Here is a 115,343-nt window from a genome sequence, read left to right as displayed (position 1 = left end):
GAGTCCCGATCCGGGGCGGGCGCTGTGCCGGGATGAAACGATCGTCCCGAAACGGCATTTGGTAAATGGCATGTCTACCACATTATCCCGCGCGCAAGCCTCGGTGGGCCACATGGCATGGCGCTTGAATGCAAGCGGCCTCACATGCGCGCTTTTTTCCGGGGACATTGATGATCAGCCTGCCTTTCGTTGCCGACCGCGCCACCTGGGAAGATGCCTCCCGCCTGATCACGCGTTTTGGTGCGGATGCGGGATCGCAGGCGGCCGCACGGGCGCATCACAGCCGCGATCTCGGCAATCTGCGGCACTTCTGCCGCTGGCGTCAGATCGAGCGGCTGATCGCGCATCTGGCCGGTGATGGTGCTGCGGCATCCGTCCATTGAACGGATGAGCGGAGCGATCCCGGCGATGCGCCGCGCACATCCCTGATTTAAGTCAGCATTCCTTGCTGGCGGGCGGCTGCACTTCGGGTTAGGACGCCGTGATGGTTCTGGCTTATCTGCGGTCGCGTTGTGGGGCGTCTTCGCTATGCGCTTTGATGGCCCTGAGCGCTGCGCCAGGATTGTCGGCGCAGGATGCGCCGCCACCTGCCCTGACCCTTCCGGCCGAAGACGGCAATATGCCGTCGCTCGATCCCGATGCGCCGCTGGCGGAGATGCCCGATCTGGGCGTGGAGTGGCCCGATCTGACCGACATGTCCGATCTGCCCGATGGACAGGCGGCCGGCCCGGTGGCGCAAACCGAAATTGCCGATCAGCGGCGGTATGAGGTGCGGCTCGATGGACTGGGCGATCTGAAGCTGGAGGGGCTGCGCACCCAGTTCGATGCGCTGTCCACGCTGGAGAATGCCAAGGGCAAGACCGCCAATATCGCGCAGATAGACCGGCGCGCGCGCGAGGATCAGGATCTGCTCAGCACCCTGATGCGCGCTTACGGCTATTATGCGGCGCGGGTGGATACGCGCGTGGAGACCGAAGCCGGCGGCAAGATCCTGGTGATCCTCGATACCGAGCCAGGCCCGGTCTATACCTTCACCGATGTTCAGCTTCCCGGCATCGAAAAGACCGGAGACAAGGCGGCGGCGCTGGAAGAGAGTTTCGGTGTGGACGCCGCAGATCCCGTGGATGCGGGCAAGGTGCTGGCGGGCGAAGCCGCAGTGCGCGCCAAGATCGGGCGCGAAGGCTTTCCCTTCGCCAAGATCGGCGCGCCCGAAGTATTGGTGGATCATGACGAGCGCACCGCGACTTTGGTGATGACCGTCGATCCCGGTGCGGCGCGCAATTTCGGGCAGATCAACGTCGCCAATACCAAGGTGTTCGGCGCCAAGCATTTGCAGACGATCGCCCGGTTCAAGCCGGGTGAACCCTATGATTCGGAAATGGTGGACGATCTGCGCCGCGCCCTCATTCAGACGGGATTGATCTCCTCCGCCAAGATCGAGCCCGTGCCGGGCGTTGTGCCGGATACGGTGGATCTCAATATCGCGCTCGAACCCGCTCCGCCGCGCACGATTGCGGGCGAGCTGGGTTATGGCACGGGCGAGGGGATCCGGCTGGAGGCGAGCTGGCAGCACCGCAATTTCATCAAGCCCGAGGGCGCGGTGACGTTCCGCGGCGTGGCGGGCACGCAGGAACAATTGTTGAGCACCACGCTGCGCCGGAATAATTTCGGCGATCGCGATCGGGTGCTCAATGGCCAGGTGGCGGTCAGCAACATCAATCGCAACGCTTATGCCGCGCGCACCTTCACGCTCTCCGGCAATCTGGAGCGGCAGACCAACATCATCTTCCAAAAGAAATGGATATGGTCTCTGGGGGGCGAGTTGATCGCATCGGATGAGCGCGGCATCATCGGCAATGCCGTGGTGCCCGTGCGGCGCACATTCTTCATCGGCGCTCTGCCCTCCAGCCTGAATTATGATGGATCGGATGATTTGCTGAACCCCACCAAGGGGTTTCGCGTCGGCGCGCGCATATCGCCCGAAGCCTCGTTCCAATCGGGCACCTTCGGCTATCTGAAGGCGCAGATCGACGCGAGCGGCTATTTCCCCGTCAGCGACACGATCGTGATCGCCGGCCGTGGCCGGATGGGCACCATCTATGGCGCCGATCGGGACCGGATCGCGCCGTCGCGGCGTTTCTATGCGGGCGGCGGCGGATCGGTGCGCGGTTACAGTTATCAGAGCATCGGCCCCCGCGACGTGAACAATGATCCGATCGGCGGCCGAAGCCTGGCCGAATTTTCGCTGGAGGCGCGTGTGCGTTTTGGCGCGTTCGGCGTGGTGCCGTTCGTAGATGCGGGCAATATCAGCAGCGGCGGCCTGCCCTCGCTCAAGAATATGCGCATCGGCGCTGGCATCGGCGCGCGTTATTATACCAATTTCGGCCCGATCCGCATCGACGTCGGCACGCCGATCAATCCGCAAAAAGGCGATCCGCGCATCGCGGTCTATGTGTCGCTGGGCCAGGCGTTTTGATGGGCAAGGTGCTCAAATGGGCCGGCGGCATGGCGCTTGGCCTCGCCCTGATGCTGCTCGCCGCGATCTGGGCGCTGGATACGGGGCCGGGCCATCGCTTCGTGATCGACCGGATCGAGCGGATGGCCCCGAAATCGGGTTTGAAGATCAAGATCGGGCGGATCGAAGGCTCGATCTACGGCAAGGCGGCGATCAGGGATCTGCGCATCTATGATGCCCAAGGTTTGTTGCTCGATAGCCCGGACGTAAAGCTGGATTGGGCGCCCTTCGCATTTCTGCTGTCGGACCGGCTTGATATCTCCAGCCTCACCGCGCCCCTGGCCACGCTGCACCGTGGACCGAGCTTCAATCCCAGCGAGAAGACGGGGCCGATCCTGCCCGATTTCGATATCCGCATCGGCGCGTTGCGGATCGATCGGTTGCGCTTCGAGCCGGCGGTTGCGGGTCAAAGGCGGATCGGGCGGATCGACGGCAAGGCCGATATCCGGGCTGGCCGCGCGATGATCGTGCTCAATGCCGGCGTGGAGGGCGGGGCAGACCGGCTGGCGCTCACGCTGGATGCGGAGCCGGATCGCGATCGGTTCGATATCGACGCCGATCTGGATGCGCCCGCAAATGGCGTGTTTGGCAAGCTGCTGGGCACCGTGCAGCCGGTAAAGCTCTCCGTAAAAGGTGATGGCCTGTGGTCCGCCTGGAAGGGCGTGGCGCTGCTCGACATGGGCAATCAGCGGATCGCGGACCTGAAACTTGGCGCCACCAAGGGCGTCTATGATCTGAACGGCTTCCTTGCCCCCTCGCTTGTAACCAAGGGCAAGCTGCAGACGCTGAGCGCTCCGCGCATATTGGTGGATGGGAGCGCGACCTTTGCCAATCGCCGGCTCGATGCCAAAGTTTCGCTGCGCTCGTCCGCGCTCTCGGCCAATGCTGCGGGCACGCTCGATCTCGGTCGCAGCAGCTTTGATAACATGCGCATCACCGCAAATCTCCTGCAGCCGAAATCGCTATTTCCCAACATGTCGGGTGATCGCGTGCAATTGCGCCTGTTGCTCGATGGGTCGTTCGATAGCGCCAATTTCGAATATCTGCTGACCGCACCGCGCGTGGCCTTCGATCAGACCGGATTCGAGGATGTCCGCGCCAGCGGCAAGGGGCGGCTCTCGAAGCAGCCGGTCGCCGTGCCCTTGAGCCTGACCGCGCGGCGCGTGACGGGCGTGGGCGATGTGGCGGGCGGCATCCTGGCCAATCTGAAGGTGGATGGCCTTTTGAAGGTCACGTCCAAGACCTTGGTGGGCGATGCGCTTCAGGTGCGGTCGGACAAGTTGACCAGCAAGGTGTCCGTCTTCGTCGATCTGGTCACCGGGCGGTATGAGGTCACGATTTCGGGCCAGCTTGGCCGCTATCTCATTCCTGGCCTCGGCATCGTCGACGTGAAAACGGAATTGAGCGTGGTGCCCGGCGCCAATGGCAAGGGCGCGCGCGTGGCGGGCCGCGGGCAAGTGTGGGTGCGCCGGTTCGACAATGCGTTTCTCGCCTCGCTGGCGGGCGGTCTGCCTTATATCGATACGGCGCTGGAGCGCGGGCCGGATGGCGTGCTCTATCTGCGCAATCTGAAGCTCACCGCGCCGGCGCTGCGGCTGACGGGCAATGGCCTGCGGCGCAACGACGGCACGTTCCATTTCGAAGGTAGCGGGACGCAGCGGCAATATGGGCCGTTCCGCATCACGCTGGATGGCGATATCTCGCGGCCCAAGCTCGATCTGATCTTCGCGCGGCCGATGGATGCGCTGGGCCTGTCCAACGTCCGTGTGATGCTCAATCCCAATGCGCAGGGCTTTGTCTATCGCGCGGCGGGCGGATCCATGCTGGGGCCGTTCACCAGCCTTGGCGCGATCCTGTTGCCCGCGAACCAGCCCGCCGTGATCCAGATCGCCGAATTGCGCGTATCCGGCACCACGGCCAAGGGCAGCCTGCGCAGCGTGACCGGCGGGTTTGATGGCCGCCTGGCGATTGCGGGCGGCGGGCTGGATGGCACGCTGGCGTTTGCGCCGGTGCGCGGGATGCAGCAGATCATTGCGGATCTCACAGCGAGTGGAGCGCAATTTGCGGGGCCGCCGCCGCTGTCCATCCGCCGCGGGCGGGTGCAGGCAACGATGCTGCTCGATCCCGCGGGGACGACGATCGACGCCAAGATCAATGCGCGCGGGATCAGGCGGGGCAATATCGTGCTTGCCAGCCTGGTCGCCGATGCCAAGATCGTCGGCGGCAATGGCGTTGTGAACGCCAAGCTCTCGGGCCAGCGCGGACGCGCCTTCGATATCACCACCGTGGCGACGTTCACGGATGACCGGATCGAACTGACCGGCGAGGGCACGATCGATCGCAAGCCCGCCAAGCTGGTGACGCCCGCCGTGCTGACTAAGGATGGCGGCGGTTGGCGACTGGCGGAAACCGTACTCAATTTCGCTGGCGGCACGGCGAAGGTGTCCGGGCGCTTCGGCGATGGCCCCAATGAGATCGATGCCACGTTGGCGCAGATGCCGCTTTCGATCACGGATATGTTCTATCCCGATCTGGGGCTGGGCGGGGTGGCATCGGGCACGCTGCGTTATCGACAGACCGGCCCGGGTCTGCCGAGCGGACGGGCGGATTTGAAGATTCGCGGCCTCAGTCGATCTGGCCTTGTGCTGTCGTCCAAGCCGATCGACGTGGGGATCACCGCGGTGCTGGAGGGCAATAGGGCCGCGGCGCGCGCGGTGGCGGCTAGCGGCGGCAAGATCATCGGGCGGGCGCAGGCGCGGCTCGCGCCGCTGGGCGCGGGCGATCTGATGACGCGGCTGCAGAATGCGCCGCTGTTCGCGCAACTACGCTATGATGGCCCGGCGGATACGCTGTGGCGGCTGACGGGGGTCGAGATTTTCGATCTGTCCGGTCAGGTGGCGATCGGCGCGGACATGACCGGGCGACTGGCCGATCCTGTGATCCGCGGCTCGGTGCGCACGCAGAATGCGCGCCTGGAAAGCGCGGTCACCGGCACGATCCTCACCAATATGCAGGCCAGCGGCCGGTTCAATGGGTCCCGCCTGGTGCTCGATCAGTTCAAGGCCGATGCGGGCAGCGGTGGCAGCGTGACCGGACGCGGCAGCTTCTATCTGGCGTCTGCCACGGGTTTCGGCATCGATCTGGCGATCGACGCGAAGAATGCCGTCCTGCTCAACCGGGACGATCTGGACGCCACTGTCACTGGCCCGCTCACGATCAAAACTGATGCGCGCGGCGGCGTGATCGCGGGCGATGTGCGGCTGGATCGCAGCGCATTCGAACTGGGCCGCGCCAGCGCGGCGCAATCCATCCCGCGCCTGAACGTGCGCGAGATCAACCGGCGGGGCGAGGAAATCATCCGGCCTGTCGCCGCTCAACCCTGGCGGCTCGCGATCAAGGCCAATGCGCCCAATCGCCTGATGGTGTCTGGCCTGGGGCTTGAAAGCGAATGGCGCGCCGCTCTCGATATCGGCGGCACCGTGGAATCGCCTTCGATCGTGGGCCGCGCCGATCTCGTGCGGGGCGGCTATGAATTTGCCGGGCGTCGCTTCGATCTGGAACGCGGCAGTATCCGCTTCAATGGCAATGTGCCGATCGATCCGACGCTGGATATCGTGGCGCAGGCCGATACGCAGGGCGTGAACGCCACGATCAGGGTGAGCGGCACCGGGCAACGCCCCGAAATCTCCTTCTCCAGCGTGCCCGCCATGCCGGAGGATGAATTGCTCTCCCGCTTGCTGTTCGGCACGTCGATCACCAATCTGTCAGCGCCCGAAGCGCTCCAGCTCGCCGCCGCGGTGGCGTCGCTGCAGGGTGGCGGGGGCGGGCTCAATCCGATCAATGCGGTGCGCCAGGCCGCGGGGCTCGATCGCCTGCGCATCCTGCCGGCGGACGTGACGACGGGGCAGGGGACGTCAGTGGCTGCGGGCAAATATCTCACGCGGCGGATCTATGTCGAGGTGATCACGGACGGGGCGGGCTATTCCGCCACGCGCGCCGAATTCCAGATCACGCGCTGGCTGTCGCTTTTGTCCAGCATCTCCACCCTGGGTCGCGAGAGCGTCAATTTGCGCGTGTCGAAGGATTATTGATGCCACCTGTTATTTCCGCGCAGGCGGGAATCCGGCTTCTTCTCCTTCTTTCGGGAGACCCGGCACGAAGCTGGATCCCCGCGTTCGCGGGAATGACAGGGTGAGAGGTGCGTTTAGATACTGGCTCGCGATGTTGCTTCTGGCAGGTTGCACCGCCTCCAACGCCACGGGAGAAACCATGACCCAAGCGCCTCTCCTGAACTGGTCCGATCTGCTGGCGCGACCCGTGCCGGAGGCCGATCGCAAGATCGCCTATGGCGCGGGTGATCTTCAGTTCGTCGATCTCTGGTTGCCGGAAACGCGGGGGCCGCATCCGGTGGTGCTCATGATCCATGGCGGCTGCTGGCAGAGCGATGTGGCGGATCGCACGATCATGAACTGGATCGCCGCCGATCTGCGCGGGCGGGGAATCGCAGTGTGGAATGTGGAATATCGCGGTGTGGACCGGCCGGGCGGCGGCTATCCCGGCACGTTTCTGGACGTGGCCGCGGCCGCCGATCTGCTGGCAAAGGACGGTCCGGCGATCGGCTTGAAGACGGACCGGATCGTCGCGGTCGGTCATTCGGCAGGGGGGCATCTGGCGCTCTGGTTGGCCAATCGGGCTGCCCTGCCGAAAAATTCGGTCTTGCGGGGCGCTGCGCCCGCGCCGATCGCGGCGGCGCTTAGCCAGGGCGGCCTTCCCGATCTGCAATTCTCGTCGAACACGGTGGGTCATGGCTGCGGGACCGAGGGCGCCAAGGCCATGGCGGGCGCGCCCAGCGCCGCGCGGCCTGATGTCTATGCCGATACATCTCCGATCGCGATGAAGCCCGGTGTCGCGCGGCAGATTTCAGTCAATGCGACACAGGATCGGATTGCCCCGCCAGGCTATGCCCAGGCCTATGGCGATGCGCTGGCGGCGAAGGGCGTGACGGTTGATGTCGTCACCATCAAGGATGAGGGCCATGTCGAGCTGATCGCCCCGGAAAGCGCCGCCTGGGCGGAGACGGTAAGGCTGATCCAGCAGGCATTGCAGCAATGATCGCTTACATTGGGCCGGTTGCGTAAACCGTCCGCCGCCCCCAGATCAGGGGGAGAGTTCGTCTCCATGGAGTAATATCATGCGCACCCCCGAAGCCGTTTCCGCCATGCTGTGTCCGGTCTGCAAGGTGGGCCTTGCCATGACGGACCGGCAAGGCGTCGAGATCGATTATTGCCCGCAATGCCGTGGGGTCTGGCTGGATCGTGGCGAGTTGGACAAGATCATCGAACGCAGCGGTGCCGCCGACCCCGCGCCGGTTCAGGCCGCGCCGCCGCCCTTGCAGCAAACCCCATGGGGCGGCGCGCGCGATCACTATTCGGATGATCGTTTTCATGGCGGGCATAAGGATCAGCGTTATCCCAAGAAGCGCAAATCCTGGCTGGAAGAGATGTTCGATTAAAGCGTGATGACTTTGGTCGATTCACCTCCGTCATTGCGAGCGTAGCGAAGCAATCCAGAGCGGTTTATGCGCTCCTTGGATTGCCGCGTCGCTGCGCTTCTCGCAATGACGGATCCATGTTCTGTCATCGCGCGCTCAATAAAGGCGATCGGTCGGGCTCAGCCCGAATGTTTTTGCGAGCAATTCCAAAAGAAAACCCCGGAAGATCGCTCTTCCGGGGTTTCTTTTTGGTTTCCGCTGCGGCCTTGGCCGGTCGCGGAGTTCGCGGTCGATCAGCCGCTGTAATACATATCGAATTCGACCGGCGATGGGGACATTTCCCAACGCGCCACTTCAGGCCATTTCAATTCCATATAGGCGTCGATCTGGTCCTTGGTGAACACGCCGCCCTTCAGCAGGAATTCCTGATCGGCTTCAAGCGCATCGAGCGCTTCGCGCAGCGAACCGCAGACGGTGGGCACCTGGGCCAGTTCGGCGGGCGGCAGATCATAGAGGTTCTTGTCCATCGGCTCGCCCGGATGGATCTTGTTCTGGATCCCGTCGATGCCCGCCATCAGCAAAGCTGCGGTGGCGAGATAGGAGTTGGCAAGGGGATCGGGGAAGCGGAATTCGACGCGCTTCGCCTTGGTGCCCGCGCCATAAGGGATGCGGCACGATGCCGAACGGTTGCGCGCCGAATAAGCCAGCAACACAGGCGCTTCATAGCCCGGCACCAGACGCTTGTAGCTGTTGGTGGTCGGGTTGGTGAAGGCGTTCAATGCCTTGGCGTGCTTGATCACGCCGCCGATGAAATACAGGCAGGTTTCGGAGAGACCGGCATAGCCGTCGCCCGCGAAGGTGTTCTTGCCCTTGTTCCAGATCGAGATATGCGTGTGCATCCCCGAACCATTATCGGCCTTGATCGGCTTGGGCATGAAGGTTGCGGTCTTGCCATAGGCATGGGCCACCTGCTTCACGACATATTTGTAGATCTGGATGCGATCGCAGGTCTCGACCAGCTTGCCGAAGGTCAGGCCCAGCTCATGCTGGCTGCCCGCCACTTCGTGATGATGCTTGTCCATGGGCAGGCCCATTTCGAGCATCGTCGTCACCATTTCGGCGCGGATATCGGTGGTGGTGTCGACCGGGCCAACGGGAAAATAGCCGCCCTTGGCGCGCGGGCGATGGCCCATGTTGCCGCCCTCATAGGTCGTGCCGGTGTTGGTCGGCAGTTCCACATCGTCCAGCTTGTAATAGCTCGACGCATAGGTGTTATCGAACTTCACATCGTCGAACATGAAGAATTCGGGTTCGGGGCCGATATAGACCGTGTCACCCAGACCGGTGGACTGGAGGAACATTTCGGCGCGCTTGGCGGTCGAGCGCGGATCGCGGGCATAAAGCGAGCCATCCACGGGCTCGACGATGTCGCAGATCACGATCAGCATCGGCGTCGCGCTGAACGGATCGGTGTAGATCGCGTCGAGATCGGGCTTCAGGATCATGTCGGATTCGTTGATTTCCTTCCAGCCCTCGATCGAGGAGCCGTCGAACATCAAACCGTCGGTCAGTTCATCCTCGCCGATCACGCCGGCACACATGGTCAAATGATGCCAGATGCCCTTGGGATCGGTAAAACGGACATCGACCCATTCGATCTCCTCGTCTTTGATCTTCTTCAGAACTGATGCGACGGTATTGGCCATATCGTTTTCACTTTCCTCGCTGAGAATTTGGGCTGAGAATTTGCGCTGAGAATTTGGGGATCGTTGTCCCTGGGAGCCTTTCGGATGATCAGATCGCGTCGTCGCCCCTCTCGCCCGTCCTTATCCGGAGGGCGGTTTCCACGGGGATGACGAATATCTTGCCATCGCCGATCCGGCCGGTCTGCGCGGCGGCGGCAATGGCCTCCACCACACGATCGGCCAGGCTGTCTTCCACCACGACTTCCAGCTTCACCTTGGGCAGAAAATCGACCACATATTCCGCGCCGCGATACAGCTCGGTATGGCCTTTCTGTCGCCCAAAGCCCTTGGCTTCAGTCACAGTGATCCCGGATACGCCCACTTCGTGCAGCGCTTCCTTCACTTCATCCAGCTTGAATGGCTTGATGATGGCTTCGATCTTCTTCATCGGCGCTCTACCTCCCCGTTTGAACGCTATCGCGCGTCTTTCAATAAACGTGCCAACTCAAGACTCACGAAATGCGGCACTTGCGAAGCGTTGAGAACAGCTTGAATGCCGCGATTCAAGGCACAAAGATAGCGGCTGCTCAAGAAATGGGCAAAATTTCCGCACTTGCACAGCCGCGCATCGCCCCAATGTAGAAGCGATGCGCAAACCGCTCCCCGCTGACTGGCTCGCGCCGCCAGATCTGAAAGCCGCCAGCGTCGCCCAGCGCGAGATCGCCGCGCTGTGCGAAATGGAAGACCGGTTTGGTCCCGTGCGGATCGTGGCAGGGGCGGACACTTCGATGAAATGGCGCGACAGCCGCGGCCCGATCCACGCCGCTATCGCGTCGATGATGTGGCCGCCGCGCGATCGGCTGCCAGCGTCCAGCATCACCGCCGTGCCGGACATCCCCTATGTCCCCGGCTATCTCGGTTTCAGGGAAAGTCCGGCGCTGGTCGCGGCGTGGGAAGCATTGCCCGAAAAGCCCGATCTCATCCTGGTGGATGGCCATGGACGTCCGCACCCGCGCCGCTGCGGCATCGCGACGCATCTGGGCGTCGTGCTGGACGTGCCCACGATCGGTTGCGCGAAATCCCTCTTGTGCGGGAAGGTCGAAGGCGATTTGGGCGAGGCCGCGGGGAGCATTGCGCCACTGGTGGATCGCGGCGAAATCGTGGGCGTCGCGCTGCGCACCCGGGCCAAGTGTCTGCCGATCTATGTCAGCACCGGCCATCGTATCTCGCTGGAGAGCGCGGTCGCCTGGGTGCTCAAACTGTGCGACGGGCGACGACTGCCGGTGCCGATCCGCATGGCGCACGATGCGGCGAATGCAGCACGGCGGGCTGCGGAACATCATGGCGAGGCTTAGCGGCCGGATATAGCGGCCAAGATGGCCTTATCCATCGGCCTAGCCATTTGCGCATGAAAGCCCGGTGCGGCGTTTCGTGCGCGTGCAACCAAGGCATCGTCGGCGTGGATGCGCTTCAGGCTTTCGGCGAAGGGCGCTGGCTTGATCGCCATCAGCGGCACCTGTCCGCCCAGCCGCAGCGCCACAACATGATCGGCATGAGCCTGTTTTTCCAGATCATAGGGCGTGATGATATGGGGAATGCCGGCCAGCAGCGCTGCGCTCGTGAAGCCGTGGCCGCCATGGGATACCAAAAGCCGGGCACACCGCGCGATTTCTTCGAAGGGCAGGGGATCGGGCGCGAAGGCGAAGCCGAGGCGCGCGAACCGTTCCTGCAGCGCCGCGCTGGCACCCGGCACATGCACGCGCACGGGCAGGCCCGATTGCGCCAGTCCATCCCACAAGGCCGCGTCCGCCATGATCCGTTCAAAGCCATAGACGAACACCTCTTCGCCTTGCCCGTCGGATATGGGCGGTGCCGGGCCGGCCAGCGTGGGGGAGACCGGCGGCTCGCGGCGCATCGCGCCATAGGGATCGAGTTCGCGAAACGTCCCCGGAAGCGGCGTATCGGCGGCAAACAGCGCGGGCAGGCCAAGCATCGCCGGGCGGCTGCAGCGCGCGAGCGCGGCATTGGCCTGCGCCAGGATCGCGGCTTCGTCATGCGCCGCCGGCTGGCGGTTCAGGCTGGGAAAGGCCGCCAGATCGCCCGGTACGCATTCGAAGCCGGTGCCCACGGCGATGCTGGGAATGCGCCCCCAGGCGGCGCGCAGCATGGCTGGCGCGAAATCGCTGATCACCGACTGCGGGCTGATCGCGATAAACAGCGAATCCCAGGCGCGGATCAACCCTTCGAATGCCTCCTCCCGATCAAGCCCCAGCCGCACCAGGATATCGCCCATCGTCGCCACGGGCGGGCCATCCAGCCGCGTGACATTCACGATCATCCGCGGCCAGAGCGGCGCCTGCCACAGCCGCACGCCTTCGGGAAACAGCGCCGCTGCGCCATCCATATTCTGAAGCGCGGCATCCACCTGATGCCCCTGCGCGATCAATATGCGCGCGATTGCGGCCAGCCGCACCAGATGCCCGCGATGCGCGCCCAATTCCCAGCCGAGCAGGATGCGCGCCATGCGACCGCGCTAAATCCCGCCCGCCACGGTTTCCTTGCCCGCACCCGCCAGCGCGTCCGCCAGCGCGGCCACGCAGATATCGAGCGCCTGCCGATCGGTGGATCGGATGACGAAATTCGCGCCCACCCGGCCTTCGCGGAAAAAGGGATAGCTGCCGATCTGGCAGGCGGCATGAGCTTTTTCGGTGGCGCTCAGGATATCCGCCACTTCGCTTTCGGGCACCCAGCAGCCGAGCGTGTCGGACAGCAACGGCTTGCCGCCCTCCAGCGTGCCGGAGAGCGCATCGAGCATCATCGCGGTGATATGCGGCACGCCCGCCATGATGAAGATGCGGCCATGGCGGATGCCCGGTGCACCGGACATGCGGTTTTCGATCAGGTCGGCGCCTTCGGGCACACGCGCCATGCGCAGCCGCATCTCGGTCAACCCGCCGCGCGTGGCGTAATAGCCCTCCAGCACGGAACGCGCCTTGGGATGGATGACCACGGGCACACCCAGTGCCGCGGCGATCGCGTCCACCGTGATATCGTCATGAGTCGGCCCGATGCCGCCGGTGGTGAAGAGATAGTCGTTGCGCGCGCGTAGCGTGTTCACCGCCTCGACGATTGCATCCTGCACATCGGGCACCACGCGCACTTCGGCCAGCCTGATGCCCTGCAAATTCAGCCATAAGGCGATCTGGGACACATTCTTGTCCTGCGTGCGTCCCGAGAGGATTTCATCCCCGATGATGACCAGCGCCGCAGTCCAGATCCGTTCCTCGCTCATGGCGATAGCGCATAGCTTGGCTGCGCCCTCTCGCAAAGCGGCGATTTCGGCGCTATATGGTTTGGATGACCGATTATGTGACTGCTGACGATCTGGGCGTGAACGCCCGTACAGGTGCCATCAAGCTGCACGGCCCCGAGGGCTTTGCCGGGATGCAGAAGGCGGGCCAATGCGCCGCCGAAATTCTCGACGCATTGATTCCACATGTGGTGCCCGGCGTGACCACGGGCGAGCTTGACGATATGGTGCGCGAACAGACGCTGCGCAGCGGCGGCGTGCCCGCCACGCTGGGTTATCGCGGCTATACGCATAGCTGCTGCATCTCGATCAACCATGTCGTGTGTCACGGTATTCCGGGGGACCGCACGCTCAAGGACGGCGATATCGTCAATATAGACGTCACCCCGCTGATCGATGGCTGGCATGGCGATACCAGCCGGATGTATCTGGTCGGCGATGTGCCGATCAAGGCGCGCAAGCTGGTGGACGTCACCTATGAATGCCTGATGCTGGGGATCGAGCAGGCCAGGCCCGGTAACACCATGGGCGATGTGGCTCATGCGATTCAAACCCATGCGGAGAACCACCGCTATGGCGTGGTCCGCGATTTCTGCGGGCATGGCGTGGGGCGGATGTTCCATGATGCGCCCGAAGTCGTCCATGCGGGCCGCCCCGGCACCGGCCCGGAATTGCGCCCCGGCATGTTCTTCACGATCGAGCCGATGATCAATATCGGCAAGCCCCCGGTGAAGATGCTCGATGATGGCTGGACCGCGGTGACACGGGATCGCACGCTTTCGGCCCAGTTCGAGCATTCGATCGGTATCACCGAAACGGGCTGCCAGATCTTTACCAAGAGCCCCAAGGGGCTGGACCGCCCGCCTTATTGAATTGACCCGATTGCGGCAGGCTTCGGCGCCGTCTAGGCAACGCCCCAATGCAATTCGCGTCCTCCCGCTATTCGTCGCAGCCGCAGATCGGGTTCACGAGACGCCGTGCCATTGCGCTTGGTCTGGCGCTGGCGGTGCACGCGCTGCTTCTGTTCCTGCTGTTGCGGCAGGTTTACCAGGCCGACATGTCGCAACCCATGGGGGCCAGAATGTCGACCTTCAACGTCGCGCCCGGCCCGGAAGCCACCGCGACGGAGCAGGCGAAGAAGCAGGAGCGCAAAAGCAAGCCGGCCTCCCCCCGTCAGCCCAAGGCCGCCGCGGTGGCCCCGCCTGAAATCGACCGACCCAAAGTGGACGCCGCCCCGGCTCCGCTCGCGATGATCCTGCTGAGCCGCAGGGATTTCGCGGCCTCCGATATCGGCAAGATGCCGTCGCGCCCCGGCAAGCAGGCCGATGGCGAGAGCGGAGACAGCGCCGATGCAGGCGCTTCGCGGCCCATCGGTGGTGGTCCGGCGGGGCAGAGCCTTGCGGATGCCGATTGGCAGAAGCGGCCAACCAATGCGGAATTGTCCACCTATATGCCGAAGGGCGCGCGCGTTGATGGCTGGGGCTTGATCGCCTGCCAGACGATCGAGCGCTACGGCGTTGATAATTGCCATGAACTTGGCGAATCGCCACGCGGATCAGGGCTTGCGCGCGCGGTGCGGCTGGCGGCGTGGCAATTCAAGGTGCGACCGCCGCGGATCAATGGGCGCGCCCAGATGGGGGCATGGGTCCGCATCCGGATCGATTATACGCAGAGCCTAATCAAGGAGCGCTAAAGGCTGGCCCGACCCGGCTGCGGGACAAGCTGACGCACCGTGAGGCTGCACAGCGCCAGCGCGCGATCACGGGGCAGGCGGCCGGGGGACAGGCAGTAATCCAGCCAGAGGCCGTCCATCACGGCGGACAGGATCGCGGCCACATCGGCATCGGGGATGCGCCCCGCGCTGGGCAATCTGGCAACCGAGGTCAGCAGCAATTCGCGCAGGCGGCGGTTGAAATCCTCGCTGGTCTTCGCAAAGTCATCGCTGCTGCGCACGAGCGTCCAAAAGGCCATCCAGGCACCGAGGATTTCGGGGCTGGACCATTCTTCGGAAAACAGCACGGCGAAAAAACTGTCCAGTGCTTCCCACGGATCGGGATGAGGCGTTTCCAGTTCCAGCTCGAAACGCGCGATGAAATCGTCGCAAAGCTGCTGATAGGTCTCGAGCAGCAGATTTTCGGGATTGTTGAAATAATGGCGGAGCAGACCGTGGGAGACGCCCGCCTGACGACAGATTTCGCGGCCCGTGGTGCCGCGCGGCCCAAGCCGGGCCAGGCAGGCGATCGTCACTTTCAGCAGATCCTGCCGCCGCACTTCGGGGGCCTGGCGGGCGGCGCGCTTGCGGGGCTCTTTGCGTTCGGTCATGGCTCGTCCTGCGGGGCGGTCTGATCGAAAGGATCGTCCGGGCAGGCGGATATCGCAATGGCGAGGTCGATGGACAAGGGCGTTCAGCCCAGAGCGGGCGCGGCCTGCGCGGCCCGGCGTTTCGAAAGCGCGTAAATCGCCCAGCCGATGCCGATCAGCATCATGGTCAAGCCCACGATCTTGATGACGGCCAGCGGCTTATTGAGTTCGTCCGCCGCGGGCATCACCGCCAGCCCGATCGCGCACAGGGTGGTCGTCAGCCCGATGCAGCCGAGCACTATGGCCACCCTGCGACCGCCCGGCACGCGGATCACGTCCGCCGCGGCGGGTTCGCCCTGCAATTTGATGAGCGACAGGAAGACGAACACGAAGGGGATGAAGGATGTGATGATCCCCATGCTCACCAGCACGTCATAGGCACCCTTCACACTGGTGCCGGCCTGGCCGAGGAAGACGAACACGGCGCCCAGCGCGGTCTGCACGATGATCGCCACATGCGGCGTGCCGAAGCGGGGATGGAGCTTGCCGAAGGCGGGGGGCAGCATCCGGTCTATTCCGACGGCAAAGGGGATGCGCGATGTGGCGGCCAGGAACCCGCCGGCCGCGCCCAGATTGCCGAGCGTGATTAGCAATGCGACCACGGGGACGATCCACAACCAATCCAGCTTGGTCGCGGTGGTCGTGATCGCCTGCATCAGCCCGGCGAGGCTATCCACCTGATCCTGCGGCATCGCGACCAGCACCGCGATCGTGCCGAGAATATAGCATGATGCGACCACGATCCCGGCGAAGACCAAGGCGCGCGGGATCGTCCGCCGGGCGTCCCTGATCTCGCCGCTCATGAAGGATGCGGTTTCGCAGCCCGAAAAGGCGAAGGCGAGCGAGGCCCAGAAGATCATGTCCTTGAATTCGAAGCTGGGGACCATCGTGGCGAACGAGAATTCGGTGGCCGATCCATAGCGGCTCCACGAGACGATCCCCATCACGATCACGACGGCGACCGGCACCCACATGCCATAGGCACCGATATTATGCAGCCAGCGCGCGTGCTTCAGCCCGACGATGTTGAGCAAGGCGATCAATGCCAGCGAGAGCAGGGCGAACCACATGAAATAAGCCGGCGACTGGCTGAGCCCCATGGCGGTGTCTCCACCGACATAAAGCGCGTTGCTGGCCGCGAAATAGAAGACCGCGGGGAAATAGGGCAGGTTGCTCGTCCAGTAGCACCAGCCCGCGATGAAGCCGGGAAAGTCGCCAAAGGCCCGCCGCGTCCACGCATAAAGCCCGCCTTCGTCCGGATGGCGCGATGACAGTTCCAATACCGCCATCGCAAAGGGCACATAGAAGAGCAGGAACGCGCCGATCCAGATGATCACCGATCCCGGCCCGGCGGCGGCGGCGGTCGCGATCCAGCGCAGGCTCACCCCGGTGACGATATAGAGCATCGCGACATCGGCGAACCCCATCACACGCGCTGGATGTTGGGGTTCGGCGGTGTCGCTCATGATCAGGCTTTCCCCTTTTTGCGATCGCGCAACACCTGGGAGGCGGCGTTATGCCCCGGCGCTCCGGTGACCCCGCCGCCAGGATGCGCGCCTGCGCCGCATAAATACAGGCCTTTCACCGGGGTGCGATATTGCGACCATCCCGGCGTCGGCCGCATCGAAAAAAGCTGGCCCAGATTGAGATCGCCGTGGAAGATATTGCCCTCGGTCAGCCCATAGGTCCGCTCCAGATCGAGCGGGGTGAGGACCACGCGGCCCTCGATCAGATCAGGCAGATCGGGCATGTGCCGCGCGATCTGGCGGACGATCGAATCCGCAAAGTCCTCGCGCTTCTCGTCCCATGTGCCTTCGCGCAGATCAAACGGTACATATTGGATGAAGCAGGTCATCATATGCTTGCCCGGCGGGCAGAGCGTATCGTCGACCAGGCTGGGAATGACGCAATCGATCCACAGTTCGTCGGGGATTTCCCCCATGCGCGCGATATCGGCGCAGCGCTGCGCGCCTTCGAGCGTCGGCGCGATCGAAAGCAAGGAGCGTTCGCGCGCATCCGCATCCGCTGCGCGGCCGATGACGGTCGGTTCGCCCTTCAGGGCCAGATTGAGCTTGGCCGAGGGGCCGGCCATCTTGATCGCCGCGATATCCTGACGGAAATCCTCGGGCAGCGCGGCCGGATCGATCAGGCCTAGGAATGTGCGCTTGGGATCGGCGTTGGAAAGGATCGTGCCTGCATCGATCCGGATTCCGTCTACCAGAACCACGCCGGTCGCGCGGCCGCCTTCGATCGTGATCGACGCTACGGGCGCGTTCGTGCGGATTTCAACACCATGTTCGCGGGCCGTGGCGGCGATGGCCTGGGTGATCGATCCCATGCCGCCGATCACATGGCCGGCAAAACCCTGAACCGCATCATCCCCGCCCGAGAGCAGGTGAAACAGCAGACCGACGGCGGAGCCGGGCTCATACGGTCCGCCATGCTTGCCATATACATTGTTCGCCAGGAACATGCGCTTGACCTCGGCACTCTCGAAATGACGATCAAGATATTCGCCCAGACTGCCGGTGAGGAAGGTGATGAGCTGCGCAATCTCGCGCCCCTTCATCTTGCGGAAGCGCTTGAACAGGCGCGCGCCTTCCCGGATCCTGTCCAAGCCGCGCGCGGCCAGATTGGGTGGCGGTTCGAGGAAAAAGGGCTGGAGATAGGCGGCCAGCGCCTTCAACTCGCGATCGATGCGGAGGAAAGCCACCGCGTCTTTTTCTGAATATTGGCGGATTTCCTCCGCCGTGCGTGCGCCATCGGCCCACCAGCGGATGATCCGGCCTCCGCCGACCGAGACGGTGAGGAGCGGATCGCTGGAGACCATCCGCAAACCCTGCCGCGCCAGATCGAGATCGCGGATCACCGTGGGCATCAGCATGGATGCGAAATAGGAGGTGAAGGACACGCGGTGGCCGGGGATCACCTCTTCGGTGACGCACGCACCGCCGATGATATCGCGCCGTTCGACCACTAGAACCTTGAGGCCCGCCTTGCCCAGATAAGCGGCCGCGGTGAGGCCATTATGCCCCGCGCCGATCACGATCGCATCATAAGTCTGTGCGCCATCGGAATTCCCGGTCAAATCGCCTGCCCTTCCCTCGCGGCATCTGTGCGCCGATGATGTTTGCGCTTCACGAGTGACACGAATCAAGTTATGAGGCAACTGTCTAATAAAGAGGTGGCCAATGACCGAGATCGCCGGAGCCATGCAAAGATCGCTGCCCAGCAGTGCGTATCTGACTGCGGAGGCCTGGCAATCGGACAAGGACACGATCCTCACCCGCGAATGGCTTTGCGTTGGGCGCGCCGAGGATGTGGTGGAACCCGGCGATCATCTGGTGCTGGATGTGGCGGGTGAGAATATCCTGCTCGTGCGGACCAAAGCGGGGGAGTTGCGCGCGCATTACAATGTTTGCCGCCACCGCGGCGCGCGCATTTGCGATTCCACCAATGATGCGAAATGGGGTTTGGAGCTTCACGGGGGGGTGATCGGCGGGGTGATCCGATGCCCCTATCATGGTTGGGCTTACGGCCTGGACGGCACGCTGCTGGCCGCGCCGAATCTCGCGACTGAAGCGGATTTCGACAAGAAGGATTTCAGCCTGTATCCCGTGGGCGTGCGCGAATGGGGCGGGTTCGTCTTTCTCAGCCTCACGCTCGAAAACGCACCGGGTTTCGCGGGCGTGCTGGGGGAGGCACCGCGCAGGCTGGGCAACTATCCGCTTGCGGATCTGCGCGTGGCGCATGTGATCCACTATGAGGTCCAGGCCAATTGGAAGCTGATCCTCGAAAATTACAATGAATGCTATCATTGCGGCCCGGTGCATCCCGAATTGTGCGAGATCGTGCCGGAGTTTCGCAAGGATGGGGGCATCCATCTCGATTGGGAGCAAGGCATCCCCCATCGCGAGGGCGCCACCACCTATACGATGACCGGCACCACCAGCCGGAACGCGTTTCCTGGCCTCTCCGAAGAGGAGAAGGTCCGCCACAAGGGCGAATTGATTTATCCCAATCTGATGCTCAGCGTATCGAGCGATCACGCAGCCGCCTTCCTGCTTTGGCCCGAAGCGGTCGATCGCACGCGGGTGGAATGCCGCTTCCTGTTTCACAAGGATGAGATGGCGAAGCCCGGCTTCGATCATGCGGACGCCGTGGATTTCTGGGATCTGGTCAATCGGCAGGATTGGGCGGTGTGTGAGCGGGTCCAGCGCGGGATGGCCGCGCGGGTGCATGATTATGGCTATTATTCGCCGATGGAGGATTATAGCCTCGATATCCGCCGTTACGTCGCCGATCGCCAGATATGAGCGGCAATGCAGTAATAATCCCGTTTGTGTCGAGCGCAGTCGAGACACCTCTGTCACCTGCACCACGTCCCTCGACTGCGCTCGGGACGAACGGATGATGGTCATATGAGCCGCAATTATTCGGCGCTCGCCCTGCTGCGCGGCGCGCTGGGCGGAAACCGCAATTGGGACCAGGCCTGGCGCTCGCCCGAACCCAGGGCGCATTATGATGCCGTAATCGTGGGCGGCGGCGGGCATGGGCTGGCGACTGCCTATCATCTGGCAAAGACGCACGGGATGACCAATGTTGCCGTATTGGAAAAAGGCTGGATCGGCGGCGGCAATACGGGGCGCAACACGACGATCGTCCGCTCGGATTATTATTATCCGCAGAGTGCGGCCTTCTTCAATCACTCGGTATCGCTTTACGAGAAATTGAGCCGCGAGCTGAATTTCAACATCATGTTCAGCCAGCGCGGGATGCTGACTGTGGCGCACAGCCGCGGCGAGGTGGATTTCCAGCGCCGGCTGGTCAATGGCATGGCGCTGAATGGCATCGATATGGAGATGGTGACGCCGGATCAGGCGCGCAAACTCTGCCCGATCATGAATTTCGGACCCGAGGCGCGCTATCCGATCCTGGGCGGGATGCTGCAGCGGCGCGCGGGCACGGTGCGGCATGATGCGGTGGTATGGGGCTATGCGCGCGCGGCGGACCGGGTGGGTGTGGATATCATCCAGAATTGCGGTGTGACCGGGATCGATCGCGATCCGGCATCCGGCGCGGTGACCGGCGTGCAGACGACGCGGGGCGCGATCGGCTGCGGCAAACTCGGTGTCGCGGTGGCGGGGCATTCGACGATGCTGGCGGATATGGCGGGGTTCCGCCTGCCGCTCAGAAGCTATGCGCTGCAGGCTTTCGTGTCCGAACCCTTGAAGCCCGTGCTCGATGTGGTGGCGTCTTCGGCGCTGCTCGGCGTCTATGTCAGCCAGTCGGACAAGGGCGGGCTGGTGATCGGCGGCAATGCCGATGCCTATGCCTCTTACGCCCAGCGTGGCAATATCCCGACCGCCGAGGCGGTCTCCGCCGCTTTGGTCGAATTCATTCCGTCGTTCAGCCGGGTGAAGATGCTGCGGCAATGGGCGGGCATCGTCGATTATGCGCATGACAGTTCGCCGGTGTTGGGGCTCAGCCCCGTGCCCGGCCTTTATCTCAATTGCGGCTGGGGCGGCGGCGGGTTCAAGGCGATCCCGGCGGGCGGAGAAACCTTTGCCCACACCATCGCCACCGGCACGCCGCATCCGCTGATCACCGCATTTTCTCTCGATCGTTTCCGCGATCTCGCGCTGGTGGATGAAGCCGCCGCCGCGGGGATCGAGCATTGATATGCTGAGCGTCCCATGCCCTTATTGTGGTCCGCGCGACGAAACCGAGTTCGTGAACGGTGGCGAAGGCCATGTGGATCGTCCTGTGCCGCCCGAGGCCGTCGGCGATGCGGATTGGGCGGCCTATCTGTTTTTCCACGATAATCCGAAGGGACATTTAAGGGAGCGCTGGCTGCACGCCTTTGGATGCCGGCGCTGGTTCCATGCCATTCGCAGCACTGCGGACCATGCGATCGCGCTGACATACCCGATCGACGCCAAACCGGATTTTCCTGCGTGAGCGGTTTTCGGCTGAAAGACCATCCGCGCGCCGCCGCCGCTGAAATCGGCTTCCGCTTCAACGGCAGCGATTATCGCGGGCGGGCGGGTGACACGCTGGCGGCCGCGCTAATCGCCAATGGCGTGGTCGTGGTCGGGCGGAGCTTCAAATATCACCGGCCTCGCGGGATCATCGGCAGCGGCTTTGCCGAGACCAACGCACTGGTCCAATTGGGCACGGGCGCGCACACGGTGCCCAATGCGGTTGCGACGCGGGTGCCTTTGCGCGAAGGGCTTGCGGCGTCGAGCGTCAATTGCTGGCCCTCGGTCGGTTTCGATCTGGGCGGACTGAACGACCGCTTTTCGCGACTGCTGTCTGCGGGATTCTATTACAAGACCTTTATCTGGCCGAGCTGGCATCTGTTCGAACCGATCATCCGCAGACTGGCGGGGCTGGGCCGCGCGCCCACCTTGCCCGATCCCGATCGATATGCAGCGCGCAGCCATGCGTGCGACGTGCTGGTGATTGGCGGTGGTCCAGCGGGCATGGCGGCGGCGCGCGCCGCCGCGGGGGGGGGCGTTCAGGTCACGCTGGTGGAGGCAGACGACCATGTGGCGATGGAGCCGCTGCCCAATCTGCGCATTCTCACCCGGACGACGGCGAGCGGCTATCATGATCACAATCTGGTCACCGCTGTTGAAGAGATCGATGGCCCGGTGGTGCGCCAGCGTTTTTGGAAGATCCGGGCAAAACGCGTGTTAATCGCCGGCGGGGCGTTCGAACGGCCTTTGCTGTTTGGCTGCAATGACCGGCCCGGTGTGATGCTGGCCGGTTCGATCCTTCACTATCTGGAGCGGCATGGCGTAGCGGCGGGGCGGAGACCGCTGTTCGCGGTGGTGGATGATCAAGGTTATGACGTGGCCATCGCCGCCCGGCGCGCGGGGCTCGATGTGGTCGGCATCGTCGATGCGCGTCCGGAGCCCGGCCCGATCGCCGCGGCGGCCGATGCACTGGGAATCGCCATTTATCCGAACCACAGCGTGACGCGCGCGATCGGGCGCAAGGTGGTCTCCGGCGCGGAACTGATCGATCAGGCCACGGGCCAGCGCATCCGCATCGTCTGCGATCTGATCGGCATGTCCGGCGGCTGGAGCCCGGCGGTGCAGCTTTTCACGCAATCGGGCGGCACCTTGCGGTTCGAAGACCGGATCGGCGCGTTCGTGCCGGATCGCTCTGTGCAGAACGCACGATCCTGCGGCGCGGCGCGGGGCATCTTCGATCATGCGGATTGCATCGCGGATGGCGCGGCTGCGGGGCATTGGGCGGCGACTGGCGAAGACCGGGAGGTGCCGGAAATCGCCGCGGCCGTCCGCGCGCCGCTGCATCTGCCGCCGCCGGGCGCGAAAGCGTTCGTGGACATGCAGACCGATGTGACGGTGGACGATCTCCGTCAGGCGACGGACGAGAATTACCGGTCCGTGGAGCATGTGAAACGCTACACCGTGTGGGGCATGGGCACCGATCAGGGCAAGCTCGGCGCGGTTAACGGCGTGGCCGTGCTGGCGGCCTTGCAGGGGCTCGCGCCGGGGGCGCTGGGCACCACGAAATTCCGCCCGCCCTTCGCGCCGGTCGCCTTTGGCGCTGTGGCGGCGGACCGGCTGCTCGGCCCGTTCTTTCATCCCTGGAAACATCTGCCCGCGCATCACTGGCATGTGGCGCAGAATGCGGTGTTCGAGGATTATGGCTGGCTGCGGCCCTCGCATTATCCCGAGGGGGACGAGACGATGGCCGAGGCAGCGCATCGAGAGGCGCTGGCGGTGCGCGGCCGGGTCGGGTTGTTCGACAGCTCTTCGCTGGGGTCGATCGAGATCAGGGGGCGCGATGCCGGCCGTTTCCTCGATCTGATGTCGGTCGGATCCCCCAGCACGATCAAGCTGGGCGCAGTGCGCTACAATCTGCTGTGCAATGAACTCGGCACGCTGATGGACGATGGCGTGATCGCGCGGCTGGGCGAGGATCATTTCCTGATGACCGCGAGCACCAGCCATGCCGAACGCGTCTATCGCTGGCTGGATGAATGGCATCAATGCGAATGGCCGCTCGCTCTCAGCATCGCGGAGCAGACCGCGCGCTGGGCGGTGTTGACCGTGGCGGGGCCGCGCGCGCGCATTGTGCTGGAAAACGCCGATTGCGATGTGGATCTGTCACGCGAAGCCTTTCCGCATAACCAGATTCGCAGCGGCCGGATCGCGGGAGTCGTGGCGCGCATCCAGCGGGTGAGCTTCACCGGGGAATTGAGCTTCGAGATTGCGGTAGCCGCGGATTATGCCGAAAGCCTGGCCACGCATCTGATGACCTGCGGCGCGGCGGAGGGTATCATCCCGTTCGGGCTGGAGGCGCTCGATCTGCTGCGGCTGGAGAAGGGCTATATCCACATCGGATCGGATACGGACAGCCGCACCCAGCCTGCCGATATTGGCTGGGGCAAGGGCATTGCGCGCAAGGCGGGCGATTTTCTGGGCAAGCGCTCGCTGCTCCATCCATCCGCATCCGCGCCGGGTAGGGCGCAACTGGTGGGCCTCCAGCCGGTGGACCCCGCGGTGGTGCTGCCGATCGGCGCGCATATCATCGGCGGCGATCCGCATCCCAGCCGCGGGATCGTCACCAGCAGCGGGTTCAGTCCGATGCTGGAGCGCGGTCTTTCGCTGGCCTTGCTGGACGGTGGCCGGGCGCTGATGGGGAGCGTGGTCACCGCATGGTCCGAAGGGCGAAGCTGGCCCGCCACCGTGGCCGATCCCGGCGTTTATGATCCCAGGGGAGAGCGGCTCAATGGCTGAACTTGTCGCTCGTCCACCGCTCGAGGGACGAACGCTGGAGGCGGGTGCAATTGCCATGAGCGCCGGGCCGTCCGGCGCGGATTGCGGGCATGTGTGCATCCACGTCACGGGCGCAGGCACGCTCGATCTACTCGGGATAAGCGGGATTGCGGGCAGCGATGCGGGCCGTCTGTTCACCAGGCTCGCGGCGCTCCGCGTGGAGATCGCATGGCGACGGATGGCGGGTGAGGACGCGCGGATCCAGGTCGAGCGGTTCAGCGCGGATTACCTCTGGTGCTGGCTCGTGGAAAAGGCAAAGATCGAGGCTGCGGCTTGAAAAGCCTTGGCTTGCAAATGGCTTGAGCGGACGCGCTTGACAAGTGTCTAACAAAAGGTGAGCTTCATCGAACGTCACGGGGGGAAACTCCGGACGGCTCTTCCATCAGCCGAAAGGGGGCTTGAACTATGGAACGACGCCACACGCACGCCGGGATCAGCGCACGCCGCGCGATGACGGCCACGCTTTTCGCATCGACCGCGATCCTGGCGGCTTTGCCCGCCGTCGCCCAGAGCCTCCCCGCCGAAGACGGCGCGGGCACCGAAATCATCGTGACCGCCACGCGGCGCAACGAAAGCCTGCAGGATGTGCCGATCAGCATTCAGGCCCTGGGCGGGGAAACGCTGGATCAGCAGCAGGTGTCGTCCTTCGACGATTATGCCAAGCTGCTCCCCAGCGTCAGCTTCCAGTCCTTCGGCCCCGGCCAGTCGCAGCTTTTCTTTCGTGGCATTTCCAGCGGCGGCGATGGACTCGATGCAGGGTCATTGCCCGCCACGGGCCTGTATCTCGATGAAACCCCGGTCACCACGATCGGCGGCGCGGTCGATCTGCATATCTACGACATCGCCCGCGTCGAGGCGCTGTCCGGCCCGCAGGGCACGCTGTTTGGCGCGAGTTCGCTTTCCGGCACGCTGCGGATCATCACCAACAAGCCGGATTCGAGCAAGTTCGAAGGCGGCTATGATCTTCAGCTCAACAAATTCGGCAAAGGCGATTTTGGCGGCAGCGCCGAAGGCTTTCTGAATATCCCCTTGTCCGAACGGGCGGCGTTGCGCGTGGTGGGCTATTATCGGCGCGACGGCGGCTATATCGATAACACGCTGGGCGAACGCACCTTCACGTTGGGCGATCTGGACGATGATACGAACCTGACCGTGAACAATGCGGATCTGGTGGAAAAGAATTTCAACCAGGTCGATAGCTATGGCGGGCGCGCCGCGCTGCGCATCGATCTGGACGATGAATGGACCGCGACGCCGAGCGTCGTCTACCAGCGCCAGAAGAGCCAGGGATCGTTCCTCTACGATCCGCGCGCGGGCGATCTTGAGGTACATGATTTCACCAAATCCGAGAATTTGGACCGCTGGTATCAGGCCGCGCTGACGATCGAGGGCAAGATCGGCAATTGGGACCTGGTCTATTCGGGCGGCTATTTCGAGCGCAAGATCGATAATCAGGCGGATTACTCTTATTATACCGTCGCCTATGATTATCCCGGCTATTATTACACCAATTTTCCGGATGGCGCGGGCGGTTTCCTCGATCCCACGCAGAGCCAGGTGCTCGATTACAAATATACCAAACATACGCAGGAATTGCGGGTCAGCTCGCCGGGCGACGATCGCTTCCGGATGACCGCCGGTCTGTTCTTCCAGCGGCAGACCAATGATATCGGCGGCTCCTATGAAGTGCCGGGCGTGGGATCCGTGCCGCGGGCGGGGCTGCCCAATCTGGCACCGATTCCGGGTTTCGGGGATTCGCTCTATCTCAAGGCGATGGACCGCGTTGACCGGGATTATGCGATGTTCGGCGAGGCGAGCTTCGATATCAGCCCGGCCTTCACGCTGACCGCGGGCATTCGCGGCTTCATCGTGAACAACACGCTCTTCGGCTTTTCCGGCTATAACAGCGCGATCACCGCAGCGTGCCTGCCCACGACGGATACCAGCAAGCCATGTATCAATGTGGATGGCAAGATCGTTGAATCGGGGGAGACCCACAAGGTCAGTCTCACCTGGAAGGTGGATGACGATCGCATGATCTACGCCACATATTCCACGGGCTACCGCCCCGGTGGCGTCAATCGCAATCCTGCTTATGCGCCCTATAAATCCGATACGATCAGCAATTACGAAGTGGGCTGGAAGACGAGCTGGGCGGGGGGACGGCTCCGCTTCAACGGCGCATTTTTCTATGAGAAATGGGATGACATGCAGTTTGGCCTCGCGCGGCCGGGCGACAATGGCGTCACGAGCATCTCCAATGTCGGCGGCTCCGAAGTGAAGGGTGTCGAGGCGGACATATTGTGGCGCTCCAACGGGCTGGAGGTGTCTGCATCCGGCACCTATCTTCATGCCAAGACGACCTCGCCTTTTTGCGAGGAGGATTTCTCCGGCAATATCGCGTGCACGCCTTCGGGCACGCGGCTGCCCGTCCAGCCCAGGCTCAAGGGCATCGCCACCGCGCGCTACAATTTCGATACCGGCATCGGCAAAAGCTTCGTGCAGGGATCCGTGCTGCATCAAAGCGGCACGCGGAGCTTTCTGCTTGATCAGGAAGTGGCGGTGGTGGGCTATACCGATCCCTTCACCACCTTCGATTTTTCGGCAGGAACCGCATTTTCGAACATGACGGTGGAGTTGTTCATCCAGAATGCGTTCGACAAGCGCGGTCAGCTCAGCCGCAACAGTTCCTGCGCGCCGGCCTATTGCGGCGTCTATGCGCGGGCCTATCCGGTGAAACCGCAAATGTTCGGGATCAAGTTCGGCCATCGTTTCTGAAGGCCGGTGACGGATCGGGCGGCGGCGCAGGTGAGCGCGGTCGCCCGACACCCGATCGCTATTCCAGATTGTCGTGAAGCAGATCGAGCAGGCTGAGCAGCTTCGAGAAATCTTCGGCCGAGATGCCGCGGATGAGCTTGCGATATAAGGGGGCCGTTTTCGCGCGCGCCGCGGTCAGCGTTTGCGTTCCCTTGTCGGTCAGATGCAGATCGGTCGCCCGGCCGTCCTGCTGACTGGGTGCTGTGGTGATGAGACCGGCCTTGGCCATGCGTTCAACGATGCGCACCATCGTGGAAATGTTGATCACCGCCAGCCGCGCGACCTGCGCGATGGGGAGCGGGCATTGCTCGCCCAGGATCATCAGCACCCGCCAAGTGGGGATATCAATGCCGATGGCGCGCAATTCGGTTTCAATGACCACATTATACCGGCCGACCGCGCGATTGAGCAGATAGAAGGGATAAGCGTCGACCCTGAAGGCGTCCGATCCCGGATCGCCCAGCGGCCGCAAATCCTCGCTCATTCGCAATCTCCTCCCATGGCCGCAAAGTCAGCAGATTTTACTTGCACATGCAAGTTAATCGAGTCACCTTCGCTGTTCGAATGGTCCAGAGGAGGGTTCCGTGTCCAGCGCTCAAGCACTCAAGAATTTTGCCGTCGGCATCGCCACGGGCAGCATCCAGGTGATCGACCTCACACAGACCCTGTCCGAAGACACGCCCGTATTGGTGCTGCCACCGGAATTCGGCCAGTGCGCGGCGTTCTCGCGCAAGGAAATCTCGCGTTATGATGAGCGCGGCGTCGCCTGGTATTGGAGCGATTTCACGGTGAGCGAGCATACCGGCACGCATTTCGATGCGCCCGTGCACTGGATCAGCGGCAAGGATCTGCCCGACAACACCGTGGACATGGTGCCAGCGCAGGATCTGATCGCGCCCGCCGTGGTGCTCGATTTCTCGAAGGAAGCCGCGGCCGATCCGGATTTTCTGCTGGAAGTGGCGCATATCGAAGCCTGGGAGGCCGAACATGGCCGGATCCCGGCGGGAAGCTGGGTGCTGTTCCGCACCGATTGGTCCAAGCGCGACGTGGACGCCTATACCAACCGCCGCGATGATGGCGCGCATACGCCCGGACCGTCCACGGCCGCGGTGAACCTGCTCGTCAACGAGCGCGATGTGCTGGGATTCGGCGTCGAGACGATCGGCACCGATGCGGGGCAGGCGCATCTGCTGACGCCACCCTATCCCGCGCACACGCTGTTTCACGGCGCGGGGCGCTATGGTCTTCAGTGTCTGGAGAATCTGGACAAATTGCCAGCGACCGGCGCGGTGGTGATCGCGCCGCCGCTCAAGATCAAGGACGGTTCGGGCAGTCCCTTGCGCGTTCTGGCCCTCGTCGAAGGATAAGGGCGATGGCGGAGCGGTCGTTCAAGGCGGAGGTCAAAAAGCTCGAAGCCGGTGCCGGAGAGATATTCTCGGGCGAAGGCATTCTCGCGGTGACCAAGGCGCTGCTGCAATCGGGCGTCGCCTATGTGGGTGGCTATCAGGGATCGCCGATCAGCCATCTAATGGACGTGTTTGCCGATGCGAACGATCTGCTCGCCAGCCTCGACGTGCATTTCGAAACGAGCGCATCGGAGGCGACGGCCGCCGCGATGCTCGCGGCTTCGGTCAATTATCCCCTGCGCGGCGCGGTGGCATGGAAATCCGTGGTGGGCACCAATGTGGCCTCCGATGCCTTGTCCAACGTGGCCTCGGGCGGGGTGACCGGCGGCGCGCTGATCATCGTGGGCGAGGATTATGGCGAAGGCTCCTCGATCATGCAGGAGCGCACGCACGCTTTCGCCATGAAATCGCAAATGTGGCTGCTCGATCCGCGGCCCAATCTGCCGAGCATCGTCGAAGCGGTGGAGCAGGGGTTCCTGCTGTCCGAAGCCTCCAGCACCCCGGTGATGCTGCAACTTCGTGTGCGATCCTGCCACATGACCGGTGATTTCATCGCCAAGGACAATATCCGCCCGCCGCTCACCGTGGCGCAGGCCGCCGCCGCGCCGAAGCGCGATCTGGATCGCATCGTGCTGCCGCCCGCGAATTTCCTGCATGAGCATGAAAAGATCGAGAAGCGCTGGCCCGCTGGCATCGCCTATGTGCGCGATAACAGGCTCAATGAATGGTTCGGTCCGGGCGAGGGCGATATCGGGATCATCGTTCAGGGCGGGCTCTACAACAATCTCAATCGCGCGCAGGAATTGCTTGGCCTTTCCAATGCCTATGGCGACAGCGATATTCCCATTTATTGCCTCAATGTCGCTTATCCGCTGATCCCCGAGGAAGTGGCCGATTTCTGCCGCGGCAAGCGCGCCGTACTCGTGATCGAAGAGGGGCAGCCCGAATTTATCGAGCATGAACTGAACACGCTGGTGCGCCGCGCCGATCTGCAGACGCGGATCGTGGGCAAGGATGTGATGCCGCGCGCAGGCGAATATAGCGGGCAGGTGATCAAGGACGGGATCGCGAAATTCCTGCGGGCCTGGGCACCGTCCATGGCCTTTGCCGAAACGGTGCAAACCCCGCTTGCTCCGGCGGTTGCCGCCGAAATCCCGCAGCGTCCGGCAGGCTTTTGCACCGGCTGCCCCGAACGTCCGATTTTCACGGCGATGAAGCTGGTGGAGCGCGAGCTTGGCCCGTCGCACGTCTCCGCCGATATCGGCTGTCATCTCTTCTCGATCCTGCCGCCGTTCAACATCGGCAACACCACCATGGGCTATGGCCTTGGCAGCGCGGGCGCGTCGGCCTTTAGGCCGTCCGCGGCCTCGGGCGACAAGCGCGCGATCGCGGTGATGGGTGATGGCGGTTTCTGGCACAATGGCCTGACTTCCGGCATCGGCAATGCCGTGTTCAACAAGGACGATACAGTCACGCTGATCGTCGACAATGGCTATTCGGCGGCGACGGGCGGGCAGGATATTCCCTCCTCGCGCGCCGACAACAAGGATCGCGTGACCAAGACGCCGATCGAAAAGGCCGTCCGCGGCGTGGGTGCCACCTGGGTCCGCGCGATCGACAACACGTATGATATCGCGCGGATGCGGGATACGCTGCGCGAGGCGATGACCACGCCCGAAAAGGGACCAAAGGTGATCATCGCGCAATCCGAGTGCATGTTGAACAAGCAGCGCCGCGAAAAGCCGCTGGCGACCAAGGCGATGAAGGCGGGCAAGCGCGTGGTGCGCGAACGGTTCGGGGTCGATCCCGATACCTGCACCGGCGATCATAGCTGCATCCGGCTGTCCGGCTGTCCCTCGCTGTCGATCAAGCCCAATCCCGATCCTCTGCGGCAGGATCCGGTGGCGCATGTCGACAATAGCTGCGTCGGTTGCGGGGTCTGCGGCGAAGTGAGCCATGCGGCGGTGCTGTGCCCCAGTTTCTACAAGGCCCGGATCACCGTGAACCCCACAGGCTGGGACCGGTTCAAATATCGCGCGCGTCAGGCCGTGATCGGCTTCGTCCAGAAGCGCGATGATCGCGCGCGCGCCGCGAGGGCATTTTGATGACCGGGATTGCACGAGACCGCATCTCCATCGCGATCCTGGCGCTGGGCGGGCAGGGCGGCGGCGTTCTGGCCGAATGGATTCAGGAAGTGGCGCGCCATCATGGCTGGCTGGCGCAGGGCACATCGGTGCCCGGCGTGGCGCAGCGCACCGGCTCCACCGTCTATTATGTCGAGCTGGCCAGGCAGGAGGGCGATCGCCGCCCGGTGATGGCGCAGATGCCCTTGCCGGGCGATGTGGATATCGTGCTCGCTTCCGAATTGATGGAGACGGGGCGTGCCTTGCTGCGGGGCTTCTCGTCGGCGGATCGCACCACGCTGATCGGATCGACGCACCGGATCTTCGCCATTTCAGAGAAAGCGGCGATGGGCGATGGGCGCAAGAGCAGCGCGCGGATCATCGAGGCCGCGGGTGAACGATCGAAGCGGTTCATCGGCTTCGACATGGATGCGGCGACCGCGCGGGCCGGGAGCATGATTTCTTCCGTGCTGTTCGGCGCGCTGGCGGGGAGCCATGCTCTGCCCTTTGCGCGCGAGAGCTTCGAGGATGTCATTCGCGCGGGCGGCAAGGCGGTGCCGAGCAATCTCAAGGGCTTCGAGGAGGGCTATGTCGCAGCCCAGGGCGTGATCACGATGCCGGTGGAAGAGACCGTAGCGCTCCCCGTGCCGACCACGATCGCGGGCCAGCGGCTTGCGGACCGGGTGGCCGATATTCTGCCTCTGCCCGCGCGCGCCAATGCGCTGCACGGCGTCGCGCGCCTGATGGATTATCAGGATGCGGCTTATGCCGGTCTCTATCTCGATCGGCTGGAGGCGGTGGCGCGGCGGGATGTCGCGCCCTTCCTGCTGTCGGCAGAGGCGGCGCGCCATCTGGCGCTGTGGATGAGCTATGAGGATACGATCCGCGTCGCTGATCTCAAGATCCGCGCGAGCCGCGTCGCGCGCGTGCGCGATGAGGTGCGGGTGACGGAAGATCAGCTTCTGGGCGTCACCGAATTCATGCACCCGCGCTTGCAGGAGGTGTGCGAAACGCTGCCGGCGTCGATCGGCCGCTTTATTCTGGGTCGGCCGGGCCTGAGCAAGCCGCTCAACCGTTTCTTTCGGAAAGGTCGCCATGTCGAGACCACCAGTCTGACATGGTTTCTGGTGTTGCGCACGCTGGCGGCTATGCGCGGAATGCGGCGCAAGTCGTTGCGCTTCATCGAGGAACAGGCGCGGATTTCGGATTGGCTCCGGCGCGTGGGCGATGCGGCGGCGCGTGACAATGCGCTGGCGGTGGAACTGGCCCGCAGCCAGCGCCTCGTGAAGGGCTATGGCGACACGTTCGAACGCGGCTTGCGCAATTTTCAGACCGTGACGGCCCTGTATGAAGCGCAGGTGCCCGAAGCCCGGAGCGCGTCCGACGTGAGGCGCTGGTGCGATCTCGCGCTGGCGGACGATGCCGGCACGGCACTGGCCGAGGCGCAGCGCCAGGCAGCCTGATTATCAGACACAACAAGTCCGAAATCGAGTGATTATTGACCTAATTATTGATTTCGGGCAGGCTCTGCATTGCGGACGTCGATCGACCGCTGGGGATGGAGAATCGCAATGAAGAGCCGCCTGATCAGATCATGGGTGATCGCCCTGATGGCGCTGACCATGGCGCAGCCGGCCTCCGCGCAGGAAGCCAAGCGGCGCTGGGATCAGCTTTGCCAGATCCGCAAGGATAAGTTCGATCTCGTGCTGCCGCAGGTGATGCGCGAGAACGGGATCGACATGTGGATCGTCGCGATGCGCGAGGGGCATTCCGATCCCAATGCGGAGATGCTGGGCGGCGGCTATGTCGGCGACATCGGCTATTATATCTTTACGGACAAGGGGGCTGGCCGGATCGAGCGCGCCGCGTTCGGCATAGGCGGGGCTGGGTTCGATCAATGCCCGCTTTATGATCTGAAGCCGTCACCCGATGACCTGCGCAAGTTCGTCGAGGCGCGCAATCCAAAGCGCATCGGCATCAATGTGGCGCGCGAAATCGGCACGGCGGACGGGCTGAGCCATTCGCTCTATGAAAAGCTCAATGCCGATCTGGGGCCGGATCTGGCGCAGCGGCTCACCTCTGCCGAGAAGCTCGTTTCGGATTTCCGATCCCGCCACACCGCCACTGAAATCGCCGCCTTCGCGCGCGCGGGGGAATATTCGCGCACGATCGTGGAGCGCGCCTTGTCCAACGAGGTGATCACGCCCGGCCATACCACCACCGGCCAGGTGGCCTGGTGGATGATGGAGCAATTGCACAAGGAAGGGCTGGGCGGCGCTTTCGGATTGCCGAGCATCTACATATTGGGTCCGGGCGAGCGTGGTCCGGTTTCGGGCGATCATGTCATCCAGCCGGGCGATCTGATCACGGTCGATTGGGGCGTGAACTATCTGCTGAGCTATACGGACATGAAGCGCATGGCCTATGTGCTCAAGGCCGGCGAGAATGGGCCGCCCGCCGGGGTGCAGCGCGCCTATGATCGCGGGCAGACCGTGCGGCAGATGATCCTCGACGTGATCAGGCCGGGGGTGACGGCGGGCGCGGCGCTGGCCGCGGTCAACCAGCGCGTGGCGGCAACGCCCGGCTTCGTGCTGGGCAAATATGATGATCCCAGCAAGGATCCCAAGGTCACCGATGTCGTGATCGGCAGCCATTCGGTGGGCGATTATGGTCATGGATCGGGGCCGTCCATGGCGGATTTCAATCCGCTGCGGATGACCTATGAACTGCGGCCGAGCAATTTCCTCTCGATCGAATTGTTCGTCTACACCGTGGTGCCCGAATGGGGCAGCCGCAAGATCAAGATCCCGCTGGAAGACGATGGCGTGATCACCGAGCGCGGGCTGGAATGGGTCTATCCGCCCAACAGCCGGATCCTGCTCGTCAAATAAGCCGGGCGATCCGCCCGTTCGAAATTCAATCTATTCAGGAGCATTTGCATGAAGTGGCCAGCGCAGCGCCTTGTCGGCGGGTCGAAGAAGAGCTTTGGCATGTATGAGGAAGCCGCCAAGCTGGATGCGCAGGGCGTTGACCTGATCCATCTCGAATTCGGACGCCCGCATTCGGATACGCCGCTGCATATCAAGGAGGCCGCCAAGGCCGCGCTCGATGCGGGTATCGTGCATTATGGCGAATTTGCCGGGACGACGCGTTTCCGTCAGGCGCTCGTGGAAAAACTGCGCGATTTCAACAAGCTGGATTATGGCGTGGATGAAGTGCTGGTCACCAACGGCCTTACTCATGCCTCCTTCGCGGCGTTCATGGCGGCGGTCGATCCGGGTGACGAAGTAATCCTGCTGGAGCCTTATTACCCGCAGCATATCGGCAAGACCGAATTGGCGGGTGGCACGGTGGTGATGGCACCGCTCGACGCCGCGAACAATTTCGCCATTACCAAGGAAGCGATCGCGGCGAAGATCACGCCGAAGACGCGGATGATCGTGATCGTCAATCCGGCGAACCCCACGGGCCGTGTCTACAGTCGCGAGGAATTGCAGCATGTCGCCGATCTGGCGATCGCGCATGATCTGCTCGTGCTGTCTGACGAAGTGTATGAATATATCACCTATGGCAAAGCCGAGCATATCAGCATCGCGGCCTTGCCGGGGATGCGCGAGCGGACGATCACCTGCTTCGCCTTCACCAAGGCCTATTCGATGGATGGCTGGCGGATCGGCTATGTCGTTGCCGATGCCAGGCTGATGCCCGCCATCATGCGGATCACCATGACAGACGTGACGCATGTGAACGTGTTCATCCAGGAAGGTGCGCTTGCCGCGGTCACCGGTCCGCAGGATACGATGCACGCCATGGTCGAGGCGGACCGGCGCAAGCGCGATATCGTGGTACAGGCGCTGAACCAGATGCCGGGCGTCACCTGTGCGGAGCCTGAAGCGACGATCTATGCCTTTCCCAATATCAGCGGCACGGGCATGAAATCGGCGGCACTGGCAACGGCCATCCTTCATGAGGCGCATGTCGTGACCGAGGCGGGCGGCTTTTACGGCCCCCTGGGCGATGATCATCTGCGCGTGTGCTTCGGATCGGAATCCGAGGAGCGGATCGTGGAAGCGATGGAGCGTTTGAGCGCCTTCTTCAACAAGCTCTAGGAGATAGAGTGATGATCAGGAAATTCCGTCTTGCCGCCGCCTTGCTGGCCGCGCCCGTACTACCTCTGGCGGTGGCCGCAATCCCGGCGCACGCACAACAGACGCCGGCAGGCTATGAGGCGCTCGTTGCGCTGAACACCGAATTCCGCGCCTTCGTGCCGCCGCCGATGATCGCGGGGGTTCCCGATTATTCTCCCCCTGCCATGGCGAAGCAATATGCGGAGCTGCAGCGGTTTCAGGCGCGTTTGAAGGCGATTGACGACAGCGCCTGGCCGGTCGCGCAGCGCGTGGATTACATGCTGGTGCTCGCCGAAATGCGCGGGATGGAATTCCAGCATCGCGTGGTGCAGCCATGGAAGAAGGATCCGGCGTTCTACAGCACCACCAATCTGGGGTTCGGCCCGAAGATGCACGGCGCGATCCGCTTGCCGCAACTGCCGATGGCGGCAGCCGATGTGCCCGCATTGGTCGCCCGGCTGAATGCCGTGCCCGCCGCGCTCGATCAGGCGCGCGCCAATCTGACTGACGCGCGCGGCGATCTGGCGCGGCTGGGCATCTGGCAGAAGCAGGTGGAAATCAATGTCTATGGCGAACTGGCGACCGCCGCCGCCAAGACCAACCCGCAATTGGTTGCGCCCGCCAGACGCGCGCGGGATGCGGCGATCAAGTTCAAGGCGTGGCTTGAAAGCATCGAGGCCAAGCTGCCCGCTTATGGCGGGGTGGGGATCGACAATTATAACTGGTATCTGAAGAACGTCCTGCTGACGCCCTACACGTCCGAAGAGATCCGGACGATCGGCGAGCGCGAATATGAAAGGCAGGTGGCGTTCCTCAAGATCGAGGAGCATCGCAACCGCGGCATCCCGATGATCGAACCGGTCCAGACGCGCGCCGCATTCGACGCCAAGCGCGTGGAGGAGGACAATGATCTGCTCCGCTTCCTGCGCGATGGCGACTGGATGACGATCCCGGATTATCTCAAACATGACCCGGAAGAAGGGCCATATGTCTTTCCGTTCGAAAAGGATCCGAGCAAGCCGGGGCTGTTTGATCCGCCGCTCAATCTGCACTTCTTCTTCCAGGCGGAGTTTCGGGACGGGCGGCCGCTGCGTGCGCACAATCTGCCTGGGCACGCGTTTGACGGGCTGCAATATGCGCAGGACAAACGGCCGATCCGCGGCGGTGGGCGGCTGTTTTTCGTAAACGGGCTGCGTTCGGAAGGCTGGGCTTTCTATCTGGAGGAGATGATCCTGCAGGCCGGTCTTCTTGAAGACCGGCCCAAGGCGCGCGAGATCGATTATATCCTGGGTGCCAAGCGCGCCGCGCGCATCCTGCCGGAATTGAAGATGCAGGCCAATGAATGGACCTGGGCGCAGGCCAACGCCTCATTGATCGCGCGGACGCCCAAATGGATGAAGACCGGGGACGCGGTGGCGCAATTCGATATCGAGCTTTACCTGCGCCAGCCGGGCTATGGCATTGGCTATTATATGGGCAAGGTGGAGCTGGAGAAATTGCTGTCAGAGCGCGCGATGCAGCTTGGCGACACGTTCGACATCAAGACCTTCCACGACCAATTCCGCGCGGCGGGCACGATCCCCATTTCGCTGATCCGCTGGGAGATGACGGGCAGGGATGACGAGATCAGGATGATGCGCTGACGGCAACGAACTTGATGTTGTGAGACATAACGGTTCCGGACAATCTTTCGATTGCGAATGAAGATCGTTTTCGAAGGAGTTTTATGTTTCTAGCCTTGCTGCTGGCCGCTGCGCCACCCGAAGCGGTCGCCCAGCCCGATCCCTATCTGGAATTTGCCTTTGAGGCGCTGGTCACGTTGTCTGATCGTGTGGTCACGGGAAAATCTGCACGCGGCGGTCGCGGATACACGCCCATAACGGGTGGTAGCTTTCACGGCCCTTCTATCCGTGGAGAGGTGCTGCCCGGAGGCTGGGATTGGCAATTGGAGCGCACCGATGGATGTCGGGAGATCAAGGCCGATTACATGCTCAAGACGGATGATGGCACCATCATCAACATTCTGAATACCGGGACGATATGCCCCAATGCGGATGGCAGGCCCACGCTCGCGCGCACGCAGCCCGTATTCGAGGCTCCGATCGGAAAATATGACTGGCTGAGCAAAGGCGGCTTTGTCGGCACGCTCGAACCCGGACAGGCACCCGATGGCGGGCGCGCCGTCCGGTTACGCTTTTTCAGGGTCAGGTGATCTCAGCGGGATAAGGCTGACAAAGGAGTATGCGCCCACATCTTGCTCACCTCATCGTCATAACCGGTGAGATCGTAGCGCAGCAGCGACACCGGCAGACGGCCGGTGTTCATCAGATAATCGTGATAATCCTTGATCGAGAAGGCGTCGCCAAGCTGCCTGTTGCGATCGACCATCAGTTTCTGGAGCTGGGCCATGCCGACGGTATAGGTCATGCCATAGCCGGGCGGGCGGCGGAGATAGATGGCGGCGTCGGTGCGCGCGACATTATCGTCCAGATAGGGCGTCCATTCCTTCCACAGCTTCATCGTCTGCTCGACGTTCATCTCGTTGCGCTGCATCCGCACATCGCCCATCGTGCGGGAAGCGCGGAACAGGGCGAAGATATAGATCAGCTCGCGGGTGCGCGGGCGATCGTCGAACAGGCCGAGCTGGAGCGCGGTTTCCTCCAGATAGAAGCCCCAGCCCTCGGTGCGGCCGCTGTCCCTAATCTTGCCCCGGATCGGATCGGTGACGCGCGCGCCGGTTAGCCCGTCAAACTTATGGCCGGGGAAGGTGGCGTGGAGATGATCGGGGGAGGCATCGCGAAACTGGACCTGTTCCCAGAACATCGGCCCCTCCGGGCGGACGATCCAAGGGGCGTTATAGCCCACTTCCTGATAGGTTTTGGGGATGTAGTCCGGGATGGTGATGATCTCTTCGTCGACCAGCCATTTGCGGATCTTGGCGTCAGTGCCCGCAAGCTGCGCTTCATGTTCAGCGGCGGATTTGGGCAATTCAAGCTCGGGCAGCTTGCGGTTGCGGTGCCGTTCGGTGGTGTAGAAAGCCCAGGTCCGCTCCAGTTCGCGCTGCGCCAGATCGACCACCTGATCGGAGGTATAGGGCATCAGGCGGACATTCCTGAGGAACCAGTCATAGGCCGGTTTGCCCACGCCCGCCTGAGCGGTCATCTTCGGCTGATTGGTGACGAGCCAGCGGCGGTAATCCTCGATCGCGCGCTCGGCCGCCTTGATATCGGGCACCAGCGCCGGCTGCTGCTTGGCTGCACGATCGCGCAGATCCGCAAACCAGCCGATCAAGCCGGCGGGTTCGACCGCGCGATAGGGCATCCCATGGCCTACGCCGTCGCCATGCGAAAGCGTGTGCAGCGCCAGCGTGGCATAGTCCGCCGCGCCCGAATCGAGATTGACCTTGGCCTGTGCCAGATAGGCGGGGATGCCTTTGAGGCGCGCCTGATAGGCCGACAGCGCGGCCCCCTTCAGCGGCAGATCGGCATAGGCCAGCCGCTGGAGTTCATCGACATAAAAGCCGGGATCGCGCGCCCAGGGCTTGGTGATGTTGAGGATGAAATCCTGCTGATCCATCTGCGCCCGCACCGCCAGGTAATCGGCCTGCTTGTGGCGATCCCAATTTGCGACTCCAAAGCCGGTGAGCTTGTCCTGAAAGGTCTTGAGCTGGGCGCGGCGCTGCTGGACCACCGCCGGACTGTAATCGACCACGCCGTTGACGGGTTTCGGATCCTTCCAGCCATCGAATTCCGTGAAGAGGCTGACGAGATCCTCATATCGGCCGGGGCCGCTGGGCGGTGTTGCGGTGTCGGGTGTGGCCGCCGCAGCAGGAGGCAGGGCGGCCGGCGTCAGCGTGACGCTGCCGAGCAACAGAGATATGACGAACAGCTTTGAAGCCTTGCGCATGATTACATGTCCTTCCTGCACCGTGAATATGGCATTGCGACTGCAACACGCGTCGCTGACGATAGTGCATCCATAAATGCGTGATTTTGACGATGTTGTTCCAGAAGCACGCATCGGTCAAGCCGCTGGATATTGATGGGCGCAATAGGTGGCATCCCGGCAAGGGCGATGGTGGCATGTTCGAAAACGCGATCGGCATTGCCACCGATTCGTCACGCCGTTCGAAAGAGTCCGCCGACATTTCCCCGCGGTGATAGCGGGATGCGGCACCGGGGGTGTTGCTCTGGTGCCGCATTTTCGCACTTTGTTTCGCAAAAATGTCATTTTTCACATTTTGTGTGCGGTCATCCTTGACCCCATGATTCAATTATGATCAAAATCACGCGCTTGTGCACCAAAAGGGGTTGGATAGAGTGCGGCCAGCATCGAGATGTGCGGCCCGCCTAAAGTCATTCGGGGAGATAATAATATGATGAAGCATTCGTCGGTCACACGGGCAGCCCTCAAGGGCGGCTCATCCATTCTGCTCGCAGCCCTGGCCATGGGGCACGCCTTCGCGCAAACCGCGGAATCAGGCGATATTTCGGGCATCGAAGCCGCGCCAGAAGGCGAGGGCATCGTGGTCACCGGTTCGCGCATTCCGCGTCCGGACATCGTTTCCAACAGCCCGGTCAATGTGGTCAGCGCTGAGGAAATCAAGCTGACCGCCACCAATGAGACCGAGCAGTTGCTCAACTCCCTGCCGCAGGCTGCAGCGGGTGCCGGTGCGCAATCGAATGCTGGCAATGGCTCCGCCACCGTCAATCTGCGTAACCTGGGTGCCGTGCGCACGCTGGTCCTGCAGAATGGCCGCCGCATCGTCGGCTCCAGCCAGGATGGCGTCGTCGATCTCAACATGATCCCGCCCTCGCTGATCGAGCGCGTCGAAGTCGTCACCGGCGGCGCATCGGCGGTTTACGGTTCGGACGCCATGGCCGGCGTGGTCAATTTCGTGACCAAGACCGATTTCGAAGGTCTTGAGGCTGGCGGCTCTTATGGCATCAGCGACGAAGGCGATGCAGAACGCTATAATGTCGAGCTTACCGTGGGCGGCAATTTCGCTGACGGCCGCGGCAATATGGTGTTCCATGGCAGCTATTATGATCGTGCACAGGTCAAGGGCGCAGCGCGCGCCCATGCGTCGCGCTTCCTGGTCGATGCCGTGCAGAATGGCGTGGGCGTGCTGGTGCCCGGTGGCAATGGCGTGACTCCGCAGGGCACGATTTTCACCCCGGCCTTGATCGGTTTGCCCGATCAGTTCGGCAATCCCATCGGCGCGACGGGCATCTTCTTCGCGCCCGAAGGCTGGCGCGCCTATCGCACCAGCGACGGTTTTAACGATCGCCCCTATACCAATCTTCAGATGCCGATGAAGCGCTGGCAGGGTTCGGTGCTCGGCCATTATGATCTGACCGATGATGTCACCGCTTTCTGGGAAGGCGCTTATGTCCGCAGCAAATTGAATTCCACCCTGGGCGCGGTGCCGATGAGCAGCTCGGGCTTCATCCCCGGCTTCCAGCTCGATCTGCGCAATCCCTATCTGGCCCCGTCGTTGCGCGAATTCCTGCGCAACAACCTTGATACCGACGGCAACAATCTGGTGCCGCTCAACATCAATCGCCGTCTGCTCGATGCTGGCGATCGCACGAACGACCAGACGCGCGAATTTTCGCGCTTCGTCGTCGGCCTGAAGGGTGGGCTGACCAGCAGCCTGAATTGGGAAGTGTTCTACAATCAGGGCAATTTCACACTGACCGAAGAACAGGGCGGCGGTGTGCTGATCGATAATTTCGCGAACAGCTTCCTGACCAATCCGGCGGATCCTTTCGATTGCGCGGTGGCCGATCCACGCTGCGTCACGATCAACCCGTTCGGGCTGAATTCGCTGACCCAGCCGATGATCGACTATATCTCGACCGATCTGACCAACATCACCAAGATCTCGCAAAAGCAGCTCGGTGGTAGCGTGACCGGCACGCTGTTCGCTTTGCCAGCGGGCAATGTCGGCATCTCGGTGGGTGCCGAATATCGCAAGGAAAGCTCGCAATTCACGCCTGACCAGCTCTATATCCAGGGCAAGGCGCTGTCGCGTTCGGCGGGCATCCAGGCAACCGGCGGCTCGTTCGACGTGAAGGAAGCCTATGGCGAGCTTTACGTGCCAATCCTGGCTGACATGCCCGGCGTTCACCTGCTCGCCTTCGAGGGCGGCGTGCGTTATTCTGATTATTCGACCGCGGGCACCGTCATTTCATACAAGGCCGGCGGCGAATATTCGCCCTTCGCCGCGTTGAAATTCCGGGGTCTCTATCAGCGTGCTGTGCGCGCCCCGAACGTAATCGAGCTGTTCTCGGGTGCCACCAACACGGCACCGCAGGCGACCGACTTCTGCAGCGCGACCGCAAGCCCGACTGCAACCGAACGCGCCTTCTGCATCAATTCCCTGGGCATTCCGGCTGCGATCATGAACGCACCCGGTGGTTTCCAGCAGGAAAACACGCAGATCCGTGCAATCACCGGCGGCAATCCCGATCTGCAGGAAGAAGTGTCCGATACCTGGTCGGTCGGTGCGGTGTTCCGCCCCGAGTTCATTCCGAACCTCCAGGTCACGGTCGATTATTACAACATCAAGATCGAGGACGCGATCGGCTCGTTCGGTGGTGGTCTTCAGGCGGTGATCACGGCGTGCCGCGGCAATCTGACGATGAGCAACATCTTCTGCCAGCCGCTCGCAAACCGCACCCCCGACGGTCAGTTGTTCGACGTGCCGCTGCTCAATGCGAACATCTCCTCGCTCAAGAATGCGGGCGTCGATTTCCGCGTGGATTATCGTCACGACGTCGGATCGCTCGGCGGCCTGAGCTACTTCCTGGCAGGCAGCTATCTGATCAAGTCGATCACCCAGGGCAGCCCGATCGCAGCGCCGATCGATTGCGCCGGTTATATCGGCGGTGGTAGCTGTGGCAGTGCGAACCCGACCTGGCGCTTCACCCAGCGTCTGACCTGGGACTTCGATGCGTTCCAGCTTTCGCTGCGCCATCGTTTCATCGGTTCGACCAAGGATGGGCGCATCGCCGCGGCCAAGGCTTCGGGTGCGGCAGCACCGCTGCTCGCCGTGCCGTCCACGGGCACGGTCCATTATTTCGATCTCAGCGCCGGCTATGATTTCGAAGATGGCTTCAGCTTCTTCGGCACGATCGACAATCTGACCGATCGCAATCCGCCGTATCAGCTCTTCGAGCGGGAAACCTACGACGCGATCGGCCGTCGCTTCACGCTTGGCTTCCGCAAGAAGTTCTGAGTGGCAACGGACCGGCGGTGGCGGCATCATGCCACCGCCGGTCCGTCAGCCCGGCATCGGGCATAAGTCTATGGCCTTTGCCGCAAAGGTCTTTTCTGGGAGCGTTGGCGTTATGGCAAATTTCCGGTATTTCCGCGGCTTCGCGACAGCCGCGGCGCTGGTGGCGCTTACGGGTGCGGGTTCCGTTGCTTATGGCCAGGTCGCGACACACGCCCCTGCGCACGGCACGGCGGCGATCCCCGGCACCACGCTCTCGCTTGATGAACTCTATCAAACCAAAAGCCTGATCGGCACCACGCCGGAAGGCTATGCCTGGTCGGCCGATGGCAGCCAGCTTCTGTTTCTGTGGAATGACGAGGGCTATTCCTTTCGCGACGTCTGGTCCTATTCGGTCAAGACCGGCAAGAAAACGCGGCTGACCTTTGCGGGCCGCGATGCCAAACCCGAAGCCGAACAGCGCGGGATTTCTCAGGTGGTCGTGCTGAACAAGGGGCACATCGCCTATGTCCTGAACGGGCAGCTCAACATCCGCGCCGCCAATGGCGATGTGACCAAGGTGGAGACCGACAAGAAAGCGGTGCGCAGGCTGGCGGTATCGCCCGATGGCAAGCAGCTTTCCTTCATTTCCGGTGCCCCTGTCGATCCGCGCAACCGCGTGACCATGGGCGGCGTGCTGTGGGTGCGTGACGTGGCCGCTAAGGCGGATCAGGCGGCGCGCCGCATTGCGGGTGACGACGATCCCAAAGTGTATGTCGATGATTATCACTGGGCCGATGACAGCCGCAGCATCGCCTTCCAGCAGGCGGATGACCGGCTGATGCCCGAGCGGGATATTCTTTATTATGCCAAGGGCGAGGCGCAGAACAATCGCGTGATCCGCGCTTTTCCGGGTGAGGAAACCACAAAGGCGCAAATCGGCGTGGTCGATCTCGCTTCGGGCCGCACGCGCTTTTTCGAACGGCCCAATGCCAAGGATCCGATCTGGAATTACGGCCTGTCGCATGATGGCAAGCGGCTGTTCGTCAGTGGTTCCGATATGGAGGCCAAGGAGCATAGTATCTATGTCTATGACGTGGCGACCGCGGCGCGCGAGACCTTCTATCAATTGCGCGAAGACAAGCATCTGCGCCCCGATTGGCAGGTGGCATGGGCACCGGGCGATGACGGGCTGATCATCCTGACCGATCGCGATGGATGGCTGCATCTCTATCATCAGCCGACGGCCCAGGCCAAGCCGCGCCAGATCACCAGCGGCCCCTGGGAAATCGCGTCCTTCAGCGTCGATACGGCGCGCCGGCAGCTCTATTTCACCGCCAATGAATCCTATCTTTCCGAACGCCAGATCTATCGCATCCCGGTGGCGGGCGGGAAGATGGAGCGCATCAGCGCGCCCAAGCCGGGCACGCACGAACCCGTCTTCTCGCCGCAGTTTAAGCATGTCGCTGATTTCTTCACCAATGACAGCACGCCTGCTGAACTGTTCCTGATCGATACCGCCAAGCCCGGCAGCGCGGTGCAGGTCACGAAATCACCGCAACCGGCTTTCTATCAGCAGACATGGGCCAATATCGGCTATGTCGAATTTCCCAGCCATGTGGATGGCGTCAATCTGGTCGGGCGTCTCAGCCTGCCGGCCAATTATGATCCGGCGAAACGCTATCCGCTGATCGTGGGATCGGTCTATTCGGATTCGGTGCAAAACCAATGGGGCGGCCGTCGCGCGCATCCCACCTGGGGGCTGGACCAATATTTCACCGCGCAGGGCTATATCGTGCTCAACGTGAATGTCCGCGGCAGTTGGGGGCAGGGACGCGATCATAACCAGACGCAGCTTCACAGCTATGGCGAGACGGATATCAACGATCTGGAGAGCGGCGTGCGCTATCTGGTGGCGCAGAATTATGTCGATCCCAAGCGCGTCGGCATCTGGGGGTCCAGCTATGGCGGCCTGATGACGATCATGTCGCTCTCCAAGAAGCCGGGCGTTTATGCCGCCGGCATCGCAGGCGCGCCCGCCACGAACGTATGGCACGCCTTTCCGGCGCAGATGTGGATCATGGGGCCGCCCGATGGTCCGGACATGCCCGCGCGCTATGAAGCGCAATCCGCTCTGTATCAGAGCGGGGGAATCAGGGATCCGCTGATGATCATCCATGGCACGCGCGATCCCGTGGTGCTCTATTCCGATACGGTCGCGCTGACCGAAAAGATGATTGCCCGCGAGCAGCGTTTCGAACTGGTCACCTTGCCCGGCGGCAATCATGGCTGGGACAATGAAGGCCTTGTGCAGACGCGCTTTGCATTCAAGAAGATGGTCGATTTCTTCGATCGCACTGTGAAGAACAGGAAATAAGATGCGCCGGCGCGGGTTTTCCGTCCTGATCGGTTGCGGCATGATGCTGGCCACGCAGGCGGCGTATGCGCAGGCGGCGGTGCAGGATCTGGGCGCCGCATTCTGGGCATGGCGCGCCACGACGCAGCCCGCGACAAGCGATGACGTGCCACGCATCGAGCGGCCGAAGGGCTGGTCGCCTGACTGGTCGCCTGCCGGCGTGAACGCGCAGAAGGCGCGGCTGGCTGCGTTCGAACAGCAATGGAAGGCGCTGGCAGACGCGCCGCAGACGGTCAGCGAAAAGGTCAATTATCGGTTGGTGGGCTCGGCGCTTTCGCGGGTCCGCTGGGAAATTGATCATGTCGCGGCGTGGCGGCGGCAACCGCATTTCTATGTGGCGCAGGCGCTGGAGCCGATCTTCGAGACGCTGCTGCCGCCTCCGCCGGTTGCAAGCGACCGCATGGAAGACGTCATCCGCATTCTGGAGCGTGCGCCCGCGACGCTTCAGGCCGGCAAGCTCAATCTCACCGACATGCGCGGGCCGTTCGTGGATGTGGCGCTGGACCAGATCGCGCAAGTCCCCGCCAGCCTGCGGGGCATGGCCGCCGGGCTCCAGCCCTATGCGAATGCGGCCCAGCGCCGCCGTCTGCAGGCTGCGGTCGGCAAGGCGATTGCGGCCTTTGCCAGGTTCGAAACCTTTCTGAAGGAAAAGAGGGCCGGTCTTTCGGACGAAACCGCCATCGGCCGGGACAGTTATGATTTCTTCCTGACCCAGGTGGCGCTCTATCCCTACAGCCCCGAAGAATTGACGATCATGGGTCGCCAGGAATGGGCGCGCTCGGTGGCGTTCGAGCAATTGGAGCGCAACCGCAATCAGGGCGTCGCCGAATTGCCGATCGGCCCGTCGATTCAGGCCGTGACGACGAAGCTTAATGCCGAAGAATTGAAAGTTCGCCAATATCTGAAGGACAATCGCCTGCTCACCGTGCCCGATTTGGCGGGGCATTATAACGCGCTGCCTTTCCCTGCCTATCTGGCACCGATCGGCTGGCTGGGCCGCACGTTCGATCTCACCAGCGAATCCCGCATCGGGCAGAATGCCACGGTTTATCTGCCCGATCCTTCGCCCAAGCTGGGCTATTTCAATCTGTCGATCACGCGGGATCCGCGCCCGATCATCGTTCACGAGGGCGTGCCGGGGCATTTCTTCCAGCTTACGTTGAGCTGGGCCAATCCCGATCCATTGCGGCGGCATTATTATGACAGCGGGGCCAATGAGGGCACCGGATTCTATGCCGAAGAGATGATGCTCCAGGCCGGTCTCTGGGCGGATTCCCCCAAGACGCGCGAGATCATCTATAATTTCGCCCGGCTGCGCGCATTGCGCGTGGAAGTTGATGTGAAGCTCGCACTCGGCCAATTCACGATCGCGCAGGCGGCTGACTATCTGGAGGCCATGGTGCCGATGGATCGCGCCACCGCCGAGGAAGAGGCGGTGTTCTTCGCCGCCGCGCCGGGGCAGGCGATCAGCTATCAGATCGGCAAGATGCAGACTGTGGAATTTCTCGCCGAAGCCCGCATCCGCCAGGGCACGACGTTCGATCTGCAGCACTTCCACGATTATCTGTGGCAGAATGGCAATGTTCCGATCGCATTGCTGAAAGAGGAATATCTTTCGGCCCCGATCGCCAAGCAAGGAAAATAGCCATCATGCGTCACATCCGATTTACCGAAGCCCGATCCGGCCTGTCCGTGAAATGCCAGTTGCTTGACGAGGCTGCGCCGGCTTCGTGCGATTTCCTGTGGGAACTCGCCACGCGCACTGCCAAATTCGATGCGATGCACGCAATGTGGACCGGCCCGGAAATTTCGGTGCCGATCCCTTCGGGTCTGCTGCCCGAAGGCATGGCGCATCCGGCCATTCCCGACGAAAATGCCACATCCTATCCCGATGCGGGCGATATCGTATTGGCCTATCTGGCGGCGGGCAGCACCAAGGGTCTGCCGCCCGGCGATTTCTATGACATCGGTCTGTTCTATGGCCCCGGCGGTCGGTTGCTGATGCCGTTCGGCTGGATCAAGGCCAATGTCTGCGCGCGCATCGTGGCCGAAGATCTCGCCAAGGCGCAGGCCGATTTCAAGACGATCCGGCGCAACGGTGCCTGCGATCTCTCCATCGAAACAGCCTGAAGGAACGCGTGATGACCTATGCAGACCTCATGGCGGTGATCGGCGGCTGGCTGTTGCCGGGTTCGCTCATCTGCATCATGGCCTCGATGGGCCTTTCGCTCACTGCGGACGATTTCAGGCAGGTGTTCCGCAACAAGCGCGCGCTGATCTTCGGCGTATGCTCGATGCTCATCGTCCCCCCGCTGATCGGCCTCACGCTGGCACTGACAGTGGCGCCGACCTCGGCGCTGGCGGTGGGCTTCGTGCTGCTGGCGACCACGCCGGGCGGCATGTTGTCCAATCTGTTCACCGATATGGCGAAGGGCGATCTCGCATTGTCCATGTCCATGACGCTGCTGCTCAGCATGATCTACATTCTGGTGATCCCTTTTTACGCTCATTTCGCGCTGATGCACTTCATGGGCGTGCAGGCGGACGTGAACGTGCCGCTCGCATCTTTCTTCTGGGATATCTTCTCGATCACCGTGCTGCCCGCGGGCACCGGCTTCCTCATCCGCGCGCTGCGGCCTGATTTCGCGCTGTGGTTCAAGCGATATCTGAAGAATGCCGCCACGATCGTGCTCTTCACGTCTTTCGGCTTCATCCTGTTCGATCAGGCCACGGTGCTGCGCCAGAATCTGGGGGCGCTGTTCTGGATCACGGTGGTGCTCAACGTGACCATGGTGCTGGTGGTGATGACCATCGTCCGTTTCGCCGGTTTCACGCGGCGGGAGAATATCGCGATCGGGATCGAACATCTGATGCGCCAGGAAGGCACCGCGATCTTCATCGCCGTATCCATCGTGGGCAATAATGAGATGTCCCTGCCGATGATCATGAACACCCCGGTGGCGCTTGTCGTCGTGCTGGTTTTCGTCGCGATCGCGCGGCGGACGGCCAGGCGCGACGCAGCGACCGCCGTCGCCACCTAATTCACATAACCGGGCCGAATGCGGTCGATCAGGAAAGTTTTCAAGGCATGAGTTTTCCGAGACAATCGGATTTTGCGAAGACGCACGAACCCGTTTTGGCGTCCGTCATCGCCGCGCGCTTCCAGCAAGCCGCGGGGGCATGATGCGTCATCAGTCCATTCAGCCGCGCGGTGATGCGGGGCCGTCTTCCGCATCGGTGTGGCATGTCACCGCTCCGGCAGCGCCGGCGCTTGAGAGCCTTAAGGGCGAGATTGAGACCGATATCCTCGTGATCGGTGCGGGTGTGGCTGGTCTGTCGACCGCGCTGCATCTGGCCGAAGCCGGCCTTGATGTGGTGGTGGTCGAGGCGGACCAGCCGGGCAGTGGTGCCACGGGGCAGAGCGGGGGGCTGATCGCACCCGATTATATCCGCCACAGCCCGGAAACGATCGGCAAGCTGATCGGGCGGCAGGCCGGCGAAAAGCTGACCCGCTTTCTGGGCGGTTCCGCGCAATATTGCTTCGATCTGATCGAACGCCACGGCATCGAATGCGATCATCGCCAGGATGGCTTCTGGAGTCCCGCGCATACCGAGACGTTGGCCGAAACGCAGCGGACCTATGCCGCGCAATGGCGTTCGCGCGGCTTCGACGTCTCCTTTATGGAGCGCGACGACGTTCGCCAGGCTCTGGGCTCGCATCGCTATTGCGGCGGTCTGCGCTTCGGGCAGGGGGGTGCACTCAATCCGCTTGCTTATGTGCGTGGTCTGGCGCGTGCGGCGCTGAAGGCCGGGGCGGGCGTCTATGCGGAAAGCCCGATCACCAGCCTGTCACATGTCAATGGCGTGTGGACTGCGCAGACGCCCGGCGGCCTGGTCAAGGCCCGGCGGCTGGTGCTCGCAGCCAATGGCGGCAATGCGGCGCTGCATCCGGCGATGCGACGCACCGTGCTCCCGCTCCATGTGGTGGAATTCGCCACCGCGCCGCTCAGTCCCGAGCAGCGGGCGCACATCTTGCCCCAGGGCGGCTGCTTTACGGACAAGACGCCCTATGTGTTCAGCGCGCGCTATGATGGGCCGGGCCATTTGATCTCGGCCTTTCCCAAGTCTTTCCTGGTCGGCCCCAAGGCGTTTCATCGCGAGGCCAAACGGCGCCTGGTCGGGCATTTCGAAGCACTGCCGGCCCCCGAGATCGATTATCTGTGGGAAGGCACCGCCTGGATCAACACGTCGTTCCTGCCCGAAATCTATGATCTGGGGGATAGCGCCTTCGCCATTCAGGCGTGCAACGGGCGCGGCCTATCGACCAACACCGCGATCGGGCGCGATATGGCCGCCGCACTCGCGGCGGGCAGTGTCGAGCCGCTCGCCATCCAGCCGTGCGCGCCGCAGCCGGTGCGCATCCATGCGATGGCGTCGCTGGCACCGAAGGCGCTGATGTCGCTCGCTTATCTCTCCAGCTAAGGATCGCATGGCGATGGCAAGACCGATGCGCCGCCTGGCATTCGCCGCAATCGGCTTCGCATGGCTCTGCGCCGGGCAGACCAGCGCCTGGGCAACGCCTGCGCTGGATGCGGTGATTGCTGACTATGAGCAATTCACCGACCTCAATCCGATCGAGGCCGGGCGCTCCGATCCGGCGCGCGCCAAAGAGGGATGGCCGCGCGAGACGCTTGCGCAAATGGCGCTGCGGCGGGCCGGGCTTGCCTCCCTTCGCGCCAGATTGATCGCGTTGCCGGCGGATGCGGGCGAGGATGCGGTGAACCAGGCCTATCTCCGGTCGCTGATCGACTGGCGCATCGAGGGCTTGGATTTCGACGAGCGCCGCTTCGCCTTCGTCGCGCATGAGGGCTTTTATAACACGCCCTATGCCGCAGCGCGCGGCCTGGTGCTGCACGATGAAGCCGAGGCGCGGGACTGGATCGCGCGATTGCGCGACGTGCCGGCCTATTTCACCGAGCAGCGCGCCAATCTGGAGCGGGGCATCGCCACCGGCTGGAGCCAGCCGGCGCGGGTGATCGATGTGGCGGTGGCCGTGTTGCGCAACCAGACGGCGCGGCCCGATGCGCAGGATGGATTGCTCGATCCGCTGAGGGCGCTGCCCACCGCCATTCCCGAAGCCAGGCGCAATGCTCTGGTTGCGGAAGCGCTGGCGATCGTATCGGGCACGATCCGCCCCGCGCAACGGGCGATGCTGGCCTTTATCGATGGTCCCTACCGCCGGAAAGCGCGCGGGGAGATCGGCATATCTGCCGTGCCTGGCGGGCGGGCCTATTATGATTTCCTGCTGCGATATTACACCACCACAGATTTCAGCGCGGAGCAGATCCACGCCATGGGCCTGTCCGAAGTGAAGCGCATTCGCGCCGCGATGGACGATGTAATCGCATCGACCGGTTTCACCGGCAGCTTTGCGCAATGGCTCACCTTCCTGCGCACCGACCCCCGCTTCTATGCCAAGAGCCGTGAAGAGCTGATCGAGAAATATAGCGCCGCGGCCAAGCGCATCGATGGCATCCTGCCGCGCTATTTCAGCGTCCTGCCGCGCCAACCATTTACCGTGGTGCCCGTGCCGCCCGATCTGGAAGAGGGCTACACCACCGCGCGGGGCGGCGGCGGGGGCGATTTCAGCAAAGGGTTCGCCGGCACATTCGTGGTGAACACATCGCATCTCGATCAGCGCCCGTTATATGAGGTGCCCGCGCTCACGCTGCACGAGGCGGCACCGGGGCATCACACGCACGGTGCGCTTAACAATGAAAGCACCACGCTTCCTGCATTTCGCCGCCAGCGCGATCTGCTCGCCTTTCGCGAGGGCTGGGCGCTCTATGCCGAGCGGCTGGGCCATGAAATGGGCGTCTACCGGGATGCCTATGAAAAATTCGGCAGCCTCTCGACGGAGATGTGGCGCGCGTGTCGGCTCGTAGTGGATACGGGCATCCATGTCATGGGCTGGCGCTATGAACAGGCGCGCGCCTGCTTCACCGAGAATAGCGCCCTGGCGGATATCAACATCGATACCGAGCTCGCGCGCTACATCGGCGCGCCGGGCGGGGCGGTGGCCTATAAGGTGGGCGAACTGAAAATCGTCGAACTGCGCGCGCGCGCGGAAAAGGCGCTGGGCGCGCAATTCGATATCCGCCGTTTCCACGATCTGATCCTGGCGCAGGGCCAATTGCCGATGAATTTGCTCGAAGCCCGGATAGACGCCTGGATCGCGGCGCAGCGCTAATCCGGCATCACATCGAAGGCGATGGTGGTGCGGTGATCGTCGCCCTCGAACGGCACCGTGCCATGATAGAAATAGGATGGGAACAGCACCAGCGTGCCCACCGCTGGCTTGACCCGTTTTGCAACGCTCTCCCGCGCGCCGAGATTGAGCGCGGTTTCCCCGAATTTGAGCCAGCCTTGCTGGCCCGCCGCGGCATCAACCGCTTTTGGCAGGCCCACATAATAGCAGGAGCTGATCCAGCCTTCGGGATGCAGATGGTTCATGTGGAAGCCGCTGTTGCGCAGCCGCACCGACCATGATCCGCTGAACCGGAAGGTGCCCGATTTCCGGCCGAGGAAGGGATGAGCAGGATCGTCTGGCAGGGCGGCGATATAGTCCCTGATCCCGGCTTCGATCATCGCGCGGATCGTTGCGATCTCAGGAATGTCCCGGTCCAGCAGATCGCCCAGCGTCTGTGTGCCGTTGCGCAGCGTCTGTTCCAGCGGATGCCGGGTCATCATATGCAGTTCGGCCAGCACCGCCTCAAGCCGCGCGTTGAAGCTGGCGACGTCGCCCAAGGCGGGTGGCGGCCGGAGTGTCTTTACGCTCACGAAGCGCTCATAATCGTTGATCCCCCCGGCGCGCGGGTCTTCGGCGAGCCGCCAGCACAGAGATTGATAGGCGATTGCCTGCTGATCATGCGGATCACGCGTCAGCACCGGGGCGAGTGCATCCAGCGCCTCATCCCGGCGATCGAGGATGATCAGAGACCGGGCGAGTTCCCGCGCGATCCTGCCATCTGCGGGATCGAGCGCGCGCGCGGCCTGAAGCTGCGCCAGCGCGTCTGCCGTCTCGCCACGCACCCACAGAGCCTGCGCCATCCGATGCCGCACTTCCCCTGTTTCGACGCCACGCGCGATCGCAGGCGCGAGCAGGGCGACGGTATCCCCGGCGCGACCGCCCAGATTGAGCCTTTGGGCCAGATCCGCCAGCAGCCCGGCGTCATCGGGCGTGGTGGCGAGCGCTTCGTGATAGCTGGCGAGATAGTCGGTCAGATCGCCGGTCTGCCACTGCAGCCGGGCGAGCGAGTCATGGGCATCGCGATAATCCGGGCGTAGCGCGATCGCCGCGCGATACGCCTGCACCGCATCGTCGAATACGCCCAGATCCTGAAGGCAATGCCCCAGATTGTATCGGATTTCGGCCGATTGAGGATCCGCCGCCGCACATCGCTCAAGCAAGGCGCGCGCCTCATCCGGCCTGCCCGCCAGCCGGATCGCCACGGCCAGATTGTGCGTGGTGGGAATATGGCCGGGCCGGATCGAAAGCGCATTTTGGAAAGCCGCGATCGCCTCTGCAAACCGCCCCGCGGCGCGATGCGTGCGCCCGAGCGCGGCCCAGGCCTTCGCATCGCGCGGCGCGGCGCGCGCGGATGCTTCCAGCGCTTCCCGCGCGCGCTCCAGATCGCCGGCGGCCAGCAGCGCCAGCCCCATATTGGTGCGCGCATCATGATAGTCCGGCATCAGATCGAGTGCGCCGCGATAGGCCTTCACCGCTGCGTCATTGCGGCCCAGATCGAGCAGCGCATTCCCCAGATTGTTGAGCACGTTCGGCTGGCGGGGCGACGCCGCAAGCGATCTGCGAAACAAGGCGACGGCCTGCTCATGGGCACCGTCCGAACGCGCGATCATGCCGAGCAACTGCAGCGCATCGGGCTGATCGGGATACGCGGCCAGCACCGTATGCAGCAGGTGCGCGGCGGGTTCGCGCTGACCGGCGCGCGCCAATTCCATCGCCTGTCTGAGCGTGTTCTGCATCGTCACTTGCTGCATGTGCTCCAAAGCCGATCCGGATATGCTGTCGCTTCAGCATGAACATATACGCAGCCAAGCAAAAGCCTCTTGTGCGGTCAAGCGAATCGCGCTCTAAATCATATGCAATTGCACATATCAGGGAGCGCACGCATGAACCTCCGATCCAGGACATCGACCCTCGCGATGAGAGGGGCCGCCGTGGTCGCGCTGATGGCATGGCCCGCGCTTCCCCTGGTTGCACAGCGGCCGATGCCGGATACGACCGATGACGTCCGCCGCGTCCCCGTTCCGCCGGTCGATCGCAGCCATCAGCCGATCGTGGTGCTCAAGGGCGGCACGCTGCTGGAGGCGCGCGACGGCCGATCGCTGGAAAATGCCGTCGTGGTGATGCAGGGGGACCGGATCGTGGCGGCGGGGCCAGCCGCCTCGACGCCCGTGCCCGCCAATGCCGCGCGCGTGATCGACGCCACCGGGCTCTTCATCATGCCCGGTCTGATCGATCTGCACATTCATTTCACGCAGCAGCGCGGCACGGATATGGGCCGATATTCGGACAGCCCGGCGGCGGCAGCGATCCGCGGCACGGCGCTGGCCGATCAGCTTGTGACGGCGGGGATCACCGCAGTGCGCGATGTCGGCACAATGGAAGACGTTGCGCTGCGCATCAAGGAAGGCGTGGATCGCGGCATCATTCGCGGCCCGCGCGTGATGTGGAGCGGGCAATTGATCGCCAGCACCGGGGGGCATGGCGATGAAGTGACCTCCACCGCAACGGGCCGCCAGAAGCCCGCGCTGGGCGGTGCCTCGCACGGCGTGGACGGCCCATGGGAATGGCGGATGGCGGTGCGCGAACAGGTGCGCAAACTGGCCGATTGGATCAAGATCGGCGCGCCCGCCAATAAGGAAGAACTCGCAGCCGCGATCGAGGAAGCGCATTCGCTGGGCGTGCCGGTCGCGATCGACAGTTATGGCGACTATACCGACATGGCGATCGAGGCGGGCGTGGATACTCTGGAGCATCCGCTTTTGATGTCTGACAAAGCCGTGCCGCTGATGAAGAAGCATGGCACCAGCTTCGTGCCGACAATCGGCGCGTTCGATAATCTGCTGGAGGGCGGCTATCCGACCGCGGGCATCCCCACGGGCGGCTTTTATCACACGCATTCGCGCCGCTTCGTGATCAACCAGCAGGATCATCTGAAACGCGTGGCCGAAGCGCATCGCGCGGGCGTCCCCATCGGCGTGGGCACGGATATCCCGTTCGAAAATGAATGGCGCTATCCCGACGCCTATTTTCGGGAACTCGATTATCTCCGGCAGGCCGGCCTTTCCAATGCCGAAGTGCTGGCCTCCGCCACGCGCGTCGGCGCGCAGATCATGCGCATGGGAGACAAGCTCGGCACGATCGAACCGGGCAAGATCGCCGACATATTGGTGACCGGCAGCGACCCGCGGACGGATCTGAAAAACCTGCGCGACGTGCGCTATGTAATCGCTGACGGTGCGGTGGTGGTGGGGAAGGAGGAGCGCTGAGCGTCACAATGATCGCACCGCGATGGGCGTGTCACCCGCGCGCGCCAGTGGATTGCGGAGCGCCAAGGTGAATGGTGCGGCCTCGATCTCGAAAACGTCGCCGGCTTCGGTGCGGATGTCGTCGGAAAAGGACAGCGTGGCGGTGCCGAAGAAATGGACGTGCACATCCCCGGGCCGCCGGAAGAGACCATATTTGAAATGATGCGCTTCCAGATTGGCGAGGCTGTGAGACATATTGGTCTCGCCCGACAAAAAGGGCTTTTCCCACAGCGTCTCGCCACCGCGCACAATGCGACTGGCACCCTCGACATGCGCGGGCGGCGTGCCGACGAGCAGTTCGGGGCCGAGCGCGGCCTGACGCAGCTTGGAATGCGCCAGCCACAGATAATTGTGCCGTTCGGTAACGTGATCGCTAAACTCATTGGCCAGGCAGATGCCCAGCCTGAAGGGCGTGCCATCGGGGCCGATCAGATAGATGCCCGCCAATTCGGGTTCCTCGCCGCCATCCTGCGCAAAGCCGGGCATGGTGAGCGGCTCGCCGGGGCCGACCAGATGCGAGCCATCCCCTTTATAGAACCATTCGGGCTGCTGGCCGGTCTCGCCCGGGCCAGGCTTTCCGCCCTCCAGTCCTTCCAGAAACATGCGCATGGAATCCGTCTTGGTCGCCGCGGCAGAGGCCTCGCGGTGCATCTTGTCCCGCCCTTCGGCTGAACCCAGATGCGTCAATCCCGTCCCCGTCATCAGGAGATGTGCATCGTCTTCATGATCGATTGGCGCGATCAGCAACCCGGCTTCAAATGCTGCGACGAGATCAACGGACTGACCCGCGCCGGCCTGCGCCACGGCTTCGCTGAGCGAAATCGCGTGAGTGATCGCGTGCGTCGCAAGGGCTCTCACGCTGTCAAAGCCCGGCACAAAGGCTGCGTGATCATCGTGCGCTGCGATCACCGAGCGCTTTCCGTCTTCACCGCGATGCTGCAGCAGGCGAAATGCCATGAACCTCTCCTATTCCGAAACGTCGCGCCTGTCCGGGCGCGCTCTGGTCAAATCAACCCAGCGACAGCATGCCATCGATCAGGCGTGGCGCACCATCGCGCGCCGCATCATCACGCAATTCGGCCGGCAACACGGACTGCGGCAGATTCTGGTAAGAAACCGGACGCAGGAAGCGATCGATCGCAAGGCTGCCGACCGAGGTTGTCCGCGCGTCCGACGTGGCAGGGTAGGGGCCGCCATGAACCATCGCATGGGTCACTTCGACCCCCGTCGGCCAGCCATTGGCCAGAATGCGGCCCACCTTGCGCTCCAGCAGCGGCAGCAGGCGCTTCGCCATCGGCTCATCGCCCGCATCCATGTGCAGCGTGGCGGTCAATTGTCCTTCGAGCGACGTCAGCACGCGTTGCAACTCGGCTTCGTCGCTGCAGCGCACGATGAGCGAGGACGCCCCGAACACTTCTTCCGCCAGCGCCTTGTCGGCGAGAAACGCCTGGCCCGAGGTTTGGAACAACGCCGCCTGTCCGCGGGTCTTGCCGTCACCTGCTTTGCCACGCTCGAGCATTGCGATATTCGGACGGCCCGCGATCGCTGCGGTTCCCTTCTGATAAGCATCGTGAATGGCCGTGGTGAGCATCACCTGCGCGTCGCATCCCGAGACAGCCGTCGTGGCGGCTGCGATAAAGGCGTCCAAGCCTTCGCCTTCCACCGCCAGAATAAGGCCGGGGTTAGTGCAGAATTGCCCCGCACCCATGGTCAGCGAACCGACAAAGGCGGTGCCAAGCGCTGCGGCACGCGCCTTGAGCGCTTCGGGCAAGAGCAGCACGGGATTAATGCTCGACATTTCGGCATAGACGGGGATCGGGACCGGACGCGCCTGCGCCAAGGCGAGCAGCGCAAGACCGCCGCCGCGCGATCCGGTAAAGCCGACAGCGGCGATGCGGGGATCCTGCACCAGCGCGCCGCCCAGATCATTGCCCGGGCCGACGAGATGCGAAAAAACGCCATCGGGCAGGCCCATGGCCTTCACCGCGCGGGCGATCGCATCGGCGATCATCGCGCCGGTTTCGGGATGGGCAGGGTGCCCCTTCACCACGACGGGGCAGCCGGCCGCCAGCGCGGACGCCGTGTCGCCGCCCGCCGTGGAAAAAGCGAGGGGAAAATTGGACGCGCCAAAGATCGCGACGGGGCCAAGCGCCACCATCCGCAGACGCAGATCGGGGCGCGGCAGCGGTTGACGATCGGGCAGCGCGGGATCGATGCGAAGGCCGAGCCATCCGCCGGTGCGCACCACATTGGCGAACAGCTTGAGCTGGCCCACGGTGCGGCCCCGTTCCCCTTCCAGACGCGCGCGGGGCAAGCCGCTTTCGCGCATGGCCGCGGTGATCAGCGCATCGCCAATGGCCAGTATCTCTTCGCCGATCCGCTCCAGGAAAGACGCGCGCGTCTCGCGGGTGGTTTCGCTGTAAATCGGAAAGGCCGCTTCGGCGGCGGCGCAGGCTGCGGCAACGTCATCAAGGCCGTGCACGGCAAAGACTTTTTCGCTGGATAGCCCGCTATCGGCATCTATCGAGCGAAAGAGTGTCTCGGAACCATTATCTAAATCAGCCATAACGTCATCGATCTCCTGATTACTCGGACATATTATAATGGGGCGTGATTGGCAATGCGTGTATGCCGTGCATGGCACGGCCCGCGGTCCGTTCCCATGAACAATTTAGCGTTTCGGCATTGGGCCGCGCCTGTTAAATGCTTCCGCAGAGGAAACATATGGTTGATGATAAAGCAGTAAGCGATCCTGTCAGCGCCGGCGAAACGAGCAAGCCGCGCGGAACGGGGCGGCGGCTGCGCGGCGCGATCGCTCACAAGATCGGGACGGCGATCCTGTCGGGCCACTATGCACCCGGCCAAACCTTGTCGGGCGAAATCGCGTTTGCCGAAGAACTTGATGTATCGCGCAGCGCGTATCGCGAGGCCATGCAGGTGCTGACCGCCAAGGGGCTGGTTGAAAGCCGACCGAAAGCCGGCACGCGCGTGCTGCCGCGCAATCGATGGAATTTGCTCGATCCCGACGTGCTTGCCTGGGCGTTCGCCGAAGAGCCCGATGTGGAATTCGTCCGCAATCTTTTCGAATTGCGCGCGATCGTCGAACCCGCCGCCGCCATGCTGGCAGCGCAGCGTCGCGATCGCGATGATCTCAAGGTGATGAAGACCGCGCTCGCTGCGATGCGTCGTCATACGCTGGCCACCGAATTGGGGCGGGCGGCAGACCGGGATTTCCACAGCGCCATTCTCAACGCCACGCGCAACGATGCCCTGATGGTGTTGACGGCGAGCATCGGGGCCGCGGTCAATTGGACGACCCAATATAAGCATCGTGCGCGGGCACTGCCGCGCAATCCGATCCCGGATCATGCGCGCGTCTATGATGCCATTGCGGCGGGCGATCCGGTGGCGGCCAGCGAAGCCATGCGGGTGCTGGTCGAGCTGGCGCTGGAGGATACGCAAAGCTCAATGATGGATTGATCCCGCGTGATCCATTCGTCCGCGGGACACGGCTTTGTGGCGGGGATCGCCTGGCTCTGGGTGCGACAGGCGTCGCGGGGGCGATCCGCCGGCTGCGCAAACGGCTTGCCATCCAATTTGTTGTCAGACTAAACAGGCGATCAACAGCGTCTGAGCGCGGTGATCCGCAGGCGACTCCATCCGGGCTTTCAACGACGGCGTGAACGGTGTCTGCAAGCCTGTGAACATCGCGTTCAGAACGAATGTCATGGGAGAAGAAAATGGATGCCCCCCTTTATCTGCCGGCGTCGGCCTATGAACAGCCGCAGACCGTCGATTATCTGATGTCGACCGCCAACAGCTCGATCGCCGCATTGCTCGCGGTGCCGGCCGCCAAGGCGATCCTGCTCGCGGAAATTCCGGAGATGGAAGCGCGGATCAGCACACCCATGCTCAAGCCCCATCTCGGCAATTTTTCGCCGCGTTCGCTCGTGCAATTCGGTCTGTTCAAAGCGGATGCGCTCGATCGCGTCGATGTGAAGCTGCGGGCGCTGTCGACCGCCAAGGGGAGCACGCAATGACGATATCCGGCACGCGGTTCGAGACCGACCGCCGCACAGCCATGACGCTCGCCACCGGCGCGGTCATGCTGCCGCTGATCCCGTCATCGTCCCTCCATGCCGCGGTGCCTTCGCCCGCGCCGCTGGGGCTGGGCCGCCAGCAGCCCTTTGACTCGGATTGGCGCTTCCTGCGCAGTGCGGGCGAGGGCTTCGAAGCGCCCGATCTGGATGACAAGGCGTGGCGCAGCGTCGATCTGCCGCATGATTGGAGCATCGAGGATGTGCCGGGCGAGGCGTCGCCGCGGCAGGTTGGTCCCTTCACGCGCGATTCCGTGGGGGGTGCCGCCACCGGCTTCACCGTGGGCGGCGAGGGCTGGTATCGCAAGCATTTCAGATTGGCGGCGCTTCCTGCGGATTGCCGCGTCGAGATCGAGTTCGACGGCGTCTACATGCTGAGCGATGTGTGGTTGAACGGCAAGAACCTGGGCTCGCATGTGCATGGCTATACGCCCTTTTCATTCGATCTGACCCCGCATCTGCGGCGCGACGGCGATAATGTGCTGGCCGTGCGGGTCCGCAATCTGGGCAAGAACAGCCGCTGGTATTCGGGATCGGGCATCTATCGGGAGGTGCGGATCAGCATCCTGCCAACGCCCGCGCGCATTGCGCATTGGGGCGTGGCGGCATGGACCCGCCGCATTGCGGACGGACAGGCGAGCATCGACGTCACCACGCAGACGGACAATGCGACCGCCGATCTGATGCTCACGACCCGATTGCGCACGGACAAGGGCAGGATCGTGGCGGAATCCACAAGCCCCGCCAGTGGCGCGGTCGAGCAGGAGCTGACGGTGAAGTCACCCACGCTCTGGTCACCCGACAAACCCCATCTCTACACGCTGGAAAGCGAACTCAAGCGCGGCAAGACCGTGGTCGATCGCGTGTCCCAGCCATTCGGCATCCGCATCGTCACGATGGATGCCGCCAACGGCATGAAAATCAACGACACGCCGATCAAGCTGCGCGGTGCCTGCATTCATCATGATAACGGCCTGCTAGGGGCGATGGCCTTTTCCGACGCGGACGAGCGGCGTGTGAGGCTGCTCAAGGCACGGGGGTTCAACGCTGTCAGAAGCTCGCACAATCCGGCGTCCGCATCCTTTCGCTCTGCCTGCGACAGATTGGGCATGTTCCTGATCGAGGAAGCGTTCGACATGTGGCATGTCGCCAAGCTCAAGGACGACTATTCCAATTACATCGCGCAGGATTGGGAAAATGCGCTGGCCGCCATGGTCAAGAGCGCGCGCAACAGCCCGAGCGTGATCATGTGGAGCATCGGCAACGAAGTCCCCGACCGCTCTTCGCCCGAAGGCCTGGAATGGTGCTGGAAATTCTCCAACGCCATCAAGACCATGGATCCGACCCGGCCGATCACCGCCGGGCTGAACGGCGTATTGGGTGCCCCGGTGATCGCTTCGGAAAAGACGGCACGCCCCGGCTTTGCCGGCAAGACGGATGATGCGTCCACGATTTTCCTCGACGTGCCCGGCTATAACTATCGTCTCACGGATATTGAAGCCGAGCAGAAAGTGCATCCGGAACGGGTGATCTACGCTTCGGAGACCTTCCCGGTCGACGCTTATGATTATCAGGCGCTGCTTGAGCGTGCGCCCTATTTCATGGGCGAATTCGTCTGGACGGCGATGGATTATCTGGGCGAAGCGGGGTGCGGGGCCACGGCGCGCGTCAAAGCCAATGTGCCTTTTTATCTGGCGCAATATCCGTGGATGAACGCGTGGTGCGGCGATATCGATCTGATCGGCCAGCAAAAGCCGCAATCGCTGGTCCGCGACGTGATCTGGGGGCTGAGCCCGGTCGCGCTGCTGGTTCAGCGGCCGATTCCCGAAGGCATGAAGGAGTTCATCGCGCCCTGGGGCTGGCGGGACGAACTGCCGTCCTGGACATGGCCGGACGCGGCGGGCAAGCCGATGGCCGTCCGGATCTACAGCCTTGGCGACAAGGTTGAGCTGCGGCTCAATGGTGCATCCATGGGCACGAAAAGCCTCACGCCGCAGGATAAGGCGATTGCCGAGTTTCAGATCGCTTATGCTTCCGGCACGCTGGAGGCGATCGCCTATCGCAATGGCAAGGAAATCGGTCGCCAGCGCCTCGAGACCGTGTCCGCGCCCGCGCGCCTTCATGTCACCGCTGAGAAGCCGGCGCGGCGGGCGGATCGTCAGGGGTTGAGCTATGTCGCGATCGAGGTGCACGACGCGCAGGGACGGATCATTCCGGAAGCCGAATTGCCGGTCCAGCTTGTGGTGAACGGCCCGGCCGCATTGATCGGCTTTGGCAGCGCCAGTCCCTTTGCCGTGGGATCGTTCCAATCGGATTCGGCCAAGACGTTCAGAGGCCGCGCGCTGGCGATAGTGCGCGGAACGGGTGGCAAAGGATCGGTTCGGCTTGAAGCGCGGACCGAGGGACTGGCCGGCGGCGCGGCCACATTGCGCCTGGGTTGACGGGAAGGGCGGATATCTTGTGACCCTGTGCATGTCATGGAGTGGGTGCCCATGACGCGCGCCTGCTTATCAGTGAGGCGTCCGGCGCGCCGATGCTATGACCGTCATGATCGCGGCGATCACCTTATCGCAATGGGCCTCGGCTTCGCTTTCGTCCACGGCACCCGTCATGGATTCCTGACCATGCCAACCTGAAATGGTGTGGAGGAAGATGTTGGCCAGCAGGAGCCAGTCCACCTCATGGCTGGCTGGCAGGTCACTCGCCTGAGCCATGTCCTCGGCCAGGAAATCGATGTAATGACGGTTGCCGATCTCATCCCATATCTGCATGATTTCAGGGAAGGAGGGCGAGGCATTGCGGATCAGGCGCGTTGCCAGCGTATATTCGCTCCATCCGAAAACCGCGATCAGCGTGTGGGCATGATGGCGCAGACGCAATTCCAGATTGGCCGGAAGATCTTCATCCTGCTGACCCGCGCGCAGCGACAGATTGCCGAGCAAGTCCTGGATGATGGCGCGAAACAGGGCTTCCTTGCTGTCATAACGCGCATAAAGCGTGCCTTTTGACACACGGGCGGCGGTCGCGATGTCATCCATCCGGGTGGCATCGAAACCCATGTCGAGAAAGAGTTGACGCGCGGTTGACCGGATCGCCGCGTCGATTTCACTCGTGCGCTCGGCTGTCGGCCGGCCACGGCGGGAAGGCGCGTCAGCAATGCCGACTATAGTCTGTCCATCGCGCAGCGCCATCGGATCAACGTCCTAGTTTCCATATGTGAAGCCATGCCATCTCGTGGATCATATCTCCACGAGATGGCCGTTTGGCTCAGCGTTTACCCGGAGTCTTGCAGGAAGCGCCCTTGGTTGCGGTCCAGGTGATCGCTTCCTCGAGCAGGGCGACGTGCTGGGGCTGGCTGTAAGTTGCCGGCACATGGCCGATCGCGGAGTAGAACATCCGTCCCTTGCCGATGCAGTTCGTCCAAGCGAGCGGGTGATCGCCCATGCGCAGATCCAGGTTCATCATCCCCATCGGTTTGTAGGTGCTTTCGTCCAGCGTCAGCAGCACGTTGGCACCGGCATCCCGCGGATTGGTGCGGAAGGAATACCATTCGTCGGTCATCCGCCATTCCTTCGGCAAGACCTTCGCGAGCGGATGGGCCTCGTTCACGGCCACGCGCGCCTCTTGAAACTGAGGGCTTTGCGGATGGCCCTTGAAACGGGCACCGATCAGCGTGTCCACATACCAGTCCCAATAATAAACAGGATCGCCGGCTGATCCGTGCATCGCGATGAAGCCGCCGCCGCCTTCGATATAATTCTGCAGTGCGCGGCGTTGGCCGAGCGTGAGCACATCGCCGCTGATGTTGTTCCAGATGACCGCATCGAACTGACGCAGGGTCTTCGGATTGATCGCGCCGCCCTTTTCCGTCACCGCAATGGCCCAGCCCTTGCGTTTCGCCATGGCCAGCAGCGCTGCGTGCGAAGCATCGACCGAGGGACCGTCACGAAACCCGTTGATCTTTTCGAACAGCAAAAGCCTGGGACGGCCCTTCGCGAGCTTGAATTTGGGAACGTCATTGTCGTATCGCGCGCACCGCGCCACCTTGTCGGCCGGCGTGACCGGCAGCGCCTGCAACTGGGTATCGATCGTCCGCAGTCCGTCTTCCTTCAACCCGAGAAAGCCGGATGCTTCCCGAAGAGAGAGGATCGCGGCGAATGTCGGCGCAACCGTGCCGGCGAAGCGGGCAGGCAAATTTTTGAACTTGCCAGGCGCGGCCTGATCCAGCACCGCGCGCGCCGCCGGGCTGAGCAACACATCGACCAGCGGAGATCCGATGGAGAATTTCGCATCGCGCAGGGGGCAATCCACAACGGGAGCCGCTGCCGCGGGCGTAGCGAAGGCAGAAGCCAAGATGGCGATGGTGCCGAATAAGGCGCTTTTGATAGACATCGAACTGAATCCTTTGTGGGATAGTGTCTGGATTGGCGCAGACGGAATGGATTTCACCATTCCGTCTGTGCGCTTTGTCGCCGCGTCAGATTTTGCCTTCGCGCAGGAATTCCACGGCATGGTGCGCTGCCCGCGCCGACAGCGCCATATAGGTAAGCGAAGGATTCTGGCATCCGCTCGAAGCCATGGCCGACCCGTCCGTGATGAACAGGTTGGGTACGTCGTGCGCCTGGTTGAACCCGTTCAGCACGGACTTGGCAGGATCCTTGCCCATGCAGGCCGTGCCCATTTCGTGGATGCCGAGACCAGGAACGCCCGGCTCCGTTCCGGTGCTCACGACAATCCCGCCGACGGCTTCGACCATCGCCTTGCCATCCGTGATGATCTGCTTCGCCATTTCCTGTTCGTTCGGCCCGATGGCGCAATCGATATGCGTGATCGGGATGCCCCATTTATCCTTGCGGTTCGGATGGAGCGTCACCCGGTTTTCGGGATTGGGCAGCATCTCGCCAAAGCCCGAAATATAGACCATCCAAGGGCCGAGTTTGCGCGTGCGTTCCTTCAGATCAGCGCCCATGCCCGGCTTGCCGAGCGCCGCAGTGCGCCAGCCCATCCGCATCGCGCCGCCCTGATAGCCATAGCCGCGCAGGAAAGCGCCGGGTTCGGAAACATTGCGGAAGCGGGGGATGTAGAGGCCGGTCGGGCGGCGGCCCTTGTAGAAAGTGTCCGGTCCATTGGGCAGCACACCCGCCACGGAAAGGCCGTAAAGGTGATCCATCAGGTTTCGCCCGACCATGTCCGACGAATTCGCCAAACCCTCGGGAAAGGCGTCAGACTTGGAATTGAGCAGGATCTGGGTCGTGCCGATGGTCGAAGCGCAACTGAAGATCACCTTGGCCTCATAGGTCTGGGTCTTCTTCGTATTGGAATCGATCACGCGCACGCCCGTGGCCTTGCCGGTCTTGGGATCGTGGATGATGGAATGGACGATCGCATCGGTAACGATCGTCAGATTGCCGGTGCGCTCCGCGGCGGGCAGCGACGAGCTGAGGCTTGAATGGTAGGCACCATAGCTGCAGCCGCGTTCGCATAGCGAACGGACCTGACAGGATGTGCGGCCCAATTCCTCATGCTGCGGCTGGGCCTGAGAAAGATTGGCCACGCGCCCCGGGATCACGTTGCGACCGGGAAATTTGCTCTCCACGGCTTTCTTGAACATGATTTCGGCGTCGTTCAGGCCGAAGGGCGGCAGGAATTCGCCATCGGGAAGCTGCGCCAGCCCTTCTTTCGAGCCCGCGACCCCGATGAACTTTTCGATATGATCATACCAGGGGGCCAGATCCTCATAGCGGATCGGCCAATCGGAACCATGGCCGTCCTTGGCATTGGCCTCGAAATCCATGGCGGATAGCCGGTAGGATTGCCGGCCCCACATCAGCGAACGGCCGCCGAGATGATTGCCGCGGATCCAGCTAAACGGTTTGCCTTCAGGCGTGGAATAGGGGTGTTCGCTATCCTTCACCCAGAAATCCTTGTTCGCCGAAGACATGGCGTAGCACTGGCTCTGGATCGGATAGTCGTTCGCCACTTCCTCTTCGGGAATCATGCCGGCGTCCGGAAGCTCCCAGGGCTGCAGGCCATCGCTGTACGAGGCACCATGTTCCAGCTTGCGGCCGCGCTCGATCACGAGCGTCTTGAGCCCGCGTTCGCATAATTCCTTAGCAGCGATGGCACCGCTCATGCCCGAACCGATTACGATTGCATCAAACATATCAAATACTCCGTTCAGAACAGGCCGGCGCCGCCGGTGGGGCGGGTTTCGGAGGTGACGGGTATGGAGGGCAGCCAGACGCCGGGCGTGTGCTCATAGACCAGCTCGTGGGTGAGCGCGGCTTCCGAGATATAATAAAGGATGACCAGCAGCTCTTTCAGCTTGCCATAGCTCGGATTGGCGTAAAGCGGACCTTGCAGCATGGCGAAGGTTTTCGAATCCTTCGGACGCGGCATCACCTTGAGCGCCTCCACGTCATAGGGCAGGAGCAGCGCCAGGCGATCCGCGCTGGAAAGATCTGCAAAACCCTTGCCTCGCTTCTCGATGGCGAGACGATCGACCGCCGTCAGCGCACCGATCAGTTCATCGCGGCGTGCAGGCGACGCCCAGTGAAAAAGCAGCGCATCGAAGGTGGCGGGCACTCCCGCATCCACCGCACCCGGTGTATCGGTGCGCGGCACGAACGTGTCCGCCAGCGCCGTGAGCAGCAGGAAATTCGGCTTGGAAAGCCCAGACTTGCCGCTTGTGGCGGCTTTTGCCAGAGCCGCGGTGCTGAAGCCCCCCGTGGCGGACGCCCCCACAAGCAGCATCATGCGCGTCATCATCGATCGCCGGTCCAGCGACAGCAGTTCATTCATGAGCATCACTCCTTGTGAGCGTTCGTTCGGACATCGGATTTTGCAATGCCGTCATTGCGCCTGGTCCCAGCATTCGCGGATCAGACCATGGCCTTCGGTATAGACCTCGCGCGGATCGGCGAAGAAATCACGCCATACGCGGGTGGCGGCTGCAAGCTCAGGCACGCCGCGGCCAAAGGCCTCGATCGTGAGCCAGTCATCATAGCCGAGCGCCTTGAGCGCGGCGATCGTCTCCCGGATCTTCGCGTGGCCGCGGCCGGGCGTGCCGCGATCGTTTTCCGAGATATGGACGTGGGTCAGCGCGCCAGACGCATGGAGCGCGTGCAATGCCGCGATCGGATCGCGCTCCTCGATATTGGCGTGGAACGTGTCATACAGAATGCCGAAGCCCGGCTCCGCGACCCGCGCGGCATAAGCGATCGCCTGCTCGCAGGTGTTGAGCAGATGCGCCTCGAAACGGTTGAGCGGTTCGAGCGCGGCGGTGATGCCGGCGGCATAGGCTTCGGGAACGATCTTGCGGTGAATCTCGGCACAGTGCTCAAGCTCGGTCTCGCTGGGCCGTTCTCCGGTGAAAACACCCAGCGCCTGAAACCAGGGACCGGCCAGAACGGTGCCGCCCAATGCGGCGGAGCAATCGATCACCCGGCGCAAATGATCCATGGCGCGGGCGCGATCGGCGGCATCGGGCGAGATCGGGCTATGCGCCGCATCCGGGATGATGGCGACCACGGTACGTTGCAGGCCGATATCGTCCAGCACGCCGCCGAGCCAGCGATAATGCGCCGGATCGCCAACATCGAATACCGGGACTTCGACGCCGTCAAAGCCGGTATCCTTCAAGGCCTGGAGAATCGGGATATGCTCCTCGGTGACGTGGCCGGTCCAGAGCAGCATGTTGATGCCGATTTTCATGTGTTCAGCCTTTCCGTTTGCGCTCGGCAAGCCAGACGGCCCCGAAGATGAAGAAGAGGATCACTGGAACAAGGGCGATCACCTGGAAGGATTGCTGCGCAGCAAAACCCAATACCTGCTGCAATTCCGGCCCCGGCTGCAGCGCCGCAAACGCGGCCTCGCCGCCGGCCTTGTCCAGCTTGGCCTGGTCATAGATCTTGCCGATCTGGGGCAGGACGAAATAGATCGCCATGGCACCGGCAAATCCGACGATCCCGATGCTCCATGCGCCACCACGCGGAAAACGGCGCGCGGAGGCTGCGAGCATCGTCGGCCACATGAAACACACGCCAAACGCCCACAGTGTCGCCGCGACGATCGCGGTGGCGGGCGTCGACGCCAGGCTCAACAGATAAAGGCCGATCGCCGCCGGGATGGTGCAGATGCACAGCAGACCCATGTCCGAAAAGCGCTGCTCCAGCGCGCCTGCAAAATGGCGCATGATGAACATGATCGCGGAGACATAGACGAGCACCAATATGCCCGGCATCCCGACGCTCTGCGTGAGCGCGATATCCACCCAGGAACCCGGCGCGAGTTCGGCGGACGCGGTGAGGAACATGATGCCCGGAAAAATCCAGAAGCTGGGGCGCTTGAAAGGCTCTGCCAGCATTTCCCTGAACGGCACGCCCATGGCGGTGCTTTCGGTCTTCGGAAAGGTCTGCGTCAGCGTCCACAGGCCAAAGATGATGCCGGGTATCGTGATCAGCGCAACCAGCGCCTGCCAGCCAAGATCGAACTGTTCGAAGAACAGGATGCTGGCGAGACCGCCGACCACGATGCCGGCGGGCCACCAGGCATGGAGCCTGTTGAGCTTGCCGGTCTTGTCATCGGGATAAAGCGCGGTGGTGACCGGATTGATCGAGGCTTCGGTCGCGCCCCAGCCAAAGCCGCAGACGACCATGCCGAGCGTCAGCAAACGATAGACTGAGTCGATGCCGTCCATATTGGGAGACAAAAGGATCAGCACCGGGCCGATGATGTAGCAGGCGGAGGCGAACAGGATGACGCGCTTTGCGCCGAACACGTCAAGCAAAGGGCTGATGATCAGCAGGCTGACGGCAAAGCCCAGAAAGGAATTGCCCAGCGCGGCGGCGATCATCTCGCCTGAATGGAGCGGCACGGCCGAGTCCAGCAGCGCCGCCTTGATCGCGCCGGACGCGCCGGTGCGGATCGAAAAGGAGAGCGCTGCCGTGAACAGGGCCAGCACACAGATCCAGAATATGGCCCTGCGATTATGCGTATCTGCGTTCATGCCCCTCATCCTTCTTTATCGTTTTTGTCGTTATCTTTGTTTCAGGTAGCGCTCAGGCCGAGCGCCCCGCGAATGATCGCATCATCCGCGCCCGTGCCGGCGAAATCATCGAACGCCTTTTCCGCCTTGCGGATCATGTGACGTGCGATGAAGGGCGCGCCCTCGGCGGCGCCCTGCTCGGGATGTTTGAGCGCGCATTCCCATTCCAGCACGGCCCAGCCATCATAGCCATATTGCGTGAATTTGGAGAAGATTCCGCCGAAATCGATCTGTCCGTCGCCCAGCGACCGGAAGCGCCCGGGCCGTTCGACCCAATTGGAATAGGAACCATAGACACCCGCACGACCGTTGGGGCGGAACTCGGCATCCTTCACATGGAAGGCCTTGATGCGATCATGATAGATATCGATGAACGCGAGATAATCGAGTTGCTGCAGCAGGAAATGCGACGGATCATAGAGAATGTTGGCGCGCGGATGATTGTCCACGGCCTCGAGGAAGCGCTCGAAGGTCACGCCGTCGTGCAGGTCTTCGCCGGGATGCAATTCATAACAGGCATTGACGCCCTCATCCTCGAACACATCGAGGATCGGTTTCCAGCGGCGGCCGAGTTCGGCAAAGCCGGCTTCCACCAGCCCGGCCGGACGCTGCGGCCAAGGATAAAACATGTGCCACATCAACGCGCCTGAAAAGGTGGCGTGGTTTTTCAGACCAAAGCGGCGACTGGCGCGGGCGGCGAGCTTGACCTGCTCCACAGCCCATTGCTGGCGTTCTGCCGGTTTGCCGTGAAGCGCCGCTGGGGCAAAGCCGTCGAACTGGGTGTCGAAAGCGGGGTGGGTGGCGACAAGCTGCCCCTGCAGATGCGAGGCAAGCTCAGACACTTCGACGCCATTGTGCGCACACACGCCCTTGATCTCGTCGACATAATCCTGGCTCTCTGCAGCCAGCTTCAGATCGATGAAGCGCGTATCCCAGCTCGGGATCTGGACGCCCTTATAGCCAAGGCCGGCCACCCATTTCGTGATGGAGTCCAGCGTATTGAACGGCGCCACGTCTCCAGCGAACTGGGCGAGGAAGATAGCCGGACCTTTCATCATATGCTCCTTCAGGAAATTGTCGAAAGATCGACCCACACAGCACCCTGGCGGCTCGATTCAAGGCTGGCGCGAATGAATTTCATGCCGGCGATCGCATCGTCCATCGTCGCAAAGCCAGGCTCGCCACTGTCGCTGGCGATGCCGCGGATCGCACGGCCGAAGGCGGCATAGATATTCGCGAACGCTTCGAGATAGCCTTCGGGATGGCCGCCCGGCGTGCGCTGGATCGCAAGCAGGTCCGCGGGCAGATAGGCGCGATTGGCACCGGCATTCCACAATTCGGTGGGGCGATCGCGCCGGCCGACCGTCAGCGTATTGGGCTCTTCCTGCCGCCAGTGCAGGCTGGCGTCCGCGCAATAGACGGAAATGGCAAGATCGTTGGCATCGCCCACGCAAACCTGGCTCGCGGTGAGCGTTCCCTTGCCGCCGCCAGACAGGCGGAACAGCGCCGCGCCGTCATCGTCGATCCGGCGGCCGGGCAGCATGTTGAGTTCGGCACAGATCGCGGCGATCCGCTCGCCGGTGATGAATTCCACCAGATTGGCGGCATGGGTGCCGATATCGCCAAAGGCACCGGCCTCGCCGGACCGCGCCGGGTCCACGCGCCATTCGGCCTGCTTGTTGCCGGCGATGTCGTCGGCACGAGACAGCCAGTCCTGCGTATATTTGACCATCACGCGCCGCACCGCGCCCAATTCGCCGCTCGCGATCATGGCGCGCGCCTGTTTGACCAAGGGATAGCCGGTATAGGTGTGCGTGACGGCGATCTTGCGTCCGCTGCGCGCCGCGGCATCGGCGATGGATTGCGCATTCGCCAGCGTATCCGCCAGCGGCTTATCTATGATCACATCGAATCCGGCCTCCAGCGCAGCGATCGCGGGTGGGGCGTGCATGTGGTTGGGCGTGACGATGGCGACGACTTCGATGCGCTGGTCCGCCGGCAGCGCCTTCTCGCGCTCCAGCATCTCAGCCCATGATCCATAGGTGCGATCCGCCGGCACGCCGATTTCGGCACCGGAGGCGCGCGATTTTTCCGGGGTCGAGGAAAACGCCCCGGCCACCAATTGCCACTGGCCCGCGATCGCCGCCGCGGTGCGGTGGACGCCGCCGATAAAGGCACCTTGCCCGCCGCCGATCATGCCATAGCGAATGGGTGTCATCGCCAGACCTATCGCGTCTGGGACAGATATTGGACCAGCGCGGCCCGCTGGCCGGCGTCCGTGACCGAAATGACCATCCGCGTGCCCGGCACCATGCGGGTAGGGGCGGTGAGATAGCGATCGAGATTGGCCTTGGTCCACGTCACTTTGGATTTCTGCAGAGCCGGCGAATATTTGAAAGCAGTCGCCGCGGCGTTCCGCCCGACCACGCCCCGCAAATTCGGCCCGACGCCGGCCTTTCCGCCGACCGCGACGGAGTGACAGGTCTGGCAGCGTTGGCGGAACAGCGTTTCACCATTGGCGGGTGTTTGCGCGCTCGCCGTCGCCGAACCGGCGACGATCGAGAGGGGAAAAGCGACCGCGCCCATCAAGGTGAGCGCTGAGGCAGACAAGAGCAGGGGGCGTATCATTCTCTCTCCAAATGAGGCATCATTTCCGCAGATAACCGGATTCAATTCAACCGAAACCCGCTATGCCCTTATTCGAACCGGCGAGTTCGATAAGCGGGTTGGCCGTCTGCGGTCAAGGCGAAAGATGACGTGACTTCGCTCCAGCGATGCCGTGCCATCCCTCAAACAATCGGTTGATCGCATATTGAGACGAAATATAACAAACTCACAAGTTCAATTAGTTTTCTACGGATTTCGGGCGCGCGATGCCCGGAGGCGCAAGGGTCAGAGAGAGGAATCGCCGATGTTCATCGAATCGAGTCGCCGCTCGTTCATCACCGGCCTCTCCGCGGTGGGCGCGATGGGCCTGTTGCAGTCGGGCGCGGTCGCCCGACCCACGCGGTCCTTCTTCGATCGCATCGGCCGTCCCCTCGGATTGCAGCTTTATACATTGGGCGACGAGGCGGGGAAGGATATCGACGCCACCTTCGCCCGTGTCTCGGCCTTTGGGTATCGGGATATCGAACTGCCGGGCCTTTATGGCCGCAGCCCCGCCGATATCCGCGCCGCCGCCGATCGTGCGGGCGTTGCGATCAGCAGCCTTCATCTGGCCGCCGGGGCATTCGGCAAAGGCACGGGCCTGATGCTCACCAGCCCGGTTGAAGAGATAGCCGCGAGCCTGAAAGCGCTGGGCGCGGACAAGGCCGTGATGCCGATCATGATCTTTCCCGCCAATATCAAGCCGGAAAAGGGCGAGACGTTCCAGAGCGCCATCGGCCGGGCGATGATTGAGGCGGGGCCGGATATATGGAAGCGCACCGCTTCGATGCTCAATGAGCGAGCCGCCGCCTTGAAGCCGTTCGGCATTCGCCTGGGCTATCACAATCACAATCTGGAATTTGCGCCCGTCGCGGGCACGACCGGATGGGATATTTTGATGGCCGAATGCGATCGGGATCTGATCCACTTCGAAGTCGATGCCGGCTGGATCGCTACGGCCGGGCTCGATCCCGTGGCCTTTCTGCGCAAGCACGCCGGACGCGTTCTGCAAATGCACGTAAAGGACGTGGCTGCGGGGAATACGCAGAATTTCGCGCTTTCGATGAAGCCTGCCGAAGTGGGCAGCGGCGTCCTGGATTGGGCGCGCATATTGCCCGCGGCCTACAAGGCAGGGGTGCGCAATTTCTATGTTGAGCAAGAGCCGCCCTTTACGATTCCGCGTATGGAGGCGGCACGTCGTTCGGCGGATTTCCTGACGGCCCTGAAGGCATGAGAGGGATGGTCACCGCGCCGGCAACGCGCGCGCACTTTACAGCGGACAGCCCGCATTTGCCACGGTCACGCGCGGGTTTGCGCATCCAATACCCCCAAATGGGGGTCGTCTGTGGTGATCTGGGCGGGTAATAAACTCGGACTATAAAAAAAGGGGAGGAATGATGAAGATTTTCCGTGCGCTCGCGTTGACGAGTGTTAGCTTGCTGTCGATCGCAGCGCCTGCATTCGCGCAGGATGGCGCGGTGGCTGAGCCTGCTGCGTCAGAGCCCGCCGCCAACGAAGCCATCATCGTAACCGCGCGTCGGCGCGAAGAAGACGTTCAGGATATTCCTTTGACGGTCAATGTGGTGACCGCCTCGACCTTGGAAAACCTCAACATTCGCGACGGTAGGGACGTCCAGACACTCATCCCCGGCCTGCAATTGCGCACCGAAGCGAACGGCGTCGGCGGCAGCGCCCAGCTTCGCGGCGTTCAATATGACATCAATACCGGTGCACCGCCCAGCGCGGCATTCTATTTGAACGACGCGCCGGTGGAGGCCAGCGTAGTGCTCCAGACGATGTATGACGTGGGTCAGGTCTCCGTCGAGCGTGGCCCGCAGGGCACGTTGCGTGGCATTTCCGCGCCATCGGGTGCGATCGTCGTTACGACGCGGAAGCCTGATCTGGAAGAATTCGGTGGCTACGTTCAGGCAACCGGCAACGATATCGGCACGATCAACGTCAATGGCGCGGTTGGCGTTCCCATCATTCCCGGCATCGCCGCGATCCGTATCGCCGGTGCGCTGGATACCAATGAAGGAAATCGCGTCCGCACGATCGAGACCCGTGGCGACGCTCGGGATCCTTATTCGAAAACCCAAGGCGGCCGTGCCAGCGTGCTCGTGACGCCGGCGGATTGGCTGCGTCTTGAAGGCGTTTATCAGCGGACTGACCGCAATGTCCGCAGTTTTGCGCAATATGAGACGTTCCCCGTCGCCGTAGCGGGCGCGTTGCCAAGCGTGGGGGTCATCACCGCCAAGGATCGTCTCTCGATCCAGGAGACGCCGACCTACATCGACCAGAAGTTCGAAATTTATAACTGGCGCGCCGAAGTGGCTCTGGCCGGCCAGCGGCTGATCTATCAGGGTGGGCACAACAGATTCGATGTGACCTCGATCACCAATCAGGACAGTGCGAACTTCCTCGTCGGTCGTGATTTCAATCAGACCGTCAATACAAGTTCGCGGCAGAGCACGCATGAAGTGCGGTTGCAGAATGAAGAGCGCCTGTTCGACATGGTCGATTATGTCGTCGGCTATTATAATTCATCGATGAAAGCCGCGACCAATCTCACGCAGCAGACGCCGGTTCTGCTTCCCGCTTCCTTTGGTGGCGGCATTGCGACGATCGCGCAGACTCCGATCAGTTCCTTGCGTGACGGCGCGATCACGGAAGAGTCGATCTTCGGAAACCTCACCGTCCATCTCGGCGAGTCCACCGAACTGTCCGGCGGTCTCCGCCACATCGATTCCCACAATCCGGTCGGCCGCCTTATCATCGCCGGCAACACAACGCTGACACCCGCCAAGGATGACAAGGGTTGGGTCTATGTGGCGTCGATCAAGCACAATTTTACGCCTGATTTCATGGTCTATGCCATGACCGGAACGTCGCGACGTATCGGCCCCAATCTGATCGGCGATTTCAGCGCCCTGAAATCACCTTTCCAGATGGCGTTTTCTGATCTGCCCACCGAAACATCGCGCTCCTATGAAATCGGCTTCAAGAGTTCCTGGCTGGACAATCGTCTCCGCCTGAACGCGACGGCCTATCATCAGACGTTCAAGAATTACGCATATCGTGCACCGACGGGCATCTATTATGTCAATTACACCGCCACGGTCAGCAATGGCGTGGTCACGACCACACCGGGCGTCAGTGCAGTCAATTTCGGTGCGGCTGTCCCCGTCGAAGTGAATGGCGTCGAAGCGGAACTCAGCTTCGCCATCACGCCTGAATGGAACATCGGCATCAACGGCAGCTATGCGCTGGGCAAGATCAAGAACGGCCTCGTGGCCTGCACGGATCTCAACGGCGATGGCGTCAACGATGGCCTGACCGCACCGCCGTCGCTTGCTGCACTGCAAGCTGTTGTGGGGGCGAACAATGTGTCCGGTTGCCGCGTAACGCAACGCTCGTCCTTCCAGTCGCCTTTCTCCGCTACGATCCAGAGCGAATATCGTCATTCGATCTCGCCCAAGGTGGATGGTTTCCTGAGAGGGCTGCTGTCGTTCAACGGGCGCTCGCAGGGCGATCCGGGCTATGCCTTCGATCAGGTCGATGCCTATGGCCTGCTCAACGTCTTCACCGGCGTCCGCGCTCCCGATGGTCAGTGGGAATTGTCGCTTTATGCGAAGAACATTCTCGACAAGACCGAAGTAACCAATCGCGGCCTGCCAGCGGTTACGAATTATCAGCAACTGAGCCCGTCATTCACCGCAGTCGCCGCGACCGCCACCAGCAGCTATGCGCAGATCAGCACGACGGCACCGCGCGAATTCGGGCTCAATTTCCGGTTCGCTTTCGGGTCACGCTAAGCCGGAGTCACATCGACAGCGCATAATCATGGCTTGTGCTGTCGATGTGGCATCTTCACATTTTTGAAATCACGATCAGGGAGTTCCGCGTGCGGAGCTCCCTTTTCTGTGGGCGCAGCAAAAGTGCACAAAAAAACGGCCCGGATATGATCCGGGCCGCGAGGAACGGCTCTCAGGGGAGAGTCGTGGTGACTGTCTAGCGCAAGTTGCTGCGCGACATTAGCCCCATATGGGGGCTGCTTAATTTTCAAAGCTATGACAACTCCTTATACTTGGCATCGCCCGTAACGATGCGTGAATATGACGACCTGTTCGGCACGAACCCGCAGCAGGCGCACCCCCGGAGCATGAGGATGCAGAATATGGTCGATCGCCCATTCTTGCGCAGCATATTCGATGCTGCGGCCGATGCGATCGTCGCCGCGCCGCACGATGGTCAGCCCTAGATATGGTGGACAGCCGTCATCTCGTCGATCCGGAACTGCTTCCGGGGCTCGCGCTTATTCCAGACATCGAATTTTCGGCTGAAACGCTTCCGGATATCCGCTTGCAGATCGCGCATATGACGGAACTGCGCGCGCAGCCGACGATGAATGAGGTCAGGGTTGAGCGCCGGACGATCAGCGCGCTCGCGGGGCATGACGTTCCGGTCCTGATCATCAGGCCAAAGGCACTGACGGAAATCCTGCCGGCCGTGCTGTATTTGCACGGAGGGGCATTCCTCCTCGGGTCTGCCAAGGCGATGCAAACCCCCAACAGCCTGATGGCCCTGGAAGCGGGCTGCGTGGTGGTGTCCGTCGATTATCGCCTGGCACCGGAGACGCCGCATCCCGGGCCGATCGAAGATTGCTATGCTGCGCTGCGCTGGCTGCATGACAATGCCGCATCGCTGGGCGTGGATCCGGCGCGCATCGCGGTGGCCGGCGAAAGCGCGGGCGGCGGCCTGGCCGCAGCGCTCGCGCTTCTCGCCAGGGATCGCGGCGAGGTTCCGCTGGTGCATCAGCATTTGATTTACCCCATGCTCGACGATCGCACCGGGCCGGACACCGCAAACCCCTATGCGGGGCAATTCATTCATTCGGCGCGCTCCAATCGCTTCGCCTGGTCATCCCTGCTCGGGCAGCCGGCGGGGTCGGAGGGCGTGTCGCCTTATGCGGCCGCGGCGCGCGCGGAGGATCTGGCGGGTCTGCCCGGCGCTTATATCGCTGTGGGCGCGCTCGATCTCTTCGCAGAGGAAAATCTCGACTATGCGCGCCGGTTGATGCGTGCCGGGGTACCGGTCGAACTGCACCTTTATCCCGGCGCCTATCATGGCTTCGAACTCGCCGCCAACGCCGCGCTGACGCTGCGGGCGCATGACAATTCCATCAACGCATTGCAGCGCGCGCTGCGCGCCTCGCTTTAAGGATCACAGACCATGTCGCTCAAAGGGAAAATTGCCGTTGTCACCGGGGCCGCGCGGGGGCTGGGACGGGCGATCAGCCTGCGTCTGGCGCAAGGTGGTGCGGCGATTTCGGTGTGGGATCTGAACGGTGCCGGTGCCGAGGAGACCGCCCGGATGATCCGCGAAGCCGGCGGCTCCGCGATCGCGGTGCAGGCCAATTCCGCCAAGGCCGACGAAATCGCTCGGGGCGTGGCTCAGACGCACGCCGAACTCGGCCCGGTGTCGATCCTGGTCAACAATGCCGCGCTGTCGCCCTTCGTGCCCTTTCAGGATATCACCGAGGAAATCTGGGATGATCTGATGGCCATCAATCTCAAGGGCCCGTTTCTGTGCTGCAAGGCGATCATTCCCGATATGCTGGCGGCCGGCTGGGGACGGATCATCAACATATCCTCTTCCTCCGCCCAGACCGGCGCGCCGGCGATGGCGCATTATGTGGCGTCGAAAGGGGGCGTCATCGGCTTCACCAAAGCGCTGGCGATGGAATATGCCAATAGCGGGATTACCGTGAACAACGTGCCGCCGGGGTTCGTGAACACCGAGGGGCTGCGCGAAGCGCCGGTGAATATCGACGCCTTCGCGCCCACCACGCCGATGAAACGTCCGGGCCGGCCGGAGAATATCGCCGCTGCGGTGGCTTACCTGGCCTCGGATGACGCCGACTATGTTACGGGTCATACACTGAGCGTGAATGGCGGCCGATATCTCGGCTGATCCGTCAGCGATAAGGAAGCCCTGTGGGATATTTGACCGAGTTACGCACGCAGTGGCGTCCGCTTGTCGCCGCCACGATCGGCCTGGGCTGCGGGTTTTCGATCACCAATTATGTGACGACGATCATGGCGCCGCATCTGCTGCAGGAATTTGGCTGGTCGAGATCCGAATTCGCCCTGATCAGCAGCCTTGGCCTCGTCAGCGTCGCCATCTTCCCCTTTGTGGGCCGATTGACCGACATGATCGGCGTTCGCCGCACCGCCATGATCGGCGTCACGGCCATGCCGCTGGCATTTCTGGGGCTCTATGCGATGAATGGTGCCATCAGCACCTATATCGCTTTGTTCCTGTTCCAGGGGATTCTCTGCGTCACGACCACGGCCACCGTCTATAGCCGGACGGTCGTTCAATATGTCATCCGCACGCGCGGGCTGGCGCTCGCGATCGTGGCCTCCGGGCCGGCGCTGAGCGGGGCTGTTGGCGGACCGCTCCTCAACAATTTCGTCGAAGCGCATGGCTGGCGCGCGGGCTATCTCGTGCTCGTGGCCTTCTCGACCATCGCCGGTGCCGCGGCGCTGTTGTTGCTGCCATCCGACAAGAAGCCGTCGGAGGCCCGTCCGCCACGCGCCAAGGCGGATTATGCAGAGATCTTCCGCAATCGGGGCTTCTGGGTGCTGCTCGGCGCGATGTTGCTGTGCAATCTGCCGCAGGTGATCGCGCTGACTCAGCTCAATCTGGTGCTTCTCGATAATGGGGTTTCTACAGCCGGGATCTCCGCCATGATTTCGATCTTCGCCACAGGCGTGCTCGTTGGCCGGTTCGCCAGCGGGCTGGCGCTGGATCGTTTGCCCGCGCATCTGGTTGCCGCGGTGGGGCTGGGCCTGCCCGCGATTGGATTGCTTTTGATTGCGTCGAGCTTCGACGCGCAGATCGTGCTGATGATCGCCGTCCTGCTCATCGGCCTGTCCTTCGGGGCGGAGGGCGATGTGGTCGGCTATCTGGTGGTCCGCAACTTCGGCGTTCGGGTCTATGGCAGCGTGATGGGCATGATGACCGCCGCGATCGCGATATCGTCGTCCATCGGGGCGATCGCGCTCAGCATCGCGATCAAGCTCACCGGCGGGTTCGGTGCCTTTCTGGTGGCGACCGCCATAGCGGTGCTCGTCGGCAGCATCCTGCTGCTCTGGCTCCCGGCCTCGCCGCCCGCGGAGGCCGCGCCGGATCAGCCAGCCGTTGCGTGATCGAGTCCGGCGCTAATCGCGCGGGGCCAGTGCGATCACGCTGCGCATGATGATGCGGATGAGGTCCGGCAGGCCACGGGCGCCGGTCTTCGCATAGATCGCCTTGGATCGCTTGCGCGACGTGCCCACGGTGATCCCCAATGCCGTCGCAGCCTCCTCGATCGACATGCCGCGGCTCAGCGCCAGCGCCAGCCGCGCCTCGCCGTTGGAGAGGCCGAAAAGCTGGGTGAGTTGCTCGCATCGATCCTCGGCGTGCCAGCTATCGCCATGGACATAGGCGATGGCAACTGCACGGGGATGTGCTGAGATCCGGTTATGCGTCATCGGGACCAGAAGCATGTCCAGCCAAGGATCTTGGCTCAGAATGAAGGCGCGCGGTCTGGCCTTCGGATCGTCGGCGATCGCTTCGATGGCGTCTAGGATCGTCCGTGCGAGCGATGCGGGCTCAATGACCAGACGGCTGTTAGCCCCTTTGCTCAGCACGCCTGACATCGTCATCGCGCGGCCGGCTTCATGATCGTATTCGACCAGATGTCCGCGGGCATCCAGCGTCATCCAGGCGAAATAGAGACGCCGCATGGCGTCTCCGGTGACTGAAGCCGAGAAGCGCGCGCTTTCGAGCGCGACGTATAGCCGCAGAACGCCTCGCATGATGGGGGCAATGGTCAGCAGCAGTGCTTCGTCGGCCGGCAGGAAATCGTCCATCCGGCGCGAGATCGTCAGCCAGGCGCTGACGCCGGTCGGCTCCATGACCCGGACCATCCGGCACGCCGTGATCCCGCTAGCGGCGATGACCTCTTGGTAGAACTTGCCGCTATGTTTGCTGCTATTGGGGGGATAGAGTTCGTCAAACGCATAGACCCGGCCTTCTTCCAGCTTCAGATCGGTCAAGGCTTCGAGGCCGCCCAAATGGCTTCCGTAAACCTGATCGACGGAAGGCACCGGAATATCCCCCGAAAAGAGGTGGACCGCTTCGGCCAGGGGCCGCTCATGCGGGCGAAAGAGAAGCGTCGCGAAATCGGCCCCGGTCAAGCGGCGCAGTTGATCCAGAAACCGCGACCATGGCGGGTCTTCGAACGCGCCATCCATGATGGCCGAGATCAAACCATCTTGATCCTGGGTGGAATGCAAGCTCGCTCTCCCGCGCCATGCCCGCATAAGGGGTGCTCTATCGCCCCGTATCTATGGCATTGCCCTGCCGCGGGCAATGGCGCGCTTCGCGGCGATCGCGTCAGCCGAGGCGGAACGAGACCATGCTGTCTTTCAGCCCTTCCGCGTGCGCGGTGACGATCACCTTTCCTGCGTGATCCGAACCCCGGATCACGGCAAGCGCACGCCCCCGCCATGCTTTGGCTTTGCCCGATCGATAGCTGCCGACGGCCATGGGGTTGGCGCTGCCAAAGGCGAGCAATTCGCCCGCACCTTGAACCGAAACCGCGATTTCGTGATCGCCTTCCGGAATGATCCGGCCCTGCGCGTCCACGACCTCGGCCGAGACATAGGTGAGCGCCTGCCGCCCCGCAGATCGGTCGCTGCGCTCGGTACGAAGCCGCACCGCCGCCGGGGCACCAATGGTCTCCAGCCGTCGCCGTCCGATCTCGACACCGTCGCGATAAGCGATCGCCACCAATGCGCCGGGCGCATAAGGCACGGTGAAATCGGCAAGCTTGTGATCAGAGGGCGTGAGCGCACGCACCGCGATCTGACGACCGTTTAGTTCCAATGCGATCTTGTCTCCCGCGCTGTAGGCGCGAACGGCCAGCGGGCGACCGGGTTCGACCGGCCAGGTCCAGCTTGGCAGCTCGTCAGACCATCCCCAGAAGCGCAGCAGCTCTTCGGTCCCTTCAGGCGCGGGCCGCTGGACCGCCACTTCCAGCGCGCTGACGCCCCATAAAACGTCGCGTGCGAAAGACGCTGCCTTTTGATTGCCGATCAGATCGATATCGCCGCAATAGGCATTGATCCAGGGCCAGCACGATGGAGGAATGCGCGGGGTGCCGGCGGGCAGGAATTCACTGCCGCCGATCCCGGCCTCTCCCAGATAATCCATCGCCGTCCAGACGAAATCGCCGATCAGCCACGGAGACTTTTCGGTTTTCTCCCAGATTGCGAACATCTCCTTGGGAAAGCTTTCCGATCCGTAAAAGACCCGCTGGGGGAAGCGCGCATGATCCGCTTCATAATCGGCAAGCTTGTAATTATATCCGATCACATCGAGAAAAGCGGTGCTGGTCCGATCGGTCGTGCCGGCAGCGCCGGCCCGGGACGCTTTTTCGGAGGTGGTTGCGACATGGCCGGCAAAGCCGTGGATCGCGGCGGTGACCGCCCGGGTCGGATCGAGGCGATGCACGGCATTGGCGAGTTGCCATTGCAGTTCGATGCCTGCGGGCTTGTCGCGACCGGGGATTTCGTTGCCGATGCTCCACATGACGATGCTGGCGTGATTGCGCATCGAACGGACGATCGTATCGAGATCCTTCTTCCAGTCGCGCTCGAAGAAGGTTGAGAAATCGTCGGGCGTCTTGGGTTCGCGCCACAAATCGAACGCTTCGCAAATCACCATCACGCCTTGAACGTCGCAGGCGCGCAGGAAAGCGGGAGAGAAGGGGATGTGCGAGGGGCGGACTGCATTATAGCCGCGCGCCTTGAGCAAGGACACCTTGCGCTGCTCGGCGTCGTCGAACGCCGCCGATCCGATGATGCCGTGATCGTGATGGATGCACCCGCCGCGCAATTTGGTGGGAACGCCGTTGACCGTCATCCCCGTCGCGGTGTCGAACGCGATCACGCGGACGCCAAAGGGCGTGTCCATGGTATCAAGCGTGCGCGATCCACGGCGCAATTGGGTGGTGGCCGTGTAGAGATTGGGCTGATCGGGCGACCACAATCGTGCGGCTGCGATCGACAGCGTCTGTCGCACGAGCGCGGTGGCAGGGGCGCTGCCTTCCCACATCGTGCGGCCCGCGGCATCACGGACGCGGGTGTGCAGCGTGAGGCCGGGGGGCAAATCATGGACCGCGCTTTCGATCTCGATCGACGCGATGCCGTCTACCAGACGGCGCGTGACGATCTGGACGCCCCAGCGATCCAGACGCGCCGGCTCGGCGGTCACGTCCAGCCACACATTGCGGTAAATGCCCGATCCCGCATACCAGCGCGCATTGTGGCCCAGATTGCGCGCGTGGACAGCGATCAGATTGTTCCCGTCAGCAGCCAGGAAGGGCGTCAGATCATAAGCGAAGGGCGTGTAGCCGTTGCGATGATTGCCGATCTTGTGGCCGTTGATCCAGACGTCGCTATCCATATAGACGCCTTCGAAATGGATCTCCACGCGTCCAGCCTTGGACTTTTCCAGTTGGAAGCGTTTGCGATACCAGCCTTCGCCCCCGATGGTGAAACCGGTATCGGTGCGGCCGGCGGATTTTTGATCGAACGGGCCGCGAATGCGGGCGGGGTCGCCGGCATCGGGTTGCAGATCCTCGATGCTCCAATCGTGCGGAAGATCGAGCGTGCGCCAGCCGGAATCGTCCAGGGCGGCGGCATCGAACCCGTCGCCGATGCCGCGATGGAAGCGCCAGCCCAGATTGAATGCCTGGTTCCGGCCAAGGGAGATGGCCTTGGTGCTGCGCGATTTTGCGGGCGCAGCGGCGGGGAGGGCGGTGGCAGCCACGCCGACCGCCGAAATGAGAAGCTCGCGACGATCGAGCGGGAATCCAGTCTTGCTCACCGAGCAGCTCCCGTCGACGGAATTTGCGCCAATTCGGCATTGATCGTGGCCAGCGTCTTCGGATCCACCGGCGGCCCGAAGACGGCGAAGTCCACCACCGTCATATTATCGAGCAATTTCTTCGTTTCCGGTATCTGCGTGATGAAGCCGATGCTTGGCATATATTTCAGCATCACCGCCCAAGCCGCCGGATTCGCCATCAGCTCTGCAACCGAACAGCCATCGGCGCTCAGCACATAGGGGCGCACGACAGGGGCTTCATAGGCCGCAGCAGGGGGGTAAATGGGCGTTTCCATGATCATCCTCTCGTGCGGATTCCAGCGAAATCGCCGCTGCGCATCGGCTGGTCTACAACGCGTCAAACGGCATGAGCATCTCCAAATGGAGATGCTTCGTCCTCGTCGTCTGGTGTAGGCATTCAAAGTGAGCTCTGGATGGGAAACAGTGCCATGCGATGCGGGGAAACATCCGCGGTCAGCGCGGAAACGCGGCTGGGACAGATGTTGAGAGAGGGCAATGATGAGGTTTCGATATTTCGCGCTTTGCGCTTCGGGCCTGGCGCTGCTGCCATTGGCTACGGGCGGCTGGTCCGTGCCCGCCGGTGCAAGTGCGCCGGCCACTAAAGATACCGTCAAATCGGCGCAGCCTGCAGGCATTAGCGATCAGCAATGCGCGGCATTGACCGGGCAGAAGTTGGCCAACGTCGAAATCCTGAGCGCCGTGGCGCAGCCTGCGGTGGCGTCCACGGCCATGCCCGCATTCTGCCGCGTCGCCGGCAAGATCGTGCCCGAGGCGGGTTCGGATATCCGCTTCGAGGTGTGGATGCCGAGCGCGGGATGGGACGGACGATTCTATGGCGTCGGCCTGGGCGGCTATGCCGGTTCGATCGATTCGATGACCTTGGGCCTTGCGGTCAGGGCCGGGCAGGCCGCCGTGGCCACGGATTCCGGCCATCAGGGATCGCCGATGGACAGCACCTGGGCCAAGGGAAATCCGCAGCGCGTGCGCGATTATGGCTGGCGCGCGACCCACCTTTCCACGGTGGCCGGCAAGCAGCTCGTCAAGGCCTTCTACGGCCGGGACGCCGATCGCTCCTATTTCGTCGGCTGCTCCGGCGGCGGGCGACAGGCGCTGATCGAAGCCTCGCGCTTTCCCGAGGATTATGATGGCGTGGTTGCTGGCGCGCCCGCGGCAAGCTGGACCGATCTGGCGATCGCGATGATCAATCCGATCCAGGCGCAGCTTCCGCCCGGCTCGGCCATTCGTCCCAAGCAGGCCGCGCTGATCCAGGAGGAAGTGGTGCGCCAATGCGACACTGTGGACGGACAGATCGACGGGCTGGTCGCCGATCCGCGACAGTGCAAATTCGACGCCTCGAAACTGGCGTGCGGCACCTCGAAATCAGCGCAATGCTTCGCGCCGGCGCAGGTGACCGCGCTCCAGAAAATCTATGCCGGCCCGCGCGATGCGAAAGGCCGGCCGGTGGCGGGTGCCTATCTTCCGAGTGGGGCCGAGGTGGGAACGCCATCTCCGCAGCTTGGCTGGGAGGGCTATCTTCTGAGGGGCGACAGCAAGCCTGGTGGCGACACATTGGTCTCCGGGCTTTTGCGTGATCTTGTCCAGACTCCGTTCGCCACGCCCGAAACCTTCAACTTCAACACCGATCCAGCGCGCCTGAAATCGGCATTGTCGGCTGATCTCGACGCATCGCCCAATCTGAAGCGTTTCTTCGCGCGTGGCGGCAAGCTTATCCTGTGGCATGGCTGGGCCGATGCCGCGATCCCACCCGAAGCGACGCTGCAATATCATAAGGCGATGCTGAAGCAATCGGGCGCGCGCGCGAAGGCTTCTTCGCAATTGTTCATGGTGCCCGGAATGCAGCATTGCATGGGGGGCACCGGCCCGGGATCATTCGGCCAGATGAATGCACCGCAACAGGGCGACACGCCCGAACGCAGCGTCGTCTCCGCACTGCAGGCCTGGGTCGAAAACGGCCGCAAGCCCGAAACATTGGTCGCCCGGCGTGGTATCGGCGGCCTGATGGGCATCAAGGCGAGCGGACCGGAAAAACAGCGTCTGCTGTGCGCCTATCCGAAACGGGCCGTGCTCCAATCCGGCGCGGATGCCGATCGCGCCTCCAGCTATCATTGCAAATAGGAACAGTTGATGATTTTCCAGAAATTGACACTCGGATTGATCGCCATTCTGCACGTTTCGGTGATTGCCTCCCCCGCTTATGCCCAGTCGGCTCCAACCCCGGAAATCGTGAAGATATGGCCGGGGCAGGCGCCAGGCACGGAAGATTGGAAAGGTCCGGAGACAGATAGCCCGGTGAAGCTGCCGGGTGCAGCGCCCATCAGCATGGTCAGCAACGTCACCGTGCCGACCTTGACGGTCTACCGGCCCAAAGCTGAAACCGCGAACGGCACTGCGATGATCGTCGTGCCCGGCGGTGGCTTTCAGACGCTGGCGATGACGCATGAGGGCGAAATGGTCGCGCTTTGGCTGGCCGAACGCGGCATCACGGCCTTCGTGCTCAAATATCGGGTCCGCCCGATCGCGGGTTTCAAGATGCCCCAGGATCTGCGGAAGAATGCCGAGCGCTTCAGGGAATTTGCCGACAGCTTCCTGCCAGGACGCGCCAATGCCTATGCCGACGCCACCCAGTCCATCCGTTTCCTGCGGGCCAATGCCGCCCGTTTCGCGATTGCGCCCGATCGGCTTGGCATGATCGGTTTCTCGGCCGGTGCGATCACCACCATGGCTATGGCCACGAATGAGTCCGCGGCCGATCGGCCCAATTTCGCAGCGCCGATCTACGGTGCCATGCTCGACAAGGGGCCACCAGTGGGTGGCCCTCCCTTGTTCATCGCTGTGACGCAGGATGATAATGCGGTGCCCGCGGGCGAAAGCATCAACATCTTCACGCGCTGGACCGCGGCCAATTTGCCGGCGGAGCTGCATATCTATGAAAGCGGCGGGCATGGCTTCGGTATGATGAAGAAGAACAAGCCGGTGGACGGCTGGATCACGGCCTATGAGGCCTGGCTTCGGTCGCATGGCTGGATGGGCGCGCCGAAAGCGCCTTAATCGTGCGGCGCGATCGCCAATACGCTGCGCATGACGATCCGGACCAGATCGGGAAGGCCGCGCGCGCCTGTCTTTGAATAGATTGATTTCGAATAGGTGCGCGCGGTGGTCACCGTCAGTCCGAATTCCGCCGCGGCTTCGGTCAGGTTCATGCCGCGGCTGATGGCCAGCGCGAGCCGCGACTCCCGCGGCGACAGGCCGAATAATTCTCCGAGCTGCTCATGCCGGTCGCTCGCGTGCCAATTGTCGCCGTGCACATACGCGATGGCGCAAGCCTCATGGCGGGAGGTCGCGGTGCTGCGGCCCGCCGGCACCAGCAGCATATCCAGCCACGGTTCCCGGTTCAGCGTCATCGCGCGCGGCCGGCTCGACGGGATTTGGACGATGCGCTCCAAGGCGGCATAAATTTCGCGCTCGAGTTTGCGGGGCGACGCCATCAATTTGCCGCTGGAATTCCGGCTGAGCACCTGGGAATTGTCCAGCACAAGCGCGCCTTGCTGATCGCAATCGATGATATGGCCATCGGGGCCAAGGGAAATCCAGCCGAATTGCAGACGCCGCACGGCTTCGGCGGTGAGAGAAGCTGCAAAACGCTCGCGCTCCATAGCCACGTACAGTTGGAGAACGCCGCGTAACAGCGGTGCAATCCTGACCAGCAACGCATCGTCGCTCTCGCTGAAATCGGCATTCTGGCGCGCGATCGTGAGCCAGGCGTCTACTCCGGTCTTTTCACGGACCCGCATTTGCCGGATGGCGCTGATCTTGTTCCGGTCCAGTATCTCGCAATAATAATCTACCTCAGCGGGCGTGTAGATTTCCAGCAGTTCGGGCAGTGCATAGGGTCTGCCTTCGGCCTGGCTTGGCATTCGCGGAGCGGGCGCAGCTTGCGTGGGAATGAACCGGCCTGAAACGGCCGTGGCGCTCTCTGCCGAAAGAAGCTGGAGCGCGTCGTCCATCGGCCGCCCAGGCGGATTGAAGATGAGCGTGGCAAAGTCAGCGCCGGTCAGGCTTCGCAATTGTTCCAGAAACGTCTTCCACAACGGCGTTTCCGCCACGCCATCGAAGAGCGCGGCCACAAGCCTGTCCTCGGCGTCAATGTCCATCGGTTATGGACTGCTCATCGATGCCATGTGCCAAATTCATCAACCCCGGCGCGTTCGCTCACCAGCGTGTTTTCCGGTGCCGAGGGATCGATGGTGCCCAGCGCCATGCCGGATAGCAGGATGTGATCGTCTGGAATGCCCAATTCGGCATGGACCACCGCGCCGAAATCGCACCAGGCCTGTTGCGGACATGTCTCCAGTCCATAAGCACGGGCGGTGATCATGACATTCTGCATGAACATGCCGCAATCCAGCCACGCGCCCTGCGGCATATCGCGCTCCATGGTGAAAAACAGGCCCACCGGAGCGCCGAAGAAATCGAAATTGCGCATCATCGCCGCCTTGCGCGCCGGCATGTCGTGCCGATCGATGCCGTAAAGCGCATAGAGATCGAAGCCGACCTTTCTCCGCCGGGAAAGATAGGGCTCCTTGAGGCGGGCGGGGAGATAGGGATATTCGAGGCTGGTCTCCTCCGCTTCGGCGGCGCGAAGCACCGCGCTGGAAAGACTGTCGCGCGTCTTGCCCGTGACGACGTGCACCAGCCATGGCTGGATGTTGGTGCCCGAGGCCGCCCGCGACGAAGCCTGCAGGATCGCCTCGATCACCGGTTCCGAAACCGGGTCCGGCAGAAAACGCCGAACCGAGCGGCGGCCTTTCACGGCATCGAGCGCTGATATCGATCCCGTCATTGCGCAGACTTCGCCAGTTCCTGCTGACGCTGCTGCTTGAGGATGAAGCGCTGGATCTTGCCGCTCGGTGTCTTGGGAAGCGTTTCTGCGAAATGCACGGTGCGGGGATAAGCATGGGCGGCGAAATTGGTTTTCACCCATTGCTGAATTTCGCGCTCCAGTTCCGGCGACGCCACATGGCCGGGGTTGAGAACGACAAACGCCTCGATCACTTCGCCGCGCACCTCGTCCGGCACGGCGATGACCGCGGTCTCCGCGACGCAGGCGTGGCTGGCGATCGCGGATTCCACTTCGAACGGCCCGATCCGATAGCCCGCCATGATGATCACGTCATCGTCGCGCGACGAAAAGTGGAAATAGCCGTCTTCGTCCATCCGGCCGACATCGCCCGTCAGATACCAGGCGCGATCCTCGGTGAATTTTTCGGCGGTCTTGGCTGGCGCGCCTTCATAGCCCTGGAACCAGGCCAGGGGGCTTTGCGCCATATCCATCGCAACGCGCCCGACTTCGTTGACCGCCGCGGGGGTGTCGCTGTCTTCGCGCAGGACGACCGCAGTCCAGCCAGGCATCGGCTGCCCCATGGACCCGGCCTTGATCGGGCGCGCCACGGCAGGATTGTGATGATTGTTGATCAACATGCCCGCTTCCGTCTGCCCATAATGATCGTGGACGGTGACGCCCAGCGCGGTTTCAGCCCAGGCATTCACGTCCGGCGTCAGGGGTTCGCCCGCGCTTGAAGCACGGCGCAGGCTCAGCGGCGCGGGGGCGGTGATGTCGGCGCTGCGCAGGGCACGGTAGACGGTGGGGGCCGCAGCGAAATTGGTGACGCCGTGTCCGGCGAGGATCGCCATGGTCGCCTCAGGCGAAAATCCGCCTTCGTAGAGGATGCCCTTCGTTCCGGTCATGAGCGTGGCGAGAATGCCGAAATACAGCCCATAGGCCCAGCCGGGATCGGCCGCGCACCAGAAGATGTCGTCGGGGCGCAGCCCATGCCCGAATTCGGCATAAGCATGAAATGCGGCGAGCGCGCGGAGCGGCACGACGACGCCCTTGGGATTGCCCGTGGTGCCCGAAGTGTAGATGTGGATAAACGGCGCATCGCCGCCGACCGCCACGCGCGGCGGCGCCGGCGCACGGCTTGCCATGAGCGCGTCGAACGTGAGCGCCTGCGTGCCTTCGGTGCCGGTGGTGATCACCTGCCACGGGGCATCGACGGGTATGTCAGCGCCCGGCGCGAGCTTGGATTGCTGCGCAGCATCGCACACCACGGCTTTCGCCTGGCTGCCGAGCAGGCGATAGGCGATGGCGGCCGGAGCGAAGGCGGTGAACAGCGGGACGTGCACGGCACCGAGACGCCATATCGCCACGAGCGTCACCAGATAGGCGCGGCTTTTGCCCATCAGCGTCGCCACGCGGTCACCCGCTCCGATGCCAAGCGCGTGGAGCGCGCCGGCCAGATGCTCGGATTCGGTGCGCAATTCTCCATAAGTGATGTCGCGAAAGGACATGTCGCCAGCGATGATGCGGTAAACCAGTGCCGCGGGATCATGCCGGTCGCACAACAGATCGGCGGCGCAGGCGTCGGGCGAGGCGTATCGCGCGAGCAATGTCGCGATGCGTTCATCAGTCGAGATGGCATTTATGGAATTTGACATGATCAACCTATCAATTGCGATGTGAAGACGTCGCGCTGGCAGCGATCGCGCGACGGATGGTGCTGAGGTAACTATTCGATCGCCGGCAAGCCAATTTTTTCGCGGCTGAGACTATCAAGCCGCGAAATGAGGCACGGATCAAGCGGGACATATCGGTCTGGGCAACCATGCTCCCTATCCTGGCAACCGCTGAAGTCATTCTCTTGCGCTCTCTACTGAAACATCAGTAGGTAGTGCAAGGCCGTCCGAAAATATGATCGACAGGGCTGTGGATGAGCATGTTCGCGCGATCAAGTTATGGATCTGCGCCATTTGACAGAGATAAACCGTTCCTGGGAGAGGCCAAGCAATGAGCGATGTCAGCAGACGCAATGTGGTGAAGGCAAGCGGCGCGGTGGCGCTCGCCGTGGCGGCGTCTCCCGGTGCCATGGCTTTGGTTGCGGCAAAGGCAGCCTCGCCCGAAGCCGTCAACCCGCGCAAAATGATCCATCCCGAATTGGTGGAAGCGGCGAAGCGTATGCCGACGATGCCCGAAGGCTTCTCCTTCTCCAACGCAATGCTGCCCCAGCTTCGCGGCATGGCGGGATCACTGACAAAGGAGGCGCGATCGGATGTCTCGGTGACGGAGCGGCGCATTCCCGGCGCTCGCAACGCGCCCGATGTTGCGGTCTATATCATCAATGCCAGAGCGGGCACCACGCGCCCCGCCATATTGCACATGCACGGCGGGGGCTTCATTCTGGGGTCTGCCAAGGATAGCATCCGCGATCTTCAGGATATCGCGCATAGTCTGGATTGCGTGATCGTCACCGTCGAATATCGCCTCGCGCCGGAAACGCGCTGGCAGGGCGCGCTCGATGATAATTATGCGGGCCTGAAATGGCTCTATGCCAATGCGGCTGAACTTGGCGCGGATCGCGCGAAGATCGCCGTGATGGGCGAGAGCGCCGGTGGTGGTCATGCGGCGTTGCTGGCGATCGCATCGCGCGACAGAGGGGAAGTGCCGATCGCCTTTCAAATGCTGGTCTATCCGATGCTTGATGATCGCACGGGATCGTCGCGCAAGACGCCCGGTCATGTCGGCTTCATCGGATGGCGTGCGCATGACAATGTCTTCGGCTGGCGCTCGTTGCTTGGCCAGGAGCCGGGCGGGGATTCGGTCCCCGCCGATGCCGTGCCCGCTCGCACGCTCAATCTCGCCGGCCTGCCGCCGACGTTCATCGGCGTTGGCGCGATCGACCTGTTTGTCGACGAGGACATCGCTTTTGCACGTCGCCTGGCAGACGCCGGCGTCTCGACGGAGCTTAACGTCGTGCCCGGCGCCTTTCATGGCTTTGATGCGATTGCGCCCGAGACCTCGATTGCAAAGCAGTTCACATCAGCCAAGCTGAATGCGCTGCGCCGTGCCTTCGGATTGCCAGCGACGATCTGATCGCTCAGGGATCGAGCCTGACAACCGTGACCGAGCGCGCGGGCAGGGTGAGGGACAGCGTGTCCCCCTCGGCCTTGGCGGAGAAAGGCTGAGGCGCAACAGCCGCAGGGCGATCGAACGTGTTGATCGAATCGATCTTGTCCGCCGTGAGGACGTGTCCGACCGCCTGGCGCACCGCCTTTCCCTTTATGCTGGTGCGCACGCTCACCGACTGATCGGGATCGATGTTCGTCAGCGCCAGCCAGACCACGCCATCCTTCTGGGCCGCCACCCCGTCCACCTGAGGCACCCCGATCTTGCCGGACCGATAGGTGCCGGTTTCCAGCGTAAGCGGCGTCAATTGCGCATCCTGGAACGGCAGATACATTTTGAAGATGTGATAGGTCGGGGTCAGCAGCATCTTCTCCTTGTCCGTCAGGATCATCGCCTGAAGAACATTCACCATCTGCGCGATATTGGCCATGCGCACCCGATCGGCGTGGCGCGCGAAAATGTTGAGATTGAGCGAGGCGAGGATCGCGTCGCGCAACGAGTTTTGCTGCTTGAGGAAGCGGGGGTTGGTATCGGCCATGGGGCCCAGCCAGGTGCCCCATTCGTCCACAACCATCGCGACCTTCTTTTCGGGATCATATTTGTCCATGATCGCCGCGTGCTGCGCGATCAGCGTATCCATGCCGAATGTCTGTTGCACGAACACGGCATAATCCTGCGCGTCGAAACCGGTCGCGGGGCTCGACATCGGCGTGGCACCCATCGTGTAATGGTGCAGCGACAGGCCTTCGAAACCCCAGCGCCACGGCCGCGTGCTCTGCCACGCCTTCATCACCGCCTCGGTATATTCGGGTTTGTCATCCTCCGGCCCGACCGCGATTCGCTGCATTTGCTTCGGGCCGCGGACATAGCGATGGGGCGGATCCTGCGCAGGATTGAGGTTGCGCACGAAGGTTGAATATTGCTTCAATTCCTCGACATAATGGTCGGCCGACATATTGCCGCCACAGGCCCAGCTTTCGTTGCCGATGCCGAGATATTTGATGCGATAGGGTGCCTTGCGCCCGTTGGCGGCGCGCTCCTTGCCCAGCGCGGAGGGCTGGTCGGTCGTCATATATTCGAGCCAATCCGCCGCCTCGCGCGGCGTTCCGGTGCCCAGATTGACGTTGATATAGGCCTCGCTGCCGATCTGATCGAGCAAGTCCATGAACTCATGCGTGCCAAAGCTGTTGGGCTCGATCACATTGCCCCAATTGCCATTGACGGTCTCGACCCGCTTCGTGGCCGGGCCGATGCCGTTGCGCCAATTATATTCGTCGGCAAAGCAGCCGCCCGGCCAGCGGACCACGGGCACCTTGATGGCGCGCAATGCAGCCACGACATCGCTGCGGATGCCACGGACATTGGGGATCTTGGACTCCTTGCCAACCCAGACGCCGCCATAAATGCCCTCGCCCAGATGTTCGGCGAATTGGCCGAAGATATCGCGATTGATCACGGGGCTGGTCTTGTCGGGCTGGATGACCACGGTCGCAACGGGCGCGCGTTCCTGCGCAGCCACGGGCACCGGCAGGGCCGGGATCGCCAGCGCGAATATCATGCAGATGTTTTTCAGATTCATGTCGCTCTTCCATCATCGCCGGCGCAGCCGATCATTTTTGGCCCGATAAAGGGCATTCGGACCTTATCAGATACCAAATATATTGTATGAGTATAGCGCAACAAGAAATCTTCAAGCCACTGAGTAATTGCAGTGGCTGAGAGAGCACCGATCTAGGGGTAGGAATGGAATGATGCACATGCGTGTGATCCGGAATTGGAAAAGAGCGAGCCTGGCCGGCCTGGCGCTGTTTCTGGCGCTTCAGGCGGCACCCATGGGTGCACAATCCAGCATGGCGGATGCGGACAATCCGGAGCCTGGCTTGCAGGGGCAGACGATGCCCGGAGAGGCCGTGATTCTGGCGCGTCCTTATGCCAAGGGCGTGCGGATGATCGGGCATTCCCCCATCGCTGGCCGCGATTCGAACATCCAGCTCGCCTGGGCCGGGCATTGCGCTTATGTCGCCAGCACATCGCCCAACATGCTCGGGGTGTTCGGCGTCAAAGCCGATCCCGCCAGCTTCGGTGTCGCCGTGATCGACGTCAGCGATCCGCGCGCCCCCAGGCAGGTCGGCTTGCTGCGCGATCGCGGTTCGCTTTATGCGTCGGAGACGCTCCATGCTGTCGAGGCGCGGGGACGCAAGGTGTTGGTGGCCGGCTCTTACGGCGCGAAGGATAGCGAAGCCTATACCGATATCTACGACGTCACCGATTGCGCGAATCCCAAGCTGATGGCCGAATGGAAATGGCCGCAAAGCGTGCATACGCTGACGCTGTCTGCGGACGGGAAGCGGCTTTATGGCACGATCATTTCGCCCTTCGACGGCAAGGGCGGTATCGCGGTGACCGACATCAGCGATCTGGCCCATCCGCGCTTCATCGGCAAATTCGCGGCGACGCGAACGGATGGCGGCAGCCATGAATTTGCCGCGCACGAACTGTCGATCAGTCCCGACGAGAAGCGGATCTATGTCGGTGTGATCGGTTCGAAGGGTGGCGATCTGAACAAGGGCGTGACCGAGCCTTTTCCCAGCCTGGCCACCTTCGGACCGGATGCCGGGGGCATCTACATCCTCGACAATAGCGACATCGCGCTCAACCGTGCGGATCCGAAGATGCGGCTGATCGGCACCGCCCCGCATGGCGGCTGGCATTCGGTGATGCGGGCCAGGATCAAGGGCGTTCCGTATCTGGTCGGCGGCACGGAGGGCATGGTGTGCCCCAGCAGTTGGCCGAAACTGGTCAACATGGCCGATGAGCGAAAGCCGTATGTGGCGGGCGAAGTCCGGCTGGCGATGAACCGCCCCGAAAATTGTTCGGCCAAGGATCTGGCGGCGAAGGGGCCGGCCGCCGTGGTGCCGGGGGCGGGCACGGCAACGCTGCATTTCAACGATGTGGATAGCGCCACAGACACCCGCATGGGGCTTTTCAATTTCATGTGGGCCGGCCTGCGCATCGTCGATATCCGCAAGCCCGCAACGCCCGCCGAAGTCGCTTACTTCAAACCCGGTGACGCGTGCAGCGGGCATGTGCGCTATGTGCCCGCCACGGGTCATATCTGGCTCGCCTGCGGCGCGAGCGGATTTTACGTGCTTGAACTGAAGCCAGAGGTGCGCGCCGCGCTCGGTCTGCCGCGCAAGGCGTCGCGCGGCAACAAGAAAAGGTAGTCGGGCATGATCGACGCGGGCGAGGGCAATCCAGGTGCCGACTTGCGGCAGCAATCGCTGTCTACGATGCTGCGGCGGTCAGCGCGGCGTCATCGCGAGCGGGTTGCCATCATCTGCGGCAGCGTCTCGTGGAGCTACGCCGATCTCGATCATGTCGCCGATCAACTCTGCAACGGCCTCAAGAGTGCGGGTCTGATCAAGGGTGACAGGGTTGCGGTCATGGCGCGCAACAGTCACGCTTTCGTGGCCTTGCGCTTTGCGGTCGCGCGCGCTGGCGGCGTGCTGGTGCCGGTGAATTTCATGCTGAACGTGGACGATACGCGCTATATTCTGTCGCATTCGCAAGCGCGGTTTCTGTTTGTCGATGCGCATTGCGTGGCGATTGGGCGGGAGGCCGGGGGCGAGGCGGTCGAAACCATCTATGGACTGCCTGGCGAACTGGAGCCGGTGCCCGGTGATGTGGTGGATTGGAACTCGCTCCTCGGCGCGCCTGACCTGCCTCCGGAGGTAACGGATTGTGATGATCTGCTCCAGATCATCTACACCAGCGGCACCGAAGCCCGGCCGAAGGGCGCGATGCTCACCCACGGTGCCGTGCTGTGGCAATATCAAAGCTGCGTGATCGATTGCGAATGGACCGCGGACACCATCGCGCTCCATGCCTTGCCCCTATTCCATTGCGCGCAGCTCGATGCGATGCTCGGGCCGGCGCTGCAGGTGGGTGCCCGCAATATCATCACGGCGCGGCCCACGCCGGACAATCTGCTTCATCTGCTGGCGGCCCATCGCGCCACCTCGTTTTTCGCGCCGGCGACGATCTGGATATCCCTGCTGCGCTCGCCGCTGTTCGATCGGTCTGATCTGTCGTCCCTGGCCAAGGCCTATTATGGCGCGTCGATCATGCCGGGCGAAGTCTTGCGGGAGATCAAGGAGAGATTGCCCGGTTTGCGGCTCTGGAATCTCTATGGGCAGACCGAAATCGCGCCGGTGGCGACGATCCTCTTTCCCCATGAACATGCGGATCGTCCGGCATCGTGCGGCCGGCCCGCGCTGCATGTAAGCACGCGCGTGGTGGATGACGCCATGCGCGATGTCGCGCCCGGGGACGTCGGCGAAGTCGTCCATCGTTCGCCCCATTTGATGATCGGCTATTGGCAGGATCCCGAGCGGACCGCGGCGGCGTTCGAGGGCGGGTGGTTTCATAGCGGCGATCTGGCGACGATCGACGACCAGGGATATCTGACGATCGTCGATCGCAAGAAGGACATGATCAAGACCGGGGGAGAGAATGTCTCTTCGCGCGAGGTGGAGGAAATCCTCTATGTCCATCCCGGCGTGGCCGAGGTCGCGGTGATCGGGCTGCCCGATCCGCAATGGGTGGAGGCGGTCACGGCCTTTGTGGTCCCAAGAGACGGTCATGCCGCCGACGAGGGGGAATTGCTGGCCCATTGCCGCGAGCGGCTTTCCGGATTCAAGGCACCCAAGCGGATCGTGATCGTCCAGTCGCTGCCGCGCAACGCCAGCGGCAAGATATTGAAACGGGAATTGCGGACTCTGATTTAGGCGCGGGGGGCATAAAAGTGCATGTTATTGCTCCAACTGGCAAATATGCGCGGTTTTTGTTAGAGTTGACGGGTATATTATAGGCATGTTATCGATTTCGGGCTGAGCGAGGATTGTAATCCCCGCCACCGCGCGGAGAGAGGATGTTATGACCTACCAGGCCCCCGATATGGCGATGCTGCCCCGTTTTCCGGTGATCACCGGCGGCAAGGCAAGTGATGGGGGCGGGGATCTGATCCCGCATGTCTATCCTGCGACCGGCCAGGTGACTCGCGAGGTCCGCATGGCCTCTGCCGATGATGTGGATGCAGCGGTGGCAGCGGCACGCAAGGCGTTTCCGGCCTGGCGCGCGCTCTCAGGCGATCAGCGCCGTAATTTAATGTTCAAACTGGCCGCGCTGATCGAGGCGAACAGCCAGCAACTGGCGGCGCTCTCCACCATCGAGAATGGCTCCGTGATCATGGCGACGTCCTATCTCGGCTGGGATGGCGCGCAGAAATTCCGCTATTTCGGGGGCTGGGCTGACAAGATCGAAGGCCGCACGATCAGCACATGGACCGGCCCCGCGCACGATTATGTGTCTTACGAGCCCTATGGCGTCATCGGAGCGGTGATCCCCTGGAACGGCCCGCTTTTCGCCGCGACGATGGTGGCCGCGCCGGTGCTGGCGGCGGGCAATTGCATCGTCATCAAAGCACCGGATATCGCGCCGTATTCGGTGATGCGTCTGGGCGAATTGTTCATTGAAGCGGGCTTTCCCGAAGGCGTGGTCAATATCGTGACGGGCGGGGCCGATATCGGCGCGGCCATGGTTGCGCATCCCGGCATCGACAAGATCCAGTTCGTCGGCAGCGGCCCTACCGCCAAGAAGGTGCTGCGCAGCGCGGCTGATACGCTGAAGCCGTGCGGGCTCGAACTCGGTGGAAAATCGGCAGTGATCGTGTTCGCCGACGCCGATCTGCAGGATGCGGCGAAGCGCGGTCTTTCGGGCGCGATCAGCGCCAATGGCCAGGGCTGCGTCAATGGCACGCGCTTGCTGGTGGAGCGGCCGGTCTATGATCAATATCTCGCCATGCTCGGCGCGATGGCGGGGCATATTCCGATCGGCGATCCGCTCGACAAGGGCACGGTGGTTGGTCCGGTGATCTCGGAAACGGCGCTGACACGCATCCTGGGTGTCGTCGATACCGCGGTGCAGGAGGGCGCGCGCCTGGTCACGGGCGGGCAAAGGCTGGGCGGCGACTGCGCCGACGGTTCCTTCCTGCCGATCACGATCCTGGCCGATGTCGGCAATGGCACCGATATCGCGCAGCATGAAGTGTTCGGCCCGGTGCTCACGGTCACCGCCTTCGATAGCGAAGACGAGGTGGTCGCGCTCGCCAATGGCACCGAATATGGCCTGGGCGGCTATATCCACACGCAGAATGTGCGCCGCGCCCACAGCGTTGCGAGCCAACTCGATTCAGGCGTGGTCACGGTCAATGGCGCGGGCGAGGGGATGACCCCGTGCGTGCCGTTCGGCGGCGTCAAGCAGAGCGGCTATGGCCGGCTTGGCGGCGAAGATGGCCTCAGGGAATTTCTGCGGGCGAAGAACGTCTATGTGAATCTCTCCAAGCCGGCGGGTGCGCAATGAGCGCGTTGCTCGATCCGGCGGAGCGCACCGCGCGGGGTGCCAGATTGCAGGCCGAACTCGGCGGTGCGACAACCGAACCTGCGACCCCGGTCGAGGCTTCGTGGCGCGATTATATCTATGCGGAAATCTGGTCGCGTCCCGCGCTGGACCTGCGTGCGCGCTTCCTCATCGCGATGAGCAGCGCCGCCACAGCGGGGGATGCCGCCGCAACCGAAACCTATGTGCGCGGCGCGCTCGCCGGAGACTTGATTTCACTGGCCGAGCTGCGCGAGGCGGCGCTGCATGTGGCGGTCTATTCGGGCTGGAGCAGCGGCGGGATATTGGATGCCGCGGTGACCCGCGTGGCCGATGCCATGGGCCTGGCCGCAGCGGTTTTCGCGCCGATCCGTGCCGAGCCCTGGGATGCCACCGCGCGTCATGAGGTGGGCGCAGCTTCGTTCAAGGAACATATGCTGTTTGGCGGACCGCCGCCGAAGACCGCCTATTTCGAAGGGGGGATCCTGAATTTCGTCTTCGGCGAAATGTGGAACCGCGCCGGGCTGGACGAGCGCTCGCGCCGCTGGCTGACTTTGGTCGGCGTCGGCTTTTCGGGCGCGAGCACGCCGATCCGCAGTCATGTCTGGTCGGCCATGGCCAGCGGCAACGCCAGTCGCGCGGAGATGGAGGAATTCGTCCTGCAATATGCCGTCCATGCCGGATGGCCGCGCGGGTCCGTGATGCAGGGTGCCGTGCTGGAACAGGCGGCGCGGGTTGAGAAAAATCTGCCGTTCGAGGCTTGAGGGGACACCAGATGACGATGGTTGCGGATATGACGGGCAAGGCGGCGGTGGTCACGGGCGCGGCCTCGGGGCTTGGGCGCGGCACCGCGCTGGCGCTGGCGCGTGTGGGCGCAGCATTGTGCCTGGTCGATGTGAATGCCGAGGGTCTCGAAGAGACGGCAGTGCAGGTGCGCGCTTTGGGGCGCGAGGCGATCGTCTATGCAGCCGATCTGTCTCAACCCGAAAAATGTGCGGGTGCGATCGCGGCGGCCGTTGAAGCCTTCGGGCATCTCGACGCGCTGTGCAACGTGGCCGGCCTGATCATCTTCGCCAATTCTGCCGACATGCCGGTCACGGATTGGGACAAGACGCTCGCGGTCAATCTCAGCGCGCCCTTTCATCTCAGCAAGGCGGCGATCCCGCATCTGCTCGCGCGCGAGGGCGCGATCGTCAACGTCACATCGTCTGCGGCCTTCATCGGCGAAGCCTATGCCGCGGCCTATTGCGCCACCAAGGCGGGCCTGAACGCCATGACCAAGGCGATGGCGATGGAATATATGAAGCAGCCGATCCGCATCAACGCCGTCGCGCCGGGGGGCATGATGACCAATATCGCGGCCGATCTGCGAATGCCCGAAGGCGTCGATTACGAATTGATCAAACGCTTCACGGGGATGCGCGGGCTGGTCGAGGTCGAGGACGTCGCGGAAATGATCGCCTATCTCGCGTCCGACGCTGGCAGGGGCTTCCATGGCGCTTGCGTCACGATGGACCGTGGGATCACCGCAGGATGACACAGGATCACGAGACGGTTGTCGGTTTTGTCGGTCTGGGCAGCCAGGGCGGGGCGATGGCGCGGCGGATCGTCGATGCCGGCTTCCCGCTCCTGCTCTGGGCGCGGCGGCCCGAGGCGCTGGAAGCCTATGCGGATACGGCTGCAGAGACGGTCTCCGATCTCGCCGCCATGGGCAGCCGGGCCGATCATGTCGGCATTTGCGTGGTCGACGATGCGGGCACGCGTGAGGTGGTGACCGCGCTGCTCGCGACGATGCGGCCGGGCAGCCGCATCGCGATCCATTCGACCGTCCATCCCGACACCTGCATCGCGCTGGCCGCTCAGGCTCAGGCCGGGGGCGTCGATCTGATCGATGCGCCGGTGAGCGGCGGCGGGCAGGGCGCTGCAGACGGGACATTGACCGTGATGGTGGGCGGCGAAACCCAGGCGGTCGCCGCCGCCCGGCCCGTGTTCGAAACCTTTGCCCGCCTGATCGCGCATCTGGGCGGCGTCGGTGCGGGGCAATTGGCGAAGCTGGTCAACAATGCGCTGATGGCCGCCAATATGGCCCTGGCGGATGCAGCGCTGAGCGCGGGCGCATCGCTCGGCCTCGAAAAGGCCGCGCTGATCGATCTCGTCAAGGCCAGCAGCGGACGCAGCTTCGGCTTTGAAGTCCGCGCGCGCCTGCCGGATATCGCGTTGTTCGGGCATGGCGCAAAGCTGCTCGCCAAGGATGTGGGGCTGCTCAAAACCCTGCTGTCCGACGAAGCGGGCTTCGCCATTCTCGATGGCGTTGCCGAACCATTTCTTGATCGCATCGCGCGCGCACAGCCCCAGGGGGAATGACTATGAGCTTTTCAATCGACCAGTTTCGCATCGACGACAAGGTGGCCATCGTCACCGGTGCCGGAGGCCGCGGCAACAGCATCGGCCGCGCCTATGCGCTCGGACTGGCGGGTGCCGGCGCAGCGGTGGTGGTCGCCGACATCAATGGCGACGGCGCACAGGCGGTGGCGGACGAGATTTTGGCCAGTGGCGGCAAGGCGATCGCGGTGACGGTCGACATCACGGACAAGGCCTCCGCCGATGCCATGGTCGCAAGCGCTGTCGCGGCTTTCGGCGGCGTCGATATCCTCGTCAACAATGCGGCGCTGATGGCCGAATTGGGCGCGCTCGCCGCGGCCGATATCGCGCTCGACGAGTGGAACCGGATCATGAACGTCAACGTGACCGGATCTTTGCTCTGCGCGCAGGCCGTCATCCCAGAACTGCGCAAGCGCGGCGGCGGGCGGATCATCAATCAGGTTTCGGGCGGTGCGTTTCCTGCCGCGTCCATCTATGGCGTCAGCAAGCTTGCCCTGCTGGGCCTGACCACCACGCTGGCCAAGCAATTGGGCCGCGAAGGCATCGCCGTCAACGCGATCGCGCCCGGCAACGTCACCAGCGATGCCGGCAAATTGCTGACCCCCGACGAATCGCCATTCATCAAATTTCTCGAAATGAACGTCGCGATGCGCGTGCGCGGCACGCCTGACGAACTGGTGGGCACGTTGCTGCTATTGTGCTCGCAGGCGGGCGCATGGATCACGGGGCAGGTGTTCCACGTCGACGGCGGCTGGGTGATCAGACCCTGACCCGGCCACCGGACGCATTGAATTTGCGCCGGCGGTCGCCGATAGCGGCGGCGGACACGAACTGACGTGCGGCAGTGACGGCGCAAAGGGTGATCATGGCGAAAAGCAAGCATCCGGATGAGCCCGACACCCAGCGCCTCGTCAGCGCCACGGCGGAGCGGCTGCGTGAGTTGATCCTGTCCGAGGCTCCTGACGAACGGATCGGCGCGCTGCCCGATCTCGCCAGATCGCTGGGCGTCGGGACTGCAACCGTGCAGCAAGCCGCGCGCGTGCTGGAGCATGAAGGGCTGCTTCATGTCCGCCGCGGCCCAGGAGGCGGCTATTTTGGCCGGCGTCCCGATGCGGCGGCGCTTGAGCGTTCGATGGCGGCCTATCTGCGCGGCCGGCATTCGGATCATTATGAAGCGCTCGAAATGATGACCCTGCTTGATTGCGAGATCATGCCTGCTGCGGCCTCATGCCGGAATGACACGCTGTTCGAGGAGCTGGCCGTGCTCGAAATGCGGATCGATCAATGCGTGACCAGCGAGGATTCGGTTGCGCTGGAGGATGATCTGCACGCCATATTGTTCAAAATGGTCGATCGTCCGCTGATGGAGTTGCTCGCGGGCGTGGCCATGCGCTTCTATCGCAGCGCCCCCATTCCCCGGATCTTCGAAGGCGAGGAGGGGCTGCACGCCTGGCGGCGATGGCGTCATCATATCATTGGCGCGATCATCGACAAAGATCCGGACCGTGCCCGCTTCGAGGCGGAGCGACACCGCCGCGAATTGCTGCGCCGGGTGGCCCGGTGAACGTGCGTCAAATTGGTATGACCAAAAATGCCTGACTTGACAGGCCAAATTGGTCAGGCAAAGAAGAGGGCGTTTCGGGACGCGCGGACACGCCGCGCCGTGCTCCGATCGGGATAGAGGATGCCATGAAGATACAAGCCGCCAGGGTTATCGTCACTTGTCCCGGACGGAATTTCGTCACGCTCAAGATCGAGACCGATCAGGGTGTTTACGGCATTGGCGATGCAACGCTGAACGGGCGCGAACTGTCGGTCGTCAGCTATCTGGAAGATCATGTGCTGCCGTGCCTGATCGGCATGGATCCCCGCCGGATCGAGGATATCTGGCAATATCTCTATCGTGGTGCCTATTGGCGGCGCGGCCCCGTGACGATGCGGGCGATCGCCGCGGTCGATGTGGCCTTGTGGGATATCAAGGCCAAGATGGCCGGGATGCCGCTTTACGATCTGCTGGGCGGCCGCAGCCGTGATGGCGTGATGGTCTATGGCCACGCCAATGGCTCCGATATCGAGGAGACGGTGGACGCGGTCGGCCAGTATATCGATCTGGGATATAAGGCGATACGCGCGCAGGCCGGGGTTCCTGGCATCAAGGATGCCTATGGCGTGGGCCGCGGCAAGCTTTTCTACGAGCCCGCCGATGCGGCGCTGCCCAGCGTCACCGGCTGGGACACGCGCAAGGCGCTGAATTTCGTGCCCAAATTATTCGAAAAGCTGCGCGATACCTACGGGTTCGATCATCATCTGCTGCACGATGGGCATCACCGTTATACGCCGCAGGAAGCGGCCAATCTGGGCAAGATGCTGGAGCCGTATCAATTATTCTGGCTGGAAGATGCGACGCCTGCGGAAAATCAGGAGGCGTTCAAGCTCATCCGCCAGCATACCGTGACTCCGCTGGCGGTGGGCGAGATTTTCAACACGATCTGGGATGCCAAGGATCTCATCCAGAATCAGTTGATCGACTATATCCGCTGCACCATCGTCGGCGCAGGCGGGGTGACGCATCTCCGCCGGATCGCCGATTTCGCGGCGCTCTATCAAATCCGCACCGGCTGCCATGGGGCGACCGATCTCTCGCCCGTCACCATGGGCACCGCGCTGCACTTTGACACCTGGGTGCCGAATTTCGGCATTCAGGAATATATGCGGCATACGCCGGAGACGGATGCGGTTTTCCCGCATGATTACCGCTTCGAAAAGGGTATGCTCTATGTGGGCGACACGCCCGGACATGGCGTCGATATCGATGAGGCCGAAGCCGCGAAATATCCGTATAAGCCGGCTTATCTTCCGGTCGCGCGGCTCGAAGATGGAACCATGTGGAATTGGTGATGCGCCGGCCGCTTGAACGCAAAAACCGGGTATAACAGGAGAGACGAATGAGGATGCGCGCTACGGCAAGGCTTGGGCTGCTTTCAGCGGGCTTGTTCCTCGCACCTTCGGCGTCGGCGCAATCGCCGGCGTGGATGGATCGTTCGCTCTCCCCCGAACAGCGCACCAAATTGCTGATCGAGGCGATGACGCTGGACGAGAAGTTTCAGCAGATGGTGGGTGCGCCCGGCATCGTGCCCGAACTGCCGCAATGCTATGGCGGTCGCCATGTGCCCGGATTGACCCGGCTCCAGATTCCGACGCTGCGGATCACCAATGGCCCCGTGGGCGTGGGGCAGAATGATTGCGTGCCCTTGCCCAAGCCCGGCCAGCCGGATCTCACCGCCAGCGAATCCATGATGAGCCAGCTTTCCGCCAAAGCCACGGCCCTGCCTTCGGCGATCGGCGTGGCAGCGTCCTTCGATCGGAATGTCGCATCCACATTCGGTGATCTTCTGGGACGCGAATCCCTCAGCATGGCGCTGCAGGTGATGGAGAGCCCGGGTCTCAACATGGCGCGCGTGCCACAGGCCGGCCGCAATTTCGAATATTTCGGGGAAGATCCCTTCCTCACCGGCACGATGGGCGTGGCGCAAATCCGCGCCATCCAAAAGCATGGCGTGATCGCGATGCCCAAGCATATCGTGGCCAATGATCAGGAAACCGATCGCAAGACGGTCAACGTGATCATCGACGATCGCGTGCTGCACCAGATTTACCTGCTCCCCTTCGAAATGGCGGTCAAGGACGGGGATGTCGCGTCGGTGATGTGCTCCTACAATAGCGTCAACGGCAGCCAGATGTGCGAGAACAAGCATATCCTGACCGACATTTTGAGAGGCCAATGGGGCTTCAAGGGCTATGTCCAGTCGGATTTCTTCGCCGTTCAGAGCCTGAAGGCGCTGCGCGCGGGCATGGATCACGAAATGCCTGGCCTTCGCATGACGGTGCCCGGCTATCTGACCTGGTTTACCCCCGAGGGCTTCAAGCCGGCGCTGGCCGAGGGGGAGATCACCGCCGCCGATATCGATCTGGCGCTGACACGCCGTTATCTGCAGATGTTCCGGCTCGGCATTTTCGACCGGCCCGTGGCGCAAACGCCGCTGGACATAGCCGGCGGCGGCGCGGCGGCGCGTCGGATCGGTGAGCAGACCGCGGTTCTGCTCAAGAATGAAGGCGCGCTTCTGCCGCTGGACGCCAAGACGGTGCGGACGATCGCGGTCATCGGCAAAGGCGATTTCGTTTCCAAATCGGTGGTGGGCGGTGGTGGCAGTTCGCAGGTGATCCCTTATTATACGGTGTCGCCGATGGAGGGATTGCAAAAGACGCTCGCCGAACTGGGATCATCGGCCAAGGTGATGCTGACGGTCGTTGCCGACGATAACAGCAATCTCGCCGCTGCGGTGGAAGCCGCGCGGACGGCGGATGTCACGATCGTGATGGCGGGTGCGCTGGCCGAGGAGGGGAAAGATCTTCCCGATCTCAATCTGCCGCATGGTCAGGATGCCATGATCGCCGCGATCGCCGCTGCCAATCCCCGCACGGCGCTGGTGCTGAAAGACAATGCGTCGGTCCTGATGCCCTGGATCGACAAGGTTCCAGCGGTGATGGAGGCCTGGTATCCCGGTCAGGAGGACGGCAATATCGTCGCTCGCCTTTTGCTTGGCCTGGCCAATCCGTCGGGAAAGACGCCGGTCACCTATCCTGTCGCGGCGGCGGATCTGCCCGCCAACGCGCCTGAGCGGTTTCCCGGCGTACCCGACGGGAAGATGCGCAAGGTGGAATATTCCGAAGGGCTTGAGATGGGCTATCGCTGGTTCGACGCCAAGGCGATCAAGCCGCTGTTTCCATTCGGATATGGCAAATCCTATACCGATTTCGCGCTGTCCGGCTTCAAGGTCTCCCGCGCGTCTGCAGACAAGAAGCAGATCAAGGTCAAATTCAAGATCCGCAACACCGGCAAGGTGGCCGGTGCCGAGGTGGCCCAGCTTTATCTGGCATTTCCAAAGGGCAGCGGGGAACCCCCCAAGCGCCTCGTCGGCTTCGAAAAGCTGTGGTTGCAGCCCGGGCAGAAGAAGCAGGTGGAAATCATATTGGACCCCGCGGCCTCCAATCATCCGTTCGGCATCTTCGATTCCGCCCGCCAGTCATGGGTGACGCCGGGCGGTGCCTATACGTTGATGCTCGGAACATCGTCCGCCGATATCGCCTTTTCCAAGACGGTTGAAATCACCGGAAGCCAGTCTGCGGCCGTTCAGTAGAAAGTCAGCCAGGATCGGCATAACGCGATATGGCGAGCCACGATCACGCGCTCGCGCGCTATGAAGGACGGATCGATGCGTAAGATCATATTGGGCCTAGCCGCTTTGCTCATGGGGCTGTCATCCAGCCCGGCTCTGGCGATGGACGCATTTGAAGAGGCGCGGCAGAGCATCGTTGCGGGGGATCTGGAAAGCGCGCTGCTTGGAATCACCATGGGTGCCTTTTCGGTGAACATGCAGGATGAGGATGGCCTCACCCTCCTTCATTATGCCGCGCAGAAGGGTTCGCTGGGTGCGGTGCAAGCGCTTCTGGACCGGGGTGCCGATCCGGCCATCCGCGCCAAAAGCGGCAGCACACCGGCGGATATGACGACCGTGCCAGAGGTGCGGGCCGTGCTCAGCGCTGCCATCGCGGCCCAATAATGCGCTATCCCTTTCCTCCACGATGCGATCGGTCTTGACATAGGCGGGCTTCTAGGGAGTAAGTCTTGCCGACTGGTTGGTTGGTAGAGCCCGTTTGAGGTTCGATGGAGAGGCCTATGACCCTGAATCACACGACAGACATGGATGATGCGCGGCGTTCACCAAGGCCGTTGCGGCGCACGAAGATCGCGGCGGGGATGACGATCGCTTTGGCGATGGCCACCAGCAGCGCCGCCCAGCAAAATGGGCCGGTGGCAAAGCCGATGCAATCCGTGACCAATCTGGGGGGGCTGTGCACCGCGGAAGCGGTTCAGGCTGTCGCCTCGACGCTGTCCACCGGCGTCACCGTGAAGAAGATCGAAAACGGCCCGTTCCAGAGCGCGACCAAATTCGTTGAGGCCAAGGGCGTGACGCCGGCTTATTGTCAGGTCACGGGGAGCTTCGTGACCAATCCCAAGACCGGGAAGACCGCCAATTTCCTGGCGACTTTTCCCGCCGATTGGAATGGCAAATATCTGCAGTCGGGATGCAGCGGGCATTGCGGGCAATTCTATGTCAGCAATCCAGGCCTGCCGCCGATCACCGTTACCTCGCAGGGCTATCCCGAGCAGATCATCGACAAGGGCTATGCCCATTTCGCTACGGATGAGGGCCATGTGGGTATGGACGGCGGCAAATGGGCCGTCCGCAAGGATGGGACGGTAGACCAGGATTTCATCGACGATTTCCTGTATCGCGCCGATCTGGTGCTGGCCGATATGGGCAAGGCCTTTACCAAGGGCTTTTACGGCCGGGCGAACGGGGCACCTGCCAAGCTGACGCGCTCCTATTTCAACGGCTGTTCCGGCGGCGGGCGTGATGCGCTGGTGGCCTCATCCTATTTCCCGGAGAAGTTCGACGGCATCATTGCCGGCTCTGCCTATAATATCCTGGGCGTCGCCATGCACTCGTCAGGGATCGGCGTGCTGGCCAGCCAGCCCCCCAAGGGCATCGTATCCGCAGCCCAGCTTTCTTATCTGGACGGCATCGTGAAATCGCAATGCGACGGACTGGATGGGGTGAAGGACGGGGTCATCCAGAATCCGGCGGCCTGCAATTTCCGCCCCGAGCGCGATCTGCCGAAGTGCGACGGCGATACGCCGGGCGGCCAGTGCTTCACGAAGGCACAGGTCAATATGCTCAGCACGATCCTGACGGGGGTCACGGATGAAAAGGGCAATGTGCTGCAGCCGGGCTATTCCGTGAGCGAACTCCAGGTCGGCGGCGGCCCCGGTCTGGCGGGCCTGGGAGACGCGGTGCAGAAGATCTTTGTGCACCGCAATGATCCCGGCTTCGCCATCGCCTCCAACTATACCTTCAAGGACGGTGGCCCCGGCCAGGTCACGGGCTATCGCGCGGTCTTCCCTGCGGCCGAAGCCGAGCGCATCAAATCCGCTATCCGCCAAGGCATGGGCCATCTTCCGGAAAACACCGGCCGGTTGATGAAGAGCAAGACCAAGCTGCTGATGTGGCACAATTGGAGCGACGAGGCGCTGACGCCTTACAATTCCATCAATTATTACAAGCGTATGGCCAAAGACCATGGCGGCTATGCGAAAGTGCAGAAAAAAGCCCGCCTGTTCATGATCCCGGCAACATCCCATTGCAGCATCAGCGGCATCGGCCCCAACAGCTTCGATGCTCTGTCGACGATGGAAAATTGGGTTGAAAAGGGCCAGGCACCCGATGCTCTGAAAGCCAACGTCGCCGCGCGCCAGTTCACGCCGGGTGCCAAGCCCGCCGCCGCACTGCAATTTCCGAACTGGACGCAAACGCTCTGCAAATTCCCCGAAATGGCGCGCTACAGCGGCCAGGGGGACGTGAAGGACGCGTCGAACTGGAGCTGTTCCGCCAAGGACAAAAGGTTGCTGACGGTGGGTGAAACCGGGCGGCAGGCGGGCGTGCTGGACTGACGCACCCGATGGAAAATCCCAAGGCCATCGGCGTGACGGCCTTGGGACATTCACCGTCATAGTTAATAAGGACGGCGGCCCGGCGGATCAGTCCGTTACGCCGGCCTGCCGTCCACTTTGGCCGATCTGCAGCATCGATGTGTCCCCCGCCTTGCAGGCCCAATTGGCAGCGTCCTTCACGTCGCCTGCGCCCTTGTAGCGCGCCATTTCGGGGAATTTGCACAGCGGCATCGTGCGGATCGCGGGCTTGGACCAATCGACCTTGCCCATCGTGACGATGGTGGTCTTCGGATCATTCTGGCGTGCCAGCAAAGCGTTTGGCGCGGCACCATGCTCCACCCAGGATTCCAGTGCGCCCATCGCATCGAAATTGGCCGGCCCCACACCCGCCATGCCGCAATGCGCCGTGCCGGGCAGGGTGAACAGGCGCGCCGTGCGCTGGACGCGCGAATAGCCGCCATGCAGCGCCGCCAGTCGCTTGTAGAAGTTGATCGACATATAGGGCGTCAGCACCTGATCGCTCAGATTATGGTACAGGATCAGCTTGGTGCGCGAACGCATCAGGCCGCCCATATCGGCAGCGCGCGGGCTGCCTCTGCCGAGCACGGAGCGGGCAAGCGCCACCTCGCTTTGCGGAACGATCGTGTGAAAGCCATCCATGCCCGATCGGCCGCCCGTGCCATATGAGAAGATCGATCGCAGGCGGAACGCGGGGTCGTTGCGGTGCGCCAGCGTCGCCAGCACCCCTTCGGCCAGCCCCCAATATCCCGATCCCGCATCTCCCGGCGTCCAGGGCACGGGATTGCCCAGATCGGCAGGCCGCTTCGTAGGGCTGAAATCGGCCGCCGGCTCGCTCACCGAATAACCCGGCTGCACCATTGCGCCCTTTTCGTCGACCGCAGCGGAGAGCAGTGCGCTCACGCTCTGTGTCTGCGCCTTGGTGAAGCATTGCCCGGCATTGCTGCCGTCGCATAGCGGCAGATCGCGTTCCGGCTTAAAGTCGCACGCGGCGGGATTCTGGATCAGTCCATCGGAAAGCCCATCGAGCGCGTCGCACTGCTGCGTCACGGTCTTGCCGACGAGCGCCATCAAGGGCGCGCTGACGGCGGCGTCGCTGGAACGCAGCGTGGCGACGGCCGCGCCGCCCACCTGAAATCCGATGTCGGCAAAGCTGATGGCGGGCGAACCGGCGATGATCCCGTCAAATTCCTCCGGAAAACGCGATGCGGCGACCAGCGCTTCACGCCCGCCTTGCGAGCAGCCGTTGAAATAGGATCGGGTGATCTTGGGCGGGGCACCACTGGCCTGCGCGTAAAAAGCCCTGGTGAATTCCTTGCCCATCCGCGCCATCACCTGATCGGCACGGTAGTTGAAATCGATCAATCCCTCTTCGTCGATTTTCCCCGGCCCCTTGATCGCCCAATCCATGCTGAGCGCGCCGCCCGTGGCGATATGGCCGAGATCGTTGCCGAAAGTGGCATAACCCTTCTCAAGAATCTGGCCGGGATAGCCCTGGGCGGTGATGGTGATGGGCGGCGCGGCCGGATTGTTCATCAGCAAGACGCCACACGAACCCGAACAGCCGAGCTGGAGATATTTGCCATTCCAGTTGACGGGCAGGGTGGCGAGGAAATTGGCAGTTTTCCCCGTCGCCGGATTGGTCACATAGCTGCCGGTGATCTGGCAATACGCCGGAAGTCTGTCGGTCGCCGCAATGAGCTTCGTGCCTCCGGTCAGCTTCGGACCGTTTGGAATCTCCCTTATGGTGACTTTGGTGGAGAGCGTGGCGGCGACGGCCTCGATCGCTTCGGGACGGCACAATTGCGCGATATCCATCGGGGCTGCGCTGGTTGCGAGCCGTTCAGCGGTGGTTCCGGCAGCACAACCCGTCAGTGCGGCAAAAGCGAAGGACGCGCCCCCCAAAAGCCGGGTGCGGCGTTCGGCGCGGGGGGCGGCCGGGGTCGATGTCATCATCTCCAAACTTCCTTTTTTAATCGTGTCGCAAATGCGGTTCAGTCGGGGGCGGGCGGGCACCCGGCAGCATGGCTTCCGAAGCCTCGCGCCAAGTGGCGAGCAGATCGAACGTCCGCGCCGCGCGCAACCATTGCTGCGCCAGCCCGGTCATCAACGCATGGAGCATCCGGGCGGTCAGCGCAGGGCGGGGGGACGTCGGCGTCAGCAAGGTGGCGTAAACCTGGAGCGCCACAGCCTCCCTGTCTCGAAATCGTGCGTGCGCGGGATGATCCGGATCGATCGCTTCGCCCTGAAGCACCAGCGCAAATCGGCCGATGTCCGGGCAATCGATAAAGCGGGTGATGATCGTATCGAGCAATGTCATGAGCGCGGCGCGCTTGGCCGCCGCGTCGCCCGCCATGCCCGCGGTGACGATCGGTGCCAGCAAGGCGGTGTCCCGGCGCTCAAGCTCGTCGAGCAATTCTGCGAGCATGTCATCCTTGGATGCGAAATAATGCAGCCAGCCGGCCTTGGTGAGGTTGCAGCTTTCGGCCAGCATCTGCACCGTCATGCCGTAATAGCCGCGCGCGCCGACAAGCCGGATGGCGGCTCCGACGATCTCGGCGCGCCGCACGTCATAATCCTTGCGAATCCGCGTTCCGCGTTTTTTATGTATGCTATCCACCATATGGTAGATAGCGCATGACGACGCCCGCAGCAATATCAGGCAGAAGGCGCGGGCACCTCGATAGTCGCGGCCTATTCCCTGGAGTAAATCTGTTCCAGCGCCAGCGCGGCCGCGCCTTTCCAGCGCCAGTCATCGGGCGGCACTTCGGATTGAAACGACGTTCGTTCGAGAACCACCGGCACGGCGTTGATTTCCAGCGCGCGGTGGAAGGAAGGCTCAAGCAGCGCGGCTAGCCCCTGAACCGATGTTTGGATGATGACATGGCCCGGATCATTGGCGTTGATCTGATTGGCCAGCGCAACGCCCAGATGGCGGCCGGCCTCCTGAAAAATCTCGATCGTGGCGGAATCGCCTTCGCTCGCCATACGCATCACGCGCTGGAACGTGGCGCTCAACTGCTCCATATTTTCGCTGCGCGGATCCCACCGCCCCACTTTTTCCAGAATACCGCTCATGGAACTATAGGCCGTGACGCATCCTTTGCCGCCGCAAAAACACGCTCGCGCGTCTGCGCCAAAGTCAGTTTTGACATGACCGAATTCGCTGATGCCGCTTGTGGTCATGCGTGGCGCGTCATTGACATAATGAGCAGCGCCCACGCCGAAACCGATATGCAGCAGCATGAAGCTCGGCGGCATCGGTCCATCGGAAAACCAGTAACGCGCGCGCGCCAGGGCTTCCAGATCGCTTTCGATGGTCACGGGCACGTTCAAGCGCTGCTGAATGATCGCCGCGACAGGGCTGTTGCCGCGTGGAAGCGTCGGGATCCAGCGGACAAGACCATTGCGGCTATCGACAGCGCCGGGCAGCGCGATCGCGATCCGGGCGATCTGATGCGCGTCGAAAGGGCTGTCGCCGATGATGGTTTCCAGAATGGACATCAGCTCAAGGATCAGGGAATCGATGGTATCGTGCACGGCGACCGGCTTGGAAGATCCGTATAGAAATTCGCCGGCCAGATTGACGAACGTCGCTTCGAAAGCGCCCTGCCAGGTGAGGCTGGCCGCAATGATCAGAGCGCCATCGGCCTGGATTTCGAGGAGCACCCTTGGCCGACCGCGGCCCCGGCTGCGGCCCGGCCGGTCGTCGGGCGTTTCGCAAACCAGGCCCTTGGCCAGAAGATCGGCGCTCACCTCACCAATTGTCGGCGTTGATAGACCCGTTCGTTCCGCGATTTCGACGCGCGAGATCGGGCCGTTACGATGTATCGCACGCACGATTTGTTGACGATTAAGCGAGGTGGGCGGGCGGCGCATGGGAATCTGATAGCCCGAAACATCGCCATCCGTCCAACCACGCCCGCCATTAAATTAGTCAGAGTAAATAATTGTTGACAGGAGCCGCCGTTTCCAATCCTATGGGGCGGTAAAATTGCTTTCATCGCTTTGATTTTCGTCAAGGGCGGCGCGTGAAAGCGTTCAAAATTCTCGGACAACGAGCCGGGCCTTCAGGAGGGGGATATATGACCAATTTCAAATTCCGGAATCATTTGGACATCGCTTTGCGCGGGGGCGTAGCGGGGGCTAGCCTGGCTGTCGCGCTGGCGGCGGCGGCAGTCGCTGCCCCGGCTTTCGCGCAAGACGTGTCTTCTGTGCCAGTCGCGTCGGAAGAAGATCCGGTGAGCGAGGCCGATATCGTCGTTACGGGGACGCTCATCCGCGGCCAGGCACCGACCGGCTCGGACATCACGACGGTCACCGCGGACGATATCGCGCAGCTCGGGATTGCAGAGACGTCGCAATTGCTGGGATCGCTCCCATCCGATTCCAATTTCAACAGCCGGCCCCAGGTCGGCAGCTTCGGCCAGTTTCAAACGGTTAATGCGCCGGTGCTGCGCTTCCTCGGCGGTGGTGCTTCGGGCAGCAACAGCACGCTTCTCCTCCTCAACGGGCATCGTCTGCCGGGCATGGGCGTCACGCAGACATCGGCAGACATCGATGCCATTCCGCCGGGCGCGCTCCAGCGCGTCGATCTGGTGCCCGATGGCGGTTCCGCGACCTATGGCGCGGACGCGGTGGGCGGCGTTGTGAACCTCATCACCCGCAAACGGTATGACGGCCTCGAAGTGGGCGGTCATTACGGCCAGGCGGATGATTATACGCAATGGGACGTCAGTGCCACGGGCGGCAAGACGTGGGACAATGGCTCCCTATGGGCCACCTACAATTATGCCCATCATGATATCATTCGGAACAGCGATCGTGATTTCGTCCAGAATCTGGATTACACGACCACGCCGCCCACGGGCAATTCGCTCAATTGCAGCCCCGGCAATTACCAGGCCGGCGGCCTTGTGTTTACCAATACGCCGCCATTCTTCGCTTTTCTGCCGATCACGAATTATCCGATCGTCAACGGCGTCCCGGTGGCTGGCCCCGCCAACAAATGCGACATTACCCGCGGCACGACTTTCTTCCCGGCCGCGAGCCGGCACTCTGCGATGGCCGGGCTCAATGTCGATCTGTCGGATGCGATCACCTTCGACGTCACGGCCTTCTATACCAATCGCAAATCCACCAATGATGCCGGGCCAACCACGTATAATTTGGCCGCTACCTATCCGGGGCTGCCGAGCGGGACAGCCTATGGTGATCTCAGTCCGACGTTCGGCCCGAACAATTATGGCCGCACGGCGCTTGAGACATGGGGCGTCACGCCGCAGATTACCGCGAAGCTGGGAGGCGATTGGCAAGCCGTCGCCTTCTACAATTATGGCGAGGGCTATTCCAGTTTCTCCAGCGCAGCGATCGATCAGAGCGCGTTGCAGGCGCAAGCCAATAGCGGCGCTTTCAATCCCTTCACCGGGCTGTTTGCGACGACCGCAGCCGGGCAGGCCGCACTAGCCTACCAATCCAATTTCCGGAGCCTGAGCACGGGTCGGGACGAGATCAGCAACGGGCGCGTGGTTGTGGACGGCCCCTTATTCGCGCTTCCGGGCGGGGACGTGCGTGTTGCCGTTGGCGGCGAAATCCTGCGCGAGCAGTTTTCCCAGCGCAACGGCAGCGCGCTCAACACCAATTTGGGATCCATTCTGACTTATACCGACGCGCGCACCGTGAAGTCGGCCTTTGGCGAACTGTCCGTGCCGCTTTTCAGCGAGGATAACAGCGCGCCCGGGTTCCATTCGCTCATCCTTTCGGCGGCGGGTCGCTACGATCATTATAGCGATTTCGGCGGCACGTCTAATCCCAAGTTCGGCATCACCTGGAAGCCGACAAGCTGGTGGACGCTGCGCGGCAACTGGGGCAAATCCTATCAGGCGCCGTCACTGGCATCCAAGGCGGAGACCATCCCCACCGCTCTCCAGGTGTTTCCCGCCAACACCTTCGGCGCGCCGGGCGATACGGCCGGCAAGTTCATTCTGCTGCTGTATCCAGGCGGCGGCATCAATCTGAAGCCCCAAAAGGCAACGACCTGGCAGATCGGCACTGATTTCAAACCCGAATTCGTGCCCGGCCTGTCGGCCAGCCTGACCTATTACAATATCGACTTCAAGGACCGGATCTCCTTCCCGTCATTCTTCAATCCGTCCTTTTATTCGCTTTATCCAGACAGCTATATCCTGAACACGGCGGCCAATCCGCTGACGGCGGCCCAGATTCAGGATTATGTCAGCTCGGTATCCCCGACGCTGCTCGCGGCTGCCAATCTGGACACCTATCTTGCTGACCCCAGCAAGGTCTACGCCCTGGAAAATGGCCTGTCGCAAAACCTGGCGCGAGCAAAGACCAGCGGGCTGGATTTCAGCGTCGATTATCAGCGTCCTACCGCCTTCGGCTCGGTTTTTGCCGGGGTCGCTGGAACGTATATCCTGACGTATAAATCCCAATCGACCCCCACGAGCACATTCCAGGGACTGGATGCCAATCAGGTTATCCGCTGGCGCACGTCGGCGACGCTTGGAGGCACTGCAGGTGATTTCCTGGGCAAGGTGACATGGAACCGGACCGGCGGCTTCGAAGTCCCGCCGAGGGCGGCCAATCTCAACCAGTCCAGCATTGGGGATTTCAACATCTTCAACCTGGCCTTTCAATATACGCCGAAGGTCGGCGGCCTATTGGAAGATCTGTCGTTCACGCTGAATGTGGATAATGTGTTCGATCAGGATCCGCCGCAGTTCAACGGCAGCAACGGTTCGGGCGCGGGCTATTTTGGCTTCACGCTGGGGCGTTATGTCCAGCTCGGAATCAGCAAGAAGTTCTAAGGTTCGATATTCCTCCCTCGGCGAGGCGGTGCATCTGCATTGCCTCGCCGTCTTTTTTCTCATTGCCATGAGGTCCGCCTGTGCACAGCCGTAACCAGATACGTATCGGGATCGCCGCCATGGCCCTGGTTATCCCCTTATCGGCGTTTGCGCAGGGCGATGGCCCAAGCACATTGGCGGCATCCGAGAAGCGCGCGGCTGAAACGGTTTCGCGCATGGAAGATGCCGAAAAGACGGTGCTGACCAAAACCATGCTGGCCGTGCCGCTCATGGGCGGAAGTGTGCCGGAAGGCGGGGTTGCCGGTGCCGGCTTCGCACCCGCCATTCCGCGTCTGGGCATTCCCGCGCTCAAGGAAACGGACGCCAGCCTTGGCGTCGCCTATCTGATGGGGTTGCGGAACGACGGCGGCGCGACCGCGCTGCCCTCCGGCGTGGCGATGGGGTCCACCTGGAATCCCGAATTGCTTTATCGCGCCGGCGCGATGATCGGATCGGAAGCCAGGGCCAAGGGCTTCAACGTGATGCTCGCGGGCGGCGTCAATCTGATGCGCGATCCGCGCAATGGACGGACCTTCGAATATCTGTCCGAAGATCCCCTGCAATCCGGCATTCTCGTGGGCGCTTCGATCGCGGGGATCCAATCCAATCACATCATCTCCACGATCAAGCATTTCGCGCTGAACGGTCAGGAAACCGGTCGTTTCTCGGTGGATGTGCGCGTGTCCGAAGCGGCCGCGCGCGAGAGCGACTTGCTCGCGTTCCAGATCGGGATCGAACGCGGCCAGCCGGGTTCCGTGATGTGCGCTTACAATAAGGTGCTTGGCCACAAGGCGTGCGACAATGATTGGTTGCTCAACACGGTCCTGAAAAAGGACTGGCGCTATAAGGGCTATGTGATGTCCGATTGGGGCGCGGTTCCCGGTCTCTCGACCGCGCTGAACGGCCTCGATCAGCAGTCCGGCGCGCAGATCGACAAGGCCGTGTATTTCGGGGACATGCTGGCCAAGGCCGCAAAATCGGATCCGGCCTATGCGGTCCGGCTGGATGATATGAACAAGCGCATCCTGACGGCGATCTACGCCAATGGACTCGATAAATATCCGGCGACCCCCGGCGGAGCGATCGACCGAAAGGCCAATGCCGACATCGCGGAAGAAGTCGCGCGGCAGGGCGTCGTGCTGTTGCGCAATCGCGGCGGCGCGCTGCCGCTGGCGGCCGGGGTCAAGCGTGTCGCCATAATTGGCGGCTATGCGGATCGCGGCGTGCTTTCAGGCGCGGGATCGTCGCAAGTGCATGGCGACAAAGGCCCGGAAGTGATCGTTCCCAAGCAGGGCGGCGGGCCGGTCGGCGATTTCATTTCAGAGCAATATCATGAGTCCTCGCCGCTCAAGGCGTTGCGCGCCAAACTGCCCAACGCAACGATCGCCTATAGCGAAGGGCGCTATATTTCCGAGGCCGTCACCCAGGCCAAATTGGCCGATGTCGCGATCGTCTTTGCAACGCAATGGGCGAGCGAGGGCTTCGACCAGCCCGATCTTTCGCTGCCCAGCGGGCAAGATGCGCTGATCGCGGCTGTTGCCGAAGCCAATCCCAATACCATCGTCGTGCTGGAAACCGGCGGGCCGGTGATGATGCCCTGGCTCGACAAGACCGCGGCGGTGCTTGCAGCCTGGTATCCCGGCGCACGCGGTGGCGAGGCGATCGCCTCAATCCTCATCGGCGAAACCAATCCTTCGGGACGGCTGCCCCTCACCTTTCCCGCCAGCCTCGATCAATTGCCCCGTCCGGTTATCGACGGTGCCAGCGAAGTGGCTGAAAGTTTCGACGTGATGGCCGCGCAGGACAGCAAACTCTCCACCAATTACGATGTGGAAGGCTCCGATCTGGGCTATCGCTGGAACGCGCGGCGTGGGCAGAAGGCGCTATTTCCGTTCGGCTTCGGCCTCAGCTACGCCAGCTTTGCCACGGGCGATCTGAAGGTCAACGCAACCTCGGCCAGTTTCACCGTGCGCAACACCGGAAAGCGCGCTGGCGCGACGGTCGGTCAGGTCTATCTCGTGTCGCGCAATGGCGAGATCAAGCAGCGCCTGGTCGGCTTCCAGCGGGTTTCGCTTGAGGCGGGTGCGCAGCAGAAGGTTTCCGTCGCGATCGATCCGCGTCTGCTGGCCGACTGGCGCGACGGCGGCTGGAGCATCGCTGCGGACGACTATGCCTTCGCTCTGGGCGACGATGCTGAGACTTTGGGCAAGCCGGTGACCGTGCGGATGAAGGCCAAGCATTGGAAGGACTGATCCTTCGACCGTCGTCCGCTCCCACGCAGGCTGGAAGCGCGACGCCAGACCAATGGAGCGCAAGATGACGTTTTTCCGGATCACGACAGGCACATCAGTGGCGGCGCTTCTCTGCGCGCTGTCATCCGGTGGTCCGCTTTCGTCAAGCGCACAGGCTGCCCCGGCGCGGCCCATGCCGGCTATGGCCGCCGATGCCTGTGCGAAGCTGGCGGGCCGGAAGCTGGACATGGTCAAGATCATCAGTGCGCGAACCCAGCCCGCGGGTGTGCCGATCGAAGCATCCGGCGGGGGTGCTGCAGCAGGGATGCCGGCCGTGCCGGGCGTGCCGCAATTCTGCCGCGTCATCGGACAGATCATTCCAGAAGCCGGATCGAGCATCGGCTTTGAAGTCTGGATGCCGAGCCAGGGATGGGATGGACGATTCCACGGGGCCGGCATGGGCGGATTCGCCGGTTCGATCGATTATATGGCGCTCACCATGGCGGTGAAGGCGGGGGAGGCTGGAGTCGCGACCGATACGGGCCATCAGGGCACGATGATGGATACGGCTTGGGCCAAGGGCAGTCCGCAGCGGGTGCGGGATTATGGCTGGCGCGGGGTCCACCAGTCGACGGTGGCGGCCAAGAAACTGGTCAAGGCGTTTTACGGCAGCGGCCCCAAGCATTCCTATTTTGTCGGCTGCTCTGGCGGGGGGCGTCAGGGGCTGATGGAGGCTGCACGCTTTCCGGAGGATTATGACGGCATCGTGGCCGGCGCCCCGGCCGCGCGGTGGACCGATCTGGCATTCGCCATGATCAACACGGTGAAGGCGCAAAGCGCGCCGGGAGCCGCTATCCGTCCGGAGCAGGCCAAGCTGATCCAGAGCGAGGTGCTGGCGCAATGCGATGCCGCAGACGGCCAGCCCGATGGGCTGGTGGACGATCCGCGTCAATGCAGGTTCGATGTTTCGAAGCTCGCGTGCGGCACATCGCCCTCGGCGCAATGCCTGGCATCGCCGCAGATCGACGCCCTCAAACAAATCTACGCCGGCCCGCGCGATGCCGCGGGACACCCCTTGGCAGCGGGATATCTGCCGGGCGGCTCCGAAGTGGGCTTTCCCGTGCCGGTGTTCGGATGGGAGAGCTATATTCTGAATGGCCCCGATGGCCGATCGGGCAATCAGAAGCATATGGCCGGATTGCTGG

General features: G+C 62.7%; 88 protein-coding genes (1 of these 88 only partly in view). 57 read left to right on the top strand and 31 right to left on the bottom strand.

The genetic code is table 11. The features are described from left to right. The first annotated feature begins 170 nt into the window (after positions 1-170). From FHS49_RS10055 to FHS49_RS10035, 5 genes are all read left to right on the top strand, one after another. On the top strand, positions 171-383 hold the full coding sequence (locus tag FHS49_RS10055; protein ID WP_184017990.1) for a hypothetical protein: 213 nt from the start codon (positions 171-173) through the stop codon (positions 381-383). Positions 384-538: 155 nt separating this feature from the next. Beyond that, on the top strand, positions 539-2,476 hold the full coding sequence (locus FHS49_RS10050) for an autotransporter assembly complex protein TamA (RefSeq protein ID WP_246350563.1): 1,938 nt from the start codon (positions 539-541) through the stop codon (positions 2,474-2,476). Continuing rightward, the gene (locus FHS49_RS10045; protein WP_184017986.1) at positions 2,476-6,606 is read left to right on the top strand and encodes a translocation/assembly module TamB domain-containing protein; all 4,131 of its coding nucleotides are present in this window, start codon (positions 2,476-2,478) and stop codon (positions 6,604-6,606) included. Before FHS49_RS10050 ends, FHS49_RS10045 begins: the two co-directional genes overlap by 1 nt. Before the next feature lie 178 nt (positions 6,607-6,784). Beyond that, the gene (locus FHS49_RS10040) at positions 6,785-7,627 is read left to right on the top strand and encodes an alpha/beta hydrolase family protein (protein ID WP_246350561.1); all 843 of its coding nucleotides are present in this window, start codon (positions 6,785-6,787) and stop codon (positions 7,625-7,627) included. Between the two features lie 79 nt (positions 7,628-7,706). After that, positions 7,707-8,027 carry a TFIIB-type zinc ribbon-containing protein gene (locus FHS49_RS10035; protein WP_184017982.1) on the top strand — a complete coding sequence of 107 codons (321 nt, stop codon included), beginning with the start codon at positions 7,707-7,709 and terminating at the stop codon, positions 8,025-8,027. Between the two features lie 272 nt (positions 8,028-8,299). Here the strand turns inward: FHS49_RS10035 and glnA are convergent, their stop codons facing one another. Continuing rightward, positions 8,300-9,712: a type I glutamate--ammonia ligase gene (gene glnA / locus FHS49_RS10030; RefSeq protein ID WP_184017980.1), complete on the bottom strand. Its 1,413-nt coding sequence runs from the start codon at positions 9,710-9,712 to the stop codon at positions 8,300-8,302. Positions 9,713-9,800: 88 nt separating this feature from the next. Next, positions 9,801-10,139, bottom strand: coding sequence for a P-II family nitrogen regulator (locus FHS49_RS10025; RefSeq protein WP_184017978.1), 339 nt, complete (start codon positions 10,137-10,139; stop codon positions 9,801-9,803). Positions 10,140-10,338: 199 nt separating this feature from the next. Between FHS49_RS10025 and FHS49_RS10020 the strand changes: the two genes are divergently transcribed. Next, positions 10,339-11,046: an endonuclease V gene (locus FHS49_RS10020; RefSeq protein ID WP_184017976.1), complete on the top strand. Its 708-nt coding sequence runs from the start codon at positions 10,339-10,341 to the stop codon at positions 11,044-11,046. On the opposite strand, the gene FHS49_RS10015 is transcribed toward FHS49_RS10020, so the two are convergent. After that, positions 11,043-12,215: a glycosyltransferase gene (locus FHS49_RS10015; RefSeq protein WP_184017974.1), complete on the bottom strand. Its 1,173-nt coding sequence runs from the start codon at positions 12,213-12,215 to the stop codon at positions 11,043-11,045. The genes FHS49_RS10020 and FHS49_RS10015 overlap by 4 nt on opposite strands. A 9-nt stretch (positions 12,216-12,224) precedes the next feature. Then, positions 12,225-12,983, bottom strand: coding sequence for a competence/damage-inducible protein A (locus FHS49_RS10010; RefSeq protein ID WP_184017972.1), 759 nt, complete (start codon positions 12,981-12,983; stop codon positions 12,225-12,227). A gap of 65 nt (positions 12,984-13,048) precedes the next feature. Between FHS49_RS10010 and map the strand changes: the two genes are divergently transcribed. Together map and FHS49_RS10000 are read left to right on the top strand one after the other, a co-directional pair. Further along, the gene (gene map, locus FHS49_RS10005) at positions 13,049-13,873 is read left to right on the top strand and encodes a type I methionyl aminopeptidase (protein ID WP_184017970.1); all 825 of its coding nucleotides are present in this window, start codon (positions 13,049-13,051) and stop codon (positions 13,871-13,873) included. Positions 13,874-13,920: 47 nt separating this feature from the next. After that, positions 13,921-14,694 carry a hypothetical protein gene (locus FHS49_RS10000; protein WP_184017968.1) on the top strand — a complete coding sequence of 258 codons (774 nt, stop codon included), beginning with the start codon at positions 13,921-13,923 and terminating at the stop codon, positions 14,692-14,694. Here the strand turns inward: FHS49_RS10000 and FHS49_RS09995 are convergent. The 3 genes from FHS49_RS09995 to FHS49_RS09985 all read right to left on the bottom strand — a co-directional run bounded on the left by FHS49_RS09995 (position 14,691) and on the right by FHS49_RS09985 (position 18,450). Beyond that, on the bottom strand, positions 14,691-15,323 hold the full coding sequence (locus FHS49_RS09995) for a TetR family transcriptional regulator C-terminal domain-containing protein (RefSeq protein ID WP_184017966.1): 633 nt from the start codon (positions 15,321-15,323) through the stop codon (positions 14,691-14,693). The two genes, FHS49_RS10000 and FHS49_RS09995, sit on opposite strands and share 4 nt — an antisense overlap. An 83-nt stretch (positions 15,324-15,406) precedes the next feature. Then, positions 15,407-16,828 (bottom strand): APC family permease, encoded by a 1,422-nt coding sequence (locus FHS49_RS09990; protein WP_184017964.1) that lies wholly within the window; start codon positions 16,826-16,828, stop codon positions 15,407-15,409. 2 nt (positions 16,829-16,830) lie between these two features. Beyond that, a complete protein-coding gene (locus FHS49_RS09985; RefSeq protein WP_184017962.1) occupies positions 16,831-18,450 on the bottom strand; it encodes a phytoene desaturase family protein in 1,620 nt (539 codons plus the stop codon). A 103-nt stretch (positions 18,451-18,553) separates the two neighbouring features. On the opposite strand from FHS49_RS09985, the gene FHS49_RS09980 reads away from it, so the two are divergent. From FHS49_RS09980 to FHS49_RS09955, 6 genes are all read left to right on the top strand, one after another. Then, positions 18,554-19,678 (top strand): aromatic ring-hydroxylating oxygenase subunit alpha, encoded by a 1,125-nt coding sequence (locus tag FHS49_RS09980; RefSeq protein WP_221240463.1) that lies wholly within the window; start codon positions 18,554-18,556, stop codon positions 19,676-19,678. 105 nt (positions 19,679-19,783) lie between these two features. Further along, on the top strand, positions 19,784-21,043 hold the full coding sequence (locus FHS49_RS09975; RefSeq protein ID WP_184017960.1) for a sarcosine oxidase subunit beta family protein: 1,260 nt from the start codon (positions 19,784-19,786) through the stop codon (positions 21,041-21,043). 1 nt (position 21,044) lies between these two features. After that, positions 21,045-21,323, top strand: a complete 279-nt coding sequence (locus FHS49_RS09970) for a sarcosine oxidase subunit delta (protein ID WP_184017958.1) — start codon at positions 21,045-21,047, stop codon at positions 21,321-21,323. Beyond that, entirely contained in the window at positions 21,320-24,139 is a 2,820-nt protein-coding gene (locus FHS49_RS09965; protein WP_343052954.1) for a 2Fe-2S iron-sulfur cluster-binding protein, read from the top strand. The genes FHS49_RS09970 and FHS49_RS09965 overlap by 4 nt, the downstream gene beginning before the upstream one ends. Further along, entirely contained in the window at positions 24,132-24,455 is a 324-nt protein-coding gene (locus FHS49_RS09960) for a hypothetical protein (RefSeq protein ID WP_184017954.1), read from the top strand. Before FHS49_RS09965 ends, FHS49_RS09960 begins: the two co-directional genes overlap by 8 nt. 128 nt (positions 24,456-24,583) lie before the next feature. Beyond that, positions 24,584-26,956, top strand: coding sequence for a TonB-dependent receptor (locus FHS49_RS09955; protein ID WP_184017952.1), 2,373 nt, complete (start codon positions 24,584-24,586; stop codon positions 26,954-26,956). A gap of 58 nt (positions 26,957-27,014) precedes the next feature. Here FHS49_RS09955 and FHS49_RS09950 read toward each other — a convergent pair whose 3' ends face one another. Beyond that, a complete protein-coding gene (locus FHS49_RS09950; RefSeq protein WP_184017950.1) occupies positions 27,015-27,479 on the bottom strand; it encodes a MarR family winged helix-turn-helix transcriptional regulator in 465 nt (154 codons plus the stop codon). 100 nt (positions 27,480-27,579) lie between these two features. Between FHS49_RS09950 and FHS49_RS09945 the strand changes: the two genes are divergently transcribed. From FHS49_RS09945 to FHS49_RS09915, 7 genes are all read left to right on the top strand, one after another. Continuing rightward, positions 27,580-28,362, top strand: a complete 783-nt coding sequence (locus FHS49_RS09945) for a cyclase family protein (protein ID WP_184017948.1) — start codon at positions 27,580-27,582, stop codon at positions 28,360-28,362. A gap of 5 nt (positions 28,363-28,367) precedes the next feature. Further along, positions 28,368-30,506 carry a ferredoxin family protein gene (locus FHS49_RS09940; protein WP_184017946.1) on the top strand — a complete coding sequence of 713 codons (2,139 nt, stop codon included), beginning with the start codon at positions 28,368-28,370 and terminating at the stop codon, positions 30,504-30,506. After that, positions 30,506-31,987, top strand: coding sequence for an indolepyruvate oxidoreductase subunit beta family protein (locus tag FHS49_RS09935; RefSeq protein WP_184017944.1), 1,482 nt, complete (start codon positions 30,506-30,508; stop codon positions 31,985-31,987). The genes FHS49_RS09940 and FHS49_RS09935 overlap by 1 nt, the downstream gene beginning before the upstream one ends. Positions 31,988-32,095: 108 nt before the next feature. Beyond that, on the top strand, positions 32,096-33,415 hold the full coding sequence (locus FHS49_RS09930) for a M24 family metallopeptidase (protein WP_184017942.1): 1,320 nt from the start codon (positions 32,096-32,098) through the stop codon (positions 33,413-33,415). 48 nt (positions 33,416-33,463) lie between these two features. Beyond that, positions 33,464-34,633: a pyridoxal phosphate-dependent aminotransferase gene (locus tag FHS49_RS09925; RefSeq protein ID WP_184017940.1), complete on the top strand. Its 1,170-nt coding sequence runs from the start codon at positions 33,464-33,466 to the stop codon at positions 34,631-34,633. Positions 34,634-34,644: 11 nt separating this feature from the next. After that, complete coding sequence (locus tag FHS49_RS09920) at positions 34,645-36,294, top strand: DUF885 family protein (protein WP_184017938.1); 1,650 nt, start codon at positions 34,645-34,647, stop codon at positions 36,292-36,294. Positions 36,295-36,377: 83 nt separating this feature from the next. Then, positions 36,378-36,863 (top strand): DUF3237 domain-containing protein, encoded by a 486-nt coding sequence (locus FHS49_RS09915; RefSeq protein WP_184017936.1) that lies wholly within the window; start codon positions 36,378-36,380, stop codon positions 36,861-36,863. A gap of 2 nt (positions 36,864-36,865) precedes the next feature. Here the strand turns inward: FHS49_RS09915 and FHS49_RS09910 are convergent, their stop codons facing one another. After that, entirely contained in the window at positions 36,866-38,557 is a 1,692-nt protein-coding gene (locus FHS49_RS09910; RefSeq protein WP_184017934.1) for a DUF885 family protein, read from the bottom strand. Positions 38,558-38,643: 86 nt separating this feature from the next. Here FHS49_RS09910 and FHS49_RS09905 point away from each other — a divergent pair, with 86 nt between their 5' ends. From FHS49_RS09905 to FHS49_RS09870, 8 genes are all read left to right on the top strand, one after another. Beyond that, a complete protein-coding gene (locus FHS49_RS09905; protein WP_184017932.1) occupies positions 38,644-38,811 on the top strand; it encodes a hypothetical protein in 168 nt (55 codons plus the stop codon). A 215-nt stretch (positions 38,812-39,026) separates the two neighbouring features. Next, positions 39,027-41,894 carry a TonB-dependent receptor plug domain-containing protein gene (locus tag FHS49_RS09900; protein WP_184017930.1) on the top strand — a complete coding sequence of 956 codons (2,868 nt, stop codon included), beginning with the start codon at positions 39,027-39,029 and terminating at the stop codon, positions 41,892-41,894. A gap of 112 nt (positions 41,895-42,006) precedes the next feature. Beyond that, positions 42,007-44,247: a prolyl oligopeptidase family serine peptidase gene (locus FHS49_RS09895; protein ID WP_184017928.1), complete on the top strand. Its 2,241-nt coding sequence runs from the start codon at positions 42,007-42,009 to the stop codon at positions 44,245-44,247. Between the two features lies 1 nt (position 44,248). Next, entirely contained in the window at positions 44,249-45,931 is a 1,683-nt protein-coding gene (locus FHS49_RS09890) for a DUF885 family protein (protein ID WP_184017926.1), read from the top strand. 5 nt (positions 45,932-45,936) lie between these two features. Then, the gene (locus tag FHS49_RS09885) at positions 45,937-46,416 is read left to right on the top strand and encodes a DUF3830 family protein (RefSeq protein WP_184017923.1); all 480 of its coding nucleotides are present in this window, start codon (positions 45,937-45,939) and stop codon (positions 46,414-46,416) included. Between the two features lie 11 nt (positions 46,417-46,427). Then, positions 46,428-47,327 (top strand): bile acid:sodium symporter family protein, encoded by a 900-nt coding sequence (locus FHS49_RS09880; protein WP_184017921.1) that lies wholly within the window; start codon positions 46,428-46,430, stop codon positions 47,325-47,327. Positions 47,328-47,466: 139 nt separating this feature from the next. After that, the gene (locus FHS49_RS09875; RefSeq protein WP_184017920.1) at positions 47,467-48,768 is read left to right on the top strand and encodes an NAD(P)/FAD-dependent oxidoreductase; all 1,302 of its coding nucleotides are present in this window, start codon (positions 47,467-47,469) and stop codon (positions 48,766-48,768) included. A 13-nt stretch (positions 48,769-48,781) separates the two neighbouring features. Continuing rightward, a complete protein-coding gene (locus tag FHS49_RS09870) occupies positions 48,782-50,536 on the top strand; it encodes a DUF885 domain-containing protein (protein ID WP_221240462.1) in 1,755 nt (584 codons plus the stop codon). On the opposite strand, the gene FHS49_RS09865 is transcribed toward FHS49_RS09870, so the two are convergent. Next, positions 50,533-52,347 (bottom strand): tetratricopeptide repeat protein, encoded by a 1,815-nt coding sequence (locus tag FHS49_RS09865; RefSeq protein WP_184017918.1) that lies wholly within the window; start codon positions 52,345-52,347, stop codon positions 50,533-50,535. The two genes, FHS49_RS09870 and FHS49_RS09865, sit on opposite strands and share 4 nt — an antisense overlap. A 132-nt stretch (positions 52,348-52,479) precedes the next feature. Between FHS49_RS09865 and FHS49_RS09860 the strand changes: the two genes are divergently transcribed. Continuing rightward, the gene (locus FHS49_RS09860) at positions 52,480-53,862 is read left to right on the top strand and encodes an amidohydrolase family protein (protein ID WP_184017916.1); all 1,383 of its coding nucleotides are present in this window, start codon (positions 52,480-52,482) and stop codon (positions 53,860-53,862) included. A 3-nt stretch (positions 53,863-53,865) separates the two neighbouring features. On the opposite strand, the gene araD1 is transcribed toward FHS49_RS09860, so the two are convergent. After that, positions 53,866-54,858, bottom strand: a complete 993-nt coding sequence (gene araD1, locus FHS49_RS09855; protein ID WP_184017914.1) for an AraD1 family protein — start codon at positions 54,856-54,858, stop codon at positions 53,866-53,868. 52 nt (positions 54,859-54,910) lie between these two features. Beyond that, on the bottom strand, positions 54,911-56,467 hold the full coding sequence (locus FHS49_RS09850; protein WP_184017912.1) for an aldehyde dehydrogenase (NADP(+)): 1,557 nt from the start codon (positions 56,465-56,467) through the stop codon (positions 54,911-54,913). 158 nt (positions 56,468-56,625) lie between these two features. Here FHS49_RS09850 and FHS49_RS09845 point away from each other — a divergent pair, with 158 nt between their 5' ends. From FHS49_RS09845 to FHS49_RS09835, 3 genes are all read left to right on the top strand, one after another. Beyond that, the gene (locus FHS49_RS09845; RefSeq protein WP_246350559.1) at positions 56,626-57,381 is read left to right on the top strand and encodes a FadR/GntR family transcriptional regulator; all 756 of its coding nucleotides are present in this window, start codon (positions 56,626-56,628) and stop codon (positions 57,379-57,381) included. 260 nt (positions 57,382-57,641) lie between these two features. Continuing rightward, a complete protein-coding gene (locus FHS49_RS09840; protein ID WP_184017908.1) occupies positions 57,642-57,941 on the top strand; it encodes a hypothetical protein in 300 nt (99 codons plus the stop codon). Continuing rightward, positions 57,938-60,439 carry a glycoside hydrolase family 2 TIM barrel-domain containing protein gene (locus FHS49_RS09835; RefSeq protein WP_184017906.1) on the top strand — a complete coding sequence of 834 codons (2,502 nt, stop codon included), beginning with the start codon at positions 57,938-57,940 and terminating at the stop codon, positions 60,437-60,439. Before FHS49_RS09840 ends, FHS49_RS09835 begins: the two co-directional genes overlap by 4 nt. A 69-nt stretch (positions 60,440-60,508) precedes the next feature. Here FHS49_RS09835 and FHS49_RS09830 read toward each other — a convergent pair whose 3' ends face one another. The 9 genes from FHS49_RS09830 to FHS49_RS09790 form a co-directional block, all read right to left on the bottom strand. After that, positions 60,509-61,189: a TetR/AcrR family transcriptional regulator gene (locus FHS49_RS09830; RefSeq protein ID WP_184017904.1), complete on the bottom strand. Its 681-nt coding sequence runs from the start codon at positions 61,187-61,189 to the stop codon at positions 60,509-60,511. Between the two features lie 76 nt (positions 61,190-61,265). Further along, positions 61,266-62,390 carry a ThuA domain-containing protein gene (locus tag FHS49_RS09825; protein ID WP_184017902.1) on the bottom strand — a complete coding sequence of 375 codons (1,125 nt, stop codon included), beginning with the start codon at positions 62,388-62,390 and terminating at the stop codon, positions 61,266-61,268. 85 nt (positions 62,391-62,475) lie between these two features. Further along, the gene (locus FHS49_RS09820) at positions 62,476-64,161 is read right to left on the bottom strand and encodes a GMC oxidoreductase (protein ID WP_184017900.1); all 1,686 of its coding nucleotides are present in this window, start codon (positions 64,159-64,161) and stop codon (positions 62,476-62,478) included. A gap of 14 nt (positions 64,162-64,175) precedes the next feature. Beyond that, entirely contained in the window at positions 64,176-64,799 is a 624-nt protein-coding gene (locus FHS49_RS09815; RefSeq protein WP_184017898.1) for a gluconate 2-dehydrogenase subunit 3 family protein, read from the bottom strand. A gap of 51 nt (positions 64,800-64,850) precedes the next feature. After that, entirely contained in the window at positions 64,851-65,711 is an 861-nt protein-coding gene (locus FHS49_RS09810; RefSeq protein ID WP_184017896.1) for a sugar phosphate isomerase/epimerase family protein, read from the bottom strand. Positions 65,712-65,715: 4 nt separating this feature from the next. After that, complete coding sequence (locus FHS49_RS09805; protein WP_184017894.1) at positions 65,716-67,005, bottom strand: MFS transporter; 1,290 nt, start codon at positions 67,003-67,005, stop codon at positions 65,716-65,718. Between the two features lie 41 nt (positions 67,006-67,046). After that, positions 67,047-68,099 carry a sugar phosphate isomerase/epimerase family protein gene (locus tag FHS49_RS09800; RefSeq protein ID WP_184018600.1) on the bottom strand — a complete coding sequence of 351 codons (1,053 nt, stop codon included), beginning with the start codon at positions 68,097-68,099 and terminating at the stop codon, positions 67,047-67,049. 11 nt (positions 68,100-68,110) lie between these two features. Continuing rightward, positions 68,111-69,262 (bottom strand): Gfo/Idh/MocA family protein, encoded by a 1,152-nt coding sequence (locus FHS49_RS09795; RefSeq protein WP_221240461.1) that lies wholly within the window; start codon positions 69,260-69,262, stop codon positions 68,111-68,113. 8 nt (positions 69,263-69,270) lie between these two features. After that, positions 69,271-69,672, bottom strand: coding sequence for a c-type cytochrome (locus FHS49_RS09790; protein WP_246350557.1), 402 nt, complete (start codon positions 69,670-69,672; stop codon positions 69,271-69,273). A gap of 283 nt (positions 69,673-69,955) precedes the next feature. On the opposite strand from FHS49_RS09790, the gene FHS49_RS09785 reads away from it, so the two are divergent. The 6 genes from FHS49_RS09785 to FHS49_RS09760 all read left to right on the top strand — a co-directional run bounded on the left by FHS49_RS09785 (position 69,956) and on the right by FHS49_RS09760 (position 76,904). Next, positions 69,956-70,924, top strand: a complete 969-nt coding sequence (locus tag FHS49_RS09785; RefSeq protein ID WP_184017892.1) for a sugar phosphate isomerase/epimerase family protein — start codon at positions 69,956-69,958, stop codon at positions 70,922-70,924. A 160-nt stretch (positions 70,925-71,084) separates the two neighbouring features. Continuing rightward, positions 71,085-73,505, top strand: coding sequence for a TonB-dependent receptor (locus tag FHS49_RS09780; protein WP_343052953.1), 2,421 nt, complete (start codon positions 71,085-71,087; stop codon positions 73,503-73,505). Positions 73,506-73,795: 290 nt separating this feature from the next. Then, the gene (locus FHS49_RS09775; protein ID WP_184017890.1) at positions 73,796-73,951 is read left to right on the top strand and encodes a hypothetical protein; all 156 of its coding nucleotides are present in this window, start codon (positions 73,796-73,798) and stop codon (positions 73,949-73,951) included. A gap of 2 nt (positions 73,952-73,953) precedes the next feature. After that, positions 73,954-74,910, top strand: a complete 957-nt coding sequence (locus FHS49_RS09770) for an alpha/beta hydrolase (RefSeq protein WP_221240460.1) — start codon at positions 73,954-73,956, stop codon at positions 74,908-74,910. 12 nt (positions 74,911-74,922) lie between these two features. After that, complete coding sequence (locus FHS49_RS09765; protein WP_184017888.1) at positions 74,923-75,663, top strand: SDR family NAD(P)-dependent oxidoreductase; 741 nt, start codon at positions 74,923-74,925, stop codon at positions 75,661-75,663. Positions 75,664-75,686: 23 nt separating this feature from the next. Further along, on the top strand, positions 75,687-76,904 hold the full coding sequence (locus tag FHS49_RS09760; RefSeq protein ID WP_184017886.1) for an MFS transporter: 1,218 nt from the start codon (positions 75,687-75,689) through the stop codon (positions 76,902-76,904). Between the two features lie 12 nt (positions 76,905-76,916). Here FHS49_RS09760 and FHS49_RS09755 read toward each other — a convergent pair whose 3' ends face one another. From FHS49_RS09755 to FHS49_RS09745, 3 genes are all read right to left on the bottom strand, one after another. After that, positions 76,917-78,008: a helix-turn-helix transcriptional regulator gene (locus FHS49_RS09755; protein ID WP_184017883.1), complete on the bottom strand. Its 1,092-nt coding sequence runs from the start codon at positions 78,006-78,008 to the stop codon at positions 76,917-76,919. A gap of 127 nt (positions 78,009-78,135) precedes the next feature. After that, entirely contained in the window at positions 78,136-80,631 is a 2,496-nt protein-coding gene (locus FHS49_RS09750) for a glycoside hydrolase family 2 TIM barrel-domain containing protein (RefSeq protein WP_184017881.1), read from the bottom strand. After that, positions 80,628-80,927, bottom strand: a complete 300-nt coding sequence (locus FHS49_RS09745) for a hypothetical protein (RefSeq protein WP_184017879.1) — start codon at positions 80,925-80,927, stop codon at positions 80,628-80,630. Before FHS49_RS09745 ends, FHS49_RS09750 begins: the two co-directional genes overlap by 4 nt. Positions 80,928-81,147: 220 nt before the next feature. Here FHS49_RS09745 and FHS49_RS09740 point away from each other — a divergent pair, with 220 nt between their 5' ends. Both FHS49_RS09740 and FHS49_RS09735 read left to right on the top strand, forming a co-directional pair. Continuing rightward, positions 81,148-82,788, top strand: a complete 1,641-nt coding sequence (locus FHS49_RS09740; RefSeq protein WP_184017877.1) for a tannase/feruloyl esterase family alpha/beta hydrolase — start codon at positions 81,148-81,150, stop codon at positions 82,786-82,788. A gap of 24 nt (positions 82,789-82,812) precedes the next feature. Further along, positions 82,813-83,721 (top strand): alpha/beta hydrolase, encoded by a 909-nt coding sequence (locus tag FHS49_RS09735; RefSeq protein WP_184017875.1) that lies wholly within the window; start codon positions 82,813-82,815, stop codon positions 83,719-83,721. Here FHS49_RS09735 and FHS49_RS09730 read toward each other — a convergent pair. The 3 genes from FHS49_RS09730 to FHS49_RS09720 are packed head-to-tail and all read right to left on the bottom strand — an operon-like array spanning position 83,718 to position 87,168. Next, positions 83,718-84,824 carry a helix-turn-helix transcriptional regulator gene (locus FHS49_RS09730; protein ID WP_184017873.1) on the bottom strand — a complete coding sequence of 369 codons (1,107 nt, stop codon included), beginning with the start codon at positions 84,822-84,824 and terminating at the stop codon, positions 83,718-83,720. The genes FHS49_RS09735 and FHS49_RS09730 overlap by 4 nt on opposite strands. Before the next feature lie 14 nt (positions 84,825-84,838). Then, a complete protein-coding gene (locus tag FHS49_RS09725) occupies positions 84,839-85,513 on the bottom strand; it encodes a nitroreductase (RefSeq protein WP_184017871.1) in 675 nt (224 codons plus the stop codon). After that, a complete protein-coding gene (locus tag FHS49_RS09720; protein WP_184017869.1) occupies positions 85,510-87,168 on the bottom strand; it encodes an AMP-binding protein in 1,659 nt (552 codons plus the stop codon). Before FHS49_RS09720 ends, FHS49_RS09725 begins: the two co-directional genes overlap by 4 nt. Before the next feature lie 349 nt (positions 87,169-87,517). Here FHS49_RS09720 and FHS49_RS09715 point away from each other — a divergent pair, with 349 nt between their 5' ends. Continuing rightward, a complete protein-coding gene (locus tag FHS49_RS09715) occupies positions 87,518-88,600 on the top strand; it encodes an alpha/beta hydrolase (RefSeq protein WP_184017867.1) in 1,083 nt (360 codons plus the stop codon). Between the two features lie 4 nt (positions 88,601-88,604). Here FHS49_RS09715 and FHS49_RS09710 read toward each other — a convergent pair whose 3' ends face one another. Then, entirely contained in the window at positions 88,605-90,212 is a 1,608-nt protein-coding gene (locus tag FHS49_RS09710; protein ID WP_246350555.1) for an alpha-N-arabinofuranosidase, read from the bottom strand. A gap of 178 nt (positions 90,213-90,390) precedes the next feature. On the opposite strand from FHS49_RS09710, the gene FHS49_RS09705 reads away from it, so the two are divergent. The 12 genes from FHS49_RS09705 to FHS49_RS09650 all read left to right on the top strand — a co-directional run bounded on the left by FHS49_RS09705 (position 90,391) and on the right by FHS49_RS09650 (position 105,023). Continuing rightward, positions 90,391-91,857 carry an LVIVD repeat-containing protein gene (locus tag FHS49_RS09705; protein ID WP_184017865.1) on the top strand — a complete coding sequence of 489 codons (1,467 nt, stop codon included), beginning with the start codon at positions 90,391-90,393 and terminating at the stop codon, positions 91,855-91,857. 6 nt (positions 91,858-91,863) lie between these two features. Further along, positions 91,864-93,420, top strand: a complete 1,557-nt coding sequence (locus tag FHS49_RS09700) for a fatty acyl-CoA synthetase (RefSeq protein WP_184017863.1) — start codon at positions 91,864-91,866, stop codon at positions 93,418-93,420. A 148-nt stretch (positions 93,421-93,568) separates the two neighbouring features. Then, a complete protein-coding gene (locus FHS49_RS09695; RefSeq protein WP_184017861.1) occupies positions 93,569-95,053 on the top strand; it encodes an aldehyde dehydrogenase family protein in 1,485 nt (494 codons plus the stop codon). Further along, positions 95,050-95,832 carry a carboxymuconolactone decarboxylase family protein gene (locus FHS49_RS09690; protein WP_184017859.1) on the top strand — a complete coding sequence of 261 codons (783 nt, stop codon included), beginning with the start codon at positions 95,050-95,052 and terminating at the stop codon, positions 95,830-95,832. Before FHS49_RS09695 ends, FHS49_RS09690 begins: the two co-directional genes overlap by 4 nt. Positions 95,833-95,849: 17 nt before the next feature. Continuing rightward, the gene (locus FHS49_RS09685) at positions 95,850-96,605 is read left to right on the top strand and encodes an SDR family NAD(P)-dependent oxidoreductase (protein WP_425502687.1); all 756 of its coding nucleotides are present in this window, start codon (positions 95,850-95,852) and stop codon (positions 96,603-96,605) included. After that, positions 96,602-97,432: an NAD(P)-dependent oxidoreductase gene (locus FHS49_RS09680; protein ID WP_184017855.1), complete on the top strand. Its 831-nt coding sequence runs from the start codon at positions 96,602-96,604 to the stop codon at positions 97,430-97,432. Before FHS49_RS09685 ends, FHS49_RS09680 begins: the two co-directional genes overlap by 4 nt. Positions 97,433-97,434: 2 nt before the next feature. Then, positions 97,435-98,220 (top strand): SDR family oxidoreductase, encoded by a 786-nt coding sequence (locus tag FHS49_RS09675; protein WP_184017853.1) that lies wholly within the window; start codon positions 97,435-97,437, stop codon positions 98,218-98,220. Positions 98,221-98,315: 95 nt separating this feature from the next. Beyond that, positions 98,316-99,014, top strand: a complete 699-nt coding sequence (locus FHS49_RS09670; protein WP_184017851.1) for a FadR/GntR family transcriptional regulator — start codon at positions 98,316-98,318, stop codon at positions 99,012-99,014. Between the two features lie 125 nt (positions 99,015-99,139). Further along, a complete protein-coding gene (manD, locus tag FHS49_RS09665; protein WP_184017849.1) occupies positions 99,140-100,348 on the top strand; it encodes a D-mannonate dehydratase ManD in 1,209 nt (402 codons plus the stop codon). Positions 100,349-100,395: 47 nt separating this feature from the next. Then, entirely contained in the window at positions 100,396-102,648 is a 2,253-nt protein-coding gene (locus tag FHS49_RS09660) for a beta-glucosidase family protein (protein WP_221240459.1), read from the top strand. A gap of 75 nt (positions 102,649-102,723) precedes the next feature. Continuing rightward, positions 102,724-103,071, top strand: a complete 348-nt coding sequence (locus FHS49_RS09655; RefSeq protein ID WP_184017847.1) for an ankyrin repeat domain-containing protein — start codon at positions 102,724-102,726, stop codon at positions 103,069-103,071. A 116-nt stretch (positions 103,072-103,187) separates the two neighbouring features. Then, entirely contained in the window at positions 103,188-105,023 is a 1,836-nt protein-coding gene (locus FHS49_RS09650; protein WP_246350553.1) for a tannase/feruloyl esterase family alpha/beta hydrolase, read from the top strand. 87 nt (positions 105,024-105,110) lie between these two features. Here FHS49_RS09650 and FHS49_RS09645 read toward each other — a convergent pair whose 3' ends face one another. The 3 genes from FHS49_RS09645 to FHS49_RS09635 all read right to left on the bottom strand — a co-directional run bounded on the left by FHS49_RS09645 (position 105,111) and on the right by FHS49_RS09635 (position 108,920). After that, positions 105,111-106,997 (bottom strand): tannase/feruloyl esterase family alpha/beta hydrolase, encoded by a 1,887-nt coding sequence (locus tag FHS49_RS09645; RefSeq protein ID WP_246350551.1) that lies wholly within the window; start codon positions 106,995-106,997, stop codon positions 105,111-105,113. 16 nt (positions 106,998-107,013) lie between these two features. After that, positions 107,014-107,610 carry a TetR family transcriptional regulator gene (locus FHS49_RS09640; RefSeq protein ID WP_184017845.1) on the bottom strand — a complete coding sequence of 199 codons (597 nt, stop codon included), beginning with the start codon at positions 107,608-107,610 and terminating at the stop codon, positions 107,014-107,016. A gap of 125 nt (positions 107,611-107,735) precedes the next feature. Further along, positions 107,736-108,920: an ROK family transcriptional regulator gene (locus FHS49_RS09635; protein WP_246350549.1), complete on the bottom strand. Its 1,185-nt coding sequence runs from the start codon at positions 108,918-108,920 to the stop codon at positions 107,736-107,738. Positions 108,921-109,126: 206 nt separating this feature from the next. On the opposite strand from FHS49_RS09635, the gene FHS49_RS09630 reads away from it, so the two are divergent. From FHS49_RS09630 to FHS49_RS09620, 3 genes are all read left to right on the top strand, one after another. Next, a complete protein-coding gene (locus FHS49_RS09630; protein WP_184017841.1) occupies positions 109,127-111,868 on the top strand; it encodes a TonB-dependent receptor domain-containing protein in 2,742 nt (913 codons plus the stop codon). Between the two features lie 119 nt (positions 111,869-111,987). Then, positions 111,988-114,159: a beta-glucosidase family protein gene (locus FHS49_RS09625; protein ID WP_184017839.1), complete on the top strand. Its 2,172-nt coding sequence runs from the start codon at positions 111,988-111,990 to the stop codon at positions 114,157-114,159. Positions 114,160-114,223: 64 nt separating this feature from the next. Further along, positions 114,224-115,343: the 5' portion of a tannase/feruloyl esterase family alpha/beta hydrolase gene (locus tag FHS49_RS09620; protein WP_184017837.1), read on the top strand. 548 nt of this gene lie beyond the right edge of the window; only the first 1,120 of its 1,668 coding nucleotides appear in the window; it begins with the start codon at positions 114,224-114,226; its stop codon lies beyond the right edge, outside the window.

The sequence above is a fragment of the Sphingobium boeckii genome (assembly GCF_014199215.1).
GTDB lineage: Bacteria > Pseudomonadota > Alphaproteobacteria > Sphingomonadales > Sphingomonadaceae > Sphingobium_A > Sphingobium_A boeckii.
Note: the sequence above shows the minus strand (reverse complement) of the source record. Positions and strands in the feature narration are given on the sequence as shown.

Bases quoted from the DNA above. Each gene is read 5' to 3' on its own strand.
- FHS49_RS10055 (WP_184017990.1), top strand. From the start codon at position 171: ATGATCAGCCTGCCTTTCGTTGCCGACCGCGCCACCTGGGAAGATGCC.
- FHS49_RS10050 (WP_246350563.1), top strand. From the start codon at position 539: ATGGCCCTGAGCGCTGCGCCAGGATTGTCGGCGCAGGATGCGCCGCCA.
- FHS49_RS10045 (WP_184017986.1), top strand. From the start codon at position 2,476: ATGGGCAAGGTGCTCAAATGGGCCGGCGGCATGGCGCTTGGCCTCGCC.
- FHS49_RS10040 (WP_246350561.1), top strand. From the start codon at position 6,785: ATGACCCAAGCGCCTCTCCTGAACTGGTCCGATCTGCTGGCGCGACCC.
- FHS49_RS10035 (WP_184017982.1), top strand. From the start codon at position 7,707: ATGCGCACCCCCGAAGCCGTTTCCGCCATGCTGTGTCCGGTCTGCAAG.
- glnA (WP_184017980.1), bottom strand. From the start codon at position 9,712: ATGGCCAATACCGTCGCATCAGTTCTGAAGAAGATCAAAGACGAGGAG.
- FHS49_RS10025 (WP_184017978.1), bottom strand. From the start codon at position 10,139: ATGAAGAAGATCGAAGCCATCATCAAGCCATTCAAGCTGGATGAAGTG.
- FHS49_RS10020 (WP_184017976.1), top strand. From the start codon at position 10,339: ATGCGCAAACCGCTCCCCGCTGACTGGCTCGCGCCGCCAGATCTGAAA.
- FHS49_RS10015 (WP_184017974.1), bottom strand. From the start codon at position 12,215: ATGGCGCGCATCCTGCTCGGCTGGGAATTGGGCGCGCATCGCGGGCAT.
- FHS49_RS10010 (WP_184017972.1), bottom strand. From the start codon at position 12,983: ATGAGCGAGGAACGGATCTGGACTGCGGCGCTGGTCATCATCGGGGAT.
- map (WP_184017970.1), top strand. From the start codon at position 13,049: ATGACCGATTATGTGACTGCTGACGATCTGGGCGTGAACGCCCGTACA.
- FHS49_RS10000 (WP_184017968.1), top strand. From the start codon at position 13,921: ATGCAATTCGCGTCCTCCCGCTATTCGTCGCAGCCGCAGATCGGGTTC.
- FHS49_RS09995 (WP_184017966.1), bottom strand. From the start codon at position 15,323: ATGACCGAACGCAAAGAGCCCCGCAAGCGCGCCGCCCGCCAGGCCCCC.
- FHS49_RS09990 (WP_184017964.1), bottom strand. From the start codon at position 16,828: ATGAGCGACACCGCCGAACCCCAACATCCAGCGCGTGTGATGGGGTTC.
- FHS49_RS09980 (WP_221240463.1), top strand. From the start codon at position 18,554: ATGACCGAGATCGCCGGAGCCATGCAAAGATCGCTGCCCAGCAGTGCG.
- FHS49_RS09975 (WP_184017960.1), top strand. From the start codon at position 19,784: ATGAGCCGCAATTATTCGGCGCTCGCCCTGCTGCGCGGCGCGCTGGGC.
- FHS49_RS09970 (WP_184017958.1), top strand. From the start codon at position 21,045: ATGCTGAGCGTCCCATGCCCTTATTGTGGTCCGCGCGACGAAACCGAG.
- FHS49_RS09960 (WP_184017954.1), top strand. From the start codon at position 24,132: ATGGCTGAACTTGTCGCTCGTCCACCGCTCGAGGGACGAACGCTGGAG.
- FHS49_RS09955 (WP_184017952.1), top strand. From the start codon at position 24,584: ATGGAACGACGCCACACGCACGCCGGGATCAGCGCACGCCGCGCGATG.
- FHS49_RS09950 (WP_184017950.1), bottom strand. From the start codon at position 27,479: ATGAGCGAGGATTTGCGGCCGCTGGGCGATCCGGGATCGGACGCCTTC.
- FHS49_RS09940 (WP_184017946.1), top strand. From the start codon at position 28,368: ATGGCGGAGCGGTCGTTCAAGGCGGAGGTCAAAAAGCTCGAAGCCGGT.
- FHS49_RS09935 (WP_184017944.1), top strand. From the start codon at position 30,506: ATGACCGGGATTGCACGAGACCGCATCTCCATCGCGATCCTGGCGCTG.
- FHS49_RS09930 (WP_184017942.1), top strand. From the start codon at position 32,096: ATGAAGAGCCGCCTGATCAGATCATGGGTGATCGCCCTGATGGCGCTG.
- FHS49_RS09925 (WP_184017940.1), top strand. From the start codon at position 33,464: ATGAAGTGGCCAGCGCAGCGCCTTGTCGGCGGGTCGAAGAAGAGCTTT.
- FHS49_RS09920 (WP_184017938.1), top strand. From the start codon at position 34,645: ATGATCAGGAAATTCCGTCTTGCCGCCGCCTTGCTGGCCGCGCCCGTA.
- FHS49_RS09915 (WP_184017936.1), top strand. From the start codon at position 36,378: ATGTTTCTAGCCTTGCTGCTGGCCGCTGCGCCACCCGAAGCGGTCGCC.
- FHS49_RS09910 (WP_184017934.1), bottom strand. From the start codon at position 38,557: ATGCGCAAGGCTTCAAAGCTGTTCGTCATATCTCTGTTGCTCGGCAGC.
- FHS49_RS09900 (WP_184017930.1), top strand. From the start codon at position 39,027: ATGATGAAGCATTCGTCGGTCACACGGGCAGCCCTCAAGGGCGGCTCA.
- FHS49_RS09895 (WP_184017928.1), top strand. From the start codon at position 42,007: ATGGCAAATTTCCGGTATTTCCGCGGCTTCGCGACAGCCGCGGCGCTG.
- FHS49_RS09890 (WP_184017926.1), top strand. From the start codon at position 44,249: ATGCGCCGGCGCGGGTTTTCCGTCCTGATCGGTTGCGGCATGATGCTG.
- FHS49_RS09885 (WP_184017923.1), top strand. From the start codon at position 45,937: ATGCGTCACATCCGATTTACCGAAGCCCGATCCGGCCTGTCCGTGAAA.
- FHS49_RS09880 (WP_184017921.1), top strand. From the start codon at position 46,428: ATGACCTATGCAGACCTCATGGCGGTGATCGGCGGCTGGCTGTTGCCG.
- FHS49_RS09875 (WP_184017920.1), top strand. From the start codon at position 47,467: ATGATGCGTCATCAGTCCATTCAGCCGCGCGGTGATGCGGGGCCGTCT.
- FHS49_RS09870 (WP_221240462.1), top strand. From the start codon at position 48,782: ATGGCAAGACCGATGCGCCGCCTGGCATTCGCCGCAATCGGCTTCGCA.
- FHS49_RS09865 (WP_184017918.1), bottom strand. From the start codon at position 52,347: ATGCAGCAAGTGACGATGCAGAACACGCTCAGACAGGCGATGGAATTG.
- FHS49_RS09860 (WP_184017916.1), top strand. From the start codon at position 52,480: ATGAACCTCCGATCCAGGACATCGACCCTCGCGATGAGAGGGGCCGCC.
- araD1 (WP_184017914.1), bottom strand. From the start codon at position 54,858: ATGGCATTTCGCCTGCTGCAGCATCGCGGTGAAGACGGAAAGCGCTCG.
- FHS49_RS09850 (WP_184017912.1), bottom strand. From the start codon at position 56,467: ATGGCTGATTTAGATAATGGTTCCGAGACACTCTTTCGCTCGATAGAT.
- FHS49_RS09845 (WP_246350559.1), top strand. From the start codon at position 56,626: ATGGTTGATGATAAAGCAGTAAGCGATCCTGTCAGCGCCGGCGAAACG.
- FHS49_RS09840 (WP_184017908.1), top strand. From the start codon at position 57,642: ATGGATGCCCCCCTTTATCTGCCGGCGTCGGCCTATGAACAGCCGCAG.
- FHS49_RS09835 (WP_184017906.1), top strand. From the start codon at position 57,938: ATGACGATATCCGGCACGCGGTTCGAGACCGACCGCCGCACAGCCATG.
- FHS49_RS09830 (WP_184017904.1), bottom strand. From the start codon at position 61,189: ATGGCGCTGCGCGATGGACAGACTATAGTCGGCATTGCTGACGCGCCT.
- FHS49_RS09825 (WP_184017902.1), bottom strand. From the start codon at position 62,390: ATGTCTATCAAAAGCGCCTTATTCGGCACCATCGCCATCTTGGCTTCT.
- FHS49_RS09820 (WP_184017900.1), bottom strand. From the start codon at position 64,161: ATGTTTGATGCAATCGTAATCGGTTCGGGCATGAGCGGTGCCATCGCT.
- FHS49_RS09815 (WP_184017898.1), bottom strand. From the start codon at position 64,799: ATGAATGAACTGCTGTCGCTGGACCGGCGATCGATGATGACGCGCATG.
- FHS49_RS09810 (WP_184017896.1), bottom strand. From the start codon at position 65,711: ATGAAAATCGGCATCAACATGCTGCTCTGGACCGGCCACGTCACCGAG.
- FHS49_RS09805 (WP_184017894.1), bottom strand. From the start codon at position 67,005: ATGAACGCAGATACGCATAATCGCAGGGCCATATTCTGGATCTGTGTG.
- FHS49_RS09800 (WP_184018600.1), bottom strand. From the start codon at position 68,099: ATGAAAGGTCCGGCTATCTTCCTCGCCCAGTTCGCTGGAGACGTGGCG.
- FHS49_RS09795 (WP_221240461.1), bottom strand. From the start codon at position 69,262: ATGACACCCATTCGCTATGGCATGATCGGCGGCGGGCAAGGTGCCTTT.
- FHS49_RS09790 (WP_246350557.1), bottom strand. From the start codon at position 69,672: ATGATACGCCCCCTGCTCTTGTCTGCCTCAGCGCTCACCTTGATGGGC.
- FHS49_RS09785 (WP_184017892.1), top strand. From the start codon at position 69,956: ATGTTCATCGAATCGAGTCGCCGCTCGTTCATCACCGGCCTCTCCGCG.
- FHS49_RS09780 (WP_343052953.1), top strand. From the start codon at position 71,085: ATGATGAAGATTTTCCGTGCGCTCGCGTTGACGAGTGTTAGCTTGCTG.
- FHS49_RS09775 (WP_184017890.1), top strand. From the start codon at position 73,796: ATGCGTGAATATGACGACCTGTTCGGCACGAACCCGCAGCAGGCGCAC.
- FHS49_RS09770 (WP_221240460.1), top strand. From the start codon at position 73,954: ATGGTGGACAGCCGTCATCTCGTCGATCCGGAACTGCTTCCGGGGCTC.
- FHS49_RS09765 (WP_184017888.1), top strand. From the start codon at position 74,923: ATGTCGCTCAAAGGGAAAATTGCCGTTGTCACCGGGGCCGCGCGGGGG.
- FHS49_RS09745 (WP_184017879.1), bottom strand. From the start codon at position 80,927: ATGGAAACGCCCATTTACCCCCCTGCTGCGGCCTATGAAGCCCCTGTC.
- FHS49_RS09740 (WP_184017877.1), top strand. From the start codon at position 81,148: ATGATGAGGTTTCGATATTTCGCGCTTTGCGCTTCGGGCCTGGCGCTG.
- FHS49_RS09730 (WP_184017873.1), bottom strand. From the start codon at position 84,824: ATGGACATTGACGCCGAGGACAGGCTTGTGGCCGCGCTCTTCGATGGC.
- FHS49_RS09725 (WP_184017871.1), bottom strand. From the start codon at position 85,513: ATGACGGGATCGATATCAGCGCTCGATGCCGTGAAAGGCCGCCGCTCG.
- FHS49_RS09720 (WP_184017869.1), bottom strand. From the start codon at position 87,168: ATGTCAAATTCCATAAATGCCATCTCGACTGATGAACGCATCGCGACA.
- FHS49_RS09715 (WP_184017867.1), top strand. From the start codon at position 87,518: ATGAGCGATGTCAGCAGACGCAATGTGGTGAAGGCAAGCGGCGCGGTG.
- FHS49_RS09710 (WP_246350555.1), bottom strand. From the start codon at position 90,212: ATGAATCTGAAAAACATCTGCATGATATTCGCGCTGGCGATCCCGGCC.
- FHS49_RS09705 (WP_184017865.1), top strand. From the start codon at position 90,391: ATGCGTGTGATCCGGAATTGGAAAAGAGCGAGCCTGGCCGGCCTGGCG.
- FHS49_RS09700 (WP_184017863.1), top strand. From the start codon at position 91,864: ATGATCGACGCGGGCGAGGGCAATCCAGGTGCCGACTTGCGGCAGCAA.
- FHS49_RS09695 (WP_184017861.1), top strand. From the start codon at position 93,569: ATGACCTACCAGGCCCCCGATATGGCGATGCTGCCCCGTTTTCCGGTG.
- FHS49_RS09690 (WP_184017859.1), top strand. From the start codon at position 95,050: ATGAGCGCGTTGCTCGATCCGGCGGAGCGCACCGCGCGGGGTGCCAGA.
- FHS49_RS09685 (WP_425502687.1), top strand. From the start codon at position 95,850: ATGGTTGCGGATATGACGGGCAAGGCGGCGGTGGTCACGGGCGCGGCC.
- FHS49_RS09680 (WP_184017855.1), top strand. From the start codon at position 96,602: ATGACACAGGATCACGAGACGGTTGTCGGTTTTGTCGGTCTGGGCAGC.
- FHS49_RS09675 (WP_184017853.1), top strand. From the start codon at position 97,435: ATGAGCTTTTCAATCGACCAGTTTCGCATCGACGACAAGGTGGCCATC.
- FHS49_RS09670 (WP_184017851.1), top strand. From the start codon at position 98,316: ATGGCGAAAAGCAAGCATCCGGATGAGCCCGACACCCAGCGCCTCGTC.
- manD (WP_184017849.1), top strand. From the start codon at position 99,140: ATGAAGATACAAGCCGCCAGGGTTATCGTCACTTGTCCCGGACGGAAT.
- FHS49_RS09660 (WP_221240459.1), top strand. From the start codon at position 100,396: ATGAGGATGCGCGCTACGGCAAGGCTTGGGCTGCTTTCAGCGGGCTTG.
- FHS49_RS09655 (WP_184017847.1), top strand. From the start codon at position 102,724: ATGCGTAAGATCATATTGGGCCTAGCCGCTTTGCTCATGGGGCTGTCA.
- FHS49_RS09650 (WP_246350553.1), top strand. From the start codon at position 103,188: ATGACCCTGAATCACACGACAGACATGGATGATGCGCGGCGTTCACCA.
- FHS49_RS09645 (WP_246350551.1), bottom strand. From the start codon at position 106,997: ATGATGACATCGACCCCGGCCGCCCCCCGCGCCGAACGCCGCACCCGG.
- FHS49_RS09635 (WP_246350549.1), bottom strand. From the start codon at position 108,920: ATGCGCCGCCCGCCCACCTCGCTTAATCGTCAACAAATCGTGCGTGCG.
- FHS49_RS09630 (WP_184017841.1), top strand. From the start codon at position 109,127: ATGACCAATTTCAAATTCCGGAATCATTTGGACATCGCTTTGCGCGGG.
- FHS49_RS09625 (WP_184017839.1), top strand. From the start codon at position 111,988: ATGGCCCTGGTTATCCCCTTATCGGCGTTTGCGCAGGGCGATGGCCCA.